Origin of the sequence: Bradyrhizobium sp. A11 (assembly GCF_042077125.1) — a bacterium.
Taxonomy (GTDB): domain Bacteria; phylum Pseudomonadota; class Alphaproteobacteria; order Rhizobiales; family Xanthobacteraceae; genus Bradyrhizobium; species Bradyrhizobium japonicum_B.
Genome location: NZ_CP149509.1, coordinates 4,711,605 through 4,826,947, shown reverse-complemented (window position 1 = coordinate 4,826,947; position 115,343 = coordinate 4,711,605). Strand labels below are relative to the sequence as shown.

Sequence of the window (115,343 nt, the reverse complement as noted above, 5' to 3'; positions counted from 1 at the left end):
GTCATAGGCCTGGAAGGCGTAGGTGCCGGGCACGACATTGTAGGCGGCCTCGTAGGACGCCACGAACTTCTTGTTCTGGGGATTGTCGAGATTGGGTGCCCAGTTCGCACCGCCAAACATGCCGACGGCGGCATCTTGCTGGGCCGGCAGGGTCGATTCATCCACCGTGAACGCCGAGAGCACCGGAATGCTGTCGGCGAGGCCGGCCTGCCGGTACTGCTTGACGAGATTGACGCCGAGGCCGCCGGGCATGAACGTGAACAGCGCATCGGGCTTCTGTGAGGCGATCTTGGACAGCTCCGGCTGGAAATCCAGCGTGTTCAGCGGCATATAGGATTCCTCGACGATCTCGCCCTTGTAGTCGAGCTTGAAGCCCGCCACCGAATCCTTGCCGGCCTGATAGTTCGGCACCATCAGGTACATGCGCTTGTAGCCGCGATCCTGCGCGACCTTGCCGAGGATCGCGTGCACTTGGTCGTTCTGGTACGAAGTCACGTAGAAGAACGGGTTGCAGTCCTTGCCGGCGAAGGTCGACGGACCGGCATTGGGGCTGATCAGGAAGGTTTTCGATTCCGTGATAGGCCGGTGGATCGCCTGCAGGATGTTGGAGAAGATCGGGCCGACCACGAAGTCGACCTTGTCGCGCTCCAGAAGCCCCTTGACCTTGGTCACCGCCGCATCCGGCTTGAGCTCGTCATCCGCAACGATCACCTCGACATCACGGCCGCCCATCTTGCCGCCGAGATCCTTCACCGCGAGCGCAAAGCCGTCGCGGACTTGCTGACCCAGCGCAGCGGCGGGTCCCGACAGGGTCACCACCACGCCCAGCTTGATCTTCTCCTGCGCCACGGCTGGATTGAGGGCGGTGCCGACGAGCAAGGCGGCTGCGGCCAAGGTCAATTGCGTCTTCATGATCTGTCCCCGTGACATCGAGGCTTGCGCTGCAAGCCGCGTACTTCAATCCAAGCTTATGCCGATGACGGCTGCCGCGGCAAGCAGCGCGCAAACCATCGCCATCCTGCGGGCAGCGCGCATGCAAGCGGCGCGCCAATTATTTGAAGCCTAAAGAAATTCCTCTACGGTCGATTGTTGCAGCTTTGGACTTGCAGCCGGCTCTGATTTACTTGAAGCTCAAAATGTTGGGGAATCCGTGCTGGCGCCAATGCCCGCCGAGAGTGACTGCATCGAGATGCTCGATTCCGAGACCAAGGCCGTCGAAACGCCGGAAGACCACGCCGACGAGCTGCGGCTGTGGTTGCGCCTCTTGACCTGCACGACGCTGATCGAGGGCGAGGTCCGCGGCCGGCTGCGGCAGCGGTTCGACGTCACGCTGCCCCGGTTCGACCTGATGGCGCAGCTCGACAAGGCGCCTGACGGCATGACGCTGTCCGATGTCTCCAAACGCATGATGGTGTCGAACGGGAACGTCACCGGGCTGGTCGAGCGCCTTGTGGAGTCCGGTCATCTCGACCGTCGCACGTCGGAAACGGATCGTCGTGTCCAGGTGATCCGCCTCACGAAGCTCGGTCGCGCCGAGTTCCGGCGCATGGCTGCGGAACACGAGACCTGGATCGCCGATCTGTTCGCCGATCTCTCGCCGAAAGACGTCCGCGAATTGATGCGGCTGCTCGCCAAGACCAAGGCGTCGGCGCAGAAATCGGCCGCGCGCCGCCGGCCGTGAGCGCGAGGTCGGCGGGCCGCCCCATCCCTTTTGCCGCATGAAAAAGCACGGGATGCCCAAAATCCGCTATTGCGCCGAATTGTTTTAAGCCTAAAATGTTTTCCAGATCGTGCTGCCGGGTGCAATCCATGCTGAAAGGAGCGTGCGATGGCCAACGCCGCCAAGGTTCAAGTCACGGGCTCGCATGACGGCAACGCCGCCACGGCCCATGTCGATACGTTTGCGCAGCAGCATCTGCCGCCGCGCGAACTCTGGCCCGACTTCATCTTCACGCGGCCGGAGCTGACCTATCCGCCCCGATTGAACTGTGTCAGCTACTTCCTCGACCGCTGGGTCGGGCTGGGCCATGGGGATGCGCCCTGCGTCATGAGCCCCGCCGTCAGCTACACCTACCGCGAGCTGCAGGCGCTCGTGAACCGGATCGCCAATGTGCTGGTCGGCAAGCTCGGTCTCGTCCCCGGCGGGCGGGTGCTGCTGCGCTCCGCCAACAACCCGATGATGGTTGCGACCTATCTCGCGGTGATCAAGGCCGGCGGCATAGTCGTGGCCACGATGCCTCTGCTGCGCGCCAAGGAGCTGTCCTATCCGATCCAGAAGGCGGAGATTGCGCTGGCGCTGTGCGACGGCAAGCTCGCCGAAGAAATGGAAAAGGCGAGGGCTGCCGCCCCCCATCTGAAGCGTATCGTTTATTGGGGCAACGGCGCGCCGGACTCGCTCGAAGCGCTCATCGCCGACGCACGTCCGGAGTTCGAAGCCGTCGATACCGCCGCCGCCGACGTCTGCCTGATCGCCTTTACGTCCGGCACGACAGGCGATCCCAAAGGCACCATGCATTTCCACCGCGACATGCTCGCGGTCTGCGACGGCTATGCGCGCAACATCCTGCGGGCCGAGCAGACCGATCGCTTCGTCGGCTCGGCGCCGCTCGCGTTCACCTTCGGATTCGGCGGCGTGCTGTTTCCGATGCACATCGGCGCCTCCTTCGTGGTGCTGGAAAAGACGACGCCCGACGATATCCTGGCGGCGATCGAGCAGTACAGGATCACGGTCTGTTTCACCGCACCCACGGCGTATCGCGCTATGATCGGCAAGCTCGCCGGGCGCGACATTTCCTCGCTGCGCAAATGCGTCTCCGCCGGCGAGACTCTGCCCAAGCCGACCTTCGACGCCTGGCTCAAGGCGACCGGCATCAAGTTGATGGATGGCATCGGCTCGACCGAGCTACTGCACATCTTCATCAGCGCGACCGAGAATGAGATCCGTCCCGGCGCCACCGGGAAGCCCGTGCCGGGCTACGAGGCCAAGATCGTCGATGACGACGGCCATGACGTGCCGGCGGGCACGATGGGCAAGCTCGCGGTGCGCGGGCCGACCGGTTGCCGCTATCTCGCCGACGAGCGCCAGCGCAAGTACGTCCAGAACGGCTGGAACATCACCGGCGATACCTATCTGATGGATAGCGACGGCTATTTCTGGTACCAGTCCCGCTCCGACGACATGATCGTGTCCTCCGGCTACAACATCGCTGGCACGGACGTCGAAGCGGCCCTGCTCACCCATCCGGCGGTCGCCGAGTGCGGTGTGGTCGGCGCCCCCGACGAGGCGCGCGGCATGATCGTGAAGGCCTATGTCGTCGCTGCACCCGGCGTGACGCCGGATGCTCAGCTCGTGGCCGAGCTGCAGGAGCATGTCAAACGCGAGATCGCGCCATACAAATATCCGCGGGCCATCGCGTTCGTGACGCAATTGCCGAAGACCGAGACCGGCAAACTGAAGCGTTTTGCCCTGCGGCAACTGGCGCAGGCCGCCGTGACGTCCTCGGGCGTCGCGGCGGAATGAGAAAAGGATGACGAATTGTCCGTGACGACGCCGAAGGGCCCGCAGCTCGCGGTGCTGCCGACAGCCGCCGAGGATGGCACCCGTTCGCGGGTGCAGGTGCTCCAGCCGTCGGGCTGGCCGATGCCGAAGGGCTATGCCAACGGCATGGCCGCCGAAGGGCGCATCGTGGTCACCGGCGGCGTGATCGGCTGGGACGCCGAGGAGTGTCTCGCCGACGGCTTTGTTGCGCAGGTGCGCCAGACCCTGAGCAACATCGCGGCGATCCTGGCCGAGGCCGGCGCGCGGCCCGAGCACCTCGTGCGGCTGACCTGGTACGTCGTCGACATGGACGAGTACCTCTCCAACCTGAAGGCGCTCGGCAAGGTCTACCGCGCCATCTTCGGCACACATTACCCCGCGATGGCGCTGGTGCAGGTGGTGCGCCTCGTCGAGAAGGCGGCTCGCGTCGAGATCGAGGCCACCGCCGTCATTCCGCGCTGAATCGCCCAGACACAGGCTCGCCTTGTCAGCCTACCTTGTCAGCTCGCCTTGGCGAGTTCGTCGTCCTCCGGCGAGTTCAGATAGATGCCCGACATGGTGTCGACCCAGCACAGATGGTCGTGCACCTTCTTCACGCCTTCGACGTTCTCAGTGGCGACGATCGCCGCCTGCCGTGTGCGCTCTTCGGTGATGACGCCGCTGAGGTGAACGATGCCGTCACGGACGATGACGTTGAGCCCGAACGGGCACCAGTCGTTCTTTTCCATGGTCTCGATGATACGGCTGCGAATGTGATCGTCATCCGCCGTCGGATCCGGCACCTCGCGGGCGAGCCCCGCCACCGCCTGCAGCAGGTTGGCTCGCGATACGATCCCGACGACCTTGTCGCCGCGCACCACGGGCAGCCGCTTCACGTTGTTGCGCTCCATGAGGTCGACGATCTCGGCGAGCGCCGTATCCTCCGTGATGGTGATGGGCGTGTCGGTCATCACTTCCGAGACCTTGCGGCCGTGCTCGTGGACGAAATCGCTGGCGGATTTGCCCGGACCCAGGATGAACCGCAGCCAGCGTCCGCGCTTGCGCCCTGTGCCGATTTCGCTGCGGCGAATGAAATCGCCTTCGGAGACGACGCCGACCAGCTTGCCGGTCTCGTCGACCACCGTGAGGCCGCTGACATGCCGCTTCAGCATGATATTCGCCGCCTCGACGATGCTGGTGTCGGGGGTAACCGAGATGACCGACCGGGTCATGATCTGGTGGGCGCGCATGGACAACTCCGCTGGCTTGTCAAATTTCGATGCGCAAAAACTACCCCGGGCGCCCGGGTGCGGCTTGACTCAGGTCAATGGGACGGAGCCCGTCCGTCCCAATGAAGCGATTGTGACCCGTCCCCGATTTGATGCAGCTCAACGCCTATCCGAGGCCTCGCCATATCCTTCCGTCGACATCAGACAGCAGCCCTTGGGATCATTGAGCCATGAGCGTCGTGCAGATATTTTCACGGGCCGAAGAGCCGCCGGTGCAGGCCCTCCCGCTCAGTGCCGCCGCTGCTCCCGGAGCTTCGACGGCGAGCGCCGAAAAGCCCGCGGAGAAGACGGCCGCCGCCGACCCTCCGCCTGAATCCGAGCCATATCCACTCGACCGCGCCTTTCATGCCATGCTGGCACGGTTCACCGGCGGAATTTCGCCGCTGGCCTTGTCGCTTGCCTGGCTCGATTGGGGCTCGCATCTCGCTGCGGCGCCGCAGCGCCAGATGGAGATTTCCCGCACCATCCTGCGCGACATCGGCCGGCTGGCGGAAGCCGCCGCGCACGCGGCGTCGCCGGAGCAGAAGCCGTGGACCGTGATTCAGCCGCAGGGGCGGGACCGCCGTTTCAGTGGACCGCAATGGGAGACTGCGCCGTTCAATCTGCTGGCGCAGGGGTTCTTGCTCGCAGAACGCTGGTGGCGCGATGCCGCGACGGGCGTGCGTGGCGTGTCGCACCCCAATGAGGCCATCGTCGAGTTCTCGATGCGCCAGATGCTAGACATGCTGGCCCCGTCGAATTTCGCAGCGACCAATCCGAAGGTGCTGGAGAAGGCGTTCCAGAGCGGCGGGGAGAATTTCGTCTTTGGCTGGCAGAATTGGTGCAGTGATCTGATGCGCCTGCTCTCCAACTCCAAGTTGGCGGGTGGGGAGCAGTTCGTGGTCGGCAAGACCGTGGCCGCTTCGCCCGGCAAGGTCGTGTACCGCAACGAACTGATCGAGCTCATTCAGTACCACCCGACCACCGCGCAGGTGAGGCCCGAGCCGATCCTGATCGTGCCGGCCTGGATCATGAAGTACTACATTCTCGATCTCTCGCCGCAGAACTCGCTGGTCAAATATCTGACCGGCCAAGGGTTCACCGTGTTCGCGATCTCCTGGCGCAATCCGGATGCGAGGGATAGGGATCTCGCCTTTGACGATTATCGCAAGCTGGGCGTCATGGTGGCGCTGGACATGATCGGCCTGATCGTGCCGGGGCGGAAGACGCATGCGCTCGGCTATTGTCTGGGCGGCACGCTGCTGTCGATCGCCGCGGCGGCGATGGAACGCGACGGCGACAACCGCCTCGGCACCGTCACTCTCCTTGCGGCGCAGACCGATTTCACCGAGGCCGGGGAGCTGACGCTGTTCATCAACGAGAGCCAGGTCGCCTTTCTCGAAGACATGATGTGGCAGCGAGGCTATCTCGACACGACGCAGATGGCCGGCGCCTTTCAACTGCTGCGTTCCAACGAGTTGATCTGGTCGCGTCTGTCACATGACTATCTGATGGGCGAGGGCGCGCCGCCGAGCGACCTGATGGCCTGGAACGCGGACGCAACCCGGCTGCCCTATCGCATGCATTCGGAATATCTGCGTAAGCTGTTCCTCGACAACGATCTGGCCGGCGGGCGCTATCAGGTCGACGGCAGGAGCGTTTCGCTGTCCGATATTCACGCGCCGATGTTCGTGGTCGGCACCCTCGCCGATCACGTGGCGCCGTGGCGATCCGTCTACAAGATCCACTACCAGGTCGATGCCGACGTGACGTTCCTGTTGACCAGCGGTGGTCACAATGCCGGTGTCGTTGCACCTCCCGAGGAGCCCGGCCATAGCTATCAGGTGCTGACCAAGGCTGCCGACGCACCCTACGTTGGTCCGGACGAATGGCTGAAGCTGGCTCCGCACGTCGAGGGCTCATGGTGGCCGGAATGGGCCAGTTGGCTAGCGGCGCATTCCGGCGCGCCCTGCGATCCGCCCCGGACCGGAGTTGGAGACGCGCCGGGACTGCCCGATGCGCCGGGGGACTACGTCCACACCTAAGATTCCGGTTCGGATCCTGGCGCGAGGTCCGAGGAGCGGAAGGGCTTGGTCCTGTCCAGTTTGCGGTAGGCGGCCGACGCTTTCCGCAGCAGCTTCTTTTCCCGCTTGCGGTTGAGGAAGCGCTTGCCGGCTTCGTGGCCGGCGCCATTCAATGATGCGGCCAGCGCCTGGCCGCGCGCGTCGTCGTTCAATTGTCCGAGCGACCGTTGCGCCTTGCGCAATCGCTTGAGGATGGACTTCTGTTTCGTCAGCGATTTATCGGCGAACAGGTCCTGGAGTGACTCGATCGAATAGGTCATTCGCTTGTTGAGAAGCCGCAGCTTGTGACGCTTCTCGACGTCGAGCTTGCGGAGCTTCCGCGCCTTCTTGAGTAGCTTCGTCTCCCACTCGGCCAGCCGCTCCATTGCATGGTCAGCGAGCGTGCAGCGGCGCAACCGGATGGCTTCCTTGCTGCGCCGGGTCGACCAGGGGCCGCTCTCGATCCAGGCCGAGGTCTGCTCGACAAGGCGGCGATAGCGCGGGGATTGCAGCGCGCGCGCCAGCTCGCGATGGCTCTCGGCGCGTTTTTCGTCCCAGTGTTGAAGCTCGGCGATCACGGCGAGCTCGTCGCCGCTCTCGGCCACGACCCGCTCGATCGCCACATCGAGGTCCCGCACCATGCCAAGCTGGCTGTTCAGCCATTTCAGCTCGGCCCAGATCGTCGGTCGCAGGGCGTCGTCGACCATCGGCGAGAAGAAGCGGATGGCGGTGCGCAGATGCGTCAGGGCGATCCGGATCTGGTGCAGCGCATCGGGATCGCCGCGGCAGGTGCCGTCATGCTGGGCGAGGATGGCGGCAAGGTGACGGCGCGCGATGATCCGGAACGCGGTATCGCAGGCCATACCGGGACTGAGGCGGCCAGGCAGGGCATTGCGACGTGCCGCCGGCGTGACGCGAGCGGCTGTCGAGATCGTGCTAGGTCGCGCCATCTTTGCCCGCGCCAATCAGATTGCCCTGTTTGCCTGCAGCGATCGCGTTCCGGCAGTTCTGGAGCGTCTGCTCTAGCGTCCCGGATGCATCGATGGTCGCCCAACCGACACGGCCGATATTATAGCGCTCCTGCAGCGCGGCAACCTCTTGCGTGGCGTCGGATGCATCTCCCCGGCGGCGTCCGATCCGCATCTGCCGGGTCGCGAGGTCCGCAACCAGGAACAGGCCGTCCAGCGGCACGTTGCACTCCCTCGCCAGTGCCGCGATCGCGTCTCGTTCGTCCTCGCGGGCAAATACGCCGTCAATGATCGCGGAATGGCCTTGCGCCAGCACCCGCCGGGCAAGTTGAGCCAGCGTGTCGTAGACGCGGCCTGCATGCTCCGGCGTGTAGGCGGTGGGCGGCAGGCGATGGGTTTCGTCGACCCCGAACATCTGCTTGCGGACGATGTCGCTGCGCAGCACGACGGCTCCGGGCGGCGGTGCGATGCGGGGCGCCAGCGCTTGCGCCAGCACTGTCTTGCCGGTGCCCGACAATCCGCCGACGGCGATCAGGCGCGGGGCGGCAGGATGGATCAGCATCGTGGCGAGGTCAAAATAGCGCCGTGCCTGCTCGAGAATGCCGGGGTCGTCGGAATGCGGCGGCCTCAGCCGTGCCAAAGCCACCTGGGCGCGGATCGCCGCCCGGACGGACATGAACAGCGGCAGGGTCGAGAGCGCGTCCATATTATCGGCGGGGGTCGCGGCGAGATATCGGTTCAGGACGATGTTGGCCGCGCGCGGCTGATCGTGGTGCAACAGGTCCATCAGCGTGAATGCGAGATCGTAGAGCACGTCGACGGTCGCCATCTGCGCATCGAACTCGATGGCGTCGAACAGCACGGGCCGGTCATCGATCAGAACGATGTTTGCGAGATGCAGGTCGCCGTGGCAACGGCGGACAAAACCCTTCCGGCCGCGCTCCGCGAGCAAGGGGCGGAGACGCGAATAGGCCTCGTGCGAGGCTTGACTAAGCTTTTCGACGTCTTCCGAGCCCAAACGCCCGCCAGCCCGCAGGCCCTGACTGTTGCCGTCAATCAGGGCGGGGATGGATGAGACCCATACTTTTCCGTCGGGGTCGGCCGCCCCTACATGCGAAGCCACGATCGCGTCTGCGGCGGCCAAGGCGAGCTTTGCATCCAGCGGCCCGGCCTTCGCCAGATGATCCAGCGTTTTGCTTTCGTCGAAGCGCGACATCTCCACCGCATACTCGATGGCCCGACCGGCGCCGCCAACCTGCACCGACCCATCGGGCTCTTCCGAGATCGCCACGACGCGATGATAGACCTGCGGCGCCAACGGCCGGTTGATCCTGATCTCCTCCTCGCACGCCGCCTTGCGTTTTTCGAGCGTCGAGTAGTCGAGGAAGGGAAATCGGACGGCGCGCTTGATCTTCAGCGCGCGCTTGCCGTCGAGGAACACCGAGGCTCCATGCGTGTCGATCCGCGTCACGCCGGGATGGCCCGTGAGCGTCCGGAAGACCCGCTCCTGGGTCGCCATTTCGTCTTTCATGGAAATGGACATCCGAGCACCATCAGGGCGTCAGAACGGCCGCGCCGAGAATCTGACCGGCCCGCAGCATGGCCAGAACTTCGTTGGCCTGCTCGAGCGGAAATGCCGTCGTTTCGGTGCGCACGCCCGCTTGTGGAGCGATCTTGAGGAAATCGATGCCATCCTGCCGGGTCAGGTTGGCGACGGAGACCAGCTGCCGCTCCTGCCAGAGCAGATCATAGGGGAAACTTGGAATGTCGGTCATGTGGATGCCGGCGCATACGACGCGTCCGCCTTTGCGGACCGCGCGCAGCGCAGCCGGCACAAGCTCGCCTGATGGTGCGTAGATGATGGCGGCGTCGAGCGGCTCGTCTGGCAGCTCGTCTGATGCTCCCGCCCAGACGGCACCGAGACGACGGGCGAGATCTTGCGCGGCAGCATCGCCGCGTCGCGTGAATGCATGGACCGATCGCCCCTGCCAGTGCGCGACCTGCGCAATGATGTGGCCGGCCGCGCCAAAGCCGTAGAGGCCGAGTCGTTCGGCAGGGCCGGCCAGTACCAGCGAGCGCCAGCCGATCAGACCGGCGCAGAGCAGAGGCGCAATCTCTTCGTCGTTGCCGGCCTCACCGAGCGGGAAAGCGTAGCGGGCGTCAGCGACGGTGTGGGTCGCGTAGCCGCCATCGCGGGTGTAGCCGGTGAACAGCGGTGCGTCACACAGGTTTTCCATGCCGTCCCGGCAGAAGCGACAATGTCCGCAGGTGAAGCCGAGCCAGGGAATGCCGACCCGATCACCGGGCGCATGCGTTGCGACATTGGGGCCCACGAGATCGACCCGACCAACGATCTCGTGACCGGGTACGATCGGATAGCGAATATCGGGCAGCTCGGCATCGACGAGATGAAGATCGGTCCGGCAGACCCCGCAGGCGCTGATCTTCACGCGGAGCTGACCCTCGCCGGGTATCGGGTCGGGCCGCTGCTCCAGCTGGAGCCGCGTTCGCGGGGCCGGCAATACCATCGCGCGCATGAGCTTCTCCGGGGCGAACCGCTCCGACTGAACTATCCATAGAATAGCCGATGTGCCAGTCCTTGACGCCGGTCAACGCCGGCTCCAGACCGCGTTTCCCTGGCTTGACGAGGATCAAGCGTCTCGACGAGCGCCGGCCTATCGTGGCGCCAAGGAGAATCCCGATGCCCATCAAGGACGTCTTTCTGCCGCTTGCCGGCCAGCCGCGCGGGCCCAGAACTCGAGAACGTCATGATCGCCTGGGATCACTCCGCGCATGCGGCAGGTGCGGTCGGCGACACGTTGCCGGTCCTGCAGACGGCGGCCTCTGTTCGCGTGGTGACCGTGGCGGATGAGAAGACCGACGCGATTGTGCAATCCGGAACCGCTCTGGTCGAAAATCTGAGGGAACACGGTGTCCATGTCTCGTTCGAGGCGGCGACGAGCCGCGGCAGCTCGATCGGCAAGGTCTTGCGAAATTGGGCGAATTCCCCCGGCATGGACGCCATCGTGATGGGCGCCTATCATCATTCGCCCTTGAATGAGATCGTCTGGGGCGGTGTGACAACGACCGTCATTGGCGAGCCACCATGCTGGGTTATGATCTCGCACTAGGCTCGCCATTCGTCCAGCCTGATCGTCAATCATCGAACCGTCGCCGAGCGGGTGCATTTGCTTTCATGTCAACTTATCGTCTGAATAATCTCTTGGCGCCGCGTTCAGTTGCGCTCGTCGGCGCAAGCGCCCGTCCGGTCTCGGTGGGACGCGCCGTTCTCGAGAACATTCGCAAGGCCGAATTCAAGGGGCGATTTGGCCTCGTCAATCCACGCCATGCCGAAATCAGCGGCATCGCCGCGGTCAAGAGTTTGGACGCTCTCGATTTCGTGCCCGAGCTCGTCATCGTCACCGCGCCTGCGCGTGAGATTCCTGGCATCATCGACCAGGCCGGCCGTCGCGGCTCGGCGGGCGCCTTGATCGTCTCGGCCGGGCTCGGCCACGGACCGGGATCTCTGCACGAGGCTGCCATCACCGCAGCCCGCAAGTACGGTATGCGGCTGATCGGACCTAACTGTCTCGGCATCATGATGCCCGGAGTCAGCCTGAATGCCAGCTTTGCTGCGCATATGCCGGGGGCGGGCAGCCTCGCGCTGATCTCGCAATCGGGCGCGATTGCCGCCGGCATGGTCGATTGGGCCGCGCAACGCGGCGTCGGCTTCTCCGGCATCGTTTCGATCGGCGATCAGATCGATGTCGACATTGCCGATCTGCTCGACTATTTCGCGATGGATCACAAGACGCGCGCGATCCTGCTCTACATCGAGTCCATCAAGGATGCGCGCAAGTTCATGTCGGCTGCGCGCGCCGCCGCGCGCGTGAAGCCCGTCGTCGTGGTGAAGTCCGGCCGCATGGCGCAGGGCGCGAAGGCGGCTGCCACGCATACCGGCGCGCTCGCCGGCGCTGACGCCGTGTACGACGCGGCGTTCCGCCGCGCGGGCGTCCTGCGGGTCTCCGACCTGCGTGAGCTGTTCGATTGTGCCGAGACACTCGGCCGCGTCGAATCGCCAGCCGGAAAGCGCCTCGCCATCCTGACCAATGGCGGCGGCATCGGCGTGCTCGCCGTCGATCGACTGGTCGAACTCGGTGGAATTCCGGCGACCATCTCGGCGGAGACGCGCAGGAAGCTGGATGCTGCGTTGCCGCCGACCTGGTCCGGTGCAAATCCCGTCGACATCGTGGGCGACGCCGATGCCGCGCGCTATGCGGCGGCGCTGGAGCTGCTGCTGGCCGATCGCGACAATGACGCCGTTCTGGTTCTCAACGTGCAAACTGCGATCGCCTCGGCGGCCGAGATCGCTCAGACCGTGACGGAGCTCGTCGGCAAATACCGGAAGGAGCACCGCAACTGGGCGAAGCCCGTATTGGCGGCCTGGGTCGGCGCCGATCAGCACATCATCCAGGCGCTTTCAAGCGCGGGTGTGCCGAACTATCCGACTGAGGACGACGCCGTGCGCGGCTTCATGCATCTGGTCCGGCACCGCGAAGTGGTGGAGGAGCTGAGCCAGGTTCCCCCCGCGATGCCCGACACGTTCGTTCCGGACGCTCGAGGGGCGCGGCAGATCGTCACCGCCGCGATCGCGGATGGCCGGCAATGGCTGGAGCCGGTCGAGATCAAGAATCTGCTCGAAGCTTATGACATCGCGATGGTGCCGACCTATGCGGCAGCCGATGTCGAGCAGGCGGTGGCCTATGCGAACGATATCTTCGCACAGGGCGACACCGTCGTGCTGAAGATCATGTCGCGGGACATCGTCCACAAATCCGATGTCGGCGGCGTCGTGCTCAATCTGACCACGCCCGAAGCAGTCCGGGGCGCGGCCACGGGCATTATGGCACGTGCAAAGAAGCTGCGCCCGGAAGCCCGCATCGGCGGCGTCATCGTCCAGGCCATGGTCGTCAAGGCAAAGGCGCGCGAGCTGATCCTGGGCCTCGCCGACGATCCCACTTTCGGAACTGTCGTCGTATTCGGCCGTGGCGGCACGGCGGTGGAAATCATCAACGACAAGGCGCTTGCGCTGCCACCGCTCGATTTGCAGCTCGCCCGCGATTTGATCGACCGCACGCGTGTATCGCGGCTGCTGAAGGCCTATCGTGATGTGCCGGCGGTCAAGCAGGACGCGGTCGCCATGGTGCTGGTCAAGCTGGCGCAGATGGCCGCCGATATTCCTGAGATCCGGGAATTCGACATCAATCCGTTGCTGGCGGACGAAACCGGCGTGACTGCGGTGGATGCCCGCGTCGCGGTCGGTCCGCCGCAGCGGAAGTTCGTCGGCTCCGGCCCGGCCAATTTCGCCGTTCGCGCCTATCCGTCGCAATGGGAGCGCCGCCTCAAGCTCAAGGATGATTGGCGCATCTTCGTGCGGCCCATGCGCCCGGAGGACGAGCCGACCATCCACGAATTCCTGCGCCACGTCACGCCGCACGACCTGCGCCTGCGTTTCTTCGCGCCGATGAAGGAGTTTACCCACGAGTTCATCGCGCGCCTGACCCAGCTCGACTATGCGCGCGCGATGGCCTTCATTGCATTCGACGAGGCCACCGGTGAGATGGTCGGCGTGGTCCGGCTCCATTCGGATTCGGTCTACGAGAACGGTGAATACGCGATCCTGCTGCGGTCCGACCTGAAGGGCAGGGGGCTCGGCTGGGCCCTCATGCAGCTCATCATCGACTACGCCAAGTCGGAAGGACTGAAAGTCATCTCGGGCGACGTGCTCCAGGAGAACATCGTGATGCTCGAAATGTGCCGAAACCTGGGTTTCGAGGTCAAGCCGGATCCGGCCGAACCCGACATCTGCGACGTCAAGTTGAAACTCTGAGCACCCTCCTCAGGAGGACCCTTCGGCCGAACCTGCGGCGGTAGATGTCTTGGCCGATGTTCTGGCCGTCGACCGCAAATTCTTCACGATGATCGCGATCAGCGGCACCAGCACCGGCACGATCGTGCTGAGCGGATGATGCACCGCGCCCGACACCTGGGCCTGGAGCGCGCGCGCCTCGAGCTGAAGCGCTTCGATGGAGGCGTCGTGGATTTCGCCGGCGAGCTCGATGTCGCGGCCGGACGGAGCGCGGCCGGCGATGACGAAGATGGCAACGGCGATGGCGAAATTGACGGCACCGAGGATGGCCGCCGCGGCGATCGCGCTCCAGATCTGAACCAGCGCGAAATAGGCCGCCAGCTCCAGCATCAGAAGCCCGAACGCAGCAATCAGTGCGGCGAAGGCGCGCAGGCCGAGGCCGATCAGCAGATGACGCAGCCTGATGTCCGCGATGATCCTGTCGGTGCGCCACAGCACGCGCAGGTGTTTGACCACGTTCTCGGTATTCACCTAGTGTCTCCTCAGCATGAAGCCGACAACCACGCCGAGCGCGAAGGCTGAGGCGAGCGATGCGACAGGACGGTCTGCAATAAGGCCCTGGAGTTGCTCCTGCTCCTCCTCGACGGTCTCGCCGAGCTCCGTGAGCGCAGCCCTGATCTGATCGGCGAGCGCCTCGGCGCGATCTTTCCAGCTCTCGAACATCTCTTCGCCGGCGGTGCTCAGCAAGCGCGTCACATCAACCTTCAGCGTTCGCAATTCTTCGCTCATCCTGTCACGGTCGAACATGGACCTGATACCCCCATTGAACGGACGCAAGCCTAGGGCCCGCGTCCCCGATCACGCTTGATTTGCGTCAATCGGCACTGCCGTTCGCTCTTGAGACAGGTCAAGCCGGCCGCCATATGCTGGCCTAGAAATGCCGTCTGAATGGGGACCGATTGTCCCGACGAGGTGGAAGCGTGAACCACGAACCGCTGTTGCTCGCGACGCCGTCCGGCGACGTGCTGAACCTGCGCCCCGAAGGGCCCTGGACCGCCGCGAATGTGGTGACGCTCGAGACATTGTCCCGGTCGGTCGGAGCCGACGTCGATCGCTCGCGCGCCGTCACCCTGGACATGTCGGGCGTCAGCGCGCTCGACACGCTCGGCGCCTGGGTCCTGGAGAAGCTGTCGCGCAGGGCCGCATCATCCGGAAGGTCGGCCCAGTTCGTCGGCGTCGCCGATCACTTCAGCGGGCTGATGGATGAGGTGCGCCAGGTCAACCGCCACACACCGGCCCCGACGGCTGCGCCCAACCCGGTGCTGTCGAGGCTCGGCGATCTCGGCAAGTCGACGGTCGGATCGCGCGAGGACATCACGATCTTCCTCCAGATGCTCGGTGCCTTGTTCATGGCTATAGTCGGCGTGCTGCGCCGGCCGGGCTCGCTGCGGCTGACCTCGCTGGTCTATCAGCTCTACCGCATTGGGTGGCAGGCGATTCCCATCGTCGCGCTGATCACCTTCCTGATCGGCGCCATCATCGCGCAACAGGGCTTCTTCCATTTCCGCCGGTTCGGCGCGGAGTCCTACACCGTCGACATGGTCGGCATCCTGGTGCTGCGCGAGCTCGGCGTGCTGATCGTCGCCATCATGGTCGCCGGCCGGTCGGGAAGCGCCTACACCGCCGAGCTCGGCTCGATGAAGATGCGCGAGGAGATCGACGCGCTGTCGACCATGGGGCTCGATCCCGTCGACGTCCTGATCCTGCCGCGCGTTGCGGCCCTGGTCATTGCCTTGCCCATTCTCACTTTCATTGGATCGATCGCCGCGCTCTATGGCGGCGGCCTCGTTGCACAATTCTATGGCGATATGGGACCGGCGATCTACATCGCGCGGCTGCACGAGGCCATCTCCGTCACGCATTTCGAGGTGGGCATCCTGAAGGCGCCGTTCATGGCGCTGGTGATCGGGATCGTGGCCTGCAGCGAGGGACTGCGGGTCAAGGGCAGCGCCGAGTCGCTCGGGCGGCAGACCACGACGTCGGTGGTGAAATCGATCTTCCTGGTGATCGTGCTCGACGGCCTGTTTGCGGTCTTCTTTGCCTCGATCGGAATGTGACGATGGACGCATCGCAAGACCAGTTCGCGATCCGCGTCCGTGATCTCGTGGTCGGCTTCGGCCGCCAGACGGTGCTCGACCATCTGTCGCTCGATGTCCGCCGCGGCGAGATCCTTGGCTTGGTCGGGGCGTCCGGCGGCGGCAAGTCGGTGCTGATGCGGACCATCATCGGCCTGATCCCGCGCCGGGGCGGGACCATCGACGTCATGGGACAACCGACCGGGGGGCACGGTCGAGGCGCAGCCACGACATGGGGCATTCTGTTCCAGCAGGGGGCGCTGTTCTCCTCGCTGACGGTCCGCCAGAACGTCCAGTTTCCCTTGCGCGAAAATCTGGTCCTGTCGCAGGAGCTGATGGACGAGATCGCGATCGCCAAGCTCGAAATGGTCGGCCTGCGTCCCCAGGACGCCGACAAATATCCGGCGGAGCTGTCCGGCGGCATGACCAAGCGCGTGGCGCTGGCCCGCGCGCTCGCGCTCGATCCGCCGATCCTGTTCCTGGACGAGCCGACCTCCGGCCTCGATCCGATCGCCGCCGGCGATTTCGATGCGCTGATCAAGACGCTGCAAAAGACGCTTGGGCTCACCGTGTTCATGGTGACCCACGATCTTGCGAGCCTGACCACCGTCTGCGACCGCGTTGCCGCGCTCGCCGACGGCAAGATCGTGGCGATCGGCCCGATGCGGGAATTGCTGCAATCCGAGCATCCCTGGGTGCGCGCTTATTTCCACGGCAAGCGCTCGCAGATGCTGCAACACGAGATGAGATGAGACATGGAAACCCGCGCTCCCTACGTGCTGATCGGCAGTTTCGTGCTGGCCGCGATCCTCGCGGTGTTCGGCTTCGTCTATTGGCTGAACAACACCGGCGGCATTGGGCCGCGCACGAACTACCATGTGCAATTCCAGGGGCCGGTGCCAGGCCTCCTGGTCGGGGCCGGCGTGCTGTTCAACGGCATCCGCGTCGGCGAGGTGACCCAGCTCGGGCTCGCGCCGGACAACCCGCGCTTCGTCAATGCCACGATTTCGGTTGCGACCGCCACGCCGGTCCGCTCCGATACCAGGGTCGGTCTCGAATTCCAGGGCCTGACCGGCGTGCCGGTGGTGACGTTGGAGGGCGGCATGATCGTCGCCAAATCCGGCGAGCCCGTGACCCTGATCGCCGAGGCCGGTGCTGGTCAGAGCATGACGCAGGCGGCGCGTGATGCGCTGCGGCGGGTCGATACGGTGCTTCAGGACAATTCCGGCCCGCTGAAGGATACCATCGCGAACTTCAAGACGTTCTCCGATGGGCTCGCGCGCAACACCGGAAAGATCGATGGCATTCTGGCCGGCCTGGAGAAGATGACCGGCGGCGGCGCTCCCGCGCAGAAGGTCACCTACGACCTGCACATTCCGCAGAACCTCGGGCCTGCCGGCAAGACGCTCTCGGCGTCTCTGGCCATCCCCGAGCCGAGCGCGGTCGCAATGCTGCAGACCCAGCGCATGCTGTTCGCGCCCGTCGGCGACAGGCCTGGCTTTGCCGACTTCCTCTGGGCCGACAGCATTCCGAAACTGGTGCAGGCACGCCTGATCGACAGTTTCGAGAATTACGACATCGCCCATGCCCCATTGCGCACGAGCGACCTCGGTCAGGCGGATTACCAGCTCCTGATCGACATCCGGCGCTTTCGGATCGCCACGGAGGGCGAGGCGAGGGTGGAGATCGGACTGTCGGCGCGGATCGTCGACAAGAACGGCAAGGTGGTTGCCTCGCGTCTGGTCGAAACCAGCGAGAAGCTCGACAAGGTCGAGCCCGCCGCTTCAGTCGCCGCCTTCGACGCGGCCTTTGCCCGCATCGCCAAGGAGCTGATCGGCTGGACCGTGCAGGCGGTATGACGCCCGTTATTCCAGGGTTTTCAGGTAGGACAGAAGGTCGTGGATCTGGTCTGGATTGAGTTCGAAGGCCGGCATGTCGGCGTGACCGGTGTTGATTCCCTCGGCCAGCGCCTCGCCCAGGGTCTCGATGGGGTAACGCCGATGCAGGATGCGCAGCGGGGGTGCGCCCTCGAGCGGGCTGCGGGAGGCGCGGTCAATGGCATGGCAGCGCGCGCAATTGGCCCTTGCAAAGGCCTTGCCACGCTGTTCGGCGGTCGGTGCCGCCAGGGCAGGCGCAATTAGAAGCAGCCCAATCAGGCTGTGACGTAGGGCGCCTTGCAGCATGGAAAAATGATCCCGTCGAGCTCTGGAGCAGAATAAAACGGGGATGCCACCCAAATTTGATCTGAGTCAATTGGCTTTGGCGCAGTGCAGTAAAATCCAGCCGCGCGGTGGACTCGGCCTGGGGGCGGGGTGCAGCCGGCGCGGGGAGCGGTGGATGAAGCCTTCCGTGGTCATGATTGAGCCGAACGGACATTTTTGCAACGATTGTGCCGTACGCGGTGCGGCTGTTTGTTCGTCGCTGAATGCGATCGAGCTCAGGGAGTTCGAGCATCTCGGACGCCGCGTTCATTTCGAGTCGGGCGAGACCGTTTTCTCTGAAGAGGACATCACGACCTCGTTCTACAACGTCCTTGAGGGCGTCATGCGGCTGTACAAGCTGCTGCCCGACGGCCGGCGGCAGATCGTCGGTTTCGCCTTGCCTGGCGATTTCCTGGGGATGAACCTTTCCGGCCGGCACAATTTTTCGGCCGATGCGATCGGTGTCGTGACCGTGTGCCAGTTCGCCAAAGCTCCGTTCAGCCGTTTCATCGAAGACCGGCCGCTTCTGCTCAAGCGGATCAACGAGCTGGCCATTCGCGAGTTGAGCCAGGCGCGCGATCATATGGTGCTGCTGGGCCGTCGTTCGGCCGACGAGAAGGTAGCGACCTTCCTGCTCGGCTGGCGTGAACGGCTGGTCGCGAACAAGGGCCTATCCGACACGGTTCCACTGCCGATGAGCCGCCAGGACATCGCCGACTACCTCGGCCTGACCATCGAAACCGTCAGTCGCACCTTCACCAAGCTGGAGCGTCACGGCGTGATCGAGATTATTCACGGCGGCATAAGCCTGCTCGATCCGGCGCGCGCCGAGGCGCTGGCTGCGGCCTGACCTTCCGACGCCCCCCACGTTTTTGATCTCGATCAATGACGCCGTCCCGCTGCAGCAAAATAATGCTGCAAATCATGGGGGAGGGAACAATGCCCGCTGACGCGTTGCTGGTGACCGTTGTCGTCGTCGCAATCTTCGTCGTATTTGCCGCTGTCCTGGCTTGGGCCGACCGGCAAACCAATTCCATCCGGCTCGACCCGGATTCCAAGCGCTGAAGCTCCCGAGATCGTAGTCCGCTCAGACCTGCCAACAGGCTGACGCTCGTCCGGCCGGCTTGGCTGTTCGCCGGCCTTCTCGACGCATTGCGGCCTTGCGTCGCCCGCAACTCTGCATCGATTCGAATGCCCTGGTGCAGCCTTCGGATGCGGGCTTTCGGCTCGACCGCGGCTTTTTCGCCTCATTTGTCTCAAACCCCGCGCGTGCTTTCCGGTTGAAAAGCCTGATAACGTTGACTACGCAGGAACCTCAGTGCCTCGCAGTCTTAGGAGCCGCGGCGTGCCTCAGGACAAGACCGGCGATCCCCGACAGTCGGCGGGCAACAAGCTATCGGTCCTGCGCAAGCACCCGATCTTCGCGGATCTGGAGCCGGAAGCGCTCGATCAGCTCTGTCGCTACGCCAAGCACACCACCGTGAAGCGCGGCGCGACGATCGCCGCCAAGGGCGATCCCGGCAACAATCTGTTCGCGGTGATCTCGGGGACGGTGAAGATCTCCTCCTCCTCGCCGGATGGCCGTAACGCGATTCTCAACCTGATCGGTCCCGGGGAAATCTTCGGCGAGATCGCGGTGCTCGACGGCGCGCCGAGATCGGCCGATGCAACCGCCAACACCAATTGCGAGCTCTACATCATCGACCGTCGGGACTTCCTGCCGTTCGTGAAGAGCCAGCCGGCGCTGGCGATGAAATTCATCGAGCTGCTCTGCGCACGCCTGCGCTGGACCAGCCAGCAGGTCGAGCAGGTGATCCTGCAGAATCTGCCGGGCCGGCTCGCGAGCGCGCTGCTCGGTCTCACCGAGGAGCGCAAGTTCGACTCCGGCAGCGGCACGCTCGCCATCACGCAGCAGGAGATCAGCGAGATGGTGGGGATGACGCGCGAGAGCATCAACAAGCAATTGCGCGCCTGGGCCGGCCGCAACTGGGTTCGCCTCGAGCACGGCGCCATCGTCGTGCTGGATACGGATGCGCTGCGCGAACTCGCCGAGAGCGGCCTCGACGGCGAGTGACGGCGTCCGCCTAAGTGTCGATGATGGCGACGGCGCGGGTCCACCCCGCCGAGGCGCGTTCGATCTTGACCGGAAAGCATGAGACCGTGAATCCGGTCGAAGGCAATTGGTCGAGGTTGTGCAGCTTCTCAAGATGGCAATAGCCGATATGCCGTCCCGCCTTGTGGCCCTCCCAGATCAGGCCGGCGTCGCGCGTCTCGACATATTTCTTCGCGGTATAGACGAACGGCGCGTCCCAGCTCCAGCCGTCGGTGCCGGTCAGCCGCACGCCGCGCTCGAGCAGGTACATGGTGGCTTCATAGCCCATGCCGCAGCCGGAATTGACGTATTCGGCCTTGCCGAACTTTGCGCCGGCGCTGGTGTTGACCACCACGATCTCCAGCGGAGACAAGGTGTGCCCGATGCGTTTCAGCTCCTTCTCGACGTCGTCGGCGCTCGCCACATAGCCGTCGGGCAGATGCCGGAAGTCGAGCTTCACGCCGGACTGAAAGCACCATTCCAGCGGGACCTCGTCGATCGTCCATGACCGTTCGCCGCGGTTCATGGTCGGATGGAAGTGCCAGGGCGCGTCGAGATGCGTGCCGTTGTGGGTCGACAGCGAGACCTGCTCGACGGCCCAGCCCTGGCCGTCAGGCAGATCCTGGGCCTTGAGGCCGTCGAAGAATTGCAGCATCCGCGGCAGGCCCTGCTGGTGGTCGATATACTGGATGGTCGGATGGTTGCCCGGCGGATCGGCCGTCACGTCGTTTCTGAGCGGCACCGAGATATCGATCAGCTTCCGCGGCATTGGGCATTCCTTCGAGATGGTCCGCTGTTTCGGTCATCTTGAGGGGCCTCGATTGCTGGCGTCAAGTCGCGTGCCGGGCGGCAGCCTGCCCGCCCGACCCCACCGCAATGCGAATTGCGCCAGAAATCGATCGATGCAAGTGTTGCATCGATCGATGCCGGATTTGGCTTGGACAGAGAATGCCGCCCGCCCTACGGACGACATTGGCGCTTGACTTCATGTTTGAGGTGGAGCGACCCAAGGCGGCCCGCAGCATCCGCCGGACCACGACATAATCAACCCAGGAGGAAAGCCCAGATGAAGACACTCACCGGTATCATCACAGCCGTTGCACTGGCGGTCTCAGCGCCCCTGGCGTCCGCACGCGATTTCCGTTCGGCCGACGTCCACCCCGCCGATTATCCGACCGTCGAGGCGGTCAAGTTCATGGGCAAGCAGCTCGCGGCGGCGAGCGGCGGCAAGCTTGGTGTGAAGGTGTTTCCCAATGGAGCCCTGGGCTCCGAGAAGGACACCATCGAGCAGCTCAAGATCGGCGCACTCGACATGATGCGCATAAACGCATCGCCGCTCAACAACTTCGTGCCCGAGACCATCGCCCTGTGCCTGCCCTTCGTATTCCGTGACACGCAGCACATGCGCGCCGTGCTTGATGGGCCGATCGGCGACGAGATCCTGGCCGCGATGGAGCCTGCGGGCCTGGTCGGTCTCGCCTATTACGACAGCGGCGCCCGGTCCATCTACACCGTCAAGGCACCCGTCAAGTCGCTCGCCGACCTCAAGGGCCTGAAGATCCGCGTCCAGCAATCCGATCTCTGGGTCGGCATGATCCAGAGCCTCGGCGCCAACCCGACGCCGATGCCGTATGGCGAGGTCTATACCGCGCTGAAGACCGGCCTGGTGGACGCGGCCGAGAACAACTGGCCGTCCTACGAGTCCTCGCGCCATTTCGAGGCGGCCAAGTTCTACAACATCACCGAGCACTCCCTCGCGCCCGAAGTTCTCGTGATGTCGAAAAAGGTCTGGGACACGCTGAGCAAGGAGGATCAGGCGACGATCCGCAAGGCGGCCAAGGAATCGGTGCCCGTGATGCGCAAGCTGTGGGATGAGCGTGAGCAGGCGTCCCGCAAGACCGTCGAGGCGGCCGGCGTTCAGGTCGTCACGATCGCCAACAAGACGGAATTCGTCGATGCGATGAAGCCGGTCTATCAGAAGTTCGCCGGCGACGAGAAGCTGCAGAGCCTCGTCAAGCGTATCCAGGGCACGAAGTAGACGCCAGCGCCGCGGGCCCGGCATCGCCGCGAGGTGACCCGGGCCCTCGCAAGGAGACGCGGGATGACAGACCCACACGTCGCAGATCACGAGCATGACGCGGTCTCCCGACGCCGCTCCAACGGCGTGCTGTCGCGGATCAACGCACCCATTGCGCGCGCGGGCATGTATCTGTCGGTGACCGGACTGCTCGTCATCGTCGCCATCGTCTTCTACCAGGTATTCGGACGTTACGTGCTCAATTCCAGTCCGACCTGGACAGAGAACCTTGCGCTCGTGCTGATCCTCTATGTCACGCTGATCGGCGCCGCCGTCGGCGTGCGCGATGCCGGACATATCGGCATGGACAGCCTGCTGGTGATGCTGCCGAACCACGCGCGAGAGAAGATCGAGATCGTGATCCACGTGCTGGTCGCCGCGTTCGGCGTCGCCATGGCCTATAATGGTTGGATCCTTGGGGCGTCCGTCGGCACCGTGAAGATCCCCAATCTCGGCCTTCCCGAGGTGATCCGCTACGTGCCGCTGATCGCCTCCGGTCTCCTGATCGTCTCCTTTTCCATCGAGCACATCATTGCTCTCCTGCGCCGCGAAGAGGTCGTCCCCTCATGGAACTGATCATCCTCGGCGCCACCTTTTTCGGCTTCCTGATCCTCGGCGTGCCGGTTGCCTTCGCGATCGGCCTCTCCGCGATCTGCACCATCCTCTACGAAGGCCTGCCCGTCGCCGTCATCTTCCAGCAGATGATGTCGGGGATGAACATCTTCTCGTTCCTCGCGATTCCCTTCTTCGTGTTCAGCGGTGAGCTGATGCTGCACGGTGGCGTCGCCGACAAGATCGTCCAGCTCGCCAAGAATCTGGTCGGACACATCCGCGGCGGCCTCGGCATGTCGAACGTGGTCGCCTGCACCCTGTTCGGCGGCGTCTCCGGCTCGCCCGTGGCCGACGTCTCGGCGATGGGCGCGGTGATGATCCCGATGATGAAGAAGGAAGGGTTCGACACCGACTACGCCGTCAACGTCACCACGCACGCTTCGCTGGTCGGCGCCTTGATGCCGACCAGCCACAACATGATCATCTATGCGCTCGCCGCCGGCGGCAAGGTCTCGATCGGTGCGCTGATCGCGGCCGGTCTGCTGCCAGCGCTCGTGCTGATGGTCTGCATGCTGGTCGCTGCCTACGCGGTCGCGGTGAAGCGCGGTTATCCGGCCGGCAAGTTTCCGGGTTGGCCCGAGGTGTTCCGCTCGTTGGCAGCCGCGCTGCCGGGCCTTCTGATCGTCGGCATCATCCTGGCGGGCATCCTGTCCGGTGTCTTCACGGCAACGGAATCGGCGGCCATCGCGGTCACATACACGATGCTGCTGACGTTCTTCATCTACCGCACCATGACCTGGAGCAATTTCCTGCGCGCGGCCGCCAAGGCAGTGAAGACGACGGGCGTGGTGCTGCTTTTGATCGGCGTCTCCACCATGTTCCAATATCTGATGGGGCTTTACGAGGTGGCCGATCTCGCCGGCGAAATGATGAGCAAGATCTCGTCGCAGCCTTGGGTCATCTTCCTGCTCATCAACGTCATTCTGTTCGTGCTCGGCACCTTCATGGACATGGCCGCGACCATCCTGATCTGCACCCCGATCTTCCTGCCGATCGCGATGAAGGCGGGCATGGATCCGGTGCAGTTCGGCATGCTGATGCTGATCAATTGCGCCCTGGGGCTGAACACGCCGCCGGTCGGAACGACGCAGTTCGTCGGCTGCGCCATCGGCGGCATCTCGGTGGGCGCGGTGATGCGTACCATCCTGCCATTCTACGCTGCGCTGATCGCAGCTCTGATGTTCGTGACCTACGTCCCCGCATTCTCGCTGTGGCTGCCGCGCCTCTTGATGGGCTACAAGGGATAGCAGCAGTACAGGAGAGGCTATCAGTGACGGACTATCGCAAGCTTTTCGATCTCACCGGCAAGACGGCCGTGGTGCTCGGCGCCGCCTCGGGCATCGGCAAATCGTCGGCCGAGGCGCTGGCCGGGCTGGGGGCCCGCGTTGTCTGCGCCGATCGCACGCTTGACGGGGCGGAGGCGACCGCCGTCGGCATTCGCGACAAGGGCGGCTGGGCCGAGGCAGCCAGCTGCGACGCCGCGAGCGCTGCGGACGTCAATGCGCTTGCCAAGGTCGTGATGCAGAAATTCCCGCGGCTCGACATCGCCGTGACGACGCCCGGCCTCAACATCCGCAAGACCATCCTCGACTACACCGAGGAGGATCTCGACCGCGTCCTCAACCTCAACGTCAAGGGCACGGTCTACTTCTTCCAGGCCTTCGGCCGCATCATGGTCGCGCAGAAGGGTGGCAGCATCATCGCCTGCTCCTCGGTACGCGCGGTGACCATCGAGCCGGGCCTCGGCGTCTACGGCTCGACCAAGGCGGCGATCGGCCTGCTGGTGAAGGGTTTTGCCTCCGAGGTCGGCCATGCCGGCGTGCGCGTCAACGCGATCGCACCGAGCATCGCCGAGACGGCGCTCACCGGTCCGTTCAAGCAGCGGCCCGACATCTACAATCTCTATGCCGGCCATACCGTGTTCAACCGCTGGAGCAGTGCCGACGAGGTCGCGACCGCCGTCGCCTATCTCGCTTCGGATGCCGCAAGCTATGTCAGCGGCAGCACTCTGTTCGTCGATGGCGGCTGGACCGCCGTCGACGGTCCGCCGACCGGTCTCACCCAGCTGCACAAGTAACGCAGCCCATTTCGGCATTGCGCCTGCGCGTCACGGCCGTCGTGTGGCGCAACCGTGCCGCCTTCGCTGTTGCAGCAGGAACCGCCGGCGCACACGGTTTGAGCAATTCGCATGGGCGCTGCCGGATAAATGCCCCTCGGCTGGCCGGTATTTTGGTGTTACGAACTGAGACATGAACCAGCACGCCAAGATTGACGCCAAGGTCGAAATCCGCCATTCGACCTGTCCGCATGATTGCCCCTCCGCCTGCGCCCTCGATGTCGAGGTGGTCGAGGGCCGCAGCATCGGCCGCGTCCGCGGCTCGAAGCGGCAGACCTACACCGCCGGCGTCGTCTGCGCCAAGGTCGCCCGCTACGCCGAGCGCATCCATCATCCTGAGCGGCTGATCCACCCGCTGCGCCGCACTGGACCGAAGGGCTCCGGGCAATTCGCGCGGATCTCCTGGGACGAGGCGCTGGACGAGATCGGGCACCGCTTCAACGCCGCCGAGCGCGAGTTCGGCGCGGAATCGATCTGGCCCTATTACTACGCGGGCACGATGGGGCTGGTGATGCGCGACGGTCTCAACCGCCTCACGCATGTGAAGAAATATTCGCGCTTCTATCAGACCATCTGCGCCAACGTTGCCCGCATCGGCTTTGCGATCGGCACCGGCAAGATCGCCGGCGCCGATCCGCGCGAGATGGCGCTGTCCGATCTCGTCGTGATCTGGGGTACCAATCCCGTCAACACCCAGGTCAACGTGATGACGCACGCCGCCCGTGCGCGGAAAGAGCGTGGCGCGAGGATCGCGGCGGTCGACATCTACGACAACGACACCATGAAGCAGGCCGACATCAAGATCATCCTGCGGCCCGGTACCGACGGCGCCTTTGCCTGCGGCGTCATGCATGTCCTGTTCCGTGACGGCTATGCCGACCGCGCCTATATGGACAAGTACACGGACTGCCCTGCCGAGCTCGAGGCGCATCTGAAGACGCGCACGCCGGAATGGGCGTCCGCGATCACAGGCGTGCCGGTGGCGGAGATCGAGGCCTTCGCCAAGGCAGTCGGCGAGACCAAACGGACCTTCTTCCGCTTCGGCTACGGCTTCACGCGCAGCCGCAATGGCGCGACGCAGATGCACGCGGCAAATTGCATTCCCGCGGTGACCGGCGCCTGGCAATACGAAGGCGGCGGTGCCTTCTTCAACAACTACGCGCTATGGCGCTTCAACGAATCCATCATCGAGGGCCACGATGCCATCGATCCTGGCATCCGCGCACTGGACCAGTCCAAGATCGGCCGCATCCTCACCGGCGACAGCGAAGCCCTGCGCGGCAAGGGCCCGGTCAAGGCGATGCTGATCCAGAATACCAATCCCATGACGGTGGCGCCGGAGCAGGCGCTGGTGCGGCAGGGCTTTGCGCGCGAGGATCTGTTTGTCGCGGTGCATGAGCAGTTCATGACCGAGACGGCGCAGATGGCCGACATCGTGCTGCCGGCGACCATGTTCATGGAGCATGACGATCTCTATTACGGCGGCGGCCACCAGCACATCTCGGTAGGGCCGAAGTTGATCGATCCGCCCGGCGAATGCCGCTCCAACCACTGGGTTCTGCAGGCGCTGGCGCCGCGGCTCGGTGCCAGGCATCAGGGTTTCGAGATGACCCCGCGCGAGTTGATCGACGCGACGCTGAAGCTGAGTGGCCACGGCGACATCGGCGGCCTCGAGGCCGATCTCTGGCGCGACCTGCAACCGGATTTCTGCACGTCGCACTATCTCGACGGCTTCGCCCATGCCGACGGCAAATTCCACTTCAAGGCCGATTGGGCCCACCCGCCATTCGGCGTGACCATGGGCGATGTCGACAAGATGCCGTCATTGCCGGATCATTGGGCCGTGATCGAGCAAACCGATCAGGCCCATCCGTTCCGGCTCGCGACCAGCCCCTCGCGCAGCTTCCTCAATACTACCTTCAACGAGACGCCGTCCTCGCAGGCGCGCGAGGGCAAGGCGAGCGTGATGATCCACCCGCTGGATGCCGCCGCCCTCGACATCGCCGACGGCGATGCGGTGACGCTCGGCAATACGCGGGGCGAGACCACGTTGATCGCAACCTTGTTCGACGGCGTGCGGCGCGGCGTCCTGATTGCGGAATCCGTTCATCCCAACAAGAATCATATCGGCGGCCGTGGCATCAACATGCTGACGGGCGCCGAGGCCGTCGCGCCGATCGGCGGGGCCGCGTTCCATGACAACAAGGTCTGGATCAGGAAAGCTGTCGCGGCCTGAGGGGCGCTCCGCCTCATTCGCCGGCAAATTTGCGTCGAGACGCTAAAGCGCCGCGGCGCAGTAGTTTGCGCTTGCACCTTGCGTCGGAGCTGCCGCAAATGGCGGCAAGAAGCGACGGAAGCGAGCCTACCATGACCGACACCACAGCAATCATCACCGAGAAGCGCGGGCAGGCGTTCTGGATCACCATCAACCGGCCGGAGAAGCGCAACGCGCTGAACGGCGAGGTCATCGCCGGCATCACCAAAGGCTATCGCGACGCGCATGACGACAAGGACGTCCGCGTCATCGTACTGACGGGCGCCGGCGACAAGGCGTTCTGCGCCGGCGCTGATTTGCAGAATTCCGGCGCCGCTTTCGCGATGGACCATTCCAAGCCAAATGTCGACTATGCCGACCTGCTGCGTTTGTCGCAGAATGCCACCAAGCCCGCGATTGCGCGGGTGGGCGGCGTCTGCATGGCCGGCGGCATGGGCTTGCTCTGCATGACCGACATGGCGATCGCGGCCGATCACGTCGTGTTCGGCCTGCCGGAGGTCAAGGTCGGCGTGTTCCCGATGCAGGTGCTGAGCCTGCTCCAGCGCATCGCGCCGCCGCGCCTCGTCAACGAATGGGCGCTCACGGGCGAACCGTTCGACGCCAAGGCCGCGCAGGCTGCGGGCCTGCTCAACTACGTCGTGCCGGCCGCCGAGCTCGATGCCAAGGTCGACTGGCTGATCGGCCGCATCGTCGACAAGTCCCCGACAGCGATCCGCCGCGGCAAGTACGCCATGCGGGCCATCGCTGCGATGTCGTTCGACGAGAGCATCGCCTATACCGAAAGCCAGATCGCATTGCTCGCAATGACCGAGGACGCCAAGGAAGGCCTCAAGGCCTTCAGCGAGAAGAGGAAGCCGGTCTGGACGGGGCGGTGAGGCCTGCGCTCTCGCGTCCGGGGGACGAGCCCGCCGTCATTCCGGGTCGCGCGTAGCGCGAGCCCGAAATCCATCGTGCAGCAAGCGACGCGGGGAAATGGATTCCGGGCTCGCGCCAAGTAGCGCGCCCCGGAATGGCAAGCTACCCCGCATTTGCCTTCAACCCCGCGGCTTGAATACCCGCCACCGCGCAAGCTTCGTCATTGTCTGACGTATCGCCGGAGACGCCGACCGCGCCGAGCAGGGTCGTGCCGTCCATGATCAGCACGCCGCCGGGTACCGGCACCAGCGCGCCCTTGGCGATCGTGTTCACGGCATCGATGAAATAGGCCTGCTCCTGGGCGCGTTGGAACAGCGCGCGCGAGCCCATGCCCATGGCCAGTGCGCCATAGGCCTTGCCGTGCGCGATCTCGGCGCGCATCAGGCTGGTGCCGTCCTGCGCGGCGGCAAGCTTGAGCACGCCGCGCGCGTCCAGGATGGTCACGACCAGCGGCTTCAGCTTGAGCTCGCCGGCCTTCGCGAGGGCGGCGTCGAGGATCTTGCGGGAAACTTCGAGCGTGAGGTCAGCCATGGCTGGGTTCCTTTGCAGTGGTGGACGTGGAATTGGGCTCAGCACGATCGAGGCTCAGCGCCAGCACGCGTGCGACGTGGAGCGCCTCGCGCTGCGTGCCGTCGTGGATCTGATGACGGCAGGACGTGCCGTCGGCAACGACGAGCGTCGTTTCACCTGCGCGCCGCACGGCGGGCAGCAGTGACAGCTCGGCCATCTCGATCGAGGCATCATAGGTGTCGGCGCCATAACCGAAGGCACCGGCCATGCCGCAGCAGCTGGACTCGATGGTCTCGACCTTGAGGCCCGGAACGAGCCGGAGCACCTGCTCGACCGGCTTGAAGGCGCCAAAGGATTTTTGGTGACAATGGCCGTGCACCACGGCCTTGTCGGCGACGCTGCCGAGCGGCAGTTGCAGCCGGCCGGCTTCGGCCTCGCGCACCAGGAATTCCTCGAAGGTCAGCGCATGCGCGCCGACCGCCTTGGCGTCGTTGTCCTTGCGCAGCGAAGCGAGCTCGTCGCGCAGCGTCAGCAGGCAGCTCGGCTCGAGGCCGACGATCGGCACGCCCCGTGCGGCAAAGGGCGCGAAGGCGGTCACGAGCCGGTCGAGCTCGGCTCTGGCTTCATGGACGAGACCGGCGGAGAGGAAGGTGCGGCCGCAGCAGAGCGGGCGGCCGCCGCTTGCCGGCCTGGGCAGATGTACGCGATAGCCGCCGGCCACGAGCACGCGCAGCGCAGCGTCGAGGTTTTCCCGCTCGTAGATACGATTGAAGGTGTCGGCGAACAGCACGACCTCGCGGCCGGCTTGCGGGCCGACGCTTTCGGTCGGCGGCACGAACACGTCGCTGCGGAAGGCGGGCAGCGCCCGGCGCGCGCTGATGCCGGCAAAGCGCTCGAACAATCGCCGCAGCCACGGGCTGCGATTGCGCAAATTCGCCAGCGGCGCGAAGCGCGAGGCGAGGCCGGCATAGCGGGGCAGATACGCGACGAGACGATCGCGCAGCGTCAGGCCGTGGCTCGCTGCCCGTGCCGCCAGCACCTCGATCTTCATCTTGGCCATGTCGACACCGGTCGGGCATTCGTGGCGGCAGGCCTTGCATGAGACGCAGAGTTTCAGGGTCTCCATCATCTCGTCGGACGCTAGCGCATCAGGGCCGAGCTGACCGGAGATCGCGAGCCGCAGCGTGTTGGCACGCCCGCGGGTGACGTCCTTCTCATTGCGCGTGGCGCGATAGGACGGGCACATCACGCCGCCCTCCAGCTTGCGGCAGGCGCCGTTGTTGTTGCACATCTCGACCGCGCCCTGGAAGCCGCCGCCGGCGCCGGGATAGGCGGACCAGTCGAGCTTTGTTTTCAGCTCACCGACGCGATAATCGGGCTTGAAGCGAAACAGCGAGCGGTCGTCCATCCTAGGCGCATCGACGATCTTGCCGGGGTTGAGGACGCCGCCGGGATCGAAGCGCTGCTTCACCTCCCTGAAGTCGGCGACGAGGCGCGCGCCGAACATGGTCTCGTGGAATTCCGAGCGGACCAGGCCGTCGCCGTGCTCGCCGGAATGCGAGCCCTTGTATTCTCGCACCAGCGCGAACGCCTCCTCGGCGATGGCGCGCATCGCCTTGACGTCCTTCTCCAGCTTCAAATTCAGCACGGGACGCACGTGCAGGCAGCCCTCGGAGGCGTGCGCATACATCGTGCCGCTGGTGCCGTGCCTGGCAAATACCTCGTTCAGCCGCGCGGTGTAATCGGCAAGGTGCGGCAGCGGCACGGCGCAATCCTCGACGAAGGAGACCGGCTTGCCTTCCTGCTTCATCGACATCATGACATTGAGGCCGGCGGCGCGAAAATCGGCGATGCCGCTCTGCAGCGCCGGCTCGATGATCTCGACCACGCCACCCCATTTGCGCGTATCGTTATTCCAGCCGAAGCCGAGATCGCCCATCAGCTCGCCGAGCTGCTTCAGGCGGATGAGGTTATCCGCCTGGTCCTCCTCGGCGAACTCGACCACCAGCACGGCATCCGGATCGCCCTTGATGGCCGCGGAGATGACGGGTGCGAACATCGCGATGTCGCGGCCGAGCGCGATCATGGTGCGATCGACCAGCTCGACCGCGATCGGCTTGAGCTTGACCAGATGCTGGGCCGCATCCATCGCCTCGTAGAAACTGCCGAAATGGCAGACGCCGAGGACCTTGTTGCGGATCACCGGCCACAGCTTCAGCTCGACCTTGGTGGTGAAGGCCAGCGTCCCTTCCGAGCCGACCAGGAGATGCGCCATGTTGTTCGGCGCGTTGCGCGGCACCAGCGCATCGAGATTGTAGCCGCCGACGCGGCGCTGCACTTTGGGAAACCGCGCCGCGATCTCCTCGGCTTCGCGGGAGCCGAGATCGAGCATGTCGCGAAACAGCGCCCGGACTTTGACGTCTGCATCAACATCGGAGAGATCGCGCGAGACTTCGCCGAAGCGGCTCAGCGTGCCGTCGGCGAGCGCGGCCTCCATCGACAGTGTGTTGTCGCGCATGGTGCCGTAGCGCAAGGAGCGGCCGCCGCAGGAATTGTTGCCGGCCATGCCACCGATGGTGGCGCGCGAGGCGGTGGAGACGTCGACCGGAAACCACAGCCCGTGCTTTTTGAGCTGCCGGTTGAGGTCGTCGAGCACGATGCCGGGCTCGACCACGCAGGTCCGGCCCTCGACGTCGAGCGACAGGATCCGGTTCAGATGCTTGGAGAGATCGACCACGAGCCCGTCATTGACGGTCTGGCCGCATTGCGAGGTGCCGCCGCCGCGCGGGGTGACCTTCAGCCCCTCGTCGCGGGCAATCGCCAGCGCCCGCAGGGCCTCGTCCATGGTCTTGGGCGCCACCACGCCAGCTGGCACGATCTGATAGAACGAGGCGTCGGTGGCGTAGCGGCCGCGGCTGAAGGGGTCGAACAGGACGTCGCCGGTCAGCTCCGACCGCAAGCGCCGTTCGAACGAGGAGGCGTTTGTCATCCCTGATCCCGGACTGATCCAGTAAGGCTCAGCCTTGCTGAGTTATTCATTATCGTTCCCGACCGACGCATTATGAATACAAAAATGAGCAGCTGGCCGCCTTCAAGGCGCGGCCGGCGCGGGCTCTTGGGGCTCGGTCAGGTGCTCAAGCGCCGCCGTCCGCTTGTTGCGCAGGTGCTGGAACAGGATGTCGCTGAGCTCGCTGCCGGCTCTCCGGCGCAGTGCATCGAGGATCGCCTCGTGCTCGCGCATCGCTTCCGCCCAGCGTTGCCGCTTGCGGGCGAAATTGGCGGAGTAGCGGACGCGGCGGATTCGGCCCGCGAAATTGGCATAGGCCGTCTTCAGCGTCTCGTTGCGCGCGGCCGCGACGATGCTCTCGTGGATGCGCTGGTTGGCCTGGAAATATCCGTGCATGTCGCGGTGCAGATAATGCCCGTACATCTCGTAATGCAGCTGCTCGATCGCGGTGATTTCCGCGTCGCTAATCGCCTCGCAGGCAAGGCGCCCGGCCAGGCTCTCCAGTCCCGCCATTACATCGAACAGCTCCTCGAGGTCGCGCTGGCTGAGCTGGCGCACTCGTGCGCCGCGGTTGGGCAAAAGCTCGATCAGGCCCTCGGCGGCAAGCACCTTAAGGGCCTCGCGCAGGGGCGTGCGGGAGATGCCGAGCATCTCGCAGAGTTGCCGCTCGGGAATGCGGCCTCCTTCCGGGATGTTGCCTTCCACCACGTAGTCGCGCAGCCGCAGCAGGATCTCGCCGTGAAGCGAGGCCTCCTGGCGGTCGCCGCCATTGCCTGCGGCGGGAGTGATCGGAACCCCGTTGTCGGGAATCGTGGATTTCATTTGCAGCACAATAGTTTGCCCGTCTGGTCGCGTCGACGTCCGCTATCGAATACCAAAATTCGATTGTCATGACAAAAAATGAATGCAAAATTGGGCGAGGCAAACCGGTCAGGGTCGCCGACTGGGAGGTTTTCATGCATCAGGGACGTCATTTCCTTCAGATTCCGGGCCCGAGCCCGGTCCCTGAGCGCGTCCTGCGCGCCATGGACATGCCCGTCATCGATCACCGCAGCTCCGAGTTCGGCGAGCTCGGCCGCGCCGTGCTCGAAGGCAGCCAGCAGATCTTCCAGACCAGGGGTCCGGTCGTGATCTTCCCCTCCTCGGGCACGGGGGCCTGGGAGGCTGCGATCGTCAACACGCTGTCGCCGGGTGACAAGGTGCTGATGGTCGAGACCGGTCATTTCGCCACGATGTGGCGGCAGATGGCCGGCCGCTTCGGCATCGAGGTCGATTTCGTCCCGGGCGATTGGCGGCGGGGCGCCGACCCAGCGGTGATCGAGGCAAAGCTCACTGATGACACCGCGCACGCGATCAAGGCCGTCATGGTCGTGCACAACGAGACCTCGACCGGCGCCACCAGTCGCATCGCCGAGATCCGCGCTGCGATCGATCGCGCCTCGCATCCGGCGCTGCTGATGGTCGACACCATCTCCTCGCTCGGCTCGGTCGACTATCGCCACGACGAGTGGAAGGTCGACGTCAGCGTCAGCTGCTCGCAGAAGGGTTTCATGCTGCCGCCCGGCCTCGGCTTCAACGCGATCTCGGAGAAGGCGCTGGCTGCGTCCAAAGCCAACCGGATGCCGCGCTCCTATTTCGACTGGGAGGAGATGCTCAAGCCGAATGCAAAAGGATTCTTCCCCTACACGCCCGCGACCAATCTGCTCTACGGCCTGCGCGAAGCGATCGCGATGCTGCTGGAAGAGGGGCTCGACAACGTGTTCGCGCGTCATCAGCGGTTGGCGGCTGCGACCCGGGCTGCCGTCAATCATTGGGGCCTCGAGATCCTTTGCCAGGAGCCGGCCGACTATTCGCCGGTGCTCACCGCGGTGCTGATGCCGCCGGGGCATGATGCCGACCAGTTCCGGAAAGTCGTGCTCGACAATTACAACATGTCGCTCGGCTCGGGCCTGTCGAAGGTCGCAGGCAAGGTCTTCCGCATCGGCCATCTCGGCGAATGCAACGCGCTGACGCTGCTCGGTGCGCTCACGGGCATCGAGATGGGCCTCTCGGTCGCCGGCGTGCCGCACCGCGCCGGAGGCGTCGACGTCGCGATGAAGCTCCTGGAGCAGCGCCCGCAGGGCAATGCCTCGCCGCATCTGAAGATCGTCGGCACGTAAGGGGGCGACTATGGCAGGGACGGCAGACGAGGGCAGGCCGGTCCGCCATGGGCGGACCAACCCTTTCGAAAGAGGACAAGCCGGTCAAATGGTGCTATTCGGCGCCCACCAAACCAAGGCTAGACCGGGAAGGACGCCGATGACCGTGCATACTGGAAGGCATTTCTTACAGATTCCAGGACCGACCAACGTGCCCGATCGCGTGCTGCGGGCGATGGACATGCCGACGCTGGACCATCGCGGTCCGGAGTTCGCCGAGCTCGGTTTTTCCGTTCTTGCTGCGATGCAGCGGGTGTTCCGCACCAAGCAGCCGGTGATCATCTTCCCGTCGTCCGGCACCGGCGCCTGGGAAGCGGCGATGGTCAACGTGTTCTCACCCGGCGACAAGGTGCTGATGTGCGAGACCGGCCAGTTCGCCGTGCTGTGGCGCGGCATCGCCGACAAGTTCAAGCTCGAGGTCGACTTCATCCCGAGCGACTGGCGTCATGGTGCCGACCTCGCCGAGATCGAGAATCGCCTGTCGGCCGACAAGCAGCATGCGATCAAGGCCGTCTGCGTCGTCCACAACGAGACCTCGACCGGCTGCGTGACGCCGCCGCTGGAGGTGCGCAAGCTGCTCGATCGGGTCAAGCATCCGGCGCTGTTGATGGTCGACACCATTTCCGGGCTCGGCTCGATGGAATACGAGCACGATGCTTGGGGTATCGACGTTTCGGTTGCCGGCTCTCAGAAGGGACTTATGCTGCCGCCCGGCCTCGGCTTCAACGCCGTCTCGGAAAAAGCGCTCGCGGTCGCCAAGGCCAACCCCGGCATGCGTTCCTATTGGGACTGGCAGGAAGTCATCAACTTCAACACGCTCGGCACCTTCCCCTATACGCCCGCCACCAATTTGCTCTACGGCCTGCGCGAGGCGGTCAAGATGCTGGAGGAGGAGGGGCTGGAGAACGTCTGGGCCCGTCACAAGCGCCACAGCGCCGCCACGCGTGCCGCGGTCAAGGTCTGGGGCCTGGAGACGCAGTGCTCCGACCCGGCTGCGCACTCGCCCGCGCTGACCGGCGTGCGCGTGCCTGAGGGCTTTGATGCCGACGCCTTCCGCAAGGTGGTGCTGGAGAACTTCGACATGTCGCTCGGCACCGGCCTGAACAAGGTCAAGGGCAAGGTCTTCCGCATCGGCCATATCGGCCATTTCAACGATCTGATGCTGATGGGCACGCTTGCCGGCGTCGAGATGGGCCTCGATCTCGCAAAAATTCCGCACCGCAGCGGCGGCGTGTTGGCGGCCATGGACGTCCTGAAGGGGCGCGAGGCGGTACCGATGACCAAGGCTCAGGTGGCCTGAACGAACTTGGAAAGTGAGCGCGTGATGAACGCACCTGCGACGACCAACGAAGACCTGCTCTACTCCGTCCGGGACGGCATCGCGCGGATCACTTTCAACCGCCCCCAGGCGCGCAACGCCATGACCTTCGCCATGTATGACCGCATGGCGGAGATCTGCCTGGAGATCAACGCCGATCGCTCGATCAAGGCGTTGATCCTGACCGGCGCCGGCGACAAGGCGTTCGCCTCCGGCACCGACATTTCCCAGTTTCGTGCATTCAAGACCGCGCAGGACGCGCTCGACTACGAGGCGCGCATCGACCGCGTGCTCGGTACGCTCGAGCAATGCCGCGTGCCCGTGATCGCGGCGATCGCGGGAGCCTGCACCGGCGGCGGCGCAGGCATTGCCGCCTGCTGCGATCTGCGCATCGGTACCGAGACGACGCGGATCGGCTTTCCAATTGCGCGCACGCTCGGCAACTGCCTGTCGATGTCCAACATCAGTCGCGTGGTCGCCTTGGTCGGACCCGCCCGCACCAAGGATTTGATCTTCAAGGCGCGCCTCGTCGAGGCACAGGAAGCCCTTGCGCTCGGCCTGCTCAACGAGGTCGTGCCCGATGTCGAGACGCTGCAGCGTCGCGCCGACGAGACCGCAAAGCTCGTGGCCAGCCACGCCCCGCTCACGCTGGAGGCGACCAAGGAAGCCGTGCGCCGCATCCGCCGTACGCTGTCGCGCGAAGAGGGCGAGGACCTGATCCTGAAGGCCTATATGAGCGAAGATTTCCGCGAGGGGATGGACGCCTTCCTCAACAAGCGCGCGCCGGTCTGGAAGGGCAGGTAAGTCTCGCGCGCTTAGGCTTCGTCAGCCGAAAGTCATATGGTTCGACCGGCTCGCTTGCTTGAACTCGTCGGTGTTAGTCCGCACAATGCAGGGATAAAAGTTACCGCGCTACAACTCAATAAACATCAGGGGACGAAACTCGTGCGAATTCCAGGGAAAGCCGTCGGCGCTGCAACGGCGCTGTTGTTGAGCACGCCGGCCATTGCCGGCTGGGAGCCGGCCAAGCCGGTCGAGATCGTGGTGGCGGCAGGCGCGGGCGGTGCCTCCGACCAGATGGCGCGGATGATGCAGGCCGCGATCCAGAAGAACAATCTGATGAAGCAGCCGATCGTCGTCTCGCTCAAGGGCGGCGCCTCGGGTGCGGAAGCGCTGATGTACATGAAGTCCAGCGAGGGCGACCCGAACAAGGTGCTGATCGCCTATTCGTTGATCTACATGCTGCCGCTTTCGGCGAAGATCCCCTTCAATTGGCGTGAGCTGACCCCGGTTTCGGTGGTCGCGCTCGACCAGTTCGTGCTGTGGGACAACAGCGCAGGTCCCAAGACGGTGAAGGAATTCGTCGCGGCCGCGAAGGCCGCGAGTGCGCCGTTCAAGATGGGCGGCACCGGCTCCAAGCGCGAGGACCACGTGCTGACCGTCTTCCTCGAGCAGAAGACCGGCGCGAAGTTCTCCTATCTGCCCTACAAGTCCGGCGGCGAGGCCGCGACCCAGCTGGTCGGCAACCACACCGAAGCCAACGTCAACAACCCCAGTGAGAATCTCGAAGTCTGGCGCGCGGGCCAGGTGCGTCCGCTCTGTGTGTTCGACAAGGAGCGCATCTCCTACACCAGCAAGGTGACGGACACCCAGTCCTGGGCCGACATTCCGACCTGCAAGGAGGAGGGCGTCGACGTGCAATATCTGATGCTGCGCGCGATGTTCCTGCCCGGCAAGGTGACGGCCGAGCAGCAGGCGTTCTATGTCGATCTCTTCCACAAGGTGACGCAGACCTCGGAGTACAAGGACTACATGGAGAAGCAGGCCTTGAAGCCGATCTTCCTCACCGGCAAGGACATGGTGCAGTTCCTCGAGGAGGATGATGCGCTGAACAAGTCGCTGATGACCGAAGCCGGTTTCGTCGCGAAGTAGCCACTCTTCTTTCTTCTCCCTCGCCCCGTTCTGACGGGGTGAGGGGCTCTCTCCGCGAGTCCAATTCTCACCGTGATCGCGGAGACCTCCCCTCACCCCAACCCTCTCCCCGCAAGCGGGGAGTGGGGAAATTGGCCGCACTCCGTCCCTGGCTAAGCATGTCCCAAACCGATATCGAAATCGTCGTCGACGATCCGACCGCGCCCGAAGACGATTCGCCCTCCGTCGTGTCCTCCGGCACGATCGAGATCGTCGTCTGCCTCCTGCTGCTCGCGCTGGCCGTCACGCTCGGCTACGACAATTGGCGCACCGGCGCGTCCTGGGATTCGACCGGGCCCGAGCCTGGATATTTCCCATTCTATCTCTCGGTCATCCTCGGCGGCGGCAGCCTCTACGGCCTGATCGCGGCGCTGGTCGCGCACCGCAGGGCGGCTGAGACCTTCGTCACGCAGGCGCAGGCGCGCCGCGTGCTGGCGGTGTTCGTGCCGACGCTGCTGTTCTGCCTGGCGATGCAGTTCCTCGGCCTCTATGTCGCGAGCTTCCTCCTGATCGCGGGCTTCATGCGCTTGGTCGGCAAGATCGCGCTGTGGAAGTCGCTGCTCACGGCCTTCGTGTTCACGGCGATCATGTTCGTCACTTTCGACGTCGCCTTCGACGTCATCATGCCGAAAGGGCCGCTCGAAGCGGCCTTCGGCCGCTAGGCGAGCCTGCCATGGAAGCTTTCGGTCTCCTGCTCCACGGTTTTGCCGTCCTGCTGACGTGGAAGACGCTCGTCCTGATGATGGTCGGGCTGGTGCTCGGCATCTTCGTCGGCGTGCTGCCGGGCCTCGGCGGTCCCAACGGGGTTGCGATCCTGTTGCCGCTCACCTTCACGATGGATCCGACCTCGGCGATCGTGATGCTGTCCTGCATCTATTGGGGCGCGCTGTTCGGCGGCGCGATCACCTCGATCCTGTTCAACATTCCCGGCGAAGCCTGGTCGGTCGCGACCACCTTCGACGGTTATCCGATGGCGCAGCAGGGCCGGGCCGCGGAGGCGCTGACCGCGGCGTTCACCTCCTCCTTCATCGGCTCGCTGGTCGCGGTGCTGCTGATCACCTTCCTTGCGCCGATGATCTCGTCCTTCGCGCTGAAATTCGGCCCCCCCGAGTTCTTCGCGGTGTATCTGCTCACCTTCTGCTCCTTCGTCGGACTGGGACGCGAGGCCAAGCACAAGACGGTCATCTCGATGTCGCTGGGGCTGCTGCTGGCCGGCATCGGCATGGATACCGTGTCCGGCAATCTGCGCATGACCTTCGGCTCGCCGGAATTGCTCCGCGGCATCAACTTCCTGGTCGCCGTCATCGGCCTGTTCGGCATCAGCGAGATCCTGCTGACGATGGAGGAGCGGCTGGCGCTGCGCGGACATGCGGCGAGCATTTCCCTGCGCGTCGTGCTCGGCGTCTGGAGGGACCTGCCGAAATACTGGATGACGCTGCTGCGCTCCTCCTTCATCGGCTGCTGGCTCGGCATCACCCCGGGCGGCGCGATCGCGGCCTCCTTCATGGGCTACAATCTTGCCAAGCGTTTCGCCAAGGAGCCGGAGAGCTTCGGCAAGGGCCGCATCGAGGGCGTGTTCGCGCCCGAGACGGCGGCGCATGCCTCCGGCACCTCGGCGCTGCTGCCGATGCTGGCGCTCGGCATTCCCGGCTCGGGCACGGCGGCGATCCTGCTCGGCGGGCTGATGGTGTGGGGGCTCAATCCGGGACCGCTGCTGTTCGTCGAGCACAAGGATTTCGTCTGGGGCCTGATCGCCTCGATGTATCTCGGCAATGTCGTCGGCCTCGTGCTGGTGCTGACAACGGTGCCGATCTTCGCCTCGATCCTGCGCGTGCCTTTTGCCGCGGTGGCGCCGATGATCGTGGTCTCCTGCGCGATCGGCGCCTACGCGATCCAGAACGCGATGTTCGACATCTGGCTGATGCTCGGCTTCGGCGTGGTCGGCTACGTCTTCAAGAAGATCGGCATTCCGCTGGCGCCGTTCACCCTCGCGCTCGTGCTCGGCAACCGCGCTGAGGATGCCTTCCGCCTCTCGATGATCGGCTCCGGCGGCACGCTGAAGGTGTTCTGGTCGAACGGGCTGGTCGGCTCGATCACGACACTCGCGATCGTGCTGCTGTTCTGGCCCCTGATCGAGCGCTTGCTCGGCCGGGTCGGCTGGAGCCAGCGGGACAAACCGGCGACGCCATGACAAGCAAGTTTTATCAGTGTCTTAGCTCGTCGTGTCGCAATAGGCCGGTTGCTCACGCCTAGTGCTTCTACCCAAATGTTGCTGCCGCGCGACAGCCTCGGCCGTCCTTGGCGCCTATGCTCCCCCTGGATTTCCAGTCTTTCAGAGGGCATTGCAATGAAGCAGGTTGTGATAGGCATTGTGGCGGCATCACTGGTCGCGAGCAGTGCATTGGCCGCCGACCTGGGATCGAAACCCTACGTGAAGGCCCCGCCGGTCGTCGATCCGGTCTGGAGCTGGACGGGCCTCTATGCCGGATTGAACGCCGGATACAGCTGGGGCCGGGCGGACACGACCATCGCGCCGATCGCACTGCCATTCCCGGCCACGCAGTTCGGTGCGTTCGGCCAGAACGTCGATGGTTGGCTGGCCGGCGGTCAGCTGGGCTACAACTGGCAGGTCGATCCGAAATGGGTCGTCGGCCTCGAGGGCGACATTCAGGCGACCGGCGAGCGTTCGTCGCGGACGGCGACCACGACAAGCGCGCGTTACGGTTCGAATATCATCGGCCTTCCGATCGGCACCGACTTCAATTCCATTGCAACGCTCACCGCAAATCTTTCCTACGACCTGCAGTGGTTCGCGACGTTCCGCGGACGCGTCGGCATCCTGTCGGATCCGCAGACGCTCTGGTACGCGACCGGTGGTCTCGCTGTCGGCGAGTTCAAGTATTCGTCCGCGACCAATCTTGGAATCCAGGTCTTCGGGCCGGGCCTCGGCGGCACCACTCCAGTGGGCGCGTTCAGCTTTCCGATCGGGGCGGGGGTGTCCAGCAGCGATACCCGGCTCGGCTGGACATTGGGCGCCGGCGTCGAACGCAAGTTCACCCGGAATTGGTCGGCCAAGCTCGAATATCTCTACATGGATTTCGGCACCAAGACTTACTTCGCGGGAACCGCCAACCAGGCGGACGTCAGTTTCCACGATCACGTGCTGCGTGCCGGCTTCAACTATGCGTTCACCCCGACGCCCGTCGTCGCGAAATACTGAGCTGTCCAGCGCGAACCGCCTTCGATGCCCGGCAATCCTGCCGGGCATTGTCGTTTCCGGCCCAACTCAAACCACCTTCGCGTCCCTGAGCTTGGCGATCTCGTCCGCACCGAGGCCGAATTCCTTCAAGACCTCCTCGGTCTGCTCGCCGAATTCCGGCGGCCGCGCCACCATCCTGCTCGGCGTGCGTGACAGCGTTACCGGCTGGCCGACCAAGCGGATGTGGCGGCCCTCCTCGTTCGGCACGTCCTGGGCGATGCCGAGATGCTTGACCTGGGCGTCCTCGAACATCTGGTCGATGGCGTAGATCGGCCCGCAGGGCACGCCGGCCTCGTTGAGCTCGCGGACCCAGGTCTCGGTCGACTTGGTCACGGTGCGCTTCTCGATCTCGGCGTTGAGCGCGTCGCGGTTCTTGGAACGGGCAGGAGCCGTCGCATAGTCGGGATGGGCATAGAGCTCCGGCGCGCCGATCGCCTGCGCGCAGCGCTCCCAGATCCGTCCACCCGTCGTGGCGATGTTGATGTACCCGTCCGAGGTCTTGAACACGCCGGTCGGGATGCTGGTGGGGTGATTGTTGCCGGCCTGCTTGGCGACGTCCTTCTCCATCAGCCAGCGCGCGGCCTGGAAGTCGAGCATGAAGATCTGGGCCTGCAGCAGCGACGTCTGCACCCACTGGCCCTTGCCGGACACCTCGCGCTCGAGCAGCGCGGTGAGGATGCCCATGGCGCAAAACAGGCCGGCGGTCAGGTCGGCGACGGGAATGCCGACCCGCATCGGGCCTTGGCCCGGCGCCCCAGTGATCGACATCAGCCCGCCCATGCCCTGTGCGATCTGATCGAAGCCGGGCCGCTTGTGATAGGGGCCGTCCTGGCCGAAGCCGGAGATGCTGCCATAGACGATGCGCGGGTTGATCGCGGCGAGGCTGTCATAGTCGATGCCGAGCTTTTTCTTCACGTCGGGCCGGAAATTCTCGACCACGACATCGGCCTTGGCGGCGAGGCGCTTGAACACGGCGAGCCCGCGCTCGTCCTTCAGGTTCAGCGTCATGGCCCGCTTGTTGCGGTGCAGATTCTGGAAGTCGGAACCTTGCCGGGGGCCGCCCGGCTGCTCACCGCCGGCGTCCTCGGTCAGCGCGTCGATCTTGACGACATTCGCGCCCCAGTCGGCCAGTTGCCGCACGCAGGTCGGCCCGGAACGGACGCGGGTCAGATCGAGCACGGTGAAGCGCGACAGGGCTTCCGAGGCATGCGGAAAGGGCATCTTGAAAGGCTCCGGGACAGATTGCGGGCCTACCATAGTGCCGAAAGATCACGCCACAAGTCCGCGCCGACGCCGATCCCGCCTGCCGAAATGCCATGCCTGATGCGCTGCCTGCGAGATCAGCGCGACAGGCGCTTCAATTCGGCGCGCGCCTGCTCGGCCAGGGGATCGTCGGGGTGGCGTGCGATGAAGAGCTCAAGGGCTTCCCGCGTTCCCTTGCGGTGTGCGGCTTCGTATTCCTCTGCCACCGCAACAGCGGGGTCGCGGGCCATCGGCATCACGGGCGCGCGCACCGCCTTGCCCTTGTCGTCGGCCTTGGCCTTCTCCACCATGACAGGCAATCCTCCGAGGGGGCTCAATCCGGCGAGCGCGAGCAGGGCGCCAAACAGGCGAGCTGGAAATCGAGGTCGTGTCATGAAAACCCTGCAAATCACGGGTGTTCCGGGAACCAAGACCCTATTCGCGGCCCGTATGACTACGGGTTTTGATGGCTAACATCGTATTATCGAAGGCGCACGCACGCCAGTGCCCCATTTAAACCAAACGTTTAACTCTCAAGCTAGAATCATGGGCCTTCGCGGCGAATCACGCCCAATGCGTTGCTCTGGAGAGTCAATTGGCCACCGCTGTCAGTGTCAGTGCCACCAACAACGCCGAGATCGACGGCCTGCTGTCCGGTTACAAATGGACCGGCACGATCACCTATAGCTTTCCCGACGCATCGAGCGACTATCCCAATCCCTATTACGGTGACGGCGAGCCGACCACGTCGGGCTTTGCCTCGGCGCCCACCCAGATCCAGGCGGCGATCAACTACGCGGTCGGGCTGATCCTCGGTTACACCAACGCCAACATCCAGTACGCGGGCACGAACGGTGCCGACATCATGGTCGCGCAATCGCCGGCGGCCAATCCGACTGCTTACGCCTACTATCCCTTCAATTATGCGCCCGGCGGCGACATCTGGTTCGGCACCCAGTACAATTTCTCGCTGGCCAAGCTCGGCAATTATTACTTCACGACCGCGCTGCACGAGCTCGGCCACGCCATCGGCCTCAAGCACAGCCAGGAGGCCGGCGGCCCAGCCAACGTCGCGGTGCCGAGCGCGCATGACAGCAGCGAATACACCGTCATGAGCTATCGCAGCTATGTCGGTGGTTCAACGACGTCGGGCTACACCAACGAGGCGTACGGATATTCGCAGACCTACATGGCGAACGATATCCTTGCGCTCCAGACGATGTACGGTGCGGACTTCACGACCCAGAGCAGCAACACCGTCTACACCTGGAATCCGACCACCGGGCAGCAATCCATCAACGGCGTCGGGCAGCTCGCGCCGGGCGGCGGGGTCGGCGGCTCGGCCAACCGCATCTACGAGACGGTCTGGGACGGCGGCGGCGTCGATACCTACGACCTGTCGAACTACACGACGAACCTGAGCCTCAACCTCAATCCCGGCGCTTCGTCGGTGTTCTCTTCCGTGCAACTGGCGTATCTCGGCGACGGCCATTACGCCTCTGGCAACCTCTACAACGCCTATCTCTACAATAGCGACGCACGCTCCTACATCGACAACGCCATCGGCGGATCCGGCAACGACACCATCATCGGCAACGCCATCGCCAATACGCTGAACGGCGGCGGCGGCAGCGACACGATCACGGGCGGGGCGGGCAACGACACCATCACCGGCGGCACCGGCACCGACACCGCGGTGTACTCGGGCGGCCAGGCCAATTACACGATTACGTACAACACGACGACACAGACTTTCACCCTGGTCGACCTGCGCGGCGGTTCTCCTGACGGCACCGATACCGTCACCGGGGTTGAATATTTCCAGTTTGCCGGCGTCGCGGTCGCCAGCTCCACTCTGGTGACGACCGTGATCGAGACGCTCGGATCGACCAGCGTGGTCCAGTCGGGCGGCAACTATTACCTGAACAACATCTCCACCGGCACCGGACCTACGCTGAAATACGCGGGCTCTGTGGTGAACACGGCCAATTACACCACCTGGTCGGTCATTGCCGCGGAGCAGGTGTCGGGCGGCGGTTACGACGTGGTCTGGAAGGATTCCTCGACCGGGCATTACTCGGTCTGGAGCACGAACAGCAGCGGCAATTTCGTGACGACGCTTGCGGCAGCCCCCGAGGTGCTGGGCACCGATCCGTCTCTGCAGGCGCTGGAGCCGACCCTGCAGCAGGATCTCAACGGCGACGGCACGATTGGCCTCAGCGTCGTCACCATCGAGGCACTGGGATCGACCAGCGTCCTGCGGTCGGGCGGTAACTACTATCTGAACAACATCTCCACCGGCATCGGACCTGCGCTGAAATACGCAGGCTCGGTGGTAAACACCGCGAATTACACCACCTGGTCGGTCATTGCCGCCGAGCAGGTGTCAGGCGGCTACGACGTGGTCTGGAAGGATTCCTCGAACGGGCACTACTCGGTCTGGAGCACGGACAGCAGTGGCAATTTCGTCAAGACGCTAGCTGCGGCCCCCGAAGTGCTGGGGACCGATCCCTCTCTGAAAGCGCTCGAGCCGACGCTGCAGCAGGATCTCAACGGCGACGGCACGATCGGGGTGCCGGCTGCCCCGCCTGTGACGGTCGAGGCGCTGGGATCGACCAGCGTCGTGCGGTCGGGCGGTAACTACTATCTGGAGAACATCTCCACCGGCACCGGACCTACGCTGAAGTACCTGGGCAATGCGGTGAACACGGCCAATTACAGCACCTGGTCGGTCATCGCGGCCGAGCAGGTCTCGGGCGGTGGCTACGACGTGGTCTGGAAGGATTCGTCGACCGGGCATTACTCGGTCTGGAGCACGGACAGCAGCGGCAACTTCGTGACGACGCTTGCGGCAGCCCCCGAGGTGCTGGGCACCGATTCCTCTCTACAGGCGTTGGAGCCGACGCTGCAGCAGGATCTCAACGGCGACGGCACGATCGGGGTGCCGGTTGCCGCTCCTGTGACGGTCGAGGCGCTGGGATCGACCAGTGTGGTCGTGTCCGGTGGCAACTACTATCTGGAGAACATCTCGACCGGCATTGGACCTACGCTGAAGTACATGGGCAATTCGGTGAACACGGCCAATTACAGCACATGGTCGGTTATCGCGGCCGAGCAAGTCTCAGGCGGTGGCTACGACGTGGTCTGGAAGGATTCGTCGAACGGGCATTACTCGGTCTGGAGCACGAACAGCAGCGGCAATTTCGTGACGACGCTTGCGGCGGCACCCGAGGTGCTGGGCACCGATCCCTCTCTGCAGGCGTTGGAGCCGACGCTGCAGCAGGATCTCAACGGCGACGGCACGATCGGGGTGCCGGTTGCCGCTCCTGTGACGGTCGAGGCGCTGGGATCGACCAGTGTGGTCGTGTCCGGTGGCAATTATTATCTGGAGAACATCGCAACCGGCACCGGCCCTACGCTGAAATATTTGGGCTCTGTGGTGAACACGGCCAATTACACCACCTGGTCGGTCATTGCCGCCGAGCAAGTGTCGGGCGGTTACGACGTGGTCTGGAAGAATTCGGAGAACGGACATTATTCCGTCTGGAGCGCCGACAGCAGCGGCAATTTCGTGACGACGCTTGCCGCGGCCCCTGAGGTACTCGGGTCCGATCCGTCCCTGAAGGCGCTGGAGCCGACGCTGCAGCAGGATCTCAATGGCGATGGCGCCGTGGGCGCAGCGCCGCCAGCAACTGCCGGGCTCAATATGTCCGGGGAGGGCTTTGCTTTCAATTTCACTCAGGACGAGACTTCCTCGACCCCCTCGTTCGAGCTGCCGGATGCCATGCCTGCACCCGCGGACGTGCAGACAGCGTCAGAGCTGTGGGCGCAACAGTCGGGAAGCCCAGACACGGATGTAAGCGACATTCTGGCCGACTTTCTTCACAACCAGCAGGACAACGGTTTCCTGCTGAGCTGACGGCGTGGACGTCGATCGACGCAGTTTAGGGCGTTAGCCGGCGCGATTTCGAACGCCGCGGCTTTGCAGCTCACCAGGCGTACTTGAACACGCCCTTACCGGAATAGCTGGTGACGTTGCTTGAGAACTCGCCGTCGAAGGTGGCGGCGATCGAGAAGCCGCTCAGCCATTTCATCTCGGCGCTGCCGCTCACGAGTGCGGAATCGGCATCGACTTGAGCGCCGTTCACCACGAAGCTGGTGCCGGGCAGGGTCTGGAACAGCGCGGTGACTGCGCGGCTCGGATTGTAGTCGTGTGCCCAGGCGGCGCGGCCGCGCAGCGTCAGTACGCCGTTCTGCATCGCGTAGGACTTGTCGGTGCGCAGGCCAAGCTCAGAGCGGGTATCGGTCAGCGCTTGCGAAGCATAGTTCAACCCGAACAGCCCGCCACCGTTGAGGCTGACTTCCGAGTAATTGGGAAGATTGAAGTTCGTCACCTGCGCCGCAGCGTAGGGCGTGATGCCGACCAGCGGCGTCGCGAAGCGATAGCCGCCCTCGAAGCGGGCCGAGAATGTGTCGGCCTTGAAACGGCCCTGGAGCTGGTCGAAGCCGCCGGGCGCCACAGTGCGGTTGGTCGTGACGTCGTGCCAGCCATAGGCGAGCGCAGCCGAGACGTAGGCCGGCCCGAAATTGTGCCGGCCGTAGACGCCGGCCTGGAATAGGTCGGCCGAGCCCGAGCCCATCGCGTCGGCGAGCGAGTAATTCAGGCCGCCGCCACCGAGCGCAAAGCCGACCAGCGTGTCCACCGAGATCCTGTAGTCCGCGCCGGCTGCGCCGCCCCAGGCCCGCGCCGTCAGATCGTGCGAGCCGACCGGTACGTTGCCGCCGACCTGGGCCGAGCCGCCATAGCCGGCCGCCCAGACGCTCCAGCGGCTGCTTGGCTGCGAGGAAAGGAGCGGCGCCTTGGTCGCCATCGCATAAGCCTCGCGCTCGCGCGCCGTGGCCGGCCGCATCGCGGCGTAGGAGGCAACCTCATTGCTTCCGGCGAACTGTGCGACGCTGCCCGCCTTGGCGAAGCCACCGCTGCGTCCGGCGACGGTCGGGTCGAGCATCAGGTTGAGGAACTGGCCGTCGGCATTGATCGCCGCCTGGATGATACCGGTGCCGAGCTCGCCCGAGGCGATGCTCAGCCCCGCTGGCGACAGTGCCGCGAAGGCCAAGGGAATGCCGCCGGTGGTGTTGAAGAAGTTGGTCAGTGTATTCGCGACGTTCTGTTGGTTGACGTTGAGCCCGCCACCTTGCGCGAAATTGACGTTGACGTTGAGGAAGACGTTATTGGGGTCGTAGCTCAGCGTCCCCTTGAGCGTCGGCACGTTGGAGGCGACGTTCGGGTTGAAGGTGCTGCCGGCCAGGGTGCCGGCCGCGGTCAGGATCGTGTACTGCTTCTTGACCGTACCCGATGTGAAGTTGACGCTCACCGCCGCGCCGCCAAGACCGGCTGCGCCCGTGACCTGGGTGAGGCTCGCATTGGCCGAGGACACCTGCACCAGATAGGTCGAGGCGGCGGTAAAGGTCAGCGCTCCGCTGATCGTCATCGGGCCGAACGGATTCGTCGTGCTGCCGGGCGCCAGCGTACCGCCGTTGATGGCGACGCCCGCGATCGTGCCGCTGCCGGCGAGCGTGCCGCCGGCATTGACGCCGGTCGGGCTGTTCAGAATCGAGCCGTCCACCACCAGCGTGCCGCCGTTCACGGCGGTGGCGCCGGTATAGGTATTGATGCCGGTCAGCGTCTGCGTGCCCCCGGTGAGTGTGAGTCCGCCGCCGGCGCCGCCGTCGTCGATGACGCCGGCAAAGGTGCCGTTGCCGCCCGTGATCGTCAGCGCGTTGGCGCCGAGATTGACGGTGCCCGCGCCCGAGAGCGATCTGATCGCGGTGCCGGTGCTCAGGGCCGTGATGTCGAAGACGCCGTTGGCGATCACGTTGCTCGAGGTCGCAATGCTGCCATCGATGCCCCCGGAGGTGACGAGGTCCAGCTCGCCGAGGGCCTGGATGGTGGTCGTCCCGGTATAGGTGTTGACGCCGCCGAACGCCTGAACGGCGCCGCCGGCGATGACGACGCTGCCACCGCTGCTGCCGGCAATGCCGCCGTCCTGGATCACGCCGCCGAACGTGCTGCCGGACGTGATCGTCAGCGTCTTCGACCCCAGCGCGACGATGCCGCTGCCGCCCGGCGAACCGAGGCCGCGGATCGACGTGCCCGAGGTCGTCTGCGAGATGTCGAGCGTGGCACTCGCCGCGCTGAACGAGACGAACGCCGAGTTTGCAATCGAGCCCGCCCCCTTCAGTGCCAACGTCGCGCCGGCATCGATCTGGGTCGCATTCGAGTAGGTATTCACGCCGGACAGCGTCTGCGTTCCACCGAAAACCTCGAACCCGCCGGTGCCCTGGATCGTGCCTGCAAACTCGGTCGAACCATTGGTGATCACCAGCCCGTTGCCACCCATGTCGACGATGCCGGAAGCGCTGCCGGCAAGCGTCGTGATCACATTGAACGGGACGGCGGATGCCGAGATGTCGAGTGTCGCGTCCACCGTGACGACGCTGGATGACGAGATGCTGCCGAAGCCGGAGATTGCCAGCGTTCCCGCCGAGATCGTCGTGGCGCCGCTGTAGGTGTTGGTCCCGGCCAGCGTCAGCGTGCCCGTGCCGACCTTGGTCAGGCCGCCGGTGCCGGAGATGATGCCGTCGACCTGGGTCGAGCTGTTGGCGCCGCCGGTCGTGAGTGTGTTGGCGCCGAGAACATAATCGCCCGCACCTTCGATTGATCCGGCCGTCATTCCGCCGCTGGTCAAGCCTGAGATATCGACGGTACCGCCGGCATTGGTGATGAGCTTGGCGCTGCCGCCGGTTGCCGTGCCGGTGAAGTTCGTCGTTGCGCCGTTGTTGGTGGTGATCGTGGCACTGCCGGCAGAAGCCGAATTCTCGAACGTGACGATGCCGCTGTTGGCGAGACTTGCCGTTCCGGCCGTGCTGCTCTGACTGAATTTGACGTTGCCGCCGACATCGTTGGTGATGATCACGATCCCGGCGCCGCCGCTCGCGGTGCTGCCGTTCTGAAACACCAGATTGTTGCCGGAGGTGACCTCGAAGTTCTGGGTATTGACCGTGTCGTTGTTGATGATGCCCGTTGCGTTCACGGTGAACGGGTTGCCGATCGTGAACGTGTAGGCCTGCGAGGTGTTCGCGAACCGGATGGTGCCGATGCTGACGCCGCCGTTGTTGTTGTCGACCGCCGTGCTGCCGGTGTTGGCGAAGGTCGCGGTCCCGTCGGGCACGCCCGGGTTGGACGACCAGTTGGCCGGACTGGTCCAGTCCGAGGAGCCGCCGGTCCAGGTGCCGTCCAGGGCGTGCGCGGCGACGACGCCGAGTGCGGTGGTAGCGAGGAATGTCGCCAGGGAGCCGCGCACGATGGATCGCAGCCCATATCCGATCCGCCCTCCTGCCTTTGTCGCTCCGGCCATCCAAATCTTCTCAAATCAGCAAAGAAATCACTGCGAATATGAAATTTTGACGTGCGCTGCCGCCAGGCACCCACGCCATGTTCCCATGGCGCCGCAACGGCCCGCAATGAATGGCCGTCCATGTGCGCTCGTTTCCGGCCTGGCTCGCCTTGCATTTTCAGCCGCCGTGGCTACCGGGCAACATGCTGCATTGCGGCGGGGCAGGCCGGAAGGCCCGTGTCCCGCTCGGTGGGCGGCAGGGGCTCCCGAGTCCAGGCGGCACGCCGATCGCTGATGATGCCGCGCGGCGCGAATATTGCGGGGGCTTAATGCGTCGATGGACGTTCCCGCAGCGGCTCAGGCGATCTCGAGCGTGCGCTTGAAATAGGCGATCGTCTCCTTCAGCCCGTCCTCGAGCGCGACCTTCGGCTCCCAGTTCAGCAGCGCCTTGGCCTTGGCGAGGTCGGGCTGGCGCTGGCGCGGATCGTCCTGCGGCAGCGGCTTGAACACCAGCTTGGAACGCGAGCCCGTGAGCTTGATCACCTTCTCGGCGAGTTCGCGGATCGTGAACTCGGAATTGTTGCCGATATTGATCGGGCCGGTGATGTCTTCCGCAGTCGCCATCAACCGCATGATGGCCTCGACGAGGTCGTCGACATAGCAGAACGAGCGGGTCTGTCCGCCGTCGCCGAACACGGTGATCGGCTCGCCCTTGAGAGCCTGGACGATGAAGGACGACACCACGCGGCCGTCATTTGGCTGCATGCGGGGGCCGTAGGTGTTGAAGATGCGCGCGACCTTGATCGGCAGGCCGTGCTGGCGCCAATAGTCGAAGAATAGGGTCTCGGCGCAGCGCTTGCCCTCGTCGTAGCAGGAGCGGATGCCGATCGGATTGACGTTGCCCCAGTAATCCTCGGTCTGAGGATGGATCAGCGGGTCGCCATAGACTTCGCTGGTCGAGGCCTGGAAGATGCGCGCCTTGAGCCGCTTGGCGAGCCCCAGCATGTTGATGGCGCCGTGCACCGAGGTCTTGGTGGTCTGCACGGGGTCGCGCTGGTAGTGGATCGGCGAGGCCGGGCAGGCGAGGTTGAAGATGGCGTCGACCTCGATGTAGAGCGGGAAGGTGACGTCGTGCCGGACGGCCTCGAACAGCGGATTTGCGATCAGATGGGCGATGTTGCGCCGGCTGCCCGTGAAATAATTGTCGGCGGACACCACCTCGGCCCCGGTCTCGAGCAGTCGTTCGCAGAGGTGCGATCCGATGAACCCGGCTCCCCCGGTCACGAGGATGCGGCTGTTCCTGTAGTTTTCAAACGGCATGATCGGTTCCAGGTTGTTCGCGACGGGAGCGGCTGAGTGGTATCGACAACGGCCGGACTCGCCAATAGCCAAATGCCTTGCATCGAGGTATCTAAATACCTCTACTGTGCATGGGGTTGTTTTCGCAGTTTTTGGGGGAGGGGCGCGCTGGCGCCCGGCGATCAGCTTAGAATTCCCGCCGCTTCAACCAGGCCCGTGCCCCCCAATGGCCGAAGCACCAGGCCGATCGGATCAGGGACAGGTGCTCGACATTGCGGTAGATCTGCCAGACCCATTTGGCCGAGCGCACCGGGCGGCTGGAGACGGAGGAGCCCCTGACGCGGTAGCGCGCCAGATCCTCGTTGAGGCCATAGGCGGTATGGCCGCGCTGGAGGATCGAGAGCCACAGGCAGAAATCGTCATAGCCCTCGTTCTTCATCGCGATGGGGCCGGCGATCTCACGGTCAACCATCGCCGTCAGCGTCGCGATCGCGGTGTTCTTCAGGAGCTGGTCGTAGGTCAGCGAGGCCGGCACCTCGATCAGTCGTCCGGTGACGGTGTTGGTCTCGTTGATGCGCCGGAAGGCGGTGTAGCTGAGCGCGGCCTGCTTCTCCTTCGCGAAGGCAAGCTGCCGCTCCAGCTTCTCGGGCAGCCACAGATCGTCGCTGTCGAGGAAAGCGAGATAGCGGCCTTGTGCGGCGTCGATCGACGCCTGGCGCGCCAGCGCCGGGCCGCCGTTCCTGGCCTGCCGGATCAGCTTGACGCGCGGATCGCGCTCGCCGATCGCGGCGATGATCGCCGGCGTCTTGTCGGTCGAGCAGTCGTCGGCGATCAAGAGCTCCCAATCGGCGAATGTCTGGCTCTGCACCGAGCGGATCGTCTCCTCGATCAGGCCTTCGACGTTCCAGGATGGAGTGATGATCGAGACGAGCGGCATGATGGGTCCGTTCAGTTCACGCGGGCCGGCTCGGCGATTGCCGCGCGCAAGGAGGCCGCAAACGTGTCGAGCAGCTTGGGATCGCTGATATAGAGCTCGCCCGGATAAGACCGGCGCCAGGCGGACTCGAAATAGGGCGCGCCCTTGGCCGGATCGAAAGACCCGGCGGAGAGCGCCTCGCGCAGCCGGGCGGGTACGTCGGCCAGGCGATCGACCGCATGTACCAGCGGACAGGAGCGGTAGAACGCATCGCCCATCACCACGACCGGCTTGCCGAGCAGCAGCGCTTCGGCGCCCGACTTGCTGTTGACGGAGATGACCGCATCGGCGCGATTGAGCACGGTGTAATTGTTGGTCTGCGGCGGCAGCAGCACGAAATTGTCGAATCGGCGCGCCAGCTCGAACAGGCGGTCGGCAGAGATCGCGCCGATCTGAGCGGGGTGCTCCTTCACCACCAGCACATGCGAATCCGGGATCGTCCGCAGCAGGAAGTCGACGGTCGCGACCTGGTCGAGATAGTCCGGCGAGCGCAGCGTCAGCGCCATGTCGGCCGGGACGTGGAACGGATAGTAGACGAAGGGTGCTTCGGGCATCGGTTTGTAAAGCTTGCGCAGCCGTGTCGCGTTGAGTGCCATCGCGGCGTGCACGCGGGCGTGACGCAGATTGTGCCCGAACTCCTGGTGCTTGCCGAGTGCGAACTGGTCCCACAGCTTCTCGCCGAGACGGCGGGCGTTGCGCAGGTTCACGACCTTCTTGAAGGCTGCCGAATAATGATGCTGGTCCTTCTTGGGGATGACGATCGCGCGCTGCGTCAGCGTGTCGTCCAGATAGGCGCGCACCTCCGAAGACACGGCGTCCGCCGGCGCCGGCATCACGTCGGGTGCGCCGAGCGTGTCGGGCGTGAAGTACATGCGGCCGCGGAAGAACGAAGGCTCGATGAACCAGTTGCGAATGTTACGGCGCTTGGCGGCGTAGAAGCTCGCGAGCACCGAGAGAAAGCCGCCCAGCTCCTGCACCAGCTCGGCGCGCTTGCCTTGCCGCTCCAGCCGGTCGAGGACCGCCTCCATCGCGTTGGCATAGATCATGAAGCGCCGGCGCAGCGCGGCGGTGTCGCGGATGCCGAAGGTGAAGCGCTCGTGGCTGAACAGAAAATTGGCGCCGTCGAGCCCGTAGGATGCGACGCGCGCATCGAACGCACCGCGATCGTCGGGTGAGGGGCCGGCCTTGAGGCCCTCGCGGTACATGTTCGTGACCGGCACGCCCTCCGCAGTCGACATCTCCGCGCTGCGATCGTCGAAGGCAAGCAACTCGACGTCATGGCCTGCCGCGCGCAATCGCTGCGCGACCGGAATCCAGAACCGGGTCTGGTATTCGGCAAGCGTGGTGATGAGAATGGTCTTTGCAGATGCTGCCATGGCTCTACTTGGCGTGTTCGATCGCAATGCTCGCGAGCGGCAGGCCCGTCGTCGCGCAATGCGCGCGTCTTGCCGTGAATCGAGACGGACTCGCCTGATCGTGAGCGGCGATGCGCTGGAGCAGGGACTGGACGAAGGGTGGCGCGATCCGTTTGTCGCGTCGGGCCGGATTGAACTGGCTGCGTAGCCGCTCGGTGACCGCGGAGCCGAGCGCGGCGCTGGCGGCGCCCTTGACGATCTGACCAAGGCTCGGCTTGGCGCGCGTTCCCTTCACCGTGGCAAGCAGCGAGACGTATGGCCGGTTCGAGCTCGTCGTTCCGATCAGAACATCGGCGACGCGTTCGGCGGCTTTTCCGTCGTTGAGATGGAAGAAGGCCTCGATATCGGCGGCGTGTACGCGGGCGAAATCGAAGGTCTCCGTCTCGCGCTCGATATCATCGACCGCGCCGAGCAACTCGTCGAACGAGGTGACCTGCCGGCTGACGCGCGCGGGCAACGCGGCGTGGCCTGCCGTGGTCGGGGTGTTCAAATATTCGAGCTGGAGCGGCAGCTTTCCGAGCAATACCGATTCCACGGCCGTTCCGCAGTTGAGATGGATGACCGCGGCTGCATTGCGGATGCGGTCGAGCACGCTGCCGGTGCCGTCGATCAGGACGTTGGCGTGGCGCGAGAGCGCATTGCGATAGACGTCCTCGCGCTCGAAGGGGTGCGGACGCACCAGAATGCTGCGGTTGGGCCGCGCTGCGGCGAGCCGGTCGATCTCGGCGAGATAGTTGGCGAAGACCTGCTTCAGATCCGCGATGAAGCGGTCGACATAGGCGCCATCCCAGCCGGCCCGCACCATCGCCTCGCGCTCGCCGCCCGGCTTGCCGGTGAAGCGCGAATTGACCAGCGGAAAGTTGGCGTTGACGAGCAGATAGCCTCGCGGCTCGCCGTCGAGCAGCGCGCGCCAGCGTGGGGCGGCGAAATCGAAGCGCGGACACCCGGTGAGATGAAGCTGCTCCGGCTTCATGGTTTCGGCTGCGAGGAAGGCGTCGTGCAGCCGGCTTCCCCAGAAGAAATAGCCCGCCAGTATGTCGGCGTAGCCGCTGGCTTTGATGTGGGCGGCCATCGCCGGAGGCGAGTTGCCGCCCTTTTCTGCCAGCACTCCGCCTTCGGTGTCGAGCACGTACAACGCCAGGCCGGCCCTGGCAAAGCTGCGCATCAGGTCGAGATTGACGGGACGTGCGTAGTTGACGACCAGTGCGTCCAGCCCAAGTCGCGGGACATCGACGGCCTGCTCGTACATCGGCACCAGCGCGACGGCGGCGCCGCGCCGGGCGAGCTGATAACCGAGCATGACTGCGCCCGGCAGGTCACGCTTGGGGTGATCGACCACCAGGCCTATGCGCACCGTTCGCGTCTCCTCGTGGAATGAAGCAGGGCGGTCATCGATCTTCCGAACATGCTGATGCGAATGGTGAGCTAGATCGACGTCCAGCCGAAGCGTTGGCCAAGTTCCCCGAAGATGGCCCGCTGGCGGTCTTCCAAAACCAGAAAATACTGCAAGACCCAGCTGACCACGCAGAACGCGGCGATCGCAGCTCCCAGCCTCCAGAAGCCGTCGATTGCGAGGTGATCTGCAAGCTCGAGGAGAAGCAGGCCCAAGACCACGAGAATGACGGCTTGAGCAAGAAGTGCTCTAAGGAGGCGGTGGGAGTCAAGCTGCAACGCGCGGCTCACGGCGCCGATCTGCAATGGCAGAATCACGGCATTGCCAACCACCTGGCCGAGGATCAGTGCTCGCTCATCGAACAAGTGCAGCGTCGCAAGCGCCACCACGGTCCAAACCGCCAATTGATAGATCATGAGCCGGTTCAGCCGGGACTGCACCTGCGTGCGGGTCAGGAACATGACGTTGCCGAAGGCGAGGTATTGAGCGCAGATCGGGACCACGAAGCTCAGGCCCATCCAGAAGGCATAGGGGGCCATCTGCGGTCCGATCCACACTTGCATGATCTCGGGCGACAGCACGGCGGCCGCCATCAGCGGCGGAACCGTGAACATCGGGAGGATGATCAGCCCAAATTCGCCGAGGCGCTGGAACGCCGTAGCGTTGCCGCGCTCGTCGAGGCGGCTTGCCACCGGCAGCAGGGCCGATGTCAGCAGACCAACGACGACCTTGGATACCCGAGGCAGCCTGACCAGGGTGTCGTACACCCCGACACCCTTGGGCCCGAACAAGAGGCCGACCAGGAAGGGTTGAATCGGCAGCGCCAAACCGCCCGTCAGCTTGCCCTGCGCGAATAGTGCGCATCGGTGAAATAGCTCGCGCCGGATCGGCGCGTCCCACATAGCAGGTCGCACTTTGCGCACGACGGCGACGAAGGCTGCGACGAACACCAGACACGCGCGCATCAAGGTGCTGGCGAGGTAAATATAGGCGACCAGCTCGAACGAGGCCGCGGCATTGGCGGCCCAGATTGTGCAGGCGACATAGGCTATCGTGGAGCTCACCTCCGCCAGCCGCAGGATGTTGTAGCGCTCGAAGCCCTTGACAATGCCTTCCCAGATCAGCGCCGGGATCAGCACCAGGTTGGCAAGTGCGGTGTAGCGCAAGATATCCAAGAACCTGTCGGCGTGAGCGGCATCGACGCGGAGTGCGATGGTCAGGTAAGGCGCACTGATCCAGACGGCGATCGCGACAAGTCCTGCGAGGCCGCCCCCCATCACGGTCAGAAGCGCCAGCTGCTGGCCGGCGATCCGCCAATTGCGATGCTCCCGCGCCCGTGCGACCGCTTGCGTCGTGACCTCGGAGAGGCCGAAATCGAGCAGTCCCATCATGCCGGTCGGCAGCAGGATGCGAGCCAGCACGATCAGGCCGAACTCGGTCACGCCCCAGGTGCGGATGATGACAGGTATGACGACGAGGCCGAGCACCGCCGAGATCCCGAAGGCCGCGCTGGATATCAACGTGTTGCGGATCAGCTGTTTGAGCATGCCCCGGCCGCTCACCAGGCGCTCAGACCGCCGTCGACGGCGATGTTCTGGCCGGTGACGTAGGACGCGGCATCCGAGACCAGGAACAGCATGGTCCCCACCATCTCGTCCGCGCGCGCCATGCGGCCGAGCGGGATACGGGCACCATAGCGCGCCTTGAAGGTCTCGTTCTGGCCGCTCTCCACCCCGCCCGGGGTGAGGGTGTTGACGCGAACGCCTTTCGCCGCCCAGTAGGTCGCCAGGTGCTTGCTGAGGCCGATGACACCGGCTTTGGACGCCGTGTAGACCGCGGGCGTGTTGATGGCGCGGCCGAGGTATTCGGAGCCTTCGTAGATGCGCTGGTCGGGCGCCATCAGGCCGTAGATCGAGGCGGTCTGCACGATGGCGCCATAGCCGCGCTCGGCCATCCGGCCGCCGAACACCTGCGCGACGTTGAACATGCCGTCCAGGTTGACCGCCATGATCTCGCGCCAGGTGTCCTGGGAGAATTTCTCGACGGGCGCAAAGAAGGCATCGACATCGCGGGTCTTGCTGGCGGCGTTGTTGAGCAGGATCGAGACCGGCCCGAGGTCGGCCTCGATCGCATCGGCCGTGGTGCGGACGGAGCCGGGCTGGGTGATGTCGCAGCCATAGCCCCTGGCGCGGACGGCGTGGCGTGAGGTGACGTCGGCGGCCACCGCGTCGGTCGCAGCCTGATCGAGATCGACGATCGCGACATTGGCGCCGAACTCGGCGAGGCCTTCGGCGAAGCGCCGGCCGAGGATGCCGCATCCGCCGGTGACGACGGCCGTGCGGCCGGTTAGATCGAACAGAGCCTTGAAGCTCGTGGTCATCGCTTGGGCCTCCTCAGGCCGACAGTCGTTGGCGCAGCAACAGTTCCACCAGCGCGAAATCGAGATCGGAATCGATGTCGATCGAGCGCTCTTCCGGCATCTCAAACAGACGCGTGTCGGGATAGAATACTGCCGGCTGCGCCAGGAACGGCGCGACACGCCAGACATAGATCGACGCGTTCATGTCGAAGCAGCGCGGCGCGTCCTGCCGGCGCGTGATCGGAGGATTGGCGGATTTGGAAAGGCCGACGCTGCCATCGCTGCGCTGCTCGACCAGGTTGAAATAGGGCGAGCGGCGCGCCGGCGCGCCGGTGATGACGTTGCGCGCGCCGCTCTCGCGCAGCAGTGCCACGGCGCCGGCAATGTCGGAGGCCAGCCGGAGCGGCGAGGTGACATCGAGATCGACGAAGATCTCCGGCGTCGTGCCCGTTTGCGCAATGGCCTGCTCGAGGCAGTGGCGGATCGCCGGCAGCTTCGGCGCGGCGTCGGTCGCCATCTCGTCGGGACGCTTGACCGCGATGTCGGCGCCGGCTTTGATCGCCGCGTCGAGCAGTGCGTCGGAATCGCTGCTGAAGGCGATCGCATCGAACAAGCCGGTCTCGCGCGCCTGCGCAATGCTCCACGCCAGCACGGGCTTGCCCAGGAGATCGCGCGCATTCTTGCCGACGACCCCTTTCGAGCCCCCCCGTGCGCAGATGGTACAAACGAGACTCATGGCGATATCCAGGTCTTGGTGCGCAGAGCCCGCTCGCTGGCGTCGATCAGATGGACGACGCCGAGCGCCTCGGGCAGCGAGCATATGGGCGCCGCGCCGTGCATCGCCGCGACATGCATGTCGCGATAGCTCTGGTCGCGTTCGCTTGGGATCTCGGTCGTCCTGCCGTTAACCGTGAGGCGGCTGCCGACGAGGTCGGCCTCGATGGTGTCGTCGTCGACATTGACGCGAATGCGGCGGATGCCCTGCCGGTCGAGGTAATCCATATGGACGTGGACAGATGGCGCCCGCTGCATGTCGAGCAGCAGGTCGAGGTGGTCGTCGACGTCGATGTCGCGCGCGCCGGATGCGCCTCCGAGCGCCGCCACGCGATGCCACGGCCCGAACAGCCACAGCAGATAATCCAGCTCGTGGCTGAGATCCCGCAGCACGCCGCCTCCGGAATCAACCGTGGCGGATGCGGTCGCGCGATGATCGCGGCCCGGCCGCCAGTCCCTGATGTCCTGGCCGACATAGGCGGCGACCGTGATCACGTCGCGCCCGCGCAGTCGTTCGGCCAGCGCCGTCATGACGGGATGAAAGCGCAGGTTGTATCCGACGCTGACATGGGTAAACGGATATTTCGGGGGAGGGGCCGGTGTCGCGAACAGTGGCTTTTCGACAAGGACTTTGCCATCGAAGCCGGCCTGCGCGAGCTCTTGCAGATCCGCCGCATGGCGTGCGGTCTCGGTGGCGATCACCACGTAGTCCGGATGCGCCGCCACGATGGCCTGCGTGATCGAGCCGTAGTCGCCGCCTTCGCGGCGGCTGACGGTCGCGACCTCCAGGCCGAGCTCGCGCAGGATGCGCGCATGCCTTGTGCCGATCGAGCCGAGGCCAACCACGACGGCTTTTGTCGAGGTCACGGGAAGACCTCGTGAAACTCCGCATGAGCCTGCTCGAAATCCTCCAGGCGGCCGATGTCGAGCCAGTATTCCCGAATGGGATAGACTGCGACCCGTCCCTTGTCGGCGATCACCCGCTCCAGCACCGTCGGCATGTCGATGCTGACGCCGGGCGCCACATGGCTGAAGACGGACCGGCCGATCACATAGATACCGGCGCTGACGAACCAGCTCTCGGTCGGCTTCTCGCGGATGGCATCGAGAAATCCGTCCGACGTGGACACCACGCCATAGGGGACGTGGACCTTGTGCTCGCGCACGGCCATCGTCGCCTCCGCCGGCGTTGCGTTGTGGAAGTCGAGCAGAGCCCCGTAGTTGATCGTGGTGAGGATATCTCCATTGGTGACGATCATCGGCAGATCCGGCGGCGTCCTGAACAGTCCGAGCGCGCCTGCAGTCCCCAGGCGTTCGGTTTCGTGGATGTACTGGATGTTGGCGCCGAAGGTGGCGCCATCGGCAAAGTAGTCCTTGATCGTCTCTGCCTTGTAGTTGACCGAGATGAAGATGTTGCCGAAGCCCTGCTGCACGACGTTGCGGACGATCGTCTCGAGCAGCGGCCGGCCGCCGACATTGAGCATTGGCTTCGGCACGTCGCGCGTCAGCGCGCCCAGCCGCTCACCCAAGCCGCCCGCCATGATCAGGACCGGGTTCGGATAGTGAGCCGGTTCGAGCAGCTCATCGAGCGTCTCGACCACGACCAGATGGCCGCCCTCATCGACAAGCGGGAGCTGCTTGATCGACTTCTGCCGCATCAGCTGCAGGCGCTCCTCGCGCGGCAGCGTCGCCGGAACCGACACCGGCGTGCGGTTCATGATGTCGGTCGCAAGGCCGGTGAGCGGCACACCCCGCAGCAGCCCGCGCCTCACGTCACCGTCGGTGACCACGCCGAGCAGGCGGTTCTGGTCGTCGAGCACGAGCGCGATCTGAATGCTTCCGCTCTCGATGGCAGCGATGGCCTCGCCCACGGTCGCCCGCGTTCCAACGACGGCCTTACGCCAGGATTTCATGGCAATCTGCCTCGTTTACGCCAGATATTGGGGGGCGGCCCACGGCTGAGCCTGCTATATCGCGGCTGCGAGAGGCGGCGTCAACCCCAACGGCACCCCCTGAACAGCTCCGTTAACCTCGGCGTTTCGAGGGTCCGAATCGACGGTTTGAAGACCCGCGATCCCCCGTTAAGATCGCCCGGCGCAGGGGAATCGCGATGGATGATCTCATCATCATAGGCGGGGGCGAGCACGCCTTCATGGTCTACGAGGCGGCGCTCTTGTCCGGCCAGTTCAGGGTCGTCGGCTTCCTCGATCGCCAACCCGGAACGCTTGGCGACGTCAGCTATCTCGGAACCGACGAGGCCGCGCCTGAATATCCGAATGCCGCTTTCGTCGTGGGGATCGGGTCGATGCAGGCCGGGCCCGCACGCCGGCAGATCGTCGGCCGCATGCAGGTCAAGCGCTGGGCATCCGTGGTTCACCCCCGTGCGATCGTTTCGCCGTCAGCCATGATCGGCGCGGGGACCGTCATCATGCCGGGCGCGATCGTCAATGCGCGCAGTCGGATCGGCGATCACTGCATCATCAATTCCGCTGCCGTCGTCGAGCACGATGTGCGGATCGGCGATTGCACGCATCTGTCGCCGGGAACCGTGGTCGGTGGAGGCGCTCAGATCGGCGAGAACTGCTTCATCGGTCTCGGTAGCCGGGTGAGGGATCACATCGCGATCGGCAACGACACGCTGGTCGCGATGGGATCGGTGGTCACGGCTCCATGCCCGCCTGAGTCCGTCCTGCGCGGAGTTCCGGCAAGACCGCAAGGCTAGACCGGGTCGTCCGGCTCGAGCGCGCGCGGCGCGACCGTTCCGACCAGCGACCAATAGTCGATCGGCGGCCGGCCGCCGCCGGGCCGCTTGGCAGTGATGTCGGCGGGGCCGATGATCTCGCCAGCCTTCAGCGCACGTGCCGCGACGATGCTCTTGCGCGCCACAGGAACGTTCCTGATCTCGGACTCCTTTGGCGATTTCACGCCGTCGCCGAGCGCGCGTTCGACATTGCGGATTGCGGCGACCATGCGCCTGAAATCGTCCGGCTCGAGCGAGGCAGCGTGATCGGGGCCTTGCGCCTTGCGGTCGAGCGTCAGGTGCTTTTCGATGACCGTCGCGCCGAGCGCGACGGCAGCCACCGAAACCTCGAAACCATCGGTGTGATCGGAATAGCCAACCGGAAGCTGGAATGCGGTCTGCATGGTGGCCATCGCCGCGAGGTTCACGTCACCGATGGGGCAGGGATATTCGGTCGTGCAATGGAGCAGGCTGACGTGCTGTGCGAGTGCCGTGCGCGCGGCCGGATCGCGCCACGCCGCGCGGAAGGCGGCGATGCCGGGCGGGTCATCGGATGGGCCGTAGCCATGCGCGAGGACGCCCAGCGCCTCCTCGATCTCGCCGAGCGTCGCCATGCCCGTCGACAGGATCAGCGTCGCGCCGGCGCTCGCCGCCGCATGCAGCAGCGGCGCATTGGTGAGATCGCCCGATCCGATCTTGATGCGCGGCAGTCTCAGCGACAGCAAGAAGGCGAGCGAAGCGTCGTCGAACGGCGTCGACAGGAATTCGATGCCGCGCTCCGTGGCTCGTTCGATCAGCGTGCGATGCGCGGCCTGCGGCAGCTCGAGTCGTTCCAGCATGGCAAGCTGGCTCTCGGCGGCATCGGTGGTACGCTGCTGATAGTCGGCCTTCTTCGCCGCGCCGCCCGCCAGCGCCTTCGCGTTGAAAGTCTGGAACTTGACGATGTCGGCGCCGGCGTCGGCGGCGGCGTCGACCAGCGCCAGCGCCTTCTCCAGGCTTCCGTCGTGATTGACGCCCGCTTCCGCGATGATCAGCGTGTGCGGGGTCATGCCGGCACTCCGCTTGGCGAAAGCTCGTAGAAGCCCTTTGCAAGCAGCTGCCGGAAATCCGGGATGCCGGCAACGATATCGGCAAATCGCCGGCTGGACTCGCCGTCGCCGTAAGGGTTGGTGGTGGCCTGACGGCCGCGCTGGAGCGCCGCCGTGATGGCGCCGGCAATGGCGGCGCGTTCGGGCGCTGCGTGAAACACCGAGGCCGCGCGCGCGCGTCCTTTCTGACGGTCGCCGATATCGACCGTGGGAACGCCGAAGGAGGGCGCTTCGAGCACGCCGCTCGAGGAATTGCCGATCACCACGTCGACCTGGTTCATCAGGCTGAGATAGCGAAGCTGGCCGAGTGAGGCGACCGCCATCGTGTTCGGTCGTCCGGCCGCGAAAGCCTCGATCCGGGCGTTCAAGGCGCGACCCTCGGCGTCGGCGTTCGCGAGCGTGAACACGAAACGAAAGGCGGGATCGAGCGTCAACAGGGCCGCGAACAATTCGTCCAGCTCGGCCACCGAGCGCCCTGCTTCGACCGTGACGGGGTGAAACGTGATGAGCGCGTTGCGTTCGCCCAGCGGCATCCCGATCGCGCGGCTGATGCCGTCGCGGTCTATCAGATCGAGATGCTTGATGGCGTCGATGCCGACCGAGCCGATGGTGTGGATACGGGACGGATGCTCACCGAGTTGCATCAATCGCCGCGCCGAGTCCTGATTACTGGTGAAATGCAGGTGCGACATCTTGCTGATGGCATGGCGCGTGGACTCGTCGACCGCGCCCTCGGTGACGTCGCCGCCGAACAGATGCGCCATCGGCAGCCGCATGAACATCGCAGCCTGCGCGGCTGCGAACATCTCGAAACGGTCGCCGAGCACGACGACGAGATCCGGCTGTAGCTGTGTGAAGGTATCGGCAAAGCCGATGACGCCGAGGCCGACCGATTTCGCGACGCCGGCGCCGGTGTCGCTGCTCAGCAGCGTCTCGACGCGCGCGTCGACCTCGAATCCTTCGTGGCCGATCGCGCTGAAGGTGTAGCCGAACTCCGGCGCGAAATGCATGCCGGTGGCGACGAGCTGAAGTGTCAATCCGGGCGTTTCCCGGATCGCGCGCATCGGCCAGACCAGCAGGCCGAAATCGGCACGGCTGCCGGTGACGAAGCAGATCTTTCGCGCGCCACTATTCATCGCGGGCCCTGATGCTGGCGCTGCTGGGCAGGTTGATCAGGCGGCGCTCGATGGATTCGGCCGTCGAAAGGTCGCCGCGCGGGCTTTGCGCGAACATCGGCAGCTTGTGCATCAACGTCCAGACCGGGCGCGCCCCGAAGCCGGCGTCGTTGAGCGCGGCGAGAAGATCGTCGCGCCTGTCGGCATACGCCTCGTCGAGCAGGATGGCGTTCAGCCAATAATTGCTCGTCGTGCCCGCGGGCTCGCGCGAGAAGCGCACGCCGGGCACCTCCGCAAAGACGCGCTCATAGGCCGCAGCCAACTTCCGCTTGCTTGCCAGGAAGCCGTCGAGCTGCTCCAGCTGCGCGCAGCCGAGCGCCGCGTTCAAGTTCGGCAGTCGGTAATTGAAGCCGATCTCGTCGTGGACGAAGGCCCATTTGTGCGGCAATTTCGCCGTCGTCGTCAGGTGCTTGGCGCGGCGGCCGAGTTCCTCGTCATTGGTCAGGATCGCGCCCCCGCCGCCCGTGGTGACGATCTTGTTGCCGTTGAAGCTGAGTGCTGCAAGGCGTGCCTGTGATCCGACCGCGCGACCCTTGTAGGTCGACCCCAGCGATTCGGCAGCGTCCTCGACCAGCGCGATGTCCCAATCTTTTGCAAGTGCGGAGATCGCGTCCAGATCGACGGGATGGCCGAAGGTGTGCATCGGAGCGATCGCCGCGATGCGGCGGCCGGTCTCGCGGTTGATGGTGCCGGTTGCAGTCTTCCGCGCGATCGCATCGAGCCGCACCGCGAGTGCGCGCGCGTCCATGCCGAGCGTTTCGAGTGAGCTGTCGACGAAATGCGGTGTCGCGCCACAATAGGCGATCGCATTCGTCGTCGCGATGAAAGTCAGCGCCGGCGAGATGACCTCGTCGCCGGGTTCGACGCCGGCAAGCCTGAAGCAGGCGTGCAGCGCGGCCGTGCCGTTGACGACGGCGACCGCGCGCTTGGCGCCGGTGACCTCCTCGAGCATGCGCTCGAACCGATCGACGAAGGGGCCGACCGAGGAGACGTAGGTGCTCTTGATGCACTCTTCGAGGTAGGCGATCTCTTTGCCGGCGAACACCGGTTCGTGCAGGCCGAGAATGCCGTTCGGCGTTCCCACCGCGCGTCGCACGGCATCGACGATCTTTTCCTGGTCGAAGCCTGACCTCGTCACGGGACCGTCCACCATTGTCTTAGACATTGTACACGTCAGCCTTGTAGCGGCTGAGGTTTGCAGGATTGGTGAACCAGTTCACCGTCTTGACCATACCCTGCCGCATGCCATCGATGCCGCCGAATTCCGGGCTCCAGCCGAGCTGCTGGCGTGCCTTGGAATTGTCGGCCCAGAGCCGCTCAACCTCGCTGTTGGCGGGGCGCAGGCGCGCTTCGTCGGTCTCGATTTCGATCGCGGTCCCCATGACATCGGCGATCATCTGCGCGGTCGCGCCGACCGAGATCTCAAAGCCGCTGCCGAGATTGATGGTCTGGCCGACGACCTGTTCCGCGGGCGCCGTGAGGCCGGCGATCAGGCCGCGTGCGGTGTCGGTGACGAAGGAGAAATCGCGCGTCGGGCTGACGGCCCCGAGACGGATTTTCCGCTTGCCCGTCGCGATCTGGCTGATGATCGTCGGGATCACTGCGCGCGCCGATTGCCGCGGGCCGAATGTGTTGAACGGACGGATCACAACGACGGGCATGTCGAAGGATGCCTGGAACGACAGCGCCATCTGATCCGAGGCGATCTTCGATGCCGAGTAGGGCGACTGCCCGACCAGCGGATGGCTCTCCTTGATCGGAACCGTCTGCGCCGTGCCGTAGACCTCGCTGGTCGAGGTTTGAACGAAGCGCCGCACGCCGGCCGTGCGCGCGGCCTGGAGCACGTTCACGGTGCCGCGCACATTGGTCTCGACATAGGAATCGGGCGCGACATAGGAAAAGGGAATGGCGATCAGCGCCGCCAGGTGCAGGACGTCGGTGCAGCCGCCGGCGGCCGCGATCATGAAATGCGGGTCGCGGATGTCGCCAGCCACCACCTCCACCGACGCCATGACGTCGGCCGGTATCGTGTCGAGCCAGCCCCACGAGTTGAAGGAATTGTAATAGACGACCGCCTTGACGCGGGCTCCGGCTTTCACCAGTTCCTCGACGACATGCGAACCGATGAAGCCGTCGCTTCCGGTAACGAGGACGCGGGCGTCCTTCAGATCTGCCATGCCGGACCCCAAAAGGCGATTACGCCAATATTCGCAACAAGATGGCGCTATAGCACACTGACGGTCGCGCGCAACAGAGCAGCGCTCGGCGGCTGTCAAATGTCCGGGGATGCAGCGTTTTTCGCGCGCCTAAGGCCCGCCGGTCGGTCTCAGGCGCTGTTTCACGAAAGCCTCCAGATTTCCGCCTTCGAACAAGTGCCCTGCGAGGCCGGCCGCCCGTGCCGCTTCCATATCGCTTTCCTTGTCCCCGATCACCATGCTGCGCGTCATGTCGACCGGAAAGCGCCGGGCGAGGTCGGTGATCATGCCGGGCGCCGGCTTGCGCCGGTCGCTCACACGACAGTAGCGCGCGACGCTTCCGTTGGGGTGATCGGGACAGTATTCGAAGGCATCGATATGCGCGCCGATTTCTGCCATCTGATCTGCCATCCAGCGGTGCAGAGCGACGACGTGTTGCTCTTCGTAGTAGCCGCGTGCGACGCCGGACTGATTGGTGATGACGAAGGCAAAGTAGCCGGCATCGTTCACGGCCTTTACGGCCTCGCGTGCGCCCTCGATCCAGTCGAACTTGTGCGTTTCGAACGTGTATCCAGCATCGTGGTTGAGCACGCCGTCGCGATCGAAGAACACGGCCGGCCGCTGCAGTTGCCGGCGCAATTCGCGATCGGCGCGAGCGAAATCGTCGGGAATGCCGATGTCGATGAAGTAGCCGCGATAGGCCGTGCCGCGCAGCGCGCCGGATTTGGCGAGGCCGGGGAATATTTCCTGCTCGAGCGAGGCGGGAAGCGTCGCGATATCGTCGAGAACGGACTTGTCGATGACGTAGATGCCGGCATTGACCGGCCCGGTGGCCCCCGCACCCGGGGCGATGAAGTCGCGCACCACGTCACCATCGAGTACGACGCGGCCGTAGCGGTCCCCCACGACGCCGTCCCGCAACGCCATGTGAACGCGACCGTCATGCGCACGGGCGATCAGATCGAGCAGGTTGAAGTCGAACAGGGAATCTCCATTCAGCAGCAGGAAGCGATCGTGCAGCAAGTTACGCGCATGCACGAGCGCGCCGCCGGTGCCGAGCGGCTCCGTCTCGCGGGACACGACGATTCGCGTCTGCCGCCTGGCGGCTGCCGCGTAATGCGTCTCGACGATCTCCGCCTTGTGGCCCGCCAGCAGGAGGATTTCATCGAACACGCCATAGCGCACGAGCTCGTCGATCAGCGTGTCGAGAAACGGTCGCCCGCCGACGTCGAGCATCGGCTTCGGAACGAGCTTGGTTCGCTCACCCAGCCGGGTGCCCAGCCCGCCGACGAGGATCACGGCCTGTCTCAGCATGATATGCCCTTCTGCCGGCGTGGACGCCGGATCGCAACGCCGATCTGAGACGATAGGAGGATCAAGGTCTCGTTCACTTCATTTCACGCGAGCAGGGAGTGCGAACGACGATGGCCTGCTTGTTGGCAAACAACACTCGAAACCGGCTGGCGCGTAACGCATCGGCGAGAGCAGGCTCAATCGGCTCGGTGGGCGGAAAATAGTTGAGACGGCGATCGTTCGCGAGCCGCGTCCACTCGATGGTCCGTGGCGTGATGATCGCAACGACGTTCCAATCGTCGTCCTTCGGCTCCGGAATGTTCTGGAGTGTGTCGAAAGACGGCGGAGGCAATTCCGGAGCGGTTGTCGGCCCGCCGCGGATGGTCCGCAGGAATCCGCGGTATGGCTCGATCCTATATATCTGGAAGAAGGCGTCCGCATTGATTGGGCCAATCAGAGACATCGCCAGTCTGCACGCATTCGCGACGCCCTGACCTCCTTCAGTCGGCTCAAGGATGGCGCGCAGAATCGATTTTGCCCGCTGCGCGAGTATTGCGTTGACGGTGTCCAGATTTGAGAACAGATAGGCCGCTGGAGCGCCCGTCAATGCCTGGACTATGCCCAACGTATAGGGGTCGGAGAGAAGAATTCCCTTCTTGAGATTGGCGCGGAGCCAGTGGGCGACTTCAAGGTCGTTGGCATTGTAATGCGAAACGACCGCGGCCCGGTCTGGAGGCGCGCCATAGCTGTAGTTCTTGAGAATGCCGGACAAACCGGCCTTGTCGACGGCCACGCCCAACCCCACGACACCCACCAGACTGCAAATGTAGATCGGTCTCGACCGCGAAAGGGTCAATAGCGCAAGCATCATGAGCAGCCCAACGCCTGCGATTTCCGTTGGTCGCAGGAACGCCTGATATTGCGCAAAAGGCAGGTCCGGCCGCCAGGCAAAACCGTAGATCGCAACCACGAGAATGGTCGCAAGCAGCGCAACCGCCGCCGCAACCAGGGTCCGCCGATATCGCGAGGACGGGGCGGAATCGACCAACAACTGGCAAAAGGTCTCGGTCGCCGCGATCGTGAAGAGCGACACGAGGATCGCGCCGGTGCGATACAGAAAAGGGAACCCCGAGAGAATAGCGACGCTCAGACCGCAGCCGGCAATCCAGGACCACACGAGTATGGGGAAGCCCTCGGCTTGGCGCTCGATTGCACCCGAGCGATCACGACGGGCAGGTCGGGTCATCCACCACCATGCAATGCCCAGTGTGATGCAGATGGAGAAGAGCGGACCTATTGCCCGCCCGAGCTCGATAGTGGCGATCTGCGGTCCGGAGCCCAGGGACAGCTCGTCACCCACCTGGATCCTTCGGCCCAGAACCAGTTCCGTAATCGAGGAGAACGTCTCGTTGGTGCTCAGCGACGGGATATAGCCGAAGCGCGTTCCCGCAACGCAGAGGACGATTGCAGCGATGATCAGGGGCAGGGCAAAGGAAAGAAACCGAAGGACCGCGATGCCGGGCGACGGCCAAGCGGAGATTATCCGGACAATGGCAAGATAAAGAAGCCAGCTGATCAGAACGGTTGGAACGAACAGATAGGAGCCGCGATGCGCAAGCAGCAACGTCGCCGGCCAGATGCAACCGAGAAGGAGAGGTGCGGCATATTTCGTGGTGCCGCTCATGATCCTGAGCAGAAGCAGCAAGGCCACGAGTAGCGCGAGCATGAGTGTGTTGTTGTTGACGGCGAAAGCGAGCAGCAGCGTCGCGATGGCGCCGGCGATCAGCAGCAGGACGAAACGCGCCGACGGACCGTTTGCATTCCGGTTGGAATTGCCCATCAGCACGCCGAGAAACACGACGCTGCCGGCGACGGCCAGGCTGCCGTTCGTCATCAAGGCGACCGTGTTGCCCGTCGCCGCGAAGAAGAAGGCGATCCACCTTCGTGAAGACGTGGAATAGATGCCTTGCACGAAGGCATAGGACGCCAACAGGAAGAACAGGACCGAGAAGAAGCGATAGGTCCAACTGAACCGCAGGAGATCCAGGCCGAGCGTTCCGGCCAGGGCGCCGGAGAGCGCCGAGCGGAGATCGACATAGGATTGGGCTGCGTAGGGATTGAGAATGCCGCTGTCGGCGTATTCTTGCGCAGTCTTCATCCAGTGAACGTCTGCGCCGATGTCCGCATAGGGGAAGTTGGAAAATGCGCCGAAGGTCCACCACCATGTGATGAGGGCAATGGGGAGCGACAGCATGCACCAAATGGTCGCCGTGCGGGTGTCGCCAGCACCTGGACGCCAGTTGGGCCACGACCAGGCCAGTCCGAAGCAGGACAATGCAACGATGATCGCAAGGTGAAGCCAAATATTGCTTACGAGAACCGATAACAATCCGAACAGGATGCCCGTTGCAGACGCGCCGATGGTCAGCCCGAGAGTGACGAACTGGGCCTTGGTGAGCTGGCAAATCTCGACGAATCTCGTTGACGCAATGGCCAGAATCGAAAAGCCGGTGCCGAGCTGGATCAGGAAGAACAGGAATGTCAGGACAAGTGTGGTCGTCCACATCGCGAGATCTCTACAATGAGCTTTGGCCAAGCGACCGGGAAATGGAGATCGTCAGTTCCTTTCGATGGATCGGGCCGGGCGGCAAACGACCAACGAGCCTAGCGCAAACGATCCTGTTCGGAGAAGTCTCTGAAGTATGGTGCCAGTCGTTTCAGGATCAGCTGCTCCGGCGGCCGGCGGTCGGGTTTGGTTGATGGGCAGTTGAAACCCCGCCTCGCTGAAGAGCTGCAGATGTTCGCGGTGATGCAGGCGCAACGTTGCAGGGCATCGCGCAGGTCTTTGCCCTGGAGGCATTCGACAGCATGCCGAACGCTCGTGCCGTTGTCTGCCCGCGCACGTCAGCGCTTCCCTGGCGGAATGGACGCCGTGATCGGAGTGAAGCTGACGGGCAGTCGTTGAAACACGGCGCGGGTCCATCAAAAAAGGCCGATGTTCCGGCCAATTTCAGGCAGGTATCTAATCAACCGGGTGGATTCGGTCATACGGGAGCCGTAGCGGCAATGCAAGGATTTCAAGGCAGGTGGAATCGCCAGCAGAGTCGGGAGCAGGGGGAGCATCTTCGCCGGCCGCCCGCGCCGCTGCGGAGCACTGGCGTCCCGTGAGCACGACGAGAGGGAGGCCTGCGGGCTGTGTTTCGGCGCGCGACGCCGTTCCGGTTGATTCCCCCCTCGGCCCGGCGTAAAGAAACCTGGAATTGCGGCGGCGTTTTAGCATGCGGGCAAGGACATCGCGTATGATTTCTGCAAGGCCATTGGCCGGTTCGGCCTGTGCCGATCTGTTGCTCTCCCGCCGAGTCTTGTCGAATGTCCGGTGAATTGCTGATTGGCGAGGCCGTTGCGAGAGGCTATCCGCCCGCTGTGCTGTATCTGCGCAACGACGCGACTGTCACCACGGAAGTCTGCGCGTTCAATTACTTCTCGGTCTTCATGAAGGATCATCCGGACGTGGACGCTCATGTCTGGTTCTTCGACGGAGCGGGCAAGCCGGCTGGATATTTCCACAGGGAACTCGGGGTTGACGGGCAGTTACAATTGCAGACGTCGGAGCTGTGCCCCCGCATTTCGGGAACGGTCGCGATGGCCCTGGTTCCGAAACACGAGACCAAGCTTCGCCCCGGACGGAAGGTGACCACCGGCTACTACGCACAATATTTCTCGCAGCACGGGGCGATCACGTTGTCGCACGAGCGCGAGCCCGTCGCGGCAGCGCCGTTTCCGACCTCTGCCTGGATGCAATCCTACCTCACGCGATTCCTGAAGGAGTCCGGTGTGGTGCTCGTGAACTCCTGCATGGCGTCCGAAGGCGTCTCGGTGGGGACGGCCCGGCTCATGGCCCTGGACGGCACCGCATTGGGCGAGCGTGTGCTGCCGGAAATTGCGCCGATGGGCGCAGCCCGCATCAGCACGCTGGACCTTTTCCCCGAGGCCGATCGGCTGATCGGCGCGGCCGAAGGATTCGCCCTGGAGTTCAAGGGCACCAACATCGCCAGCCCGTTCAGCTACTATGAATTTGCCAACGGCAAGTTCAGCTTGCATCATTTTTAGGGGCGCGTTCGTGACTCGTTTCTCATCCAGTCCTTGGAAGCCTTACGAGCCGAGGTTCATGTTCCCGACTTTCGCGGGCGTCGAGTCGCGCATGGGTTTCTCGATCCCCGCATGGTATCGTCCGGTCGACATCAAATATCTTCGCAGCCTCGTTGCCGGCAGCCTGCGCAAGAACTTTCGCGAGACGGTCAAGGATCTCCTTCCGGAGCTCGCGAGCCTGGTCGCCTCGGGCTTCAGCAAGAAGCTTAGGTTCAAGTTGCACATCCTGTCGCGCGACGGCGAATACCGGGCGACTTACGAATTTCCGAAGGATTACGCGCCGGGCGCCTCAGTCGAGATCGAGCTGTCTCGTCTCTTCGCCTCGCTGAAGCTGCCGCAGGACGATTACCTCGTCATCGCCGTGATGTCGCGCGGACGCATGGACGGCTTCCGTTCGTCGCCGGCCAGCTACTCGATGACCTATGTCGACCAGGACAACGTCGCGATCTACCGCACCGGCGCGTTCGCCCGGCCTTTGAACGAGGGCAGGCTCAAGGCACATGTGGGGTTCACGGGCATCAATCCGAAGATCATTGCGACCGACGACATCGTCAGCAGCCTGATGCTGATCAATCATTCCTCCGATCCCGAATACGCGCACGCGGCGCGGCCGAAATCGAGGCTGATCCGCGGGGACGGCGAGGAGATCGAGGGCGACTTCGGGGAGATCCCGCCGCTCGGAGCCCGCGAGATGTCGGTGGTCGACATGTTCGGCAGCCGCGTGTTCGACTTTCTCAAGCCATTCGGCGGGCGAGGGACCACGGTCACCACTTGCACCGGAATGACGCTCGCGAGCCTGCACCTGCAGCGCACCAACGACAATCGGCGGACGTTGCTCGGCATCGAGCACTCGCGGCCCGCACACATGAATCTCGCCGGCATTCTGCAGCATTGATCAAGGACATCGAGCGCTGGAGCAGGGGCCAATGCTGCCGTGGTCTGGTGGTCTTGCCCTCTTAGCAGCGCCGGGCGCGGTCTCTTTGACGGCGCGTCGCCTGGTTACCAGACGCTCCGCCCCCCATCCATGACGAGATTCTGCCCGGTCATGTAGCTCGATGCGTCCGAGCAGAGGAATTGCACGGCGGCGCGGTATTCGTCGACATCGGCCATGCGGCCCATCGGGATCAGTCGCGTCAATCGCTCGACGAAGGCCGGATCCTGGTTGTTGAAGACGCCCCCCGGCGAGATCGCGTTGACGCGCACGCCGTGATCGGCCCAGTAGGTTGCCAGGTATTTCGTCAACCCGATCAAGCCGTGCTTGATCACCGAATAGGTCACCGGCTTCACCGGCTGCTCTTCCTCGCGCGATACGTTCGGCTGTCGATAGAGTCGCTGGTCCGGCGCGATCACGCCGAGATCGGAGGCGATGTTCAGGATCACGCCGCGGCCACGCGACGCCATCGCGCCGCCGAACACTTGCGCGCACAGCATGGCACCGGTCAGGCCTACGGCGATCTCCGTCTGCCATTGCGGCACCGGAAATGCCTCGAAGCGGGACGAATGCATCACGCCCGGTGCGGAGGTCACCTTGGGGTCGATAGCTGCGTTGTTGACGAGGATGTCGACGGAGACGCCGCGACCGGAAAGTTGCTCGCTGGCAGCCCGCACCGAGTCGAGCGTGGTGACGTCGATCGCCAGGGCGATCAGGTCGGCGGACGGCGCGTGTTGCTTGAGGGTGGCAACGGCCGCTTCGGCCTGCGCAAGCCCGACGTCGGTGACGACAACGCGCGCGCCGGCCTCGGAAAGCGCGGCGACATGCTGGCGCCCGAGCAGGCCGCCCGCGCCGGTCACGAGAGCGGTGCGGCCGGTCAGGTCATAGCGTGAAGACGGGCTTGCCATACGAAGGCTCCTGTTCAACTGCGCAACTGGCCGCCATCGGCGACGACGACGCTGCCGGTGATGAATGCCGCGCGGGGCGAGGCGAGGAATGCGACGACGTCGGCGATCTCTTCGGGCTTGCCAAGTCGGCGCAGCGCCACCTCGCGCGCAAGCATCTCCTCGACTGCAACTCTGTTTTCCGCAAGCTTGCGCGCCCAGGTGCCGTCGGCGGCCAGGATATTGCCCGGTGCGACAGCATTGATGCGTATGCCTTCGAGCGCCAGCGGGCGGGCCAGGCCGCGCACGGTGGCATTCAGCGCCGCCTTTGCCGCATAATAGGTGACGGGTGCGCCAAGCGCTGCCATGCCTGCGATCGAGGAAATGCAGACGATTGCGCGGTCGCCGCTGCCGCGCGCCAGCAGCGGCCGGGCAGCTTCGATCATGTTGGTCGTGGCGAAGAGATTGAGATCCATCACGCGCGACCACTCCGCCGCAGTCTCCTGTCCCGGCGGTACGGAAGCGCCGCTACCGACATTGCAGACGAGGATGTCGAGGCGCCCCCAGCGCCGTTCGATCTCGTGAGTCAGGGCCGCGGCGCCGGCCGGATCGGTCACGTCGGCCACGTGCGCCGACGTGGTGCCGCCGATCGCAGCACGTGCGGCATCAAGCGCATCGGCGCCACGCGCGGCGAGCGCGACCTTGGCGCCTTCCGCCGCGAGCGTCGTCGCGATCGCGAGCCCAATCCCGCGGCTGGCGCCGGTGACGAGAGCGACGCGATCGTTCAGCTCGAGCTTCATCGCGCGGCGTCCTCGATCCAGCCGACCGTCATGTCGCGATATCTGGCGAGCGCGCCGGCATGGTCGCCATCGGCGGCGCGCGCCGTTTGCAGAATATACTGGCCCTTGTAGCCGGAACGCTCGATCAGGCGGATCGTCTTGGCGAGGTCGGCGTTGCCGGTGCCGAGCGGCACGGTGGTGCCGCCGCGAATGCGGTCCTTGATGTGCACGTTGAGGATACGCGGCGCGTAAGCGGCAATCTCCTCGTCGCTGTCATAGCCGAGCGAGGCGCTGTTGCCGCTGTCGTAGTTGATGCCGAAGACGTCGGCCGGGAACGCCTCCATGAACCTGGCCAGCTCGCCCGGCGGCAGATCGGATTCGAAGACGATTTTGACGTTCTGCCTCGTCAGCGACTCCTGGCGGGCCAGCAGCACGCGCTTCAACGTATCGCTCTCGCTATGGCGCTCGATCTTGCCGTTGTCGACCAGCGGAATCACGACGAACTCGATGCCGATGCGGCTGCAGGCGGCGATCAGGAGGTCGAGGTCGGCGACGAGCGCGTCGCGCACGACGGCATCGACCTTCCAGAACGGTGCCTGCATGAAGCAGTCGCCGGTCAGGCTCGGGATGCGCACGCCGTTCTCGCGCGACAGCGCAACGATCTCCTGCTGCCCCGGCTCGGTCATCAGCGGGTTCTCGCGCAGCCGTTCCTGATCGATGGTCCATTCCATCCGCGTCAGGCCGAGCTCCTTGGCGCGCGGGAATTCCTCGCGCCATTCGTTCCACGGGAAGGCCTGGATCTTGCCGTCGACCAGGGCCGAGAGCCGTCCCTGCATGAAGCCGATGCGTTGCAGCGTTGGGGTCACGATTTTCTATCCGAGCTGATGGCGAGGCCTTTGGCGGTCCAGCCTCCGTCGACGAAGATTTCTTGCCCGGTCAGATAGGCAGAGGCATCCGATGTCAGGAAAACGGCGGCCCCCACCAGGTCGGCAGGCTGTCCCCAGCGGCCGAGCATGGTGTGGCGCCGCCTGTCTTCGTGCATGACGGGGTCGGCAAAACTTTTCGCGGTCATCTCGGTCGCGACGTAACCCGGCGCGAGTGCGTTGACGCGGATGCCGTCGGGCGCGTAGTCGGCGGCGAGGGCGCGCGTCAGCCCGGCCAGGCCCGCCTTCGCCGCGACGTAGCCGGGATTGCCGGGAAAGCCGCGGACCGAGTTGATGCTGGTGACGTTGACGATCGCAGCCGAGCCCGGCCGCTTCAGCAGCGGATAGGCGGCAAGGATGGTGGCATAAACGCCGGTAAGGTCGGTCGCGACGGTGGCGCGGAAGCGCGAAAGCTCGCTATCCCCGCTCTTGGAGGGAAGGCTGATGCCGGCGGCGTTGACCAGTACGTCGATACGCCCGCCTTGCGCCTCGATCATGCGGAACGCGTCGTCGATCGCCGTGTCGTCGGAGAGATCGCAGGCCATGGCGGTCACGTCCTGCGGCGCGATCCCGGAACGGCTGAGGCCGAACACGGTGGCGCCCGCATCTCGCAGGCCGGCCGCAATGGCAGCGCCAATGCCCCGCGAGGCGCCCGTGACGACCGCGATCTTGCCGGCGAGAGAAAAGGCGCTGAGATCAGGCATAGCCGTAACTTCGCATGATGGCGGCGCACAGCTTGACGTCCTCGGGACGGTCGATCTGGAACATCTTGTGACGCTCCATCACGTGGAAGCCGATCTTGCCGCCGAGGCGGTTGTTCTGCTCGCGCAGCAGGGACGGGATCATGACGTAGAACGAGCCGTTCTCCAGGTAGCGCTTCTCGATCTGCTGCCGCATGCGGCGGTTGCGGTAATCGTAGTTGATCGGCTCCGGTCCGCTCGCGCCGATCCGCCAGTTGAAATAATCCTCGACCTCGCAAACCGAGAGCAGGCTGTCGAGATGATCGCGATCGAAGGTCGCAAGCGCGTTCTCGATGTCGCTCGGTTCACGGATTGGCGAGGTGGCCTGGAGCGCGACGATCCGCTCGAACCGGCCCATCCGCGCGTCGGCGGCCTCGAGCGCATGCAGCCAAGCGGATTCGGAGGAGGCGAGGTCGCCTGAAATGTCGTCCGGGCGTCGCACGCCGACGGCTCCGGCGGCCTCGGCCGCGGCGAGGATGTTGTCGCTGTCCGAAGACACCGCCACCACGTCGACACCGCGCGCCGCGCGTGCCTGCTCGACCGTCCACGCGATCAGCGGCTTGCCGCAGAGATCGAGCAGGTTCTTGTGCGGGATGCCCTTCGAGCCGCCGCGCGCGGCGATCACGGCCAGCGTCTTGCGCGCCATCAGATGTGTCCCTCGAGACGCTCGAGCGCGGTCCAGAAGCCTTCGCCCATGTTCTTGTGGCCTTGCCAGATCTCGGGAATGAAGGACGCGGTCGGCGCATGCTTGCGCAGCACCTGTCCGATCTCGTCGAAATCGATCTCGCCTTCCCCGATCTGGAGACCTTCGCCGTCGAGCCCCTTGGCGTCGCCGAAATGCAGATGCGCGGTGTGCGGTCCGAGCTGGGCGAGGCCTTGCGCGAAATCGAAGCCGAAATGATTGGCGGCGAGCTTGGTGTGCGAGATGTCGACGCACATGCGCAAATCATGCCTGGCGCAGAACGCGGCCGATTCCTCCGGGAAGATGAAGATGTTCTGGTGACGCTGGCCGCCGAAATGCCAGGGGAACGGAGCCATGGTCTGCGGCGTCAGCTCGACACCGTCCATGTCGAGCTCGGTCAGGCTCTGCGCGAAGATGCGGTAGCGCTCGGCCTTCTCCTCCGGCGGCAATGGCTCGTCCATGGTGAAGCCGCCGATATTGGCGACGATGGGCGGGCGCTTGGTCTTGGGAAAGTACTTCTTCAGGCCGCGGGTAATGTCGATCACCGCCTGGGTCTGCTCCAGCGAATAGCGTCGCAGCGCTTCGTCCGGCGTTGCGAGGTCCATCAGCTTGGAGCCGGCAAACAGCTCGGGCGCGTGGACGACGAAGCCGAGGTCGTAGGTGCCGGACAGATAGGCCGCGGGATCGCGTTCCATGTCGCTGTAGCTGAGATGGAATTCGATGATGTCGGGCTCGCAGATCTCCAGGAAGCGCTGGGTGTCGTGATAGCGAACGGGCACGCCCCAAGGGCGGTCGAAGCGGTAGCGACGCGCCTTTGCCGCGCCTTCGTCGAGGTCGCTCTGGAAGAAATAATCGTCAGCCGCCATGGTCCGCGTCAGCTTGCGGCCGAGCAGCGCCGGCATCTTCAGCGGCGACAAGCCCTGTCCCGGGCTCTTCACCGCGATGTCAGATTCGGAGATCACGGTGCCGGCCGAAAGGTCTCGTGCGGCCACCAGGCTCTTGGCGAGGTTTTCGCGGTTGATCAATTCGCCCTGGCTCAGCGCGCGCTCGGCCAATTTCTCGCCGCGCGCGGCTTCCACCTCGCGGATGCCCGATACCAGCGACTTGAATTCCTCCGGCTCCAGGCTTGCGGCGTGGTCCGGCCCTTCCATCTCGCGGTCGAGGGTGATGTGACGTTCGATGACGACGGCACCGAGTGCCACCGCGGCGATCGACACCGCAATGCCGCGCTCGTGACCGGAATAGCCGACCACCGGGTGGATCTCGCCCAACGTTTCCATGAAGCGCAGATGGATGTTGTGCAGCGCCGCCGGATAGGTGCTCTGGCAATGCAGCAGCACGTAGCTCGCATTGCGCTCGTCAAGGAACTCCGCCGCGGCCTTGATCTCGTCCGTCGTGCTCATGCCGGTCGAGACGATCAGCGCCTTGCCGGTGGCGGCGAGGCGCGCCAGCAGCGGTAGATTGGTGAGGTCGGCCGAGGCAACCTTGTAGGCCTGCACGCCGAAGCTTTCGAGCACGGCGACGCTGCTCGCGTCCCAGGGCGTGCAGAGATACTGGATACCCTTGGCGGCGCAGTACTCGGCGATCTTCTTCTGCTGCGCGGTCGGAAGTTCGAAGCGCCGCAGCAGATCGAGCGTATACTCGACGGCGAGGTCGTCGTCCTTGCCGGACAGGCTCGACGCGCGATAGACCTCGTCGAGCTTGCGCATCTGGAACTTGGCGCAATCGGCCCCTGCGGCAATTGCGGCATCGACCAGCGCGATGGCGCGGTCGAAGTCGCCATTGTGGTTGTTGCCGATCTCGGCGATGACGTAGCAGGGTTCGCCGTCGCCCAGAAGACGGTTGCCGATGCGGACCGGAGCAGGCTGTTTGGGCGATGTCATCAACATTCTCGTCTCATAGTCAGGTGAATCGCGCGGGAAAACGCGATTTCCAGGTCCGCAGCCCGTTCTCTTCGAACATGATGCGCGAGCAGCTATGTCCCTGTTGTTCAAGCGCGGCGATCAGCTGGTAGCGCTCGAACGGGCGTACGAAGAACAGGAAATAGCCGCCGCCGCCGGCGCCCAGCAGCTTGCCGCCGACGGCGCCATGTTGCTTGGCGAAATCGTAGATCGCATCGATCGCGTCCGACGAGATCTTCGAGCTCAGCTTCCGCTTGGCGTGCCAGGCCTCGTCGATCAGCCGGCCGCATTCCAGGAGCTGGCCGCGCAAGAGGTGTCGCCGGATGTCGCGCGTCACCTCCTTCTGCTTGGCGGCCGCGGCGACGGCGTCGCTTGTCTCGTGCTGTGCCTTCTGGTCGCGGTGGATGTCGCCGGAATCGCGGCCCGAGCCGGTGTAGCAGAGCACCAGGCTCTCCTCGAGCTCGGCGATGATGTTGGGATCGAGCCGCAGCGGCACGATGGTGTTCTGGTCGGAGAAGAACTCCATGTGATTGAAGCCGCCGAACACGGTGGCGTACTGATCCTGCCAGCCGCCGGGAATGTTGAGCATCAGCCGTTCGGCCTGGAATGCCATCTCCGCGATCTCGTGGCGGTCCCACTGGTCGCTGCGGAATTCGTTGAAGCAACCGATGATGGCGGAGGTGACCACCGCCGAGCCGCCGAGACCGGAGCCGACAGGGAAATCGGCGGAGACTTCGAGCTCGAACCCGTAAGCCGGCTTGATCAGGCGCACGACGGACTTGATCAGCGCGAGATCTCCGTCCGTTCCAAGTTCTGCGAGATTGTCGGCCTCGATCGTGCGACGGAAATCGTGCGAATAGATCCGGATGCTGGAATCGTTCCGCCGTCGCAGCGTCGCATGAGCGTACATCTTGATCGTGGCGTTGATGACGGCGCCGCCGTCATTGGCCACGAAATAGTGCGTTAGGTCGGTGCCTCCGCCGGAGAAGCTGATCCGCACCGGCGAGCGGGCGCGCGCGAACACTTCGCTCTCTTCGGACAGGTTGAACAGCTCGCGGCTGAACACGTCGACCAGCCGTCCTTCGCCATCGAGGATCGGCACCACGTGCACGCGCTGGTCGAGCAATTTGAGGATCTGCTCGCGCGGACCGCCGGTCCGGGCCCAGACGAAGTTGCGGTTGATGCAGGTCGCGACCCTGTCCTGGATCGTGGTGCCGGTCAGCATGCGCCTGCGGATGTCGCCGTCCGTCACCGCGCCGACGATTCGTCCGCTTGCGTCCTGCGCGAACAGGATGCCGAGCATATTGGCATTCAGGCGCCGGAAGGCTTCCTCAATGGTTTCGGTCTCGGCAATGGTGACGAGGGTTCGTTCAAGCACGTTTTGGGGTCCAGAAAGGGCCGATTCCGGCCATATCGCAAGGGTTCGTAATACGGGAGCGGCAGCGACGATGCAAGGTTCCTGGGCCCGCCGGTATCCCGCCAAAATGGCGGGTGCCAAGCACTTTGGTCGGGTTGTAACCGATTTACATTGGCCGGGTGTTTGGCGCGCGCTTCCATAACGAGACCGCACGAAATGGTCGCGATTGGAATCAGGCCGGGGACAGAGTACGGGCATCACGACGGCGCGCGGTGCTGCCGCGCGACCGCGAGTCGATCTCATCTGCGGAGGAATGCGCTCCACGCATCCGGGACGCGACGTCACTTGAAGTCAGCGTTCGTCCGCGATCACCTTGCCGTCGTTCGGCAGTGCGCCGGGGCTGACCAGTTCGACGGCGCCACTGAGCTTCGTCACAGCGCGCAAAGTTCCGGCGATCTCCTCGCGTAGCGCCTCGCTCGCGGTCGCCGTTTCCGCTCTCAATGTCATCGCGTCGGTCTCGTCCTGTCTTGTCACCACGAGGCGCAGTCTTCCGAGCGAGGAATGACGCTTGCCGATCTCGGCGATCTGCTCGGGACGCACGAACATGCCCTTGACCTTCGTGGTCTGATCGGCGCGGCCCATCCAGCCCTTGATGCGCATATTGGTGCGCCCGCATTTGCTCGGACCTGGGAGAGCGGCGGCGGTGAGGTCGCCGAGCGCAAGGCGGATCCAGGGATGATGCGGGTCGAGCGACGTCACCACGATCTCGCCGACGTCGCCGGGCGCCACGGGATCGCCGGTGCCGGGCTTGACGATCTCCAGGATCAGGTCCTCGTTCACGATCATGCCCTCGCGCGCCCCGGTCTCGAATGCAATGAGGCCAAGATCGGCAGTGCCAAAGGCCTGGTAGGCGTCGATGCCGCGCGCCTTGATCTCGGCCTGGAGCGAGGGCGGGAACGCGGCCCCGGAAACCAGTGCACGCTTGATCGAGGAGACGTCGCGGCCCGAACTCGCCGCCGCATCGAGCAATATCTTGAGGAAGTCCGGCGTGCCGCTGTAGCCGACCGGGCGGTAGGCCTCGATCAGCTCGAATTGCTGCTCGGTATTGCCGGGCCCTGCGGGAATCACGGCGCAGCCGAGCGCACGCGCCGACGCATCGAAGATGAAACCGCCGGGGGTGAGATGGTAGCTGAAGGTGTTGAGGACGATGTCATCGGGCCGGAACCCGGCCGCGAACAGGGCCCTTGCGCCGCGCCAGGGATCGGCCTGCCGTCCCTCCGGCTCGAAGATCGGCCCAGGGGAGGTGAAGAGGCGGGCGAATGAGCCGGGGGGCGCCGCGACGAAGCCTCCGAAGGGCGCAGAAGCCTTGTGCAAAGCGGGCAGTTCCGACTTGCGCAGCACCGGCAGGGCCGCCAGCGCAGTCCTGGAGGCCACGGCGGCGGGATCAAGGCCCCGGAGCCGCTCGGCGTAGGCCGGTGCGGCCATCGCGGCGCGCAAGACCTCTGGCAGGCGGGAGAACAGATCGGCCTCGCGGGCTGCCGGCTCGCGCGTCTCGCGGGCATCGTAATGGGCGGTCATGGCTGTTCTTTCCGTGTTGGCATCCGTTGCGCGCCGCCACCGGCATGGGTATCAGACCGCCATTGTTGAGGCCTGGAGAGGACCCGATGGCGGACATGGGAAGCGTTGCGGCGGCGAATGAGGCTGCGGATGTCGTGGCGCGCCTGAAGCTCCGCATGGTCGACGAGGCGCTGCCCCTGTGGTCGACCGTCGGCTGGGATCAGGCTACCGGCGGTTTCATCGACCGTCTGCACCGCGACGGCACTGCGGATGCGGCTGCGCCGCGGCGGGTGTTCGTTCAGGCCCGGCAAATCTATTGCTACGCCAAGGCGGCGCAGATGGGTTGGTATCCTGAGGGGCGCGCAGTCGCGCTGAAGGGACTGGAACATCTGCTGGCCAAAGCCAAGGCGCCCGACGGCCGGCCCGGCTTTGTGCACCGGCTGACGCCGGAGGGGACGGTGCTGGACGGCCGCCGTGATGCCTACGACCACGCCTTCATCCTGTTTGCCCTCGCGACCGTCTACGCGCTCGACCAGGACGCGCAGGTTCGCGCCGAGATCGATGCGCTGCTCGCTTTCCTGGACGGCCATCTCCGTTCGCCGCATGGGGGCGTGCACGAAGGCCTTCCGGTCTCGCTGCCGCGCAGGCAGAACCCGCACATGCATCTGTTTGAGGCGATGATCGCCTGTTTCGACGCGACCCACGATCTGTCGTTCCAGAACCGCGCTGGCGAATTCTTCGCGCTGTTCCTGGCCAATCTCTACGACAAGCAAAAGCGCATCCTGACGGAGTATTTCGAGGAGGACTGGTCGAAGATCCAGCCGGTCAGCGTCGAGCCGGGCCATCAGGCGGAATGGGTCTGGCTGCTGAAGGGGTTCGAGCGCATCACGGGCTGCCCGACCGGGCAGCGGCGCGCCGAACTCCTGGCGACCGCGATGCGCTATCGCGACGAGACCACGGGCTGCCTGATCGACGAAGGCGACGACGTCGGCAACATCCGCCGCAGCACGCGCCGGCTGTGGCCGCAGACCGAGATTGCGAAGGCGTGGATCGCGCAAGCCGAGTCGGGCGAGGCAGCGGCGGCGGACGAGGCGCGCGCGGCGCTGGTGCGGCTCGAACGGCACTATCTCAGCCATCCCGTGAAGGGCGGCTGGTACGACCAGTTCGATCGCGACGGCAAATCGCTGATCGACACCATTCCTGCGTCGTCGTTCTATCATGTTCTCTGCGCGGTCACGGAAGCGGAGCAGGTGCTGGGCTAGGCTTCTTGTGGATCACAGCCAGCGCTTGCGCCGCTTGAAGCTCTTGAGGTTCTTGAAGCTCTTGCGCTGGTCGCCGGCGCCGCCGAGATAGAATTCCTTGACGTCCTCGTTGTCGCGCAATTCGTCGGCACTGCCGTCGAGCACGACCTTGCCCTGCTCCATGATGTAGCCGTGGCTCGCCACCGACAGCGCGGCGCGTGCGTTCTGCTCCACCAGGAGGATGGTGACGCCGAGGTCGCGGTTGATCTTCTGGATGATCGAGAACACCTCCTTCACCAGCAGCGGCGACAGGCCCATCGAGGGCTCGTCCATCAGGATCATCTTCGGGCGCGCCATCAGCGCACGGCCGATCGCGAGCATCTGCTGCTCGCCGCCGGAGAGATAGCCGGCAAGGCCGGTGCGCTCCTTCAGGCGCGGGAAATAATTGAAGACCATGTCGAGGTCGGAATCGACCTCGCGGTCCCTGCGGGTGAAGGCGCCGAGCTTGAGGTTCTCCAGCGACGTCATGTCGGCGACGATGCGCCGGCCCTCCATCACCTGGAAGATGCCGCGGCGGACGATCTTGTCGGGATCGATGCCGTTGATGCGCTCGCCCTCGAACAGGATCTCGCCGCGGGTGACTTCGCCGTCCTCGGTCTTGAGTAGCCCCGAGATCGCCTTCAGCGTTGTCGACTTGCCGGCGCCGTTGGCGCCCAGCAGCGCCACGATCGCGCCCTTGGGCACGTCGAGGCTGAGGCCGCGCAGCACCAGGATGACGTCGTCATAGACGACCTCGATGTTGCGCACGGCGAGGAGTGGAGGCGCGGCCACGATGCTGGGGGAGGGGTGGATTGCTTCGCTGATCTCGGTCATTGGGTCTGCCGCCAATCCGTGACTGTCGTCATGTCCGGGCTTGTCCCGGCCATCCATTCTTCGTGCCGCGTGTTCAGACGTGGATGGCCGGGACAAGCCCGGCCATGACGTCGGAGATTTCAATCACCAGCCCAGCAATTCCGGCTTGCGCGGCAGCTCGACGGTCTTGACCTTCTCGAGCTTGATCGTGCCCTTGGCCATGAGATCGTTGAGGTCGCCGTCGGTCGTGCCCGAGATCTTGGTGCGATAGAGATCGACCTTCAGCGTGCCGCGATGGTCCTTGTCGGTCCAGGTCGAGGGATTGCAGACGCCTTCCATTCCGGCCGGCACCCAATCCTTCTTCTGGTAGAAGCCCTTGGCGACGTTCTCGCCGGTGGCGCCGCCGTTCTTGGCGGCCCAATCGATCGCTTCCTTCATGTACATCGCGGAGCAGACGGCCGCGACGTAGTGCACCGGGCGATAGACCTTGCCGGTCGGGTCGGACATCTTGGAGATTTCCATCACCGTCTTCATGCCGGGCGCATCGCCGCCCCAGCTCACCGCGGTGCGCAAGGGGAAGATCACGCCGTTGGCGGCATCGCCCGCGGTCTTCGCAGCGTTCTCGTCCATGCCCCAGACGTTTCCGAGGAACTGGATTTCGACGCCGGCAGTCTTGCAGGCCTTCATCACCGAGATGTTCGAGGCGGCGGTATTGCCGAGATAGGCGTAGTTGGCGCCGGAGGATTTCAGGCTCAGGCACTGCGCGCTGTAGTCGCCCGGTGCGAGGGCGAACACCAGCGGCGGCAGCACCTCGAAGCCGAGCTCCTGCGCCATCGCTTCACCGGCGGCCTTCGGCGCGTTCGGGTAAGGATGGTTGGCACCCATGTGCACGAATTTCGGCTTGCCGGACTTGCCCTTGGCCTTCCAATCCTCGGCGGCCCACATCAGCATCGCGCGCAGCGCGTCCGAGTAGCTCGGGCCATAGAAGAAGTTGTAGGGCGCGGGCTTGGCCTTGCCGCTGATGCCTCCGGGATCGGTGAGTGCGGCGGCATAGGAGCCGGACATGTCGGGGATCTTGTCCTGGGCCAGGAAGCCGGTCAGCGCTTCGGTGTCGGCGGTGCCCCAGCCCATGATCGCGGCGACCTTGGTGTCCGGCGCCGACCACTTCTTGTAGAGCGCGATGGCGCGCGGCACCTGGTAGCCATAGTCGTTGGTGTCGAGGTTGAGCTGCTTTCCGCCGACGCCGCCGTTCTTGTTGACCCAGCCGAACGTGTCGGCGACGGCCTGGCCAAAGGGCGTGCCGACGTCGGAGGTGCCGCCGGAATAGTCGGCGAGGTGTCCGATCGCGATCTGCGCCTGCGCGCCGGTCGAAAATGCGGCGATCGCGATCGCGAGCGATGCGGTGCTCAAAAGTGACTTCATCGTCATGGGTCGGTTCCTCCTGTTTATTGTTTAAGTGAAGTGGTCCGCGCTCAATGCGAGAACGGGTAGAGTTTCCAGTACGCCTTGATCTGCCGCCAGCGATGCGCAAGCCCATCGGGCTCGAACATCAGGAACGCGATGATGATCACCCCGATCGCGATCTCGCGCAGGAAGGTGATGTTGGTGTTGAGTGACAGCGCCTGGTCGATCGCGCCGCCCTTCAGATGATGGCTCAGCCATTCCATCGATTCCGGCAGCAGCACCACGAAGGCGGTGCCCATCAGCGTGCCCATGACCGAGCCGGTGCCGCCGATGATGATCATGGCGAGGAACAGGATCGAGCGCTCGATGCCGAAACCTTCCTGCGACACCACGAGCTGGTAGTGCGCATAGAGCGCGCCGGCGATGCCGGCGAAGAAGGCGGCGAGCCCGAACGACAGCGTGCGGTATTTCGTCAGGTTGATGCCCATGATCTCGGCGGAGAGATAATGGTCGCGGATCGCCACCAGCGCGCGGCCGTCCCGCGTGCGCATCAGATTGGTGACGAGGATGTAGCTCACGAGCACATAGGCCAGCACGACGTAGAAGTACTGTCGGTCGCCGCGCAGCGTATAGCCGAAGATCGAGAAAGGCGCGGCGCTCGCCGGCACCGAGCCGCCGGAGAACCATTCGGCGCGCGAGAAGAAGTCGAGCAGGATGTACTGCGCAGCCAGCGTCGCGATGACGAGGTAAAGACCTTTCAGCCGCGCCGCCGGAAGGCCGAATATCAGGCCGACCAGCGCAGTGACGATTCCCGCAAGCGGGATGGCGAAGAATACCGGGATCGGCGCGTTGTTGGAGATGTAGGCCGAGGTGAAAGCGCCGAGCAGGAAGAAGGCGGCGTGCCCGATCGAGATCTGGCCGGTGAAGCCGACCAGGATGTTGAGGCCGAGCGCGGCGATCGAGAAGATGCCGATCTGGATCAGGATGCTGAGCCAGTATCCGCTGAAGAATTGCGGTGCGAGGCACAGCAGCGCGACGCCCGCGATCGCGAAGTTGCGGCTGGTGGCGGTCGGGAAGATCGTGGTGTCCGCCGCGTAGGAGGTACGGAAATCACCAGCGGGAATGAGGGCAGGGCCGGCCATGGGTCAGATCCGTTCGATGTCGTGGGTGCCGAACAATCCGTAAGGCTTGATCATCAGCACGATGATGAGGACGTAGAACGGTGCGATCTCGTAGAGATTGCCCCAGTGCAGATATTCGCTGTCGACATATTGCGCGACGTTCTCGAGCAGGCCGATGATGATGCCGCCGAGCACGGCGCCGCCGACGGAGTCGAGCCCACCGAGGATCGCCGCCGGAAAGACCTTGATGCCGTAGGCGGCAAGACCCGACGACACGCCGTTCACGACCGCGACGACCACGCCCGCGACCGCCGAGACCGTCGCCGAGATCGCCCAGGCCATCGCGAACACGCTCTTGACGGAAATGCCAAGCGATTGCGCGACCTGCTGGTTGAACGCGGTGGCGCGCATCGCCAGGCCGTATTTCGAACCACGGAAGAACCAGGCCATGCCGATCATCATGGCGACGGAGACCACCAGGCTCATGACATAGACGGTCTGGATCTGCAGCCCGAGCAGGCTGACCGACTGGCTCTCGAACACGCGCGGGAACGGCTGCGGATTGACGCCGAACATCCATTTCAGCGTCGCTTGCAGCACGGTGGAGAGGCCGATCGTCACCATGATGACGGATATGATGGGCTCGCCGATCATCGGCCGCAGGATCAGGACCTGGACCGCGATGCCGAACACGAACATGAACACCAGCGTCATCGGCATGCCGACCCAGAACGGCACCTGATACTTCGCCAGCAGCGCCCAGCACACCCAGGCTCCGACCAGCAGCAGCTCGCCTTGCGCGAAATTGACGACCTGCGTCGCCTTGTAGATCAGCACGAACGACATCGCGACCACGCCATAGAGCGTGCCGACCACGAGGCCGTTGACCAGAAGCTGGATGAGGAAGGCGGTGTTCATGTGATATGCTGTCCTTCGCCTCTCCCCGCTTGCGGGGAGAGGCCGACGCGCGGAACGCGCGGCGGGTGAGGGGGAGTCTCCGCATGCGAGGTGCTGATGAATCCAAGATCGAACGCGCAAGGCGCTTGCGAACCACGTTGACGGACGCGGATGGAAAACTCTGGTATCGCCTGCGCGCCCGCAGGCTGAGTGGCCACAAGTTCGTCCGGCAGGAGCCGATCGGGCCATACACCGTCGATTTTATTTGCCGCGAGGCGCGTCTGATTGTTGAAGTGGATGGTGGTCAACACGCCGACAGTCCGCACGACGCCGTGCGGGACAAATGGCTTGCTGACCGCAACTACCGGATCCTGCGCTTTTGGAATAACGATGTCTCGCGCAACTTGGCCGGCGTTCTCGAAACGATCGTCACCGCCCTCGCGGAGGCTCCCCCTCACCCGGATCGCTGACGCGCTCCGGCCTCTCCCCGCAAGCGGGAAGAGGCGAAGGGCAGCACCGCGCGTGATGGACATCTGGCTCACTCCGCCGCCTCCGCCATGTGCCCGTGCATCCCGAGGTCCACCACTCGCAATGTCGTCCGCACCCGCTGTGTGGTGCCGTCCTGGAAGCGGATCACGGTGTCGACGGGAATGTCGGAATCTCCGCGGTAGATCGCGTCGATGATGCCGGCGTATTTCTCGTTGATGACGCTGCGGCGCACTTTTCTGGTGCGGGTGAGCTCGCCGTCGTCGGCGTCCAGCTCCTTGTACAGCAGCAGGAAACGCGAGATGCGCTGGGCCGGCGGCAGCGTGGCGTTGACGGTCTCGACCTCTTTGTGCAGCAGCGCGTAGACCTCGGGCCGCGAGGCGAGGTCGGTGTAGGTGGTGAAGGAGAGGCGGTTCTTCTCCGCCCATTTCGAGATGATGGAGTAGCGGATGCAGATCATCGCCGCGAGCGCGTCACGGCCGGCGCCCAGCACCACCGCTTCGGCGATATAGGGCGAGAATTTCAGCTTGTTCTCGATGAATTGCGGCGAGAAGCGCTCGCCGCGCGAGGTCTCGGCGAGATCTTTGATGCGGTCGATGACGACGAGCTGGTTGTTGGCGTTGAAATAGCCGGCATCGCCGGAGCACATCCAGCCGTCCTTGATGTCGGCGACGCTCGCTTCCGGATTCTTGTAGTAGCCTAGGAACATGTTGGGATGCCGCACCACGATCTCGCCGACGCCGTGGACGTCGGGATTGTCGATGCGGATCTCGACATTGTCGGCCATCGGCACGCCGGTCGTGTCGGGATCGACCTTGCCTTCGGGATGCAGCGTATAGGCCCCGAGCAGCTCGGTCTGGCCGTAGAGCGTGCGCAGCGGCACGCCCATCGCCTGGAAGAACTTGAAGGTCTCGGGGCCGAGCGCCGCGCCGCCGGTCGCGGCCGAGCGCAGGCGGGTGAAGCCGAGGCGGTCGCGCAGCGCGCGGAACAGGATGGCGTCGGCAAGGGCGGAGCGCTTGCCCTGTTCGAGCGCGGCGAGGCCGCTCTTCATGCCGACGTCGAACAGGCGCTGCTTGAGAGGCGTGGCGTCCATCACCTTGGCCCGGACGTCGGCGGCGATGGATTCCCAGACGCGGGGGGCAAACAAGACGAACGTCGGCGCGATCTCGCGCAGATCGTTCATCATGGTGTCGGGCTCTTCGACGAAGTTGATCTTCATGCGGCACAACAGGCCTTTGCCGAGCACGTAGACCTGCTCCATGATCCATGGCAGCGGCAGCACCGAGACGTATTCGTCGTCCGGCCCTTTCGGATCGAAGGCGAGATAGGTCGCGCAATGACCGAGCACCCGGCCGGCGGCGAGCATCGCCAGCTTGGGATGAGACGTGGTGCCCGACGTCGTGCAGAGGATCGCGACATCCTCGCCATTGGTGGCATCTACGAGGCGGTCGTAGAGCTCCGGCTCGCGCGCGGCACGTGCCCGACCGAGCTCGGCAAACGCCTCCGCCGACATCAGGCGCGGGTCGTCGTATTTCCGCATCCCTCGCGGATCGGAATAGATGATGTGCTTCAGCTTCGGTGCGCGGTCGGCGAGGGTGAGCAGCTTGTCGACCTGCTCCTCGTCCTCGGCGAAGACGAGCTGCGCCTCACCATAATTGAGGAGATAGGAAGCCTCCTCGTCGAGCACGTCGCGATAGAGCCCGAGGCTGAGACCGCCGATGGCGTGCGTCGCGACTTCCGCCGCGACCCAGTCCGGCCGGTTATCGCCGATGATGCCGATGACATCGCCGCGGCCAAGGCCCATTTCGACGAGGCCGAGCGCGAAGTCGCGCACGCGGGCCTGATAGTCGTTCCAGGTGAATAGCCGCCAGAGCCCGAGATCCTTCTCCCGCAACGCGATTTTGTTGCCGTGCTCCTTGGCGTTGAGCCGGAGCATCTTGGGATAGGTGTCGGCCTGCGCGACGCGGCCTGCGTAGTCCATCATGCCGCGCTCTCCTGCGCAGGCGGTGCATCGTCGGGATCGACCAGCACTTCGTCCTCCTCGCCGAGATAGGCACGCCTAACGTGAGGATCGGCGAGCACCGTCGCGGGGTCCCCTTCGGCGATCTTCTTGCCGAAATCGAGCACCATGACGCGATGAGAGATGTCCATCACCACGCCCATGTCGTGCTCGATCATGACCACCGTCATGCCGAACTCCTCGTTGAGGTCGACGATGTAGCGGGCCATGTCCTCCTTCTCCTCGAAGTTCATGCCGGCCATGGGTTCGTCGAGGAGGATGAGGCGCGGCTCCAGCGCCATGGCGCGGGCGAGCTCGACGCGCTTGCGCAGGCCGTAGGAGAGGGTGCCCGCCGTAGCCTTGCGGACAGATTGCAGGTCGAGGAAGTCGATGATCTCCTCCACCTTGCGGCGGTGCTCGAGCTCTTCCTTGCGCGCGCCGGTGAGCCAGTACAGCGAGCCCGTCAGGAAATTGTTCTTCAGGAGGTGATGGCGGCCGACCATGATGTTGTCGAGCACGCTCATGTGGTGGAACAGGGCGAGATTCTGGAAGGTGCGGCCGATGCCGAGCGAGGCCCGGGCATTCGGCGTCAAGCCGGTGATGTCGCGGTCTCCATAGAAGAGCTGGCCTTCAGTCGGCTTGTAGCGACCGGAAATACAGTTCACGATCGAGGTCTTGCCGGCGCCATTGGGGCCGATGATCGAGAACAGCTCGCCGTCCTTGATGGCGAAACTGACATCGGTCAGCGCACGGACGCCGCCGAATCGCAAGGACACGCCGCGCACTTCAAGACTGGTAGCCACCAAACGAAACCCTCCCGGTGATGGCGCTTTTTAGCCGCGCTCTTCGTCCGTTCTGTCCGGCGATCCTAGTACGGTGGTGCCGGTGAGGCCATGCAGCAGATGGTCTCGACCGGAGCCCGCGCCACTCTCGTTCCCATCAGGGATCAAGAGCCGCATCGCCGAGGTGGTCCTCAATAGGGGAAAGCGCTATTTTGAAATGTCTCCCGGCTGACAATTCTGCGACAAAGTTTGCCGGGCGGCAGCGGCCTTCATCTTTCGTCGGGTGGCAGTCGTCATAATCATGTTGCAATGCAACAGAAGGTGGAGTGACGAAACGGTGCGGCTGTTCGCGAGATCATGATTTCAGAAGATCATCTGAAGCGCGTCGCCGCCTGGTCGCGCGAGCTCACGCAAGCGGAGATCGAGGTCGCGCGCGCCGGTATCACTGAGCGGTCCTACGGCACCGGCGAGACCGTGTTCATGCGCGGCGATATCTTCGCCTATTGGGCCGGCATGGTCAGCGGTCTTGCCCGCATGGGCGGGGTCTCGCGGGACGGCAAGGAGACGAGCCTGGCCGGGCTGACGGCAGGGGCCTGGTTCGGCGAGGGCAGCGTGCTCAAGAACGAGCCGCGCCGCTATGACGTGGTCGCGCTGCGCGACAGCCGCGTCGCGCTGATGGAACGCAGCGCCTTCATGTGGCTGTTCGAAAACAGCGTCGGCTTCAACCGCTTTCTGGTGCGCCAGCTCAACGAGCGGCTCGGCCAGTTCATCGGCATGCTCGAGGTCAATCGGACCCTCGATGCGACCGCGCGCCTTGCCCGCAGCATCGCCTCACTGTTCAACCCGATCCTCTATCCGGAATCGACCGCGCATCTGGAGATCACCCAGGAGGAGATCGGCGCGCTCTCCGGCATGTCCCGCCAGAACGCCAACCGCGCGCTGAACCGGCTCGAGAAGGAGGGGTTGCTGCGGCTGGAATATGGCGGCGTCACCATCCTCGATATCGAGCGGCTGCGCGGCTACGGGGACTAACGCGACCTCATCGCGCATTGGCGGGCGCGTGCACCGGCCAGAGATCGGCGCGCCAGCGGATCGCGATCGCCAGCATCGTGATGAAGCCCGCGGCGGCATAGAGCGAGCCGGTTGCGGAATAGCCGATGACGTCGATCATGCTGCCGGCCGCGAGCAATCCGATCGGCAGGCCGTAGATCACCATCATGCGCACGCCCATCACGCGGCCGCGAAGATGCGCACTGGCCGACCGCATCAGGATCACGGCTGCCGAGATCATCGACATGCTCTGGGCGATACCGGCGAGAACGAGGCAGGCCATCGCCACCGGCATGGTCCTGATTTCGACGAATACCAGCAGCATGGCGTACCAGGCCAGCGTCGCGCCGATCAGAAGCCGGGCAATGCGCAGTCCGCCGACGAGGCTGAGCGTGATGGAGCCGATCAGCGAGCCGATCGCGAAGCTCGCCGAGAGGTAACCGAGGCCGGTCTGGTCGGTATGAAAGATGTCGCGGGCGATGTAGGGCAGCAGCCCGCCAGTGAAGGGAAATGCGGTGAGATTGGCCAGGAACGCCACGCACAGCGCCGCGCGCATTCCCGGGCCATTCCAGGCGTAGACGATTCCTTCCTTGAGCTCGCCCAGCAGTCGCGACACCGCGTGGCTGTTGGCCGGAAGATCGCTCGTGATGACGGTTCTCTTGGGCCGGGTCAGGCAGAGCATGAGAAGCGCGGCAGCCAGATAGAGGCAGGCGATCGCCACATAGACGAGGCCGATGCCGAGGACGGCGAACAACCCGGCGCCGGTCAACGCGCCGGCGATGCGCGCGCTGTCCTGGGTGGTGCGTGCAACGCTGATGGCGCCCACCAGCTGCTCGGCCGGCATGATCTCGGCGAGCAGCGCGCCCCGGACGCCGAGATCGGAGGGACGAATCAAACCCATGATTGCGACGATGATCATGACGCTCAGCGGCGACAGATGACCGGTCAGCGCCAGGACCATGATGGTTGACGAGAGCACCGTATAGGCAAGACGCATCACGACCAGGAGATCGCGATGGCCCATGCGATCGCCGATCATGCCGAACACCGGCGCGACCAATGTCCCGACGAACTGGAGCGAGGCAAGCACGGTGAGCAGCAGCACCGAGCCGGTCTCGACCAGGATGTACCAGCCGAGCACGAGCGTCTCGACCTCGAACGCCCAGGAGGTGAGCAGATCCGACGGCCATTGAAAACGATAATTGCGAATGCGGAACGGCGCGAGCGCGGAAGGTCGTGCGGATGTGCTCAAGATGCGATGACGGGTTTCACGGCGATTCCCTGCCCTTATTTTTGTTCTTCTGTTCGGCAGGGTAACCCCGGCGATGCCCCTGTCAATTGGCGCCACCGCATGCCGCCATGTTTGCCGACGACGTGCGGTGAGCCGGTGCGCCCGCAGCATTGCTTTGCTGCCAGCCGATACGGAGAGGTAGATTAGGCCGCTTGCGCTTCCGGCGCGCAAAGCCCATTCTGGTCTGCATCCTGGGCCCATTGGGCAGGTCCGGTAGATCGCGCCGTCGCGGCTTCCGCGAGGTCTTGACCAATGAACTGCTCTCGCTGTGGTTTCGAGGTCCAGAGCGGCTTTGCCTTCTGTCCGAAGTGCGGCACGAAGCAGCCGAACCCGTGCCCTGGTTGCGGCTTTCCATGCGCACCGGATTTCGCCTATTGCCCGAAATGCGGCGCCTTCGTCTCCGAGGTTCCCCCGGGCGGCGGGCAGGCGCCGACGAGCCAGACGACGCTTCCGATCCGGCCGTCCTCTCCGCCGCTCGTGCCAGCGGACGCGGCTCAGGTCGCATTTGGATTTCAGTCGGACAAGATCGACAGCGAGGCGAACCGCCGTACCATCACCGTGCTGTTTGCCGACCTCAGCGGCTTCACCGCGATGAGCGAGCGGCTCGACCCCGAGGTCATGCAGACGCTTCAAAACGGGCTGTTCGAAGAGTTGACGGCCGCGGTGCAAAGCTTTGGCGGTTTCGTGGACAAATTCATCGGCGATGCGCTGCTTGCTCTGTTTGGTGCCCCGGCAGCGCACGAGGACGACCCGGAGCGGGCGGTCCGCGCTGCCCTCGACATGATCGGCCGGACAGCGCGTCTCAGCCAACGCGCGAAGGCGTATGCAGGCTCGCCGCTGCTGCTCCATGTCGGCATCAACACCGGGCACGTCGTCGCGGGCGGGCTCGGTGTGGGCGTTGCCAAATCCTATTCGGTGACCGGCGATACAGTGAATACCGCCCAGCGGCTACAGTCGATGGCGGCTCCGGGCGAGGTGCTGGTCGGGCCATTGACCCACCGTCTGACGCGGCATGCGTTCTCCTATGACTCGCTTGGCGAGGTCTCGCTCAAGGGCAAGATGGGCAGCGTGCTGGTGCACCGCCTGAAGGAGCCGCTCGACACGCCCCGTGCGGCACGCGGCCTCGACGCGCTGGGCCTCAATGCGCCGTTGATCGGGCGCGACGCCGAGCTTGCGCGCATCATCGGCTGTCTTGATCTCGCATGCGGCGGCGCAGCTCAACTGGTGCGGCTGGTCGGTGAAGCCGGCATCGGGAAAACGCGCCTGGTCAGCGAATTCGTCGCCCGTATCCGCGACGAGGATCGATTTGCACGCGTGGCGATTCGGCGGGTGGCGTGCTCGCCGCTGGGCGAACAATCGTACGGCACACTCGCCGCCGTGTTGCGCAGCGCCTACGGCATCGCGCAGAAGGCTGGCGCCGCCGAGGCGGAGGCGAAGGTCGCCGAAGCGCTGTCGGAGCTCGGCCTCGCGACTGACGAGGCCGACCGACTGATGCCCCTCTACCTGCACGTACTCGGCCTCGGCGACCCCAACGCCGTGCTCAGGCATGTCGAGCCCGAACAGCTCCGCCGGCAGATATTCTTCGCGATCCGCACCGCCTTCGAACGCCGCCTGGCACTGTCGCCGCTGCTGATCATCGTCGAGGATCTGCATTGGGCGGATGCGGTATCCCTCGAAGCGTTGCGGTTCCTGATGGACAGAATGGAGCGGACGCGGCTGATGCTGCTGTTTACGCATCGGCCGATGCTGGAATTGGACCAGTTCGGTTCGAGCAAGATCAGTCACACAACCCTTCGGCTGCCCCCGCTCGACGACGCCGAGGGACAGAGGCTGCTCGCGGCCTACTTCAGTCGCGTTTGGCGTGACCCACCGGGACGCCTGTTCAGCCGAATCCTCGACCGCGCCGGCGGCAATCCGCTCTTTCTCGAGGAGATCATACGTGGCCTCATCGAAGCCGGCACGCTGGAGCGCGACGGCGCGCAGTGGCGGATGACGTCGGATGAAGCCGCCGCCGATATTCCGGCAAGCGTTCAGGCCTTGTTGCTGGCGCGCCTCGACCGGTTGCCGCCTCAGGTACGCCGGCTGGCACAGGAGGCCGCGGTGATCGGCCCGCGTTTTGATGCGGCGGCTCTCGGTGCGGCGGCAACCGAGTCGGCTGGGGTTGAAGCAGGGCTGGAACGTCTGTGCGACGCGGAGATCATCGAGGAGGTCGCGGGCTCGAACTCGATTTCGCTGCGGATCTACCGCTTCACGCAAACCATGCTTCAGGACGTGATCTATCAAAACCTGCTTCTGCAGCGCCGGATCGAGCTTCATGGACGGATTGGTGGAGCGCTCGAGAAGCTCTATGGCAACGAGCCCGAGCGCCTCGAAGATCTCATACTGCTCGGACATCACTTCAGTCTGAGCGCGAGCAAGCCGAAGGGCGCGCGTTATCTGCGCGCGGCCGGCGATCGCGCACGCGCCAGCTATGCCAATGACGATGCCATCCGTCTCTACCAACAGGCCCTCGCCGTGCTGTTGACCGGCGGCGAACTGGAGCCGGAACGTCTGGTCCTGTATGAGCGGATTGCGGACCTCTGTGGTGCGGCTGGCCGCCGGAACACGGCCGAGGAGCACTATCAGAGCGCGTTGGAGGGGCATCGCGCCGGACAGGACCGGATCGGCGAAGCGCGGATTGTTCGCAAGCTTGGCCGATTGTTGTGGGACGCCGGCAAGCGGATCATGGCAGAGACGCATTACGCCGAGGCGGCCAAATTGCTCGGAGGGACCGACGCGCCCATCGAGTGGGCGCATCTCTTGCAGGAGCGCGGCCGTCTCGCGTTTCGGACGGGCGATCACGTGGCCGCCGCAAATTGGGCAGACGAGGCGCTCGGCTATGCGCGCTCAGTACCGGCGGACGGGGACGAGCAGGCCGGGTTCGAGGCGGCACGGGCCATTGCCGAGGCCCTCAACACCAAGGGGGTTGCGCTGGCGCGGCTTGGACGACACGAGGAGGCGGTCCGTGAGGTGGAGCAAAGTGTCGCGACCGCCGAAGCGGCCGGGCTGCTTAACGTAGCGTGCCGCGGCTACACCAATCTCGGCGTGCTCTACACGATCGTTGACCCGGCGAAAGCCGTGGAGGTCTGCCGACGTGGACTCGATGTCGCGCGTCGGATCGGGGATCTCGGCTTCCAGGCGCGTCTGCTTGCTAATTTTGCCGTTGCCTGTTGCACCTTTACGGACAGATGTACCGAGGAAGGAGTGCCGGCTGCCGAAAGGGCAGTCGAAATCGACCGTGCGCTCGATCAGCGCGAGCATCTCTCTGTGCCCTTGATTGTGCTTGGGCAGATCCATCAATGCCATTTCCGCCCGGATCTGGCCGCCCTCTGCTACAATGAAGCAATCGAGGTGGCGAACGAAACCGGCGAACCGCAGCAGCTCTTTCCATGCTATGATGGTCTCGCGACGCTGAGCCTCGATCGAGGCGACATGCCCGAGGCCGACCGATATTTCGCGCTGGCCCATGATGTCTGCGCCCGCCACGGGCTTGATCCCGCCGGGCTGATCGTACTGCCATTTCTTGACTAGGTCATATGAAGGAGTTCAACCATGTCAGAACTTCATGCCGATGGACCGCTTCAACCTGGCGATCGCGCACCGAACATCGTGCTGGACGCCATCACACGCGATGGAACGATCGCGCTCCAGGATTTTCGCGGACATAGTCCGATATTGATCGGCTTGTTTCGAGGGCTGCACTGCCCGTTCTGTCGCCGCCATATCGCGGCACAGGCTCAACTCGATGCAGCCCTGCGCGACAAGGGCGTCGAAAGTCTCACGATCGTGAATACGCCGATCGAGCGCGCGCGGCTTTACTTCCGCTATCATCCATTGCCCAATCTGCTCGCCGCGTCCGACCCCGAGCGGGTCTCGCACCGCGCGTTCGGTCTGCCCAATCTCGAGTTCACGGAAAAGGAGACCGAGTGGCCGCGCAAGGTGGGTATGGACGTCGTCATGAGCATGCAGGTCGATATGCCCGGCGAAACGCCGGGGCTGATGAATCGGTTGGCAGCTGCCGAGTACCTCAACAACAAGGACGGCTACGAGATGACGGAGGCCGACCAGCGGATGGCGGCAACCGGTCAGGGCCAGCTGTTCGGCCAGTTCCTGCTCGATCGTGAGGGAATCGTGCGTTGGACCTTTACCGAGGTTCCTGACGGTGGCCTGCGCATGTTCGGGGCTCCGAGCCCTCAGGAGTTGATGTCGGCCGCGTCGCAGGTGGCAAGCTAAAGCATGATCCGGAAAAGTGCGCAGCGGTTTTCCGAAAAGATCATGCTCAAACAATAACCTAAAGCGCGATGACGATTCTTCCTCATCTCATCGCGCTTTAGGCATCGTCGCGTGGTGATTAACCCGCTACCTTCGGCCGTTTCTCGGCGAGCGCTGCCGCCATCGCCGAGATCAGCGGTCGCATGAAGTACGCTTCCTCCGCCGGCGAAACGTCGGTGCGGAGGCCGTGGGCGGCGAGCTCGCCGGAGACCGCCGGACCGACCGACGCGATCAGCGTCCGTTCGAGGCCGGCGCGCAGCTTGGCCTCGCTGCCATGCGCCTTCGCGGCCTCGATCAGTCGGCGGACCTGGCCGAGATTGGTGAGCGCGAGGGCGTCGATCCGACCTGCGGCCATGTCGTCGACGGCGGCGATGATGTTGGTATCGGCTGCCTTGGAATCGTAGACATAGGGCAGCACCGTATCGACCGCGGCGCCTTGTGCGGCCAGCGCGCCGGTCAGCGCGCTATGCTCCTTGTCCGGATAGAGCTGCAGGCCGAGGCGCCGTCCCCTGAGGTCGAGCTTGCCCAGCATCTCGATCACGCCTTCGGTGGTCGGTTTCTCTGTCGTCTGCTGCGGTTCCAGCCCGACCTCGCGCAGCGCCCTGCCGGGCTTTGGGCCGCGGGTGAATGTCCGCGTCTTGGCGAGCGCGGCGACAAAGTCGGCGTCGATCCCGCGGGCGCGGGAAAGCTTCATGATCCGCCGCAGGCCTTCGCCGGTCATCAGCACGAGATCGTCAAGCGGCTTGTCGATGGCGCGGCGGATCCAGGCCTCGACCGGGGCGGGGTCCGGCGCGTCGTGGATGGTGAACATCGGGCATTGCACGACCTCGGCGCCTTGCTCGGCCAGCAGCTTGGAAAACTGCGCCTCCTCGCGCGTTTCCAGGATCAGGATGCGGTAGCCGTTCAGGCGGTCGGCCATGGGATTCTCCGTAATCGCAATCGTCTGTTCATCCTGACTCCGCGCATGATGTCGAAGCAAGTCTTGGGATTGTCTTGGGATCGTCTTGGGATTGGCGCAAGGGCGGGGTCGGTGCTAGAGCAGGGTGCAGGTCGCGGGGTCGTTCCGCTGCACAAACCTTCATCAAGAGCCAAGCCCGTCCATCAACATGCCCGACCATCAATATGTTCTGACCTTGTCCTGTCCGGATCGGCCCGGCATCGTCTCGGCGGTGTCGACGTTTCTCGCCCACAATGGACAGAACATTCTCGACGCCCAGCAGTTCGACGACGTCGAGACCAAGAAGTTCTTCATGCGGGTGGTGTTCACCGCGGCCGATCTTGCCGTGGAACTGTCGGCGCTGCAGACCGGCTTTGCCGCGATCGCCGAGCGTTTCGGCATGGAATGGCAGATGCGCGACCGCGCCGCGCATCGCAAGGTGATGCTGCTGGTGTCGAAGTCCGACCACTGCCTGGTCGACATCCTCTATCGCTGGCGCACCGGCGAGTTGCCGATGACGCTGACTGCGATCGTCTCCAACCATCCGCGGGAGGTCTACGCCGGGCTCGATTTCGGCGGCATCCCATTCCACCACCTGCCGGTGACCAAGGAGACCAAGCGCGAGCAGGAATCGCAGATCATCGACCTCGTCGGCAAGACGAAGACCGATCTCGTCGTGCTCGCCCGCTATATGCAGATCCTGTCCGATGATCTGTCAGCCAAGCTTTCGGGCCGCTGCATCAACATCCACCACTCGTTCCTGCCGGGCTTCAAGGGCGCAAAGCCCTATCACCAGGCCCATGAGCGCGGCGTCAAGCTGATCGGAGCCACCGCGCATTACGTCACGCGCGATCTCGACGAAGGCCCGATCATCGACCAGGACGTCGAGCGCATCAGTCATCGCGACACGCCCGAGGATCTCGTCCGCAAGGGCCGCGACATCGAGCGTCGCGTGCTCGCCCGCGCGATCCGCTACCATCTCGACGACCGCGTCATCCTCAACGGCCGCAAGACCGTGGTGTTCGTCGACTAGCGAATAGCGAATGGCGAGTAGCGAATAGAAAAGAGGCCATATTCGCTATTTCCTATTCGCCACCTGCCCCATCAGCGCGCCGTGCCGGCCGAGGTCGTTCCCGTCGCGCCCTTCTGCGCCTGCTCCTCCTTCTCGCGATCCGCCGCCGGCAGCAGCCGCTTGCGTTCGCGTTCCTTCATGTAGGCGTCGTATTGCGGTGTGCCCGGTCGCGGCGGGGCATCGGCCGGCAGGCCGCCGGCCCATTGCGGGACATAGTCGCCCATGCCGGCGGAGAGTTTTTCGTTGACCGTCCCGCAGCCGGACAGTCCCGCAGCGAGCGCAGCGAGGACGAGGGCGGAACGAAAAGTCTTGGACATTGTATGGGCGCGCAGTCGGTCAGTGGACGCCAGCCCGGGCCGGCAGGGCAGAAGCTTAGCCTTCAACAAGGTAAAATAGACTTATTCGAGATAGGTAATTTATTACCGAGATGCGGGAAGCCAGGGCGCGCGGATGTACATATTCTGCAAGCGAAAGACGAAATCCTCCATGCCTGCGATCCCTGCCGGTTCTAGACTGCCATGCGACGCTCGCGACAACATGGCGTCGGTTGGTGGCGGGGTTCTCGTTGACAAGTCCATTTTCTTTGTACATTCGTACAAATGATTGGTGGGCGAGTTGCTTCGGGGAGACCCGACGTAACCCGGGGCGCCGCTTCGGTCGGCAAATCGTCGGAACGCACGGCTCGCCGAATAGTCGCCAAACGTCCGATTGACAAGGTTGGCGCGAAAGACGCCCATGTGGCCAGCGATGATTGCTCGCGCGTCGGCTAAGTTTGAGGCAAGGGCCGGGTACTCGGTCTAGGGCACAAGAGCAGGAATGAAGGGGAGGGACATCTGATGTTCGAACGCAAGATTCTTTCGCGGACTGCCGTAGCGGCCGCCATCGCAAGCTTCGCGGCCGTCGCGCCTGCGAAGGCCCAGGACAGCGTCAAGATCGGCCTGATCCTGCCGATGACAGGCGGCCAGGCCTCGACCGGCAAGCAGATCGAGAACGCGATCAAGCTCTACATGCAGCAGAAGGGCGACACCGTCGCCGGCAAGAAGATCGAGATCATCCTCAAGGACGATGCCGCGATCCCGGACAAGACCAAGACCGCCGCGCAGGAGCTGATCGTCAACGACAAGGTCAACTTCATCGCCGGCTTCGGCGTGACGCCCGCCGCACTCGCGGCGGCGCCGCTGGCAACGCAGGCCAAGATTCCGGAAATCGTCATGGCGGCCGGCACCTCGATCATCACCGAGCGCTCGCCCTATATCGTACGCACCAGCTTCACGCTGGCACAGTCCTCGACCATCATCGGCGACTGGGCGGCGAAGAACGGCATCAAGAAGGTGGCGACGCTGACCTCGGACTACGCGCCGGGCAATGACGCTCTCAACTTCTTCAAACAGCACTTCACGGCCGGCGGCGGCGAGGTGGTCGAAGAGGTCAAGGTTCCCCTGCAGAACCCCGACTTCGCCCCGTTCCTGCAGCGCATGAAAGACGCCAAGCCGGACGCGATCTTCGTGTTCGTGCCGGCCGGCCAGGGCGGCAACTTCATGAAGCAGTATGCCGAGCGCGGCCTCGACAAGGCCGGCATCAAGGTGATCGGGCCGGGCGACGTCACCGACGACGACCTGCTCAACAACATGGGCGACGCCGTGCTCGGCACGGTCACCGCGCATCTCTACTCCGCGGCGCACCCCTCGCAGATGAACAAGGATTTCGTCGCCGCCTACAAGAAGGCGTTCGGCAATCGTCCGGGCTTCATGGCGGTGGGCGGCTATGACGGTATCCACCTGATCTACGAAGCGCTGAAGAAGACCGGCGGCGATACCAATGGCGACAAGCTGATCGAAGCCATGAAGGGCCAGAAGTGGGAGAGCCCGCGCGGTCCGATCTCGATCGACCCCGAAACCCGCGACATCGTGCAGAACATCTACATCCGCAAGGTCGAGAAGGTCGACGGCGAGCTGTACAATGTCGAGTTCGCCACCTTCGAGGCGGTCAAGGATCTCGGCAAGACCAAGAAGTGACGCGCGAAAGCGCGTCATCCCGGGGTGCGCTTAGCGCGCATCCGGGATCTCGCGAGCCACTTTCTGCGTCATGCCCGGGCTTGTCCCGGGCATCCACGCAAACGCCCAGACAAGAACCTGGATGGACGGGACGAGCCCGGCCATGACGATAACTCCAAGCTGAGACGATGACCGCAATCCTCACCAACCTGTTCGATGGCGTCGCCTACGGCATGCTGCTGTTCGTGCTCGCCTGCGGGCTCGCGGTCACGCTTGGGCTGATGAACTTCGTCAACCTCGCCCACGGCGCCTTCGCCATGGCCGGCGGCTATATCTGCATGGTGCTGGTCAACCGGATGGGCTGGCCGTTCTTCGCCGCATTGCCGCTCGCCTTCGTCTCCTCGGCCGCGATCGGCATTGCGCTCGAACGGACGCTCTATCGCCACCTCTATACGCGCAGCCACCTCGACCAGGTGCTGTTCACCATCGGCCTGACCTTCATGTCGGTTGCCGCCGTCGACTACATCCAGGGCTCATCGCGCGTCTTCATCAATCTGCCGGCCGCGCTCCAGGGCCAGTTCGACCTGTTCGGCGTCGGCATCGGCCGCTACCGGCTGATGATCATCGTGATCTGCGGCCTGCTCACCATCGCTCTGCAGATGGTGCTCGCCAAGACCCGCTTCGGCAGCCGCCTGCGCGCCGCCGTCGACGATCCTCGCGCCGCGAGCGGCCTCGGCATCAACGTGCCGCAGGTGTTCGCCTTCACCTTTGCCTTCGGCTGCGGGCTCGCAGGCCTCGGCGGCGCGCTCAGCGCCGAGATCCTCGGCCTCGATCCGTACTTCCCGCTGAAGTTCATGATCTACTTCCTGATCGTGGTCACCGTCGGCGGCTCCTCCTCGATAACAGGCCCGTTCCTGGCCTCGCTCCTGCTCGGCATCGGCGACGTCGCCGGCAAGTACTACGTACCGAAGATGGGCCCCTTCGTGATCTACACCATGATGATCGTGATCCTGATCTGGCGCCCGAACGGCCTGTTCGGCCGCACGGCCGCGCGTTGAGTTCGCCGATGAGCGCTGCTTCCGACGTCGGTTATCACGCCCAGCGCCAGGCGCGCTGGCACTACGGCGAAATCGCCTTCTGGCTGATCGTGCTGGCCTGCGGCTTCGCCTTTCCCTCGCGCTATCTGATCATGACCGACATCCTGCGCCTGGCGCTGTTCACGATGTCGCTCGATCTCATCCTTGGCTATGCCGGCATCGTCTCGCTCGGCCACGCCGCCTTCTTCGGCGTCGGCGCCTATGCCGCGGGACTTCTCGCGCTTCACGGTATCGTCAACGAGCCCGTGCTCGCGCTGATCGTCGCGGGCCTGGCCGCGATGGTGCTTGGTTTTGCCACCAGCTTCCTGGTGATCCGCGGCGTCGACCTCACGCGCCTGATGGTGACGCTCGGCATCGCGCTGCTGCTGGAAGCGCTCGCCGAACGCTTCTCCAACATCACCGGCGGTACCGACGGCCTGCAGGGCATCGAGATGCAGCCGATATTGGGCCAGATTCCGTTCGACATGTTCGGCAAGGCCGGCTTCTTTTACTCGCTGGCCGTGCTGTTCCTGCTGTTCCTGTTCGCCCGCCGCGTCGTGCATTCGCCATTCGGCCTGTCGCTGCGCGCGATCAAGAACAACCCGCTGCGGGCTGCGGCGATCGGCATTCCCGTCAACCGCCGCCTGATTGCGATCTACACGCTGGCTGCGTTCTATGCCGGCATCGCGGGCGCGCTGTTCACCCAGACCACCGCGATCGCCTCGCTCGACGTCTTCGCTTTCGAGCGCTCGGCCGATCTGATGCTGGTGCTCGTCATCGGCGGCACCGGCTATCTCTATGGTGGGCTGATTGGTGCGGTGATCTTCCGCATGCTCCAGGAATTGTTCTCCACCATCACCCCGCAATACTGGCAGTTCTGGATCGGCCTCGTGCTGGTCGTGATCGTGCTGGTCGGCCGGCAGCGCCTGCATCGCTGGGTGCTGTATGTGCCGAATCTGGTCATCAGGCAGGTTGCAGGCCGTAAGGCGGTCGTCGCCGTGCCGGAGAGCGATGCATGACCATCGCGCTCGAAACCCAGAAGCTCGAAAAGCAGTTCGGCGGCTTGCGCGTCACCCGCGATCTGTCGCTCAAGGTCGAGCAGGGGGCGCGCCACGCGCTGATCGGCCCGAACGGCGCCGGCAAGACCACGGTGATCAACCAGCTCACCGGCGTGCTGAAGCCGAACTCGGGCCGCATCCTGCTCGAAGGCCAGGACATCACCGATCTGCCCGTGCACAAGCGCGTGCTGCGCGGCCTGTCACGCACCTTCCAGATCAACCAGCTCTATCCCGATCTGACCCCGCTCGAGACCATCGGCCTTGCCGTTTCGGAGCGTCTCGGCCATGGCGGCGACTGGTGGCGACGGATGGGCACGCGCAATGACGTCAATGACGAGATTGCCGAGCTGCTGGCGCGCTTCCACCTGCTCGACGTCATGAACGAGCAGACCGTCACGCTGCCTTACGGCAAGCAGCGCCTGCTCGAGATCGCGGTCGCGATCGCCGCCAAGCCGCGCGTGCTGCTGCTCGACGAGCCTGCCGCGGGCGTGCCCGAGAGCGAGCGCCACGACATCCTCGCCGTGGTAGGCAGCCTGCCGCGCGACGTCACCGTGCTCTTGATCGAGCACGACATGGACCTCGTCTTCTCCTTTGCCGACCGCATCTCGGTGCTGGTCTCCGGCGCGCTGCTGACCGAAGGGCCGCCCGAGCAGGTCGCGCGCGATCCGCAGGTCAAGGCGGTCTATCTCGGCGAGGAGGCGGTCCATGTCTGACCTGCTCGCGATCGACTCACTTCGCGCCGGCTATGGCGAAGCGGTGGTGCTGCCCAACATGTCCTTGCGCCTCGCCGAGGGGCAGGTCCTGGCGCTGCTTGGCCGCAACGGCACCGGCAAGACGACGCTGATCAACTCCGTCGTCGGCGTCACCCGCCGCTTCTCCGGCTCGGTCATGCTGGCCGGCACCGACGTCACCAGCTTGCGGCCCGACCAGCGCGCGCGCGCCGGCATCGGCTGGGTGCCGCAGGAGCGCAACATCTTTCGCTCGCTCACGGTCGAGGAGAACATGACCGCGGTGGCCCAGCCGGGCCCCTGGACGGTCGAGAAGGTGTACGAGATGTTCCCGCGGCTGAAGGAGCGGCGGACCAACTTTGGCAATCAGCTCTCTGGCGGCGAGCAGCAGATGCTGGCGATCGGGCGCGCGCTCACCCTCAACCCGAAAGTGCTTCTGCTGGACGAACCGACCGAGGGTCTTGCCCCCATCATCGTCGAGGAGCTCCTGAAGGCGATCGGGACCATCACCCGGGGGGGCGGCATCTGTTCGATCATCGTCGAACAGAATGCCCAAAAGATTCTGGGGCTGGCCGACCGCGTTGTGATATTGGAGCGCGGAACGATCGTCCACGACGCTCCGAGCGCCGCGCTGAGGGCCGACTCCTCGGTCCTGGAGCGACACCTAGGTGTCGCAGGGGCGGCGGCCCATTGACTTTTTCTTCGCCTCTCCCCGCGTGCGGTGAGAGGAGGTACAACGAGCGCCGACTGAAATTTCGGGAGAAACAAGAATGCAGCGAACCAGAGCCCCCTTCCGCGCCGACGAGGTCGGCAGCCTCCTGCGTCCGGCCAAGATCAAGGAAGCCCGCATCCGGCTGGAGAAGGGCGAAATCTCGGCCGACGATCTGCGCAAGATCGAGGACATGGAGATCGAGAAGGTCGTGCACAAGCAGGCCTCGATCGGGCTCAAGCTCGCGACCGACGGCGAATTCCGCCGCTCCTGGTGGCATTTCGACTTCCTGGCCAAGCTCACCGGCTGCGAGCTTTTCCACCCCGACACCGGCATCCAGTTCGCGGGCGTGCAGACCCGTCACGACGCGGTACGCGTCATCGGCAAGCTCGACTTTCCCGCCGATCACCCGATGCTCGACCACTTCCGCTTCCTGAAGAAGGTCGCCGACCAGGCCCACGTCACCGCCAAGATGACGATACCGTCGCCCGCCGTGCTGCACTTCCGCGGCGGCCGCAAGTCGATCTCCAAGGACGTCTATCCCGATCTCGAGGCCTTCTACGAGGACCTCGGCAAAACCTATCGCAAGGCGGTGAAGGCGTTCTATGACGCCGGCTGCCGCTATCTCCAGTTCGACGACACCGTGTGGGCCTATCTCTGCTCGCAGGACGAGTTGCAGAAGGCGCGAGAGCGCGGCGACAATCCGGATGGTCTGCAGCAGATCTATGCGCGCATCATCAACTACGCGCTGGCCGAGAAGCCCGCCGACATGGTGGTGACGACCCATGTCTGCCGCGGCAATTTCCGCTCGACCTGGATTTCTTCGGGCGGCTACGAGCCCGTTGCCGAAACCATGCTGGCCGGCACCAATTACGACGGCTACTTCCTGGAATACGATTCTGATCGTGCCGGCGGTTTCGAGCCGCTGCGCTTCCTGCCCAAGGGCAACAAGGTCGTCGTGGTCGGCGTCATCACCTCGAAGTTCGGTGAGCTCGAGAAGAAGGACGACATCAAGCGCCGCCTGGAGGAAGCTGCCAAGTTCGCGCCGCTGGAGCAGCTCGCGCTCTCTCCGCAATGCGGTTTCGCTTCGACGGAAGAGGGCAACATCCTCTCCGAGGAAGAGCAATGGGCCAAGCTCAGCCTCGCTGTCGAGATCGCCAAGGAAGTGTGGGGCAACTGAGCCCCGCACCGTGTAAACGACGGTGAGGCCTCACCACATGCTCGGTGTCATTCCCCGCGAAGGCGGGGAATCCAGTACGCCGCGGCTTCACGGTGAATCGCTGACGTCTCTGGAATACTGGGTCGCCCGGTCAAGCCGGGCGACGACAGCGAACGTCGGGCGCACTGTGCTCACAAGCAGCGCGCGAATCCCGCCTCACTTCTCCGCCAGATAAACCTCGCCCAGCAGCGACGAGTTCGACCACGGCACCTGCTTGTTCCTGGTGCTCGACACCACCTCTGCCCGCACTCGCGTCAGCATCTGCTGCACCTCCAGCCCGGGCGTGCCGATATGGCGGGACAGCGCGGCGGAGAACGGCGAGTTGGCGCCTTCGCTATCGAGCGCGACTTGGCCCGGGCGGCTTCGCGCAGGAAATCGCGCGTCATCTTCTGCATTCGCGGCGCGATCGGCGCACCCGCATCCGTCACCAGCGACTGCGCCGGGCGGCATAATGGCGTTGACCGGCGGCCTGTCCTTGGCCAGCCGGATCGTCCCGCTGCAGCATGGCTTCACGGCTGGCGCCGGCGCGAACGGCAGGGGAAGCGCTTCGATCCACTATTCCCTTGGTGGGCAGACTTTGCTAGGAGGGGGCGTCCCACTCCGTCTGCCCACCGCGTCCCACCCCATGAAGAACGACGAAATCCTGAGCCAGATCACGGAGTTCTGCCGCAAGGCCGACATGGCGGAATCGACATTTGGCCGACGCGCGGTGAACGATGGGAAGCTGGTGCATCGCCTGCGCGAGGGTAAGCGCATCACCATCGACACGCTGGAGCGGATCCAGGCCTACATGGCGGCCTCGATGGCCGGCGGCATGCCGCCGCCGCGAGGGCTTCAGGTGCCGCCCGAGAAGCGCGATCCGCGCGGCAATTTCCGCTTCTTCGAGAACCGCCAGAAATACCTGCTGTTCGTCCATACCTGCAGCGAAAAGCGGGTGGTCGCGGACAGGGTCGCGCTGGAGCTCGCCTCGATCCATCCGCGCCCCCCGGCCCTGCGCCTGTTCGACGCCGGCGTCGGCGACGGCACCGTGCTGGCGCGGGTGTTGCGCGCAACGCACCAGCGCTTTCCCCACATGCCGTTCTACGTCGCCGGCAAGGAGCTCAGTCTCGAGGATTTGCGCCTGACGCTGGAGAAGGTGCCGGACCGCATTTTCGAGCACCCGGCGTCGGTGTTCGTCTTCACCAACATGTTCTATTCGGAGGCGCCCTGGCTCACGCCGGCATCGCCTGCGGCGGCGGCTGCGACCGTCTGGCACGAGGTCCCGCTGCGGGGCGCCTCGTCGGGCGAGTTCGAGCAGCAGATCGCCGAGCTCCGGCCGTTTCTGGAGCAGAACTGGCGCGCCGCGATCAGCCCGCGCACCGCCATGCCGCTGTATGAGCGGCCCGTGGTTCTGGTGCTGTATCGCGAGGATCACAGGTTCCTGCTGGATTCGACCATTCCGCGGCCGGGCCAGACCGAAGCCAATTTCGATCTCGTCATCGCCTCCCAGCCCTATCGCGCCCTGTCCTCCGTGAACTTCCGGGCCAAGCGGATCATCGCACCGCTTGCGCGGGCGCTTCGGCCGGGAGGGCGGCTGATCGGGATCCACTCCCATGGCCAGGACCCGGGCATGGAAATGATCCAGGCGATCTGGCCCGGAGAAAACCCTTTCGCGGTGAGCCGTCATGAGCTATTGCGCGCCGTTAAGTATGAACTCGGATCGGTGGGCCGCGACTTAAATTTTAATGCTTATGCGGATAACCGTTCGATCTTCAGGTATGATATGGAAGCGCTGCCCAACGAGGTCACCGGGACGATCGGGACCTCCACGGCCTTTGCAGCGTGGAATGCGGCGGTGTATGTCGCTCAGATTGAGGACGACCGGTTGACAGAAATGACTCAAAACGGCCGCACTCTGGATGCCGCCAGGGACGTGCTGCGAAAATACAATGGGCTCTGGTTTCTCGACGAATCCTACGTCATCTCGCGCCGGCGTGATTGACATCATCAAAAGTAAACATCGCAAACGCCCGCCGGCTTAGCGGCGGAACAAGGGGTTACTGATGCGCGCGTCCTATCTCTTCACCAGCGAGTCCGTGTCCGAGGGTCATCCGGACAAGGTCTGCGACCGCATTTCCGACGAGATCGTCGACCTGTTCTACCGCGAAGGGCCGAAGGCCGGCATCGACCCCTGGCAGATCCGCGCCGCCTGCGAGACGCTCGCCACCACCAACAAGGTGGTGATTGCCGGCGAGACCCGCGGTCCGAAGTCTGTGACCAACGAGCAGATCGAGGGCGTCGTCCGCAGCGCGATCAAGGACATCGGCTACGAGCAGGAAGGCTTCCACTGGAAGACCTGCGACATCGAGATCCTGCTGCATCCGCAGTCGGCCGACATCGCCCAGGGCGTCGATGCGCTGCAGCCGGGCGAGGTCAAGGAAGAGGGCGCGGGCGACCAGGGCATCATGTTCGGTTACGCCACCAACGAGACGCCCGATCTGATGCCGGCGCCGATCTTCTACGCCCACAAGATCCTGCGCCTGATCTCCGAAGCCCGCCACTCGGGCAAGGAGAAGGTGCTCGGTCCGGACTCCAAGAGCCAGGTCACCGTGCAGTACGAGAACGGCAAGCCGGTCGCCGTGCGCGAGATCGTGGTCTCGCACCAGCATCTGGTTCCGGACCTCACCTCGAACCAGGTCCGCGAGATCGTCGAGCCCTATGTGCGCGAGGCGCTGCCGAAGGACTGGATCACGCCGAAGACGATCTGGCACATCAACCCCACCGGCAAGTTCTACATCGGCGGCCCGGATGGTGATTCCGGCCTGACCGGCCGCAAGATCATCGTCGACACCTATGGTGGCGCGGCCCCGCATGGCGGCGGTGCGTTCTCCGGCAAGGATCCGACCAAGGTCGACCGTTCGGCAGCTTATGCCGCCCGCTACGTCGCCAAGAACATCGTTGCCGCCGGCCTGGCCGACCGCTGCACGCTGCAGCTCGCCTACGCCATCGGCGTGGCGCGTCCGCTGTCGATCTACATCGACACCCATGGCACCGGTAAGGTGCCGGAGGAGCAGCTCGAGAAGGCAGCGGCGCAGGCGATGGATCTGACGCCCCGCGGCATCCGCACCCATCTCGACCTCAACCGTCCGATCTACGCGCGCACCTCGGCCTACGGCCATTTCGGCCGCACGCCGGACAACGAGGGCGGCTTCTCCTGGGAGAAGACCGACCTCGTCGAGCAGCTCAAGCGCGCGCTCTGATGCTCCTACCTCGCCCCGCTTGCGGGGAGAGCATAGGCCGCCTCCGGCGGCCGTCACTTAAGAGACGCCGAAGCAGGCTTCGGCTATGCGCGAAGCGGCGGGTGAGGGGGACTCTTCGCGAGCTCGGTGCTCGGATGGAGCCCCTCACCATAGCCGATGCTCCGCATCGGCGTTCGCGAGGTACGGCGGCCGAAGGCCGCCTATGCCTCTCCCCGTAAGAACGGGGAGAGGGAGAGATGGTGCCACAAAGCGTTCAGCTTGCCTTGCTACTGACACGCCAGCCTCACTGATAGGAAACAGACATGAACGCGAAGCCCGGCTTCACCGATTACATCGTCAAGGACATTTCGCTCGCCGATTTCGGCCGCAAGGAGCTCTCGCTGGCCGAGACCGAGATGCCCGGCCTGATGGCCACCCGAGAGGAGTACGGCCCGAAGCAGCCGCTGAAGGGCGCCCGCATCGCCGGCTCGCTGCACATGACGATCCAGACCGGCGTGCTGATCGAAACGCTGGCCGCACTCGGCGCCGACATCCGCTGGGTCTCCTGCAACATCTATTCGACGCAGGATCACGCCGCCGCCGCGATCGCGGCCGCCGGCATTCCCGTCTTCGCCGTCAAGGGCGAGACGCTGACCGAGTACTGGGACTACACCGCGAAGCTGTTCGACTGGCACGGCGGCGGTCATCCGAACATGATCCTCGACGACGGCGGCGACGCCACCATGTACGTCCATCTCGGCCTGCGCGCCGAGAACGGCGACGCCGCCTTCCTCGACAAGCCCGGCTCCGAGGAAGAGGAAGTCTTCTTCGCGCTTCTGAAGAAGCAGCTCAAGGAGAAGCCGAAGGGTTACTTCGCCGGGATCGCCAAGAGCATCAAGGGCGTGTCCGAGGAGACCACGACGGGCGTGCATCGTCTCTACGACATGCAGAAGGCGGGCACGCTGCTGTGGCCGGCCATCAACGTCAACGACAGCGTCACCAAGTCGAAGTTCGACAACCTCTATGGCTGCCGTGAATCGCTGGTCGACGGCATCCGCCGCGGCACCGACGTGATGCTCTCGGGCAAGGTCGCGATGGTCGCCGGCTTCGGCGACGTCGGCAAGGGCTCGGCCGCCTCGCTGCGCCAGGCCGGCTGCCGCGTCATGGTGTCGGAAGTCGATCCGATCTGCGCGCTGCAGGCGGCGATGGAAGGCTACGAGGTCGTGACCATGGAAGACGCCGCGCCCCGCGCCGACATCTTCGTCACCGCCACCGGCAACAAGGACATCATCACCATCGAGCACATGCGCGCGATGAAGGATCGCGCCATCGTCTGCAACATCGGTCACTTCGACAACGAGATCCAGATCGCGGCGCTCCGTAACCTGAAGTGGACCAACATCAAGCCGCAGGTCGACGAGATCGAGTTCCCCGACAAGCACCGCATCATCATGCTGTCGGAGGGCCGTCTCGTGAACCTCGGCAACGCGATGGGCCACCCGTCCTTCGTGATGTCGGCGTCCTTCACCAACCAGACGCTGGCGCAGATCGAGCTGTTCGCCAACAACAAGGACGGCAAGTACGAGAAGAAGGTCTACGTGCTGCCGAAGACGCTCGACGAGAAGGTCGCCCGCCTGCACCTCGCCAAGATCGGCGTCAAGCTCACCGAGCTGCGCAAGGACCAGGCCGACTACATCGGCGTCAAGCAGGAAGGTCCGTACAAGAGCGACCATTACCGCTACTGATCGAGTGATCTGATCGACCATAGACGCGAAGCCCCGGAGTGATCCGGGGCTTCATTGTTTCGGCGCATGGAATTCAACTCGCTTTGCGTTTGCGGCACGGCCGATTGCCAATTGACGGCCAACGGCGGCGGGCGGACAATCCTCCCGGCGGAGGAAACCATGCAACAAGAACATTTCGACGTCCTGATCGTCGGTGCCGGGCTATCAGGTATCGGCGCGGGCTATCATTTGCAGACCAGGTGTCCGACCAAGAGCTACGTCATCCTGGAGGGGCGCGACTGCATCGGCGGCACCTGGGACCTGTTCCGCTATCCCGGCATCCGCTCCGACAGCGACATGTTCACGCTCGGCTATTCGTTCAAGCCGTGGACCGACCCGAAGGCGATCGCCGACGGGCCGCAGATCCTGAACTATGTGCGCGAGACGGCCGGCGAGAACGGCATCGACAAGCACATCCGCTTCCGCCATCGCGTCAAGCGCGCTTCCTGGTCGACCAGCGAGGCACGCTGGACCGTCGAGGCCGAGCGCATCACGGGCGAGGCCGCGAGCGAGCTCGTCCGCTTCACCTGCAATTTCCTCTTCATGTGCTCGGGCTATTACAAATACGAGGCGGGCTACACGCCGGAGTTCAAGGGCGCTGCGGATTTCGCCGGCCGCATCGTGCATCCGCAGAAATGGACCGAGGACATCGACTATGCGGGAAAACGCGTCGTCGTGATCGGCTCGGGCGCGACCGCGGTCACGCTGGTGCCGGAGCTCGCCAAGAAGGCGGCGCAGGTCACCATGCTGCAGCGCTCGCCGACCTATGTGGTATCGCGGCCGGCGCAGGATCCCCTCGCCAACAAATTGCGCCGCAACCTCCCGGCGCGGCTGGCCTATCATTTGATCCGCTGGCGCAACGTGATGTGGGGGATGTTCTTCTTCCAGCTCAGCCGGCGCAAGCCCGCGAAGGTCAAGGACCTCATTCTCAAGGGCGTGCGAATGGCGCTTGGCCCCGACTACGACGTCGCAACTCATTTCACCCCGCGCTACAATCCCTGGGACCAGCGGCTGTGCCTGGTGCCGGACGGCGACCTCTTCAAGGCGATCCGCGAGCAGCGCGCCAGCGTCGTGACCAACGAGATCGACACGTTCACGCGCGACGGCATCCGCCTGAAGGATGGAAGCGAGCTTGCGGCCGACATCATCGTGACGGCGACCGGATTGGTGCTCCAGGTCGTCGGCGGCCTCGAGATCAGTGTCGACGGCCGCGCCGTCGATTTTGCCAAGACCCTGACCTACAAGGGCATGATGTATGCCGACGTGCCCAACATGGCCTCGGCCTTCGGCTACACCAACGCGTCCTGGACGCTGAAATGCGATCTCACCTGCGAGTATGTCTGCCGTCTCATCAACTACATGGACCGGCACAATTTCCGTCAATGCGTGCCGCACAACGACGATTCGACCATCACAGCGCAGCCGTCGCTGGATTTCACCTCGGGCTATGTGCAGCGCTCGGTGGCCAAGATGCCGAAGCAGGGCTCGAAGCGGCCGTGGCGGCTGTACCAGAACTACGCGCTCGACATCGTGTCCCTGCGCTTCGGCCGGATTGACGACGGCGTGATGCGCTATTCCTGACGGCACCTCCTCCGCAATGCCGTTTCGGCCGGGGTGCGACGGACTGCTTCGTGTCTGCGTCGGTCACGGCGCCCCCCTTGCGCGCATGACCGGCCGATCATCCCGTCTGGGCAGCGCGCCGGCGTCGGAATTCCTGCACGGGCAGCCCGCCCCAGCCCCAATTGGCGGTGTCGACTTCTTCGATCACGACGAAGGTGGACTCCAGCGGCTTGCCGAGCACGTCGAGCAGGAGCTGGCTCGAACCCTCGATCAGTGCGGCCTTCTCCGCCGCCGAGAGCGACGCCGCTCCCGGCGTCGTTCCCTCGCGGGTCACTTGAATGGTGACGATGGGCATCGTGCGTCTCCTCGTCTCAATGTCCCGCGCTCTGCCCGCCGTCGACGTGCAGGATCTCGCCGGTGACGAAGGAGGCCCCCTCGAGATAGAGCACCGCATCGACGATGTCGGACATCTCGCCCATGTGACCGACCGGGTGCAGCGCACCGAGCTGCGCATGCGTCGCGACCGGATGCATCGGCGACTTGATGATGCCGGGCGACACCGCGTTCACCCGGATGCCGCGCTTGGCGTATTCGATCGCGAGCGATCTGGTGGCGGCGTTCAGCCCGCCCTTGCTCAGCGAGGCCAGCACCGAGGGCACGTTCGAATTGGCCTGATCCGCCAGCGTGGTCGTGATCTGCACGACGTGGCCGGAGCCCTGCTGCTCCATCTCGGCCATGGCGAGCTGGGTAATGTTGAAAAAGCCCGCGACGTTGGTGCCCATCACCGCTGCATAGTCTTCGGCCGTGTACTGGGTGAACGGCTTTGCGACGAAGATGCCGGCATTGTTGACCAGCGTGTCGACACGGCCGAAGCGGGCGAGGGCCTGAGAGACCACACGCTCGGCAGTGGCCCGATCGGCGATGTCGCCGGGCACGGCGAGGATGTCATCGTCACCCGACGGCTTGATGGAGCGAGCCGTGGCGACGACGCGGTAATTGCGATCGCGAAAACCCCGGACCAGGGCGGCGCCGATGCCCTGCGATGCACCGGTGACGATGGCGACCTTCTGTTCGATACCCATGATGGGCTCCTGTTGTTGGCTGTGAGAATCTGTGCCGGCAGCGGCCGGCTTGCGTGCTGAGGTACGCTGCGACGGGCCGGTCGCGAATATCCGCTGTCCGGCAGACACTCTTTCGCCGCGCGAGCGAATGCGGGGGCGGCCGCTCCGGCGGTGGTTGTCGAGCTTGCGGCGAGCGCCTAGCCTGCGAGCGGAAGCTCAAGGGGGCGACGGGAAGGGAATGGATCGTCTGGATGCGATGAAAGTGTTCGTCCTGGCCGTGGACGAGGGCAGCTTGGCTGGCGCCGGGCGCAAGCTCGGCCGCTCGCCGGCTGCGGTGAGCCGGGCCATCGCGTTTTTGGAAGAACGCGTCGGCGCCGTACTGCTGCACCGGACGACTCGCGCGATCAAGCTGAGCGAGGAGGGGGAACGCTATGCCGCGATCTGCCGCCGTGTGCTCGCCGAACTCGAGGAAGCCGATGGCATCGCGGCTGGACCGCGCACCGCGCCGCGCGGCCTGCTCACGATCACGGCTCCCGTGGTCTCGGGGGAAATGGTCTTGCGGCCGATCCTCGATGCGTTCCTCGATGCTTATCCGACCGTGTCGGCCAAGCTGCTGTTGTTCGACCGGGCGGTCAACCTGATCGAAGAGGGCATCGATATCGCGCTTCGGATCGGGCCGCTCGCGGATTCAGCGATGACCGCGATGCGGGTCGGCGAGATCAGCCGCATCGTCGTGGCAGCACCGCGCTATCTCAAGCAGCATCCACACATCAACGAGCCCGGCGATCTCGCCAAGCACCAGATCGTGGCGATGGCGCACCTGCCCAATTCCTGGACCTTTGCGCCGCAGGCCGGCGCGTCAGTGCCGCGCACGGTTCAGTTCACACCTCGGCTTGTCGTCAACAGCACCTATGCGGCGGTCGCCTCCACGGTCGCCGGGCGCGGCGTTGCGCGGATGTATTCGTACCAGGTGGCCGAGCAGGTCGCCCGCGGCGAGCTCGAGATTGTACTGGCTGGTGATGCGGATCCTGAAATGCCGGCCCACCTGATCTGCCCGCAGGGCCGGCTCGCTGTGCCGAAGGTGCGCGCCTTCACCGATTTTGCCGTGCCCCGGCTGAAGAAGCACTTTGCGCAGCTGAGGAAGAGCATCAAGGCGCGCTGAGCCGCTGCGCGCCTGGCAATGCGTTGTTTTGCGTATACGGCCGCCTCGCTGAATCGGGCCATGTTCCCGAACGGTTAACGCCGAATTTACGGATCAATCCTAGCCTGTCTCGGCCGGGGTTACTCGCAAGGCCGAGGTGAGCCCAATGGAAGCCCAGAGAATCGCCGTCGATGCCGTCGTCGCGCTGACCGATTGCGACCGCGATGCCGTCATCGCCTTCATCCGCCGTCTCTATCTGGCCGGCGTCACCGACCCCAAGCGCCTGACCTTCAAGGGTCTCCAGGCGCTGTCCCGGGCGTGATGGGGTCGATTGACCGCCACTAGGCCCCGGTCTGCTCTCCCCAGTGTGAACGCAACCCAGCGGCGAGTATCTTGTCGCACACGTTCGGCCGGAGTAGATGACGTCCCCGGCTGAGTTCACTGGGGAACGGGGAGATGTTGAAACAGCTTTTTGCGCCGCAACTTGTCATTCTTTATGTGCTGGCGGCCTCGACGATTTACGTTCACTTCCGCGGCAAGCAGCGGCTGCGCTTTGCGCGCCAGCTCGGAGATCACTCGACCTATCTGGCACCCTACAATGTGCTGATGTATGCGGGCTCTGCGGTGCCGAACAAGCCGGTGATCCCGGTCGAGCAGTTTCCCGAGCTGAAGCCGCTGAGCGAGAATTGGGAGACCATCCGCGACGAGGCTGTGCGCCTGTTCGACGAAGGTTTCATTCGCGCGGCAGCCAAGAATAACGATTGGGGATTCTACTCGTTCTTCAAGAGCGGCTGGAAACGGTTTTACCTGAAATGGTACGACGACTTCCTGCCCTCGGCGAACACGCTGTGCCCGAAGACGGTTGAGCTGCTGAAGTCGATCCCGAGCGTGCACGGCGCGATGTTCGCAATGCTGCCGCCGGGTGGCAGGCTGGGCGCGCACCGAGATCCCTTCGCGGGCTCGCTGCGCTATCACCTCGGCCTGGTCACGCCGAACTCGAACAGGTGCCGCATCCTGGTCGACGGCGTCGAATGCGTCTGGCGCGACGGCGAAGCCTTCATGTTCGACGAGACCTTCATCCACAGCGCCGAGAATGCGACCGACGTCAACCGCATCATCCTGTTCTGCGACGTCGAGCGCCCGATGAAGTTCGGCTTCATGACCGCAATCAACCGCTGGGTCAGCCATCACATCGTCAAGGCGTCGGCGACCCAGAACGTCGACGGCGAGAATGTCGGCGTGCTCAACAAGGTGTTCGGCAAGCTCTACGAGGTTCATCTCGCCAGCCGCAAGGTCAAGGAGTGGAACCGCAACGTCTACTACGCGCTGAAATACGCGCTGGCGGCACTGATTCTCGGTCTGATCGTGTATTCGGCACTGAATTGAAGCGACGCGTGGGGCGGATCGGCGAAGCTTGGTTCGCCCTTGCGTCGTGCCGATATGTGGATTGCTGTCGTCCGTCCTGCCACGATCGTCCGATCTCGGTCAGCTGCGTCTAGTGGCGGTGCTTGTGCCCTGCGGAGCTGTCGGGACGCTGGTAGCCTCGTAACTCTGCATATCGCTGCATCTGGCTCTGATTGAGCAATGCGGCGGTCGACAGATGATACTTGAGATGGCTCTCGCGGAGTTGCCCCTGGGTTTCGGCAATGGCCCCGATGCTCGTCTTGAGCGCTTCCGACGTGACCGCACGGGACGAGAAAAGGTCTTCCAGCGCTCGCTCTTGCTCGACGAGCTTGTGACCCAACGGAACGGTTTCCTGTTTCATGGCATCGAACAGTCGCCGGACCTCGACGCGTTGATCGGCTGTCAAGTCGAGGCTGTCGCCGAGCTCGAGCACGTGGCTGGGACCGGGATATCCATTGAGCTCCGCAGCAAGAGCCAGGCCCATACCGCGTCCGGCGCGAAGGTCGTCGATCTGCTGCTGTGACAGCGCCTTGATCGGGCGCCTTTCCATGCCGGCATAAGGGTGGCTGGACTGGGCGCCGGCCGCGCTGGCGGTGAGGAGGAGAGAGGCGGCAAGCAGAAGGAGGCGGTTCATGAAGCTGGCTCCATCAAGTCGGGCCGGCCATGCGAAGCAACGGACCCGGCTGCGATATTACCCTACCGCGATCGAGTGATCTCGGGCCTGAAATCTTGCTGGATCGTCCGGCCCATGGCAACAAACATTGCCGCGATCAAATTGCCGAATGTGGAGCAGGTAATGGCCTCCTTGCCGACCGCGAATGCCGAGATCGCGCAGTTCTTCCGCGATTGGCTGGAAACCTTCGCGGGCTATGTCCGCGAGGTCGACTACGCCTCGGCGCGGCCGCTCTTCCATCCGGAGGTGCTGGCCTTCGGTACCCATAACGATGTCATCCCCGGCCTCGATCAGTGGGTCTCGACGCAATGGGACAATGTCTGGCCGAAAACGACCGACTTCCGTTTCGTGCTCGATCAGGCCTCGATCCTGGCATCGCCCGACGGCACGATGGCAACGGTGATCGCGCCGTGGACGAGCACGGGCTATCATCAAGATGGCAGCCCATTTGCGCGGCCCGGCCGAGCGACGATGGTGTTTTCAAGAGATGGCGACGGCTGGCTGTGCGTGCATTCGCACATGTCGCTCAATCGCGGTGTGCCGCAGACAAGCCATGCCAATCGGCCGGTGAAGGCCTGGTAGCGTGTTGGGTGGATCAGCGAAGCGCAATCCACCACCTCGACACAACAAGACGGTGGTGGATTACGCTTTCGCC

The 115,343-nt window shown here is 64.5% G+C and carries 98 protein-coding genes and 2 pseudogenes (1 of these 100 only partly in view); 49 read left to right on the top strand and 51 right to left on the bottom strand.

The window, feature by feature from the left end; all coding sequences use genetic code 11:
• A protein-coding gene (locus tag WI560_RS22675; RefSeq protein ID WP_257196400.1) for an ABC transporter substrate-binding protein crosses the window boundary here: on the bottom strand, positions 1-912 show its 5' portion. 264 nt of this gene lie to the left of the window's left edge; only the first 912 of its 1,176 coding nucleotides appear in the window; the start codon lies at positions 910-912; its stop codon lies beyond the left edge, outside the window.
• Between the two features lie 250 nt (positions 913-1,162).
• On the opposite strand from WI560_RS22675, the gene WI560_RS22670 reads away from it, so the two are divergent.
• From WI560_RS22670 to WI560_RS22660, 3 genes are all read left to right on the top strand, one after another.
• Entirely contained in the window at positions 1,163-1,681 is a 519-nt protein-coding gene (locus WI560_RS22670; protein WP_028137658.1) for a MarR family winged helix-turn-helix transcriptional regulator, read from the top strand.
• A gap of 147 nt (positions 1,682-1,828) precedes the next feature.
• Positions 1,829-3,520, top strand: coding sequence for a benzoate-CoA ligase family protein (locus WI560_RS22665; RefSeq protein ID WP_375304937.1), 1,692 nt, complete (start codon positions 1,829-1,831; stop codon positions 3,518-3,520).
• 21 nt (positions 3,521-3,541) lie between these two features.
• Positions 3,542-4,000, top strand: a complete 459-nt coding sequence (locus tag WI560_RS22660; protein ID WP_375304936.1) for a RidA family protein — start codon at positions 3,542-3,544, stop codon at positions 3,998-4,000.
• A 38-nt stretch (positions 4,001-4,038) separates the two neighbouring features.
• Here the strand turns inward: WI560_RS22660 and WI560_RS22655 are convergent, their stop codons facing one another.
• A complete protein-coding gene (locus WI560_RS22655; RefSeq protein WP_028137655.1) occupies positions 4,039-4,767 on the bottom strand; it encodes a CBS domain-containing protein in 729 nt (242 codons plus the stop codon).
• A 209-nt stretch (positions 4,768-4,976) separates the two neighbouring features.
• Between WI560_RS22655 and WI560_RS22650 the strand changes: the two genes are divergently transcribed.
• Positions 4,977-6,830: a PHA/PHB synthase family protein gene (locus WI560_RS22650; RefSeq protein ID WP_375304935.1), complete on the top strand. Its 1,854-nt coding sequence runs from the start codon at positions 4,977-4,979 to the stop codon at positions 6,828-6,830.
• Here WI560_RS22650 and WI560_RS22645 read toward each other — a convergent pair.
• From WI560_RS22645 to WI560_RS22635, 3 genes are read right to left on the bottom strand one after another with little or no spacing between them, the layout of a single operon-like run.
• Positions 6,827-7,798 carry a CHAD domain-containing protein gene (locus tag WI560_RS22645; protein ID WP_375304934.1) on the bottom strand — a complete coding sequence of 324 codons (972 nt, stop codon included), beginning with the start codon at positions 7,796-7,798 and terminating at the stop codon, positions 6,827-6,829. The two genes, WI560_RS22650 and WI560_RS22645, sit on opposite strands and share 4 nt — an antisense overlap.
• Complete coding sequence (locus WI560_RS22640) at positions 7,785-9,347, bottom strand: AAA family ATPase (RefSeq protein WP_375304933.1); 1,563 nt, start codon at positions 9,345-9,347, stop codon at positions 7,785-7,787. The genes WI560_RS22645 and WI560_RS22640 overlap by 14 nt, the downstream gene beginning before the upstream one ends.
• Positions 9,348-9,369: 22 nt before the next feature.
• Positions 9,370-10,353: a zinc-dependent alcohol dehydrogenase family protein gene (locus WI560_RS22635; RefSeq protein ID WP_375304932.1), complete on the bottom strand. Its 984-nt coding sequence runs from the start codon at positions 10,351-10,353 to the stop codon at positions 9,370-9,372.
• A gap of 213 nt (positions 10,354-10,566) precedes the next feature.
• Here WI560_RS22635 and WI560_RS22630 point away from each other — a divergent pair.
• Positions 10,567-10,947 (top strand): annotated as a pseudogene (locus WI560_RS22630) (universal stress protein); the annotation flags it as partial.
• A gap of 65 nt (positions 10,948-11,012) precedes the next feature.
• Positions 11,013-13,706, top strand: coding sequence for a bifunctional acetate--CoA ligase family protein/GNAT family N-acetyltransferase (locus tag WI560_RS22625; RefSeq protein WP_375304931.1), 2,694 nt, complete (start codon positions 11,013-11,015; stop codon positions 13,704-13,706).
• 9 nt (positions 13,707-13,715) lie between these two features.
• On the opposite strand, the gene WI560_RS22620 is transcribed toward WI560_RS22625, so the two are convergent.
• Positions 13,716-14,216: a phage holin family protein gene (locus WI560_RS22620; RefSeq protein ID WP_375304930.1), complete on the bottom strand. Its 501-nt coding sequence runs from the start codon at positions 14,214-14,216 to the stop codon at positions 13,716-13,718.
• Complete coding sequence (locus WI560_RS22615; protein ID WP_375304929.1) at positions 14,217-14,492, bottom strand: hypothetical protein; 276 nt, start codon at positions 14,490-14,492, stop codon at positions 14,217-14,219.
• 173 nt (positions 14,493-14,665) lie between these two features.
• Between WI560_RS22615 and WI560_RS22610 the strand changes: the two genes are divergently transcribed.
• Genes WI560_RS22610 through WI560_RS22600 form a run of 3 tightly spaced genes read left to right on the top strand, consistent with a single transcriptional unit; the run spans position 14,666 to position 17,679 of the window.
• Entirely contained in the window at positions 14,666-15,802 is a 1,137-nt protein-coding gene (locus WI560_RS22610; protein WP_257175691.1) for an ABC transporter permease, read from the top strand.
• Between the two features lie 2 nt (positions 15,803-15,804).
• On the top strand, positions 15,805-16,572 hold the full coding sequence (locus WI560_RS22605) for an ABC transporter ATP-binding protein (protein ID WP_028137647.1): 768 nt from the start codon (positions 15,805-15,807) through the stop codon (positions 16,570-16,572).
• Positions 16,573-16,575: 3 nt separating this feature from the next.
• Entirely contained in the window at positions 16,576-17,679 is a 1,104-nt protein-coding gene (locus WI560_RS22600; protein ID WP_375304928.1) for an ABC-type transport auxiliary lipoprotein family protein, read from the top strand.
• 6 nt (positions 17,680-17,685) lie between these two features.
• Here WI560_RS22600 and WI560_RS22595 read toward each other — a convergent pair whose 3' ends face one another.
• Positions 17,686-18,003 carry a c-type cytochrome gene (locus WI560_RS22595; protein WP_375304927.1) on the bottom strand — a complete coding sequence of 106 codons (318 nt, stop codon included), beginning with the start codon at positions 18,001-18,003 and terminating at the stop codon, positions 17,686-17,688.
• A 154-nt stretch (positions 18,004-18,157) separates the two neighbouring features.
• Here WI560_RS22595 and WI560_RS22590 point away from each other — a divergent pair, with 154 nt between their 5' ends.
• From WI560_RS22590 to WI560_RS22580, 3 genes are all read left to right on the top strand, one after another.
• Positions 18,158-18,871, top strand: coding sequence for a helix-turn-helix domain-containing protein (locus WI560_RS22590; RefSeq protein ID WP_257175688.1), 714 nt, complete (start codon positions 18,158-18,160; stop codon positions 18,869-18,871).
• A gap of 89 nt (positions 18,872-18,960) precedes the next feature.
• Positions 18,961-19,086: a hypothetical protein gene (locus tag WI560_RS22585; RefSeq protein ID WP_257196387.1), complete on the top strand. Its 126-nt coding sequence runs from the start codon at positions 18,961-18,963 to the stop codon at positions 19,084-19,086.
• 280 nt (positions 19,087-19,366) lie between these two features.
• Positions 19,367-20,095 carry a Crp/Fnr family transcriptional regulator gene (locus WI560_RS22580; RefSeq protein WP_028137643.1) on the top strand — a complete coding sequence of 243 codons (729 nt, stop codon included), beginning with the start codon at positions 19,367-19,369 and terminating at the stop codon, positions 20,093-20,095.
• A 10-nt stretch (positions 20,096-20,105) separates the two neighbouring features.
• Here the strand turns inward: WI560_RS22580 and WI560_RS22575 are convergent, their stop codons facing one another.
• Positions 20,106-20,882, bottom strand: coding sequence for a cyclase family protein (locus WI560_RS22575; RefSeq protein ID WP_375304926.1), 777 nt, complete (start codon positions 20,880-20,882; stop codon positions 20,106-20,108).
• 297 nt (positions 20,883-21,179) lie between these two features.
• Between WI560_RS22575 and WI560_RS22570 the strand changes: the two genes are divergently transcribed.
• The 6 genes from WI560_RS22570 (at position 21,180) to WI560_RS22545 (ending at position 28,068) form a co-directional block, all read left to right on the top strand.
• Positions 21,180-22,151, top strand: coding sequence for a TRAP transporter substrate-binding protein (locus tag WI560_RS22570; protein WP_028137641.1), 972 nt, complete (start codon positions 21,180-21,182; stop codon positions 22,149-22,151).
• 63 nt (positions 22,152-22,214) lie between these two features.
• Positions 22,215-22,766 (top strand): TRAP transporter small permease, encoded by a 552-nt coding sequence (locus WI560_RS22565; protein ID WP_375304925.1) that lies wholly within the window; start codon positions 22,215-22,217, stop codon positions 22,764-22,766.
• A complete protein-coding gene (locus WI560_RS22560) occupies positions 22,757-24,049 on the top strand; it encodes a TRAP transporter large permease (protein ID WP_375304924.1) in 1,293 nt (430 codons plus the stop codon). The genes WI560_RS22565 and WI560_RS22560 overlap by 10 nt, the downstream gene beginning before the upstream one ends.
• Before the next feature lie 23 nt (positions 24,050-24,072).
• A complete protein-coding gene (locus tag WI560_RS22555; protein WP_375304923.1) occupies positions 24,073-24,879 on the top strand; it encodes an SDR family NAD(P)-dependent oxidoreductase in 807 nt (268 codons plus the stop codon).
• A gap of 172 nt (positions 24,880-25,051) precedes the next feature.
• Positions 25,052-27,154 (top strand): molybdopterin oxidoreductase family protein, encoded by a 2,103-nt coding sequence (locus WI560_RS22550; RefSeq protein WP_375304922.1) that lies wholly within the window; start codon positions 25,052-25,054, stop codon positions 27,152-27,154.
• Positions 27,155-27,285: 131 nt separating this feature from the next.
• Complete coding sequence (locus WI560_RS22545) at positions 27,286-28,068, top strand: enoyl-CoA hydratase/isomerase family protein (RefSeq protein ID WP_375304921.1); 783 nt, start codon at positions 27,286-27,288, stop codon at positions 28,066-28,068.
• 142 nt (positions 28,069-28,210) lie between these two features.
• On the opposite strand, the gene WI560_RS22540 is transcribed toward WI560_RS22545, so the two are convergent.
• From WI560_RS22540 to WI560_RS22530, 3 genes are all read right to left on the bottom strand, one after another.
• A complete protein-coding gene (locus tag WI560_RS22540; protein WP_375304920.1) occupies positions 28,211-28,639 on the bottom strand; it encodes a heme-binding protein in 429 nt (142 codons plus the stop codon).
• Positions 28,632-31,607: an FAD-binding and (Fe-S)-binding domain-containing protein gene (locus tag WI560_RS22535; RefSeq protein ID WP_375304919.1), complete on the bottom strand. Its 2,976-nt coding sequence runs from the start codon at positions 31,605-31,607 to the stop codon at positions 28,632-28,634. The genes WI560_RS22540 and WI560_RS22535 overlap by 8 nt, the downstream gene beginning before the upstream one ends.
• Positions 31,608-31,709: 102 nt before the next feature.
• Positions 31,710-32,447: a GntR family transcriptional regulator gene (locus WI560_RS22530; RefSeq protein ID WP_375304918.1), complete on the bottom strand. Its 738-nt coding sequence runs from the start codon at positions 32,445-32,447 to the stop codon at positions 31,710-31,712.
• A gap of 134 nt (positions 32,448-32,581) precedes the next feature.
• On the opposite strand from WI560_RS22530, the gene WI560_RS22525 reads away from it, so the two are divergent.
• The 7 genes from WI560_RS22525 to WI560_RS22495 all read left to right on the top strand — a co-directional run bounded on the left by WI560_RS22525 (position 32,582) and on the right by WI560_RS22495 (position 40,332).
• A complete protein-coding gene (locus tag WI560_RS22525) occupies positions 32,582-33,784 on the top strand; it encodes a pyridoxal-phosphate-dependent aminotransferase family protein (protein WP_375304917.1) in 1,203 nt (400 codons plus the stop codon).
• A gap of 139 nt (positions 33,785-33,923) precedes the next feature.
• The gene (locus WI560_RS22520; protein WP_375304916.1) at positions 33,924-35,123 is read left to right on the top strand and encodes a pyridoxal-phosphate-dependent aminotransferase family protein; all 1,200 of its coding nucleotides are present in this window, start codon (positions 33,924-33,926) and stop codon (positions 35,121-35,123) included.
• 24 nt (positions 35,124-35,147) lie between these two features.
• The gene (locus tag WI560_RS22515) at positions 35,148-35,945 is read left to right on the top strand and encodes an enoyl-CoA hydratase/isomerase family protein (protein WP_375304915.1); all 798 of its coding nucleotides are present in this window, start codon (positions 35,148-35,150) and stop codon (positions 35,943-35,945) included.
• Between the two features lie 141 nt (positions 35,946-36,086).
• Positions 36,087-37,073 (top strand): Bug family tripartite tricarboxylate transporter substrate binding protein, encoded by a 987-nt coding sequence (locus WI560_RS22510; protein WP_375304914.1) that lies wholly within the window; start codon positions 36,087-36,089, stop codon positions 37,071-37,073.
• Between the two features lie 158 nt (positions 37,074-37,231).
• Positions 37,232-37,774 carry a tripartite tricarboxylate transporter TctB family protein gene (locus tag WI560_RS22505; protein WP_375304913.1) on the top strand — a complete coding sequence of 181 codons (543 nt, stop codon included), beginning with the start codon at positions 37,232-37,234 and terminating at the stop codon, positions 37,772-37,774.
• Positions 37,775-37,785: 11 nt separating this feature from the next.
• Entirely contained in the window at positions 37,786-39,303 is a 1,518-nt protein-coding gene (locus WI560_RS22500; protein ID WP_375304912.1) for a tripartite tricarboxylate transporter permease, read from the top strand.
• 75 nt (positions 39,304-39,378) lie between these two features.
• The gene (locus WI560_RS22495; protein WP_375304911.1) at positions 39,379-40,332 is read left to right on the top strand and encodes an outer membrane protein; all 954 of its coding nucleotides are present in this window, start codon (positions 39,379-39,381) and stop codon (positions 40,330-40,332) included.
• A gap of 66 nt (positions 40,333-40,398) precedes the next feature.
• Here WI560_RS22495 and WI560_RS22490 read toward each other — a convergent pair whose 3' ends face one another.
• The gene (locus WI560_RS22490) at positions 40,399-41,592 is read right to left on the bottom strand and encodes a CaiB/BaiF CoA transferase family protein (protein ID WP_375304910.1); all 1,194 of its coding nucleotides are present in this window, start codon (positions 41,590-41,592) and stop codon (positions 40,399-40,401) included.
• A 119-nt stretch (positions 41,593-41,711) separates the two neighbouring features.
• A complete protein-coding gene (locus WI560_RS22485; RefSeq protein WP_375304909.1) occupies positions 41,712-41,924 on the bottom strand; it encodes a hypothetical protein in 213 nt (70 codons plus the stop codon).
• Positions 41,925-42,208: 284 nt separating this feature from the next.
• On the opposite strand from WI560_RS22485, the gene WI560_RS22480 reads away from it, so the two are divergent.
• Positions 42,209-45,532: a M10 family metallopeptidase C-terminal domain-containing protein gene (locus WI560_RS22480; protein ID WP_375304908.1), complete on the top strand. Its 3,324-nt coding sequence runs from the start codon at positions 42,209-42,211 to the stop codon at positions 45,530-45,532.
• Between the two features lie 70 nt (positions 45,533-45,602).
• Here the strand turns inward: WI560_RS22480 and WI560_RS22475 are convergent, their stop codons facing one another.
• The 10 genes from WI560_RS22475 to WI560_RS22430 form a co-directional block, all read right to left on the bottom strand.
• Entirely contained in the window at positions 45,603-49,031 is a 3,429-nt protein-coding gene (locus tag WI560_RS22475) for an autotransporter domain-containing protein (protein WP_375304907.1), read from the bottom strand.
• A 336-nt stretch (positions 49,032-49,367) separates the two neighbouring features.
• On the bottom strand, positions 49,368-50,330 hold the full coding sequence (locus WI560_RS22470; protein ID WP_257196369.1) for a UDP-glucuronic acid decarboxylase family protein: 963 nt from the start codon (positions 50,328-50,330) through the stop codon (positions 49,368-49,370).
• Between the two features lie 166 nt (positions 50,331-50,496).
• Positions 50,497-51,246, bottom strand: coding sequence for a glycosyltransferase family 2 protein (locus WI560_RS22465; protein ID WP_375304906.1), 750 nt, complete (start codon positions 51,244-51,246; stop codon positions 50,497-50,499).
• 11 nt (positions 51,247-51,257) lie between these two features.
• Positions 51,258-52,661: a capsule biosynthesis protein gene (locus WI560_RS22460; RefSeq protein ID WP_375304905.1), complete on the bottom strand. Its 1,404-nt coding sequence runs from the start codon at positions 52,659-52,661 to the stop codon at positions 51,258-51,260.
• A 4-nt stretch (positions 52,662-52,665) separates the two neighbouring features.
• Positions 52,666-54,054 carry a surface carbohydrate biosynthesis protein gene (locus WI560_RS22455; protein ID WP_375304904.1) on the bottom strand — a complete coding sequence of 463 codons (1,389 nt, stop codon included), beginning with the start codon at positions 54,052-54,054 and terminating at the stop codon, positions 52,666-52,668.
• Positions 54,055-54,125: 71 nt separating this feature from the next.
• Entirely contained in the window at positions 54,126-55,580 is a 1,455-nt protein-coding gene (locus WI560_RS22450; RefSeq protein WP_375304903.1) for a hypothetical protein, read from the bottom strand.
• A gap of 71 nt (positions 55,581-55,651) precedes the next feature.
• Complete coding sequence (locus tag WI560_RS22445; protein ID WP_375304902.1) at positions 55,652-56,473, bottom strand: SDR family oxidoreductase; 822 nt, start codon at positions 56,471-56,473, stop codon at positions 55,652-55,654.
• Between the two features lie 13 nt (positions 56,474-56,486).
• Positions 56,487-57,188 (bottom strand): acylneuraminate cytidylyltransferase family protein, encoded by a 702-nt coding sequence (locus tag WI560_RS22440; RefSeq protein ID WP_375304901.1) that lies wholly within the window; start codon positions 57,186-57,188, stop codon positions 56,487-56,489.
• Positions 57,185-58,093: a Gfo/Idh/MocA family protein gene (locus tag WI560_RS22435; RefSeq protein ID WP_375304900.1), complete on the bottom strand. Its 909-nt coding sequence runs from the start codon at positions 58,091-58,093 to the stop codon at positions 57,185-57,187. The genes WI560_RS22440 and WI560_RS22435 overlap by 4 nt, the downstream gene beginning before the upstream one ends.
• The gene (locus WI560_RS22430) at positions 58,090-59,139 is read right to left on the bottom strand and encodes a nucleotidyltransferase family protein (RefSeq protein ID WP_375304899.1); all 1,050 of its coding nucleotides are present in this window, start codon (positions 59,137-59,139) and stop codon (positions 58,090-58,092) included. Before WI560_RS22430 ends, WI560_RS22435 begins: the two co-directional genes overlap by 4 nt.
• 197 nt (positions 59,140-59,336) lie before the next feature.
• On the opposite strand from WI560_RS22430, the gene WI560_RS22425 reads away from it, so the two are divergent.
• The gene (locus WI560_RS22425; protein ID WP_375304898.1) at positions 59,337-59,948 is read left to right on the top strand and encodes an acetyltransferase; all 612 of its coding nucleotides are present in this window, start codon (positions 59,337-59,339) and stop codon (positions 59,946-59,948) included.
• Here the strand turns inward: WI560_RS22425 and neuB are convergent.
• The 6 genes from neuB to WI560_RS22395 form a co-directional block, all read right to left on the bottom strand.
• On the bottom strand, positions 59,945-61,015 hold the full coding sequence (neuB, locus tag WI560_RS22420; protein WP_375304897.1) for an N-acetylneuraminate synthase: 1,071 nt from the start codon (positions 61,013-61,015) through the stop codon (positions 59,945-59,947). The two genes, WI560_RS22425 and neuB, sit on opposite strands and share 4 nt — an antisense overlap.
• A complete protein-coding gene (neuC, locus tag WI560_RS22415) occupies positions 61,012-62,190 on the bottom strand; it encodes a UDP-N-acetylglucosamine 2-epimerase (protein WP_375304896.1) in 1,179 nt (392 codons plus the stop codon). The genes neuB and neuC overlap by 4 nt, the downstream gene beginning before the upstream one ends.
• The gene (locus tag WI560_RS22410; RefSeq protein WP_375304895.1) at positions 62,183-63,394 is read right to left on the bottom strand and encodes a LegC family aminotransferase; all 1,212 of its coding nucleotides are present in this window, start codon (positions 63,392-63,394) and stop codon (positions 62,183-62,185) included. Before WI560_RS22410 ends, neuC begins: the two co-directional genes overlap by 8 nt.
• Entirely contained in the window at positions 63,387-64,406 is a 1,020-nt protein-coding gene (locus WI560_RS22405; protein ID WP_375304894.1) for an NAD-dependent 4,6-dehydratase LegB, read from the bottom strand. Before WI560_RS22405 ends, WI560_RS22410 begins: the two co-directional genes overlap by 8 nt.
• A gap of 129 nt (positions 64,407-64,535) precedes the next feature.
• Positions 64,536-65,738, bottom strand: coding sequence for an HAD-IIIA family hydrolase (locus WI560_RS22400; RefSeq protein ID WP_375304893.1), 1,203 nt, complete (start codon positions 65,736-65,738; stop codon positions 64,536-64,538).
• Positions 65,739-65,811: 73 nt separating this feature from the next.
• On the bottom strand, positions 65,812-68,283 hold the full coding sequence (locus tag WI560_RS22395; protein ID WP_375304892.1) for a hypothetical protein: 2,472 nt from the start codon (positions 68,281-68,283) through the stop codon (positions 65,812-65,814).
• A gap of 803 nt (positions 68,284-69,086) precedes the next feature.
• Here WI560_RS22395 and WI560_RS22390 point away from each other — a divergent pair.
• Both WI560_RS22390 and WI560_RS22385 read left to right on the top strand, forming a co-directional pair.
• Complete coding sequence (locus WI560_RS22390; RefSeq protein WP_375304891.1) at positions 69,087-69,827, top strand: hypothetical protein; 741 nt, start codon at positions 69,087-69,089, stop codon at positions 69,825-69,827.
• Between the two features lie 58 nt (positions 69,828-69,885).
• The gene (locus tag WI560_RS22385) at positions 69,886-70,761 is read left to right on the top strand and encodes a hypothetical protein (protein ID WP_375304890.1); all 876 of its coding nucleotides are present in this window, start codon (positions 69,886-69,888) and stop codon (positions 70,759-70,761) included.
• 104 nt (positions 70,762-70,865) lie between these two features.
• On the opposite strand, the gene WI560_RS22380 is transcribed toward WI560_RS22385, so the two are convergent.
• The 8 genes from WI560_RS22380 to WI560_RS22345 form a co-directional block, all read right to left on the bottom strand.
• A complete protein-coding gene (locus tag WI560_RS22380; protein WP_375304889.1) occupies positions 70,866-71,705 on the bottom strand; it encodes an SDR family oxidoreductase in 840 nt (279 codons plus the stop codon).
• Between the two features lie 14 nt (positions 71,706-71,719).
• Positions 71,720-72,481, bottom strand: a complete 762-nt coding sequence (locus WI560_RS22375) for an SDR family NAD(P)-dependent oxidoreductase (protein WP_375304888.1) — start codon at positions 72,479-72,481, stop codon at positions 71,720-71,722.
• The gene (locus WI560_RS22370; RefSeq protein WP_375304887.1) at positions 72,478-73,326 is read right to left on the bottom strand and encodes a sugar phosphate isomerase/epimerase family protein; all 849 of its coding nucleotides are present in this window, start codon (positions 73,324-73,326) and stop codon (positions 72,478-72,480) included. The genes WI560_RS22375 and WI560_RS22370 overlap by 4 nt, the downstream gene beginning before the upstream one ends.
• Positions 73,323-74,087, bottom strand: coding sequence for an SDR family oxidoreductase (locus WI560_RS22365; RefSeq protein ID WP_375304886.1), 765 nt, complete (start codon positions 74,085-74,087; stop codon positions 73,323-73,325). Before WI560_RS22365 ends, WI560_RS22370 begins: the two co-directional genes overlap by 4 nt.
• Positions 74,080-74,769 (bottom strand): acylneuraminate cytidylyltransferase family protein, encoded by a 690-nt coding sequence (locus WI560_RS22360; RefSeq protein ID WP_257196346.1) that lies wholly within the window; start codon positions 74,767-74,769, stop codon positions 74,080-74,082. Before WI560_RS22360 ends, WI560_RS22365 begins: the two co-directional genes overlap by 8 nt.
• Positions 74,769-76,688 carry an N-acetylneuraminate synthase family protein gene (locus tag WI560_RS22355; RefSeq protein ID WP_375304885.1) on the bottom strand — a complete coding sequence of 640 codons (1,920 nt, stop codon included), beginning with the start codon at positions 76,686-76,688 and terminating at the stop codon, positions 74,769-74,771. Before WI560_RS22355 ends, WI560_RS22360 begins: the two co-directional genes overlap by 1 nt.
• A gap of 19 nt (positions 76,689-76,707) precedes the next feature.
• On the bottom strand, positions 76,708-78,084 hold the full coding sequence (locus WI560_RS22350; protein ID WP_375304884.1) for a CBS domain-containing protein: 1,377 nt from the start codon (positions 78,082-78,084) through the stop codon (positions 76,708-76,710).
• 330 nt (positions 78,085-78,414) lie between these two features.
• A complete protein-coding gene (locus tag WI560_RS22345) occupies positions 78,415-79,641 on the bottom strand; it encodes a phenylacetate--CoA ligase family protein (protein ID WP_375304883.1) in 1,227 nt (408 codons plus the stop codon).
• A gap of 86 nt (positions 79,642-79,727) precedes the next feature.
• On the opposite strand from WI560_RS22345, the gene WI560_RS22340 reads away from it, so the two are divergent.
• Complete coding sequence (locus WI560_RS22340; RefSeq protein WP_375304882.1) at positions 79,728-80,882, top strand: AGE family epimerase/isomerase; 1,155 nt, start codon at positions 79,728-79,730, stop codon at positions 80,880-80,882.
• A 12-nt stretch (positions 80,883-80,894) separates the two neighbouring features.
• Here the strand turns inward: WI560_RS22340 and WI560_RS22335 are convergent, their stop codons facing one another.
• From WI560_RS22335 to WI560_RS22320, 4 genes are all read right to left on the bottom strand, one after another.
• Complete coding sequence (locus tag WI560_RS22335; protein WP_375304881.1) at positions 80,895-81,734, bottom strand: ABC transporter ATP-binding protein; 840 nt, start codon at positions 81,732-81,734, stop codon at positions 80,895-80,897.
• A gap of 123 nt (positions 81,735-81,857) precedes the next feature.
• On the bottom strand, positions 81,858-83,141 hold the full coding sequence (locus WI560_RS22330; protein WP_028137584.1) for an ABC transporter substrate-binding protein: 1,284 nt from the start codon (positions 83,139-83,141) through the stop codon (positions 81,858-81,860).
• Between the two features lie 44 nt (positions 83,142-83,185).
• Positions 83,186-84,259, bottom strand: coding sequence for a branched-chain amino acid ABC transporter permease (locus WI560_RS22325; RefSeq protein ID WP_375304880.1), 1,074 nt, complete (start codon positions 84,257-84,259; stop codon positions 83,186-83,188).
• Positions 84,260-84,262: 3 nt separating this feature from the next.
• Positions 84,263-85,156 carry a branched-chain amino acid ABC transporter permease gene (locus WI560_RS22320; RefSeq protein ID WP_375304879.1) on the bottom strand — a complete coding sequence of 298 codons (894 nt, stop codon included), beginning with the start codon at positions 85,154-85,156 and terminating at the stop codon, positions 84,263-84,265.
• Between the two features lie 83 nt (positions 85,157-85,239).
• Between WI560_RS22320 and WI560_RS22315 the strand changes: the two genes are divergently transcribed.
• The gene (locus tag WI560_RS22315; RefSeq protein WP_375304878.1) at positions 85,240-85,605 is read left to right on the top strand and encodes an endonuclease domain-containing protein; all 366 of its coding nucleotides are present in this window, start codon (positions 85,240-85,242) and stop codon (positions 85,603-85,605) included.
• Between the two features lie 68 nt (positions 85,606-85,673).
• Here WI560_RS22315 and WI560_RS22310 read toward each other — a convergent pair whose 3' ends face one another.
• Together WI560_RS22310 and WI560_RS22305 are read right to left on the bottom strand one after the other, a co-directional pair.
• Positions 85,674-87,605, bottom strand: coding sequence for a long-chain fatty acid--CoA ligase (locus tag WI560_RS22310; protein ID WP_375304877.1), 1,932 nt, complete (start codon positions 87,603-87,605; stop codon positions 85,674-85,676).
• Positions 87,602-88,423 carry an ABC transporter ATP-binding protein gene (locus tag WI560_RS22305; RefSeq protein ID WP_028137581.1) on the bottom strand — a complete coding sequence of 274 codons (822 nt, stop codon included), beginning with the start codon at positions 88,421-88,423 and terminating at the stop codon, positions 87,602-87,604. The genes WI560_RS22310 and WI560_RS22305 overlap by 4 nt, the downstream gene beginning before the upstream one ends.
• Positions 88,424-88,759: 336 nt before the next feature.
• Here WI560_RS22305 and WI560_RS22300 point away from each other — a divergent pair, with 336 nt between their 5' ends.
• On the top strand, positions 88,760-89,434 hold the full coding sequence (locus tag WI560_RS22300) for a Crp/Fnr family transcriptional regulator (protein ID WP_028137580.1): 675 nt from the start codon (positions 88,760-88,762) through the stop codon (positions 89,432-89,434).
• A 7-nt stretch (positions 89,435-89,441) separates the two neighbouring features.
• On the opposite strand, the gene WI560_RS22295 is transcribed toward WI560_RS22300, so the two are convergent.
• Positions 89,442-90,704, bottom strand: a complete 1,263-nt coding sequence (locus tag WI560_RS22295) for an MFS transporter (RefSeq protein WP_375304876.1) — start codon at positions 90,702-90,704, stop codon at positions 89,442-89,444.
• Positions 90,705-90,995: 291 nt separating this feature from the next.
• Between WI560_RS22295 and WI560_RS22290 the strand changes: the two genes are divergently transcribed.
• Together WI560_RS22290 and WI560_RS22285 are read left to right on the top strand one after the other, a co-directional pair.
• Entirely contained in the window at positions 90,996-94,313 is a 3,318-nt protein-coding gene (locus tag WI560_RS22290; RefSeq protein ID WP_375304875.1) for an adenylate/guanylate cyclase domain-containing protein, read from the top strand.
• Between the two features lie 21 nt (positions 94,314-94,334).
• Entirely contained in the window at positions 94,335-95,015 is a 681-nt protein-coding gene (locus WI560_RS22285) for a redoxin domain-containing protein (protein ID WP_375304874.1), read from the top strand.
• A gap of 118 nt (positions 95,016-95,133) precedes the next feature.
• Here the strand turns inward: WI560_RS22285 and WI560_RS22280 are convergent, their stop codons facing one another.
• Complete coding sequence (locus tag WI560_RS22280; RefSeq protein ID WP_375304873.1) at positions 95,134-95,973, bottom strand: uroporphyrinogen-III synthase; 840 nt, start codon at positions 95,971-95,973, stop codon at positions 95,134-95,136.
• 187 nt (positions 95,974-96,160) lie between these two features.
• On the opposite strand from WI560_RS22280, the gene purU reads away from it, so the two are divergent.
• Positions 96,161-97,024: a formyltetrahydrofolate deformylase gene (purU, locus tag WI560_RS22275; RefSeq protein WP_257196335.1), complete on the top strand. Its 864-nt coding sequence runs from the start codon at positions 96,161-96,163 to the stop codon at positions 97,022-97,024.
• A gap of 71 nt (positions 97,025-97,095) precedes the next feature.
• Here the strand turns inward: purU and WI560_RS22270 are convergent, their stop codons facing one another.
• Complete coding sequence (locus tag WI560_RS22270; protein WP_375304872.1) at positions 97,096-97,380, bottom strand: hypothetical protein; 285 nt, start codon at positions 97,378-97,380, stop codon at positions 97,096-97,098.
• A gap of 519 nt (positions 97,381-97,899) precedes the next feature.
• Here WI560_RS22270 and WI560_RS22265 point away from each other — a divergent pair.
• From WI560_RS22265 to WI560_RS22240, 6 genes are all read left to right on the top strand, one after another.
• The gene (locus WI560_RS22265; protein WP_375304871.1) at positions 97,900-99,078 is read left to right on the top strand and encodes an ABC transporter substrate-binding protein; all 1,179 of its coding nucleotides are present in this window, start codon (positions 97,900-97,902) and stop codon (positions 99,076-99,078) included.
• A 167-nt stretch (positions 99,079-99,245) separates the two neighbouring features.
• Positions 99,246-100,115: a branched-chain amino acid ABC transporter permease gene (locus tag WI560_RS22260; RefSeq protein WP_028137574.1), complete on the top strand. Its 870-nt coding sequence runs from the start codon at positions 99,246-99,248 to the stop codon at positions 100,113-100,115.
• Between the two features lie 8 nt (positions 100,116-100,123).
• Positions 100,124-101,152: a branched-chain amino acid ABC transporter permease gene (locus tag WI560_RS22255; RefSeq protein WP_257175603.1), complete on the top strand. Its 1,029-nt coding sequence runs from the start codon at positions 100,124-100,126 to the stop codon at positions 101,150-101,152.
• Positions 101,149-101,904, top strand: a complete 756-nt coding sequence (locus WI560_RS22250) for an ABC transporter ATP-binding protein (RefSeq protein ID WP_375304870.1) — start codon at positions 101,149-101,151, stop codon at positions 101,902-101,904. The genes WI560_RS22255 and WI560_RS22250 overlap by 4 nt, the downstream gene beginning before the upstream one ends.
• Positions 101,897-102,613: an ABC transporter ATP-binding protein gene (locus WI560_RS22245; protein WP_375304869.1), complete on the top strand. Its 717-nt coding sequence runs from the start codon at positions 101,897-101,899 to the stop codon at positions 102,611-102,613. The genes WI560_RS22250 and WI560_RS22245 overlap by 8 nt, the downstream gene beginning before the upstream one ends.
• A 76-nt stretch (positions 102,614-102,689) precedes the next feature.
• Positions 102,690-103,808 (top strand): cobalamin-independent methionine synthase II family protein, encoded by a 1,119-nt coding sequence (locus tag WI560_RS22240; RefSeq protein WP_257175600.1) that lies wholly within the window; start codon positions 102,690-102,692, stop codon positions 103,806-103,808.
• Between the two features lie 195 nt (positions 103,809-104,003).
• Here WI560_RS22240 and WI560_RS22235 read toward each other — a convergent pair.
• Positions 104,004-104,204, bottom strand: a pseudogene (locus tag WI560_RS22235) (caspase family protein); the annotation flags it as partial.
• Between the two features lie 268 nt (positions 104,205-104,472).
• Here WI560_RS22235 and WI560_RS22230 point away from each other — a divergent pair.
• The 4 genes from WI560_RS22230 to WI560_RS22215 all read left to right on the top strand — a co-directional run bounded on the left by WI560_RS22230 (position 104,473) and on the right by WI560_RS22215 (position 110,430).
• Positions 104,473-105,828 (top strand): hypothetical protein, encoded by a 1,356-nt coding sequence (locus WI560_RS22230; protein ID WP_028137568.1) that lies wholly within the window; start codon positions 104,473-104,475, stop codon positions 105,826-105,828.
• Between the two features lie 61 nt (positions 105,829-105,889).
• On the top strand, positions 105,890-107,086 hold the full coding sequence (gene metK / locus WI560_RS22225; protein WP_375304868.1) for a methionine adenosyltransferase: 1,197 nt from the start codon (positions 105,890-105,892) through the stop codon (positions 107,084-107,086).
• Between the two features lie 302 nt (positions 107,087-107,388).
• The gene (gene ahcY, locus WI560_RS22220) at positions 107,389-108,810 is read left to right on the top strand and encodes an adenosylhomocysteinase (RefSeq protein ID WP_092300482.1); all 1,422 of its coding nucleotides are present in this window, start codon (positions 107,389-107,391) and stop codon (positions 108,808-108,810) included.
• Positions 108,811-108,969: 159 nt separating this feature from the next.
• Entirely contained in the window at positions 108,970-110,430 is a 1,461-nt protein-coding gene (locus WI560_RS22215; RefSeq protein WP_375304867.1) for a flavin-containing monooxygenase, read from the top strand.
• 97 nt (positions 110,431-110,527) lie between these two features.
• Here WI560_RS22215 and WI560_RS22210 read toward each other — a convergent pair whose 3' ends face one another.
• Positions 110,528-110,764 carry a 4-oxalocrotonate tautomerase family protein gene (locus WI560_RS22210; RefSeq protein WP_375304866.1) on the bottom strand — a complete coding sequence of 79 codons (237 nt, stop codon included), beginning with the start codon at positions 110,762-110,764 and terminating at the stop codon, positions 110,528-110,530.
• A 16-nt stretch (positions 110,765-110,780) separates the two neighbouring features.
• Positions 110,781-111,491: an SDR family NAD(P)-dependent oxidoreductase gene (locus WI560_RS22205; RefSeq protein WP_375304865.1), complete on the bottom strand. Its 711-nt coding sequence runs from the start codon at positions 111,489-111,491 to the stop codon at positions 110,781-110,783.
• A 217-nt stretch (positions 111,492-111,708) separates the two neighbouring features.
• Between WI560_RS22205 and WI560_RS22200 the strand changes: the two genes are divergently transcribed.
• The 3 genes from WI560_RS22200 (at position 111,709) to WI560_RS22190 (ending at position 113,997) form a co-directional block, all read left to right on the top strand.
• Positions 111,709-112,632: a LysR family transcriptional regulator gene (locus WI560_RS22200; RefSeq protein WP_375308884.1), complete on the top strand. Its 924-nt coding sequence runs from the start codon at positions 111,709-111,711 to the stop codon at positions 112,630-112,632.
• Positions 112,633-112,777: 145 nt separating this feature from the next.
• Positions 112,778-112,933, top strand: a complete 156-nt coding sequence (locus WI560_RS22195) for a hypothetical protein (protein WP_007612486.1) — start codon at positions 112,778-112,780, stop codon at positions 112,931-112,933.
• A 134-nt stretch (positions 112,934-113,067) separates the two neighbouring features.
• Complete coding sequence (locus WI560_RS22190; RefSeq protein WP_375304864.1) at positions 113,068-113,997, top strand: aspartyl/asparaginyl beta-hydroxylase domain-containing protein; 930 nt, start codon at positions 113,068-113,070, stop codon at positions 113,995-113,997.
• Between the two features lie 109 nt (positions 113,998-114,106).
• On the opposite strand, the gene WI560_RS22185 is transcribed toward WI560_RS22190, so the two are convergent.
• Positions 114,107-114,649 (bottom strand): Spy/CpxP family protein refolding chaperone, encoded by a 543-nt coding sequence (locus WI560_RS22185; protein ID WP_375304863.1) that lies wholly within the window; start codon positions 114,647-114,649, stop codon positions 114,107-114,109.
• 162 nt (positions 114,650-114,811) lie between these two features.
• Here WI560_RS22185 and WI560_RS22180 point away from each other — a divergent pair, with 162 nt between their 5' ends.
• Entirely contained in the window at positions 114,812-115,270 is a 459-nt protein-coding gene (locus WI560_RS22180; RefSeq protein ID WP_375308883.1) for a YybH family protein, read from the top strand.
• Positions 115,271-115,343: the final 73 nt, after the last annotated feature.

Coding starts and splice junctions, on each gene's coding strand:
- WI560_RS22670 (WP_028137658.1), top strand. CDS start 1,163: ATGCCCGCCGAGAGTGACTGCATCGAGATGCTCGATTCCGAGACCAAG.
- WI560_RS22665 (WP_375304937.1), top strand. CDS start 1,829: ATGGCCAACGCCGCCAAGGTTCAAGTCACGGGCTCGCATGACGGCAAC.
- WI560_RS22655 (WP_028137655.1), bottom strand. CDS start 4,767: ATGCGCGCCCACCAGATCATGACCCGGTCGGTCATCTCGGTTACCCCC.
- WI560_RS22650 (WP_375304935.1), top strand. CDS start 4,977: ATGAGCGTCGTGCAGATATTTTCACGGGCCGAAGAGCCGCCGGTGCAG.
- WI560_RS22645 (WP_375304934.1), bottom strand. CDS start 7,798: ATGGCGCGACCTAGCACGATCTCGACAGCCGCTCGCGTCACGCCGGCG.
- WI560_RS22640 (WP_375304933.1), bottom strand. CDS start 9,347: ATGAAAGACGAAATGGCGACCCAGGAGCGGGTCTTCCGGACGCTCACG.
- WI560_RS22635 (WP_375304932.1), bottom strand. CDS start 10,353: ATGCGCGCGATGGTATTGCCGGCCCCGCGAACGCGGCTCCAGCTGGAG.
- WI560_RS22625 (WP_375304931.1), top strand. CDS start 11,013: ATGTCAACTTATCGTCTGAATAATCTCTTGGCGCCGCGTTCAGTTGCG.
- WI560_RS22615 (WP_375304929.1), bottom strand. CDS start 14,492: ATGTTCGACCGTGACAGGATGAGCGAAGAATTGCGAACGCTGAAGGTT.
- WI560_RS22605 (WP_028137647.1), top strand. CDS start 15,805: ATGGACGCATCGCAAGACCAGTTCGCGATCCGCGTCCGTGATCTCGTG.
- WI560_RS22600 (WP_375304928.1), top strand. CDS start 16,576: ATGGAAACCCGCGCTCCCTACGTGCTGATCGGCAGTTTCGTGCTGGCC.
- WI560_RS22595 (WP_375304927.1), bottom strand. CDS start 18,003: ATGCTGCAAGGCGCCCTACGTCACAGCCTGATTGGGCTGCTTCTAATT.
- WI560_RS22590 (WP_257175688.1), top strand. CDS start 18,158: ATGAAGCCTTCCGTGGTCATGATTGAGCCGAACGGACATTTTTGCAAC.
- WI560_RS22585 (WP_257196387.1), top strand. CDS start 18,961: ATGCCCGCTGACGCGTTGCTGGTGACCGTTGTCGTCGTCGCAATCTTC.
- WI560_RS22575 (WP_375304926.1), bottom strand. CDS start 20,882: ATGCCGCGGAAGCTGATCGATATCTCGGTGCCGCTCAGAAACGACGTG.
- WI560_RS22570 (WP_028137641.1), top strand. CDS start 21,180: ATGAAGACACTCACCGGTATCATCACAGCCGTTGCACTGGCGGTCTCA.
- WI560_RS22565 (WP_375304925.1), top strand. CDS start 22,215: ATGACAGACCCACACGTCGCAGATCACGAGCATGACGCGGTCTCCCGA.
- WI560_RS22560 (WP_375304924.1), top strand. CDS start 22,757: ATGGAACTGATCATCCTCGGCGCCACCTTTTTCGGCTTCCTGATCCTC.
- WI560_RS22550 (WP_375304922.1), top strand. CDS start 25,052: ATGAACCAGCACGCCAAGATTGACGCCAAGGTCGAAATCCGCCATTCG.
- WI560_RS22545 (WP_375304921.1), top strand. CDS start 27,286: ATGACCGACACCACAGCAATCATCACCGAGAAGCGCGGGCAGGCGTTC.
- WI560_RS22540 (WP_375304920.1), bottom strand. CDS start 28,639: ATGGCTGACCTCACGCTCGAAGTTTCCCGCAAGATCCTCGACGCCGCC.
- WI560_RS22535 (WP_375304919.1), bottom strand. CDS start 31,607: ATGACAAACGCCTCCTCGTTCGAACGGCGCTTGCGGTCGGAGCTGACC.
- WI560_RS22530 (WP_375304918.1), bottom strand. CDS start 32,447: ATGAAATCCACGATTCCCGACAACGGGGTTCCGATCACTCCCGCCGCA.
- WI560_RS22525 (WP_375304917.1), top strand. CDS start 32,582: ATGCATCAGGGACGTCATTTCCTTCAGATTCCGGGCCCGAGCCCGGTC.
- WI560_RS22520 (WP_375304916.1), top strand. CDS start 33,924: ATGACCGTGCATACTGGAAGGCATTTCTTACAGATTCCAGGACCGACC.
- WI560_RS22515 (WP_375304915.1), top strand. CDS start 35,148: ATGAACGCACCTGCGACGACCAACGAAGACCTGCTCTACTCCGTCCGG.
- WI560_RS22505 (WP_375304913.1), top strand. CDS start 37,232: ATGTCCCAAACCGATATCGAAATCGTCGTCGACGATCCGACCGCGCCC.
- WI560_RS22500 (WP_375304912.1), top strand. CDS start 37,786: ATGGAAGCTTTCGGTCTCCTGCTCCACGGTTTTGCCGTCCTGCTGACG.
- WI560_RS22495 (WP_375304911.1), top strand. CDS start 39,379: ATGTTGCTGCCGCGCGACAGCCTCGGCCGTCCTTGGCGCCTATGCTCC.
- WI560_RS22490 (WP_375304910.1), bottom strand. CDS start 41,592: ATGCCCTTTCCGCATGCCTCGGAAGCCCTGTCGCGCTTCACCGTGCTC.
- WI560_RS22485 (WP_375304909.1), bottom strand. CDS start 41,924: ATGGTGGAGAAGGCCAAGGCCGACGACAAGGGCAAGGCGGTGCGCGCG.
- WI560_RS22475 (WP_375304907.1), bottom strand. CDS start 49,031: ATGGCCGGAGCGACAAAGGCAGGAGGGCGGATCGGATATGGGCTGCGA.
- WI560_RS22470 (WP_257196369.1), bottom strand. CDS start 50,330: ATGCCGTTTGAAAACTACAGGAACAGCCGCATCCTCGTGACCGGGGGA.
- WI560_RS22465 (WP_375304906.1), bottom strand. CDS start 51,246: ATGCCGCTCGTCTCGATCATCACTCCATCCTGGAACGTCGAAGGCCTG.
- WI560_RS22460 (WP_375304905.1), bottom strand. CDS start 52,661: ATGGCAGCATCTGCAAAGACCATTCTCATCACCACGCTTGCCGAATAC.
- WI560_RS22445 (WP_375304902.1), bottom strand. CDS start 56,473: ATGACCACGAGCTTCAAGGCTCTGTTCGATCTAACCGGCCGCACGGCC.
- WI560_RS22440 (WP_375304901.1), bottom strand. CDS start 57,188: ATGAGTCTCGTTTGTACCATCTGCGCACGGGGGGGCTCGAAAGGGGTC.
- WI560_RS22430 (WP_375304899.1), bottom strand. CDS start 59,139: ATGAAATCCTGGCGTAAGGCCGTCGTTGGAACGCGGGCGACCGTGGGC.
- WI560_RS22425 (WP_375304898.1), top strand. CDS start 59,337: ATGGATGATCTCATCATCATAGGCGGGGGCGAGCACGCCTTCATGGTC.
- neuB (WP_375304897.1), bottom strand. CDS start 61,015: ATGACCCCGCACACGCTGATCATCGCGGAAGCGGGCGTCAATCACGAC.
- neuC (WP_375304896.1), bottom strand. CDS start 62,190: ATGAATAGTGGCGCGCGAAAGATCTGCTTCGTCACCGGCAGCCGTGCC.
- WI560_RS22410 (WP_375304895.1), bottom strand. CDS start 63,394: ATGTCTAAGACAATGGTGGACGGTCCCGTGACGAGGTCAGGCTTCGAC.
- WI560_RS22405 (WP_375304894.1), bottom strand. CDS start 64,406: ATGGCAGATCTGAAGGACGCCCGCGTCCTCGTTACCGGAAGCGACGGC.
- WI560_RS22400 (WP_375304893.1), bottom strand. CDS start 65,738: ATGCTGAGACAGGCCGTGATCCTCGTCGGCGGGCTGGGCACCCGGCTG.
- WI560_RS22395 (WP_375304892.1), bottom strand. CDS start 68,283: ATGTGGACGACCACACTTGTCCTGACATTCCTGTTCTTCCTGATCCAG.
- WI560_RS22390 (WP_375304891.1), top strand. CDS start 69,087: ATGTCCGGTGAATTGCTGATTGGCGAGGCCGTTGCGAGAGGCTATCCG.
- WI560_RS22385 (WP_375304890.1), top strand. CDS start 69,886: ATGTTCCCGACTTTCGCGGGCGTCGAGTCGCGCATGGGTTTCTCGATC.
- WI560_RS22380 (WP_375304889.1), bottom strand. CDS start 71,705: ATGGCAAGCCCGTCTTCACGCTATGACCTGACCGGCCGCACCGCTCTC.
- WI560_RS22375 (WP_375304888.1), bottom strand. CDS start 72,481: ATGAAGCTCGAGCTGAACGATCGCGTCGCTCTCGTCACCGGCGCCAGC.
- WI560_RS22365 (WP_375304886.1), bottom strand. CDS start 74,087: ATGCCTGATCTCAGCGCCTTTTCTCTCGCCGGCAAGATCGCGGTCGTC.
- WI560_RS22360 (WP_257196346.1), bottom strand. CDS start 74,769: ATGGCGCGCAAGACGCTGGCCGTGATCGCCGCGCGCGGCGGCTCGAAG.
- WI560_RS22355 (WP_375304885.1), bottom strand. CDS start 76,688: ATGACATCGCCCAAACAGCCTGCTCCGGTCCGCATCGGCAACCGTCTT.
- WI560_RS22345 (WP_375304883.1), bottom strand. CDS start 79,641: ATGACCGCCCATTACGATGCCCGCGAGACGCGCGAGCCGGCAGCCCGC.
- WI560_RS22340 (WP_375304882.1), top strand. CDS start 79,728: ATGGCGGACATGGGAAGCGTTGCGGCGGCGAATGAGGCTGCGGATGTC.
- WI560_RS22335 (WP_375304881.1), bottom strand. CDS start 81,734: ATGACCGAGATCAGCGAAGCAATCCACCCCTCCCCCAGCATCGTGGCC.
- WI560_RS22330 (WP_028137584.1), bottom strand. CDS start 83,141: ATGACGATGAAGTCACTTTTGAGCACCGCATCGCTCGCGATCGCGATC.
- WI560_RS22325 (WP_375304880.1), bottom strand. CDS start 84,259: ATGGCCGGCCCTGCCCTCATTCCCGCTGGTGATTTCCGTACCTCCTAC.
- WI560_RS22320 (WP_375304879.1), bottom strand. CDS start 85,156: ATGAACACCGCCTTCCTCATCCAGCTTCTGGTCAACGGCCTCGTGGTC.
- WI560_RS22315 (WP_375304878.1), top strand. CDS start 85,240: ATGCGAGGTGCTGATGAATCCAAGATCGAACGCGCAAGGCGCTTGCGA.
- WI560_RS22310 (WP_375304877.1), bottom strand. CDS start 87,605: ATGATGGACTACGCAGGCCGCGTCGCGCAGGCCGACACCTATCCCAAG.
- WI560_RS22300 (WP_028137580.1), top strand. CDS start 88,760: ATGATTTCAGAAGATCATCTGAAGCGCGTCGCCGCCTGGTCGCGCGAG.
- WI560_RS22290 (WP_375304875.1), top strand. CDS start 90,996: ATGAACTGCTCTCGCTGTGGTTTCGAGGTCCAGAGCGGCTTTGCCTTC.
- WI560_RS22285 (WP_375304874.1), top strand. CDS start 94,335: ATGTCAGAACTTCATGCCGATGGACCGCTTCAACCTGGCGATCGCGCA.
- WI560_RS22280 (WP_375304873.1), bottom strand. CDS start 95,973: ATGGCCGACCGCCTGAACGGCTACCGCATCCTGATCCTGGAAACGCGC.
- purU (WP_257196335.1), top strand. CDS start 96,161: ATGCCCGACCATCAATATGTTCTGACCTTGTCCTGTCCGGATCGGCCC.
- WI560_RS22270 (WP_375304872.1), bottom strand. CDS start 97,380: ATGTCCAAGACTTTTCGTTCCGCCCTCGTCCTCGCTGCGCTCGCTGCG.
- WI560_RS22265 (WP_375304871.1), top strand. CDS start 97,900: ATGTTCGAACGCAAGATTCTTTCGCGGACTGCCGTAGCGGCCGCCATC.
- WI560_RS22260 (WP_028137574.1), top strand. CDS start 99,246: ATGACCGCAATCCTCACCAACCTGTTCGATGGCGTCGCCTACGGCATG.
- WI560_RS22255 (WP_257175603.1), top strand. CDS start 100,124: ATGAGCGCTGCTTCCGACGTCGGTTATCACGCCCAGCGCCAGGCGCGC.
- WI560_RS22250 (WP_375304870.1), top strand. CDS start 101,149: ATGACCATCGCGCTCGAAACCCAGAAGCTCGAAAAGCAGTTCGGCGGC.
- WI560_RS22245 (WP_375304869.1), top strand. CDS start 101,897: ATGTCTGACCTGCTCGCGATCGACTCACTTCGCGCCGGCTATGGCGAA.
- WI560_RS22240 (WP_257175600.1), top strand. CDS start 102,690: ATGCAGCGAACCAGAGCCCCCTTCCGCGCCGACGAGGTCGGCAGCCTC.
- WI560_RS22230 (WP_028137568.1), top strand. CDS start 104,473: ATGAAGAACGACGAAATCCTGAGCCAGATCACGGAGTTCTGCCGCAAG.
- metK (WP_375304868.1), top strand. CDS start 105,890: ATGCGCGCGTCCTATCTCTTCACCAGCGAGTCCGTGTCCGAGGGTCAT.
- ahcY (WP_092300482.1), top strand. CDS start 107,389: ATGAACGCGAAGCCCGGCTTCACCGATTACATCGTCAAGGACATTTCG.
- WI560_RS22215 (WP_375304867.1), top strand. CDS start 108,970: ATGCAACAAGAACATTTCGACGTCCTGATCGTCGGTGCCGGGCTATCA.
- WI560_RS22210 (WP_375304866.1), bottom strand. CDS start 110,764: ATGCCCATCGTCACCATTCAAGTGACCCGCGAGGGAACGACGCCGGGA.
- WI560_RS22205 (WP_375304865.1), bottom strand. CDS start 111,491: ATGGGTATCGAACAGAAGGTCGCCATCGTCACCGGTGCATCGCAGGGC.
- WI560_RS22200 (WP_375308884.1), top strand. CDS start 111,709: ATGGATCGTCTGGATGCGATGAAAGTGTTCGTCCTGGCCGTGGACGAG.
- WI560_RS22195 (WP_007612486.1), top strand. CDS start 112,778: ATGGAAGCCCAGAGAATCGCCGTCGATGCCGTCGTCGCGCTGACCGAT.
- WI560_RS22190 (WP_375304864.1), top strand. CDS start 113,068: ATGTTGAAACAGCTTTTTGCGCCGCAACTTGTCATTCTTTATGTGCTG.
- WI560_RS22185 (WP_375304863.1), bottom strand. CDS start 114,649: ATGAACCGCCTCCTTCTGCTTGCCGCCTCTCTCCTCCTCACCGCCAGC.
- WI560_RS22180 (WP_375308883.1), top strand. CDS start 114,812: ATGGCCTCCTTGCCGACCGCGAATGCCGAGATCGCGCAGTTCTTCCGC.